Source organism: Planobispora rosea (genome assembly GCF_014648175.1).
Classification (GTDB): domain Bacteria; phylum Actinomycetota; class Actinomycetes; order Streptosporangiales; family Streptosporangiaceae; genus Planobispora; species Planobispora rosea.
Genome location: NZ_BMQP01000003.1, coordinates 1 through 114,210 on the forward strand (window position 1 = coordinate 1; position 114,210 = coordinate 114,210).

Here is a 114,210-nt window from a genome sequence, read left to right on the forward strand (position 1 = left end):
GTTCCGCGCCTACCGCCCCGTCAACATCCACTGAAGCGACACCCACCGAGCCGGCACCCAGTTCCGCGCCTACCGCCCCGTCAACATCCACTGAAGCGACACCCACCGAGCCGGCACCCACCGGCCCCGCCATGGGTGCGCAAGCCGTATGGCGTGCCCCGGTCACGCGAGCGCGTGACCGGGGCACGCCGGCCCCTACGACCGGTTGACGTAGTCGCGCAGGTGGACCGCCGTCAGAGAGGTGCCGGAGCCGACCAGCTCGGCGGGGGTGCCGGAGAAGACGACCTGGCCGCCGTCGTGGCCGGCGCCCGGACCGAGGTCGATGATCCAGTCGGCGTGGGCCATCACCGCCTGGTGGTGCTCGATGACGATGACCGTGTTGCCGTCGTCGACCAGCCGGTCCAGCAGGCCCAGCAGATGGTCGACGTCGGCCAGGTGCAGACCGGTCGTCGGCTCGTCCAGGACGTACGTGGTGCCGTTCCTGGCCATGTTGACCGCCAGCTTCAGGCGCTGCCGCTCACCCCCGGACAGGGTGGTGAGCGGCTGGCCCAGGCCCAGGTAGCCCAGGCCCACCGCCGACAGGCGGTCCAGGATGGTCTGCGCGGGACCGGTGGTGAAGAACTCCGCCGCCTCGGCGACCGGCATCTCCAGCACCTCGCTGATGTTCTTGCCGCGCAGCGTGTACGACAGCACCTCGGGGGTGAACCGCCGGCCCTCGCACTCCTCGCAGACCGTCGCCACCCCGGCCATCATCGCCAGGTCGGTGTAGATGAGGCCGATGCCCTTGCAGGCCGGGCAGGCGCCCTCGGAGTTCGCGCTGAACAGGGCCGGCTTGACCCCGTTGGCCTTGGCGAAGGCCGTGCGGATCGGGTCGAGCAGGCCGGTGTAGGTCGCCGGGTTGCTCCGGCGCGAGCCGCGGATCGGCGACTGGTCGGCCACCACCACGCCCTCCCGGCCGGAGACGTAGCCGTGGATGAGCGAGCTCTTGCCGGAGCCGGCGACCCCGGTGACCACGGTCAGCACGCCCAGCGGGATGTCGACGTCGACGTCGCGCAGGTTGTGCAGTGTGGCGCCCCTGATCGGCAGGTGCCCGGCAGGCCGGCGGAAGGTCTCGCGCAGCCCGACCCGGTGGTCGAGGTAGCGGCCGGTCAGCGTGCCGGACGCACGCAGTCCCTCCAGGTCGCCGGAGTAGCAGAGCCTGCCGCCCGAGGCGCCCGCGCCGGGACCGAGATCGACCACGTGGTCGGCGATCTCGATCATCTCCGGCTTGTGCTCCACGACGAGCACGGTGTTGCCCTTGTCGCGCAGCTGCAGCAGCAGGCCGTTCATCCGCTGGATGTCGTGCGGGTGCAGTCCGGCGGTCGGCTCGTCGAAGACGTAGGTGACGTCGGTCAGGCTGGAGGTGAGGTGCCGGACCATCTTCACCCGCTGGGCCTCGCCGCCCGAGAGCGTGCCGGACTCCCGGTCCAGGCTCAGGTAGCCCAGGCCGATCTCCACCAGCGAGTCGAGCGTCGACCTCAGGTTCTCCAGGACCGGGTTGATGGCGGGATCGCTGATCTTCCGGACGAACTCGGCCAGGTCGTTGATCTGCATCGCCGAGCACTCGGCGATGTTGAGGCCCTCGACCTTCGCCGAACGCGCCGCCTCGTTCAGGCGCGTGCCGTCGCAGGCGGTGCAGTGGACGAGCTTGACCGTCCGGTCGGCGAACGCCCGTGCCTGGCCCTTCATCGACTCGCGGTCCTTGCCGAGGTACTGCCGGCGGATCTTGGGGACCAGGCCCTCGTAGGTGAAGTTGTTGGCGCCGAGCTTCACCTTGACGGGCGGTTTGTGCAGGAAGTCCTCCCACTGCTCCGGCGTGTAATCGCGCAGCTTGACGTCCGGGTCGAACCCGTAGGCCACGATGATCTGCCAGGGCCAGGTGTCGACACCGTACCCGGGCGCCCTGATCGCGCCCTCGTTGAGCGACAGGTCGCGGTCGACCAGCTCGTCGACGTCGATGTCGGTGATCATGCCGAGTCCCTCGCAGGCCGGGCACATGCCCTGCGGGGTGTTGAAGCTGAAGGCGTAGGCCGGGCCGACGTGCGGGACGCCGATCCGGCTGAACACGATCCGCAACATCGTGTAGGTGTCGGTGGCGGTGCCCACGGTCGAGCGGGCGTTGGCGCCCATCCGCTCCTGGTCGACGATGATCGCCGCGCTCAGGTTGTGCAGCGCGTCCACGTCGGGCCGGTTGAGGCTCGGCATGAAGCCCTGGATGAACGCCGTGTAGGTCTCGTTGATCAGCCGCCGGGACTCTGCGGCGATGGTGTCGAAGACGAGAGAGGACTTGCCCGAGCCGGAGACTCCGGTGAAGACCGTGAGCCGCCGCTTGGGGATGTCGAGGGAGACGCCGGTGAGATTGTTCTCCCGGGCGCCACGGACCTGGATGAGGTCGTGGCTGTCCGCGGCGAGGTGAGAGGTCAGGTCTGACGCGTTACCGCTGTTGCCGACAGTCATGCCTTCAAGTATCTCATTCAAGTAGCTATGAATACTTTTGTTGAAATTCCGCTGATATGCCGAGGATCCAAGCAGAAAACCTTCAACACGCCGGTGAACCCTCCGGCGGAAGAGGGCCGCGCGGGGCATGCGGGGCCGCGGCTGCGCCCCGCCGACCCGGCGCGGGCGGCGGGGGAGCGGTGCCGATCGGGGGAGTCCCGGGCCCGGAGGCGGCGGAAGTACCTAAGCACGTCAGATTCCGCGCCGTTCCCGCCTCCCTAACGTGGTGGTCACAGGAGAGAACGACCACTGAGGAGACAGACATGAGCGGGACGAACGAGCTGGTCCAGCGTTACCTCGCCGCGTGGAACGAGACCGACGCCGACGCGCGGCGGGCCGTACTGGCGGAGGTCCTGTCCGAGGACGCGGTGTACACCGACCCGCTGGTCTCCGTTCGAGGCAGGGACGGGCTCGACGCCACCATCGCGGCGGTCCAGGGACAGTTCGGCGGGCTGGTCTTCAGCCTCGGCGGCGCGGTGGACGCCCACCACGACATCGCGCGGTTCACCTGGCACCTGGGGCCCGAGGGCGGCGAGCCGGTCGCCGTCGGCTTCGACGTCGCGGTGATCGGTGACGACGGGCGGATCAACCGGGTGCTCGGCTTCCTCGACAAGGTGCCGGCCGGAGTCTGAACATCCCCGGGGCGGACCCGGGGCCGGTCCGCCCGATCGTCCACGCAACACGAGGAGGAACCATGCCCGCTTACGCGATCGCGCATCTCCGCGACCCGGAGAAGCTCCACCCGGAGGTGCCGGAGTACATAGAGCGCATCCAGGCGACGATGGACCCGTTCTCCGGCCGCTTCATCGTCCACGGGGGAGCGATGGACGTCCGCGAGGGCCGGTGGCCCGGGAGCGTCGTCATACTCGAGTTCCCGTCGATGGAGGACGCGCGGGACTGGTACGACTCGGCCGCCTACCAGGAGATCCTGCGACTGCGGACGGACCATCTGGAGGGCGATCTGATCATCGTCGAAGGCGTCGGGCCCGGCTACGATCCGGCGGCCAAGGCGGCCGAGCTCAGGAAGCTGCTCTGACGTCCGTCAAGCGGTGACGTCGTGGTTGAAACCGAAGACGCGCGCGCCGGTCCGCGTACGGGGCCGGTGGCTCGTCTCCGGGCCGAAGGCGGCGTAGGTGCCCGGGCCGTGGACGCGGTCGCCCTCGATGACCTCGCCGCTCACGACGAAGTACGCCTCGCCGCAGGTCTCGTGGACGTCGAGGTCCGGCCATTCGGCACCCGGGTCGAGGTCGACCACCCACGTCCTGATCCCCGGCATGCCCGGGAGCGTCCGCACGCGGACGCCGGGACCCAGCTCGACCGGCGGGACCCCGTCGACGTCCACGGAGAGCGTCCGTCCGGGTGCCACCTGCTCCGGAATGATCATTGGGACAGGATCTCACACTCCCAGCCGGTCGGCGACATCCCTGAGCTCGCCCCGGGAGACCACCCCGAGCTTGGGGTAGGCCTTGTAGAGGTGGTAGCCGACCGTCCGGTGGCTGAGGAAGAGCTGCGCGGCGATGTCGCGGTTGGACAGGCCCTGCGCGGCGAGCCGGACGATCTGCAGTTCCTGCGGGGTGAGGCCGGCGGCCGTGCCTCCGGCGGGCCCGGGGCCCCGGTCCTGGACGCCGGTCGCGGTGAGCTCGCCGCGGGCGCGCTCGGCCCACGGCCGCATGCCGAGCCGGTCGAAGACCTCCAGGGCGTCGTTCAACGGCCCGCGCGCCTCGGCCTTCCGCCGGGCCCTGCGCAGCCACTCACCGTAGAGCAGCGCGGTCCTGGCGTACTCCAGCGGACGGTCCTCCCGGTCGTGCAGTTCGAGAGCCGCCGTGTAGCACGCCTCGGCCTCGTCGTCGGCGGCGAGCAGCCCACGGCAGCGCAGCACGAGCGCGTCTGCCCACGGCTGCCGGATCGACCCGGCCCACCGCTCGAAGCGCGCCAGGGGTTCGGCGGCGCGGTCCGGCGCCCCCACCCGCACGGCCGACTCCACCAGGTCGGGGGTGGAACGGGTGGCACAGATGTGATGACGCATCGGCTCGCGGGTCAGGCGCTCGAAGCGGGCGAGCGCCGCCTCGGCGCGGCCCAGGCCGAGGTCCAGCAGCCCGAGCGACCAGTGCGCCCACGGCGCGCCGGGGGAGACGGTCCCGGGGGCGGCCCCGGCCAGCCCCTCCTCGGCGTTGCGGCGGCAGGCCGCCTCGTCCCCTTCGGCCGCGTCGAGGTAGGCCAGCACGCTGCTGAACTGGCTGACCCACTGCTGCTGGCCGGTGTCGCGGGCGAGCTTCAGGGCCTCGGCCGCCGTGGCGAGCGCGTTCAGGTGCCGTCCGGTGAAGATCTCGCCCTCGGCCATGAAGAACAGCACCGTCGGCAGCCGTCCGGCGCCGCCCCGGGCGCGGTGCCCGGCGGCGAGCGCGGTGGCCAGCTCGTAGGCGTCGGCGTCCTGGCCCAGCGCGAGCGCCGAACCGCAGAGGATCGTCAGCACCTGGCCGGGAGCCCCGCCCCGCCGCCGCACCGCCGCGAGGACGTCGCCCAGCGGTGACGGCCGCTCCCGCTCGGGGCGGCCCCGATCGAGACGGGCGAGGTAGGGCCCCACCGGCGCGAGGGGGTCCGCGTCATCCAGCGGCAGCGCGGCCAGCTGGTCCAGGGTCGCCGCGAGCTGCCGTTCCCCCAGGTACCAGGAGGTGTGAACGGCCTGGATCAGCAGCGCGGCAGCCTGGCCCGGATCGGTGCCGCAGACGATCCCGGCGCCGTCGAGCAGCAGCCGGTGGGCGGTGGAGTAGGAGCCCTGCCAGAAGTTCGCGAGCGCTCGCACGTGGGCGATCCGCGCGTTCACCGCCGGGGCCCCGGCCAACTGCCGGGCCGCGCGGTCCCCGAGGGCCCGGGCGCGCCCCAGATCTCCCGCCTCCAGCGCCGCCTCCGCCGCCAGGGCCTCGCGGTGCGCCCTGGCGGCCGGGTCGGCGCTCAGCCGGGCGGCTCGTTCGTACGCCGCCGCGGCCGCCTCGTGGCCGCTGCGCCCGAGGGCGCGGGCGGCGGTGCGTTCCAGCGCGGCGGCGGCCTCCTCGTCGGTTCCGGTGGCGGCGGCCGCCAGATGCCAGGCCCGGCGGTCGGCGTACTCGGGCGCCCCCAGCGCGGTGGCGAGCGCGCGGTGGACGGCGAGGCGCTGTCCGAGCGGAGCCCGCTGGTAGACGGCGGCGCGGATCAGAGGGTGGCGGAAGCGGATCGTGGTGCCGTCGGCGTCGCCGCGGAGCACCAGGCCGGCCCGCTCGGCGGAGGACAGGTCCTCGACGGACGCCCCCAGTGCGGCGGCGGCGCGCAGGATCACGGCGAGCTCACCGGTCTCCTCGGCCGCCGCCACCAGGAGCAGGCTCTGGCAGGACTCCGGCATCCGGCTGATCCGGCCGTGGAAGGCCAGCTGCAGGTGGCTGGTGAGGGGGAGCACGCCCAGCGGGAACGCGCCGCCGCCCTCGGCGGCCAGGGCGACCGGCAGCTCCAGCAGGGCCAGCGGATTGCCGCCGGCCTCGGCGAGCAGACGGTGGCGTACGGCGGGCGCGAGCGGATGCCGGTCGAGCAGGGCCGCGGCCGCCTCCGGGAGCAGCCCGGACAGACCCAGCTCCGGAAGGCCGGGGGAGGGGAAGGACCCCTCGCCGTCACGGGCGGCGAAGATCATGGCCACGCCCTCGGCGTGCAGGCGCCGGGCGGCGAACACGAGCGCGTCCCGCGACGCCCGATCGAGCCACTGCGCGTCGTCGACGAGGCACAGCAACCCGGTCGTGCCCGCGTGCTCCGCCAGCAGGGAGAGCACCGCCAGTCCCACCAGCATCGGCTCGGAGCCGGTCGCGGGCCCGAGCCCGAACGCCGCCTCCAGGGCCTCGCGCTGCGGGCCGGGCAGCGCGGCGAGGGATCCGAGCGCCGGGCGCACCAGCGACTGCAGCCCCGAGAACGGCAGCTCCGCCTCGAACTCGATCCCCGTACCGCGGAGCAGCCGCAGGTCCCCGGCCGCCGCGGCGGCGTGGTCGAGCAGCGCCGTCTTGCCGATGCCCGGCTCGCCGCGGAGCACCAGCGACGAGCTGACGCCCGCCCGGGCTCCCGCCAGCAGTTCGGCGATCATGTCCTGTTCGGGCTCTCTTCCGCGCAATCCCTCCGCAGTCATGATCCGATCCTGGCACTCCTCCGCCGGGCCCGTGCCGGCGGCTCGGGCCGGGCGACGCCGGTCCCGGCCGCTCGCCGCGGACCGGCCCTCCCGGCTCGCGGGACAGCCCCTTAGGATGCGGTGGGCCCGTCCGAAGGGTCATCGAGGGGGAGGACGCCGTGATCCGGGCAGTGGTGTTCGACGTGGGGGAGACCCTGATCGACGAGACGCGCATCTGGTCGCGCTGGGCGGACCGGCTGGGCGTCACCCGGTTCACCATGCTCGGCGTGCTGGGCGGGATGGCCGCGCTCGACCGGTCCTTCGCCGAGGCCTTCCAGATCGTCAGGCCCGGTTTCGACGTCGAGGCCGAGCAGGAGGCGTGGAAGCGCGACGACCCCGAAGGGCTGCGGGTCGACTTCGACGCCGACGACCTCTACCCCGACGTACGGCCCGGCCTGGCCGCGCTCCGCGACCTCGGCTACGAGCTGATCATCGCGGGCAACCAGCCTCCGCAGGCCTATGACGCGCTGGCCGCGATGGACCTTCCGGTGGACGCCGTCTACACCTCCGACGGCTGGGGCGTCGCCAAGCCCGACCCCGCGTTCTTCGCCAAGGTCGTCGCGGTGTCCGGCCGAGAGCCAGGAGAGATCCTCTACGTGGGCGACCGCCTCGACAACGACGTGCTCCCCGCCCGGCGCGCGGGCCTGCGGACCGCCCTGATCCGCCGCGGTCCCTGGGGCTATCTCCACGCGGCCCGCCCGGAGGCGGCCCAGGCCGACCACATCGTCGGCGGCTTCCCCGACCTGGTCGCCGTACTGAGGCGTTAGCGGTCGTACTCGATGTGGATGGTGCGTTCCTCGGCCGACAGGTCGCCGCTGTCCGGTCCGACGTCGACGGCGTACGCCTCGCGTGTCCAGTCCGGGCCGATGCCCGCGCCGGGCGCGACCAGGCGGTCCGCGGAACGGCGGGCCCGCTCGCGGTCCCGCGCCTCGCGGCGGAGCCGTTCGTCGAGGGTGTCGCGGCGGTGCGGGCCGCCCTCCACGATCTCATGGTTGAGCCCGAGGTCACTGGTCGCCTGCTCGACCTCGACCCACTGCTCGTCGCTCAGCCCGTAGCGGTCCGGAGGCATCTGGCTCATATCGGAACGAATACCCCATATATGCATATAGAACCACGATTCACAGTCCCAGTGCGGCTCCGATGAGGGAACGGGGGTCGGCCGCCCCGGCCAGCACTCCCGAGGGGAGGACGTCGATCAGGTGGGCGTGGCCGAAGGCGGAGCCGTACGGCAGCGCTCCGACGGGGTGGCCCCGCCGCACGAGGCCCTCCGCCCAGGGGGCGCCCTCCTCCACCTCCACCACGGCCTCGTCGGGAGCCCGCCAGGTGTCGAAGCCGGTCCCGCCGGAGCCCAGCCGCCAGCGGGCCGCGCCGATCGCCTCGCCGGGCGCCTGACCGCAGGCGAGCAAGCGAGTGATGACCTGGAGCAGGATCTGCGGCTGGGCGTCGCCGCCCATGGTGCCCACGACGGAGCGCAGAGCGCCGTCCGGGTGGGTGATCAGGGCCGGGACCAGGGTGTGCGGGGGCCGCCGCCCGGGGCCGTACTCGGCGGGATGACCCGGGACGAGGGAGAACCCGATGCCCCGGTTGTGGAGGTTGATCCCGGTGCGGGGCTCGAAGACCAGACTGCCGAACCCGGCGGCGTTGGACTGGATCAGCGAGACCGCCATGCCGTCGCCGTCCACCGCGCACAGGTAGGTGGTGTCGCCGGCGGCGGCCAGGTCGCGCACCGGGACCCGCCGGTCCGGGGCGATCAGGGCGCGGCGCTCGGCGGCCGAGTCCAGGGCGGCGGTGACGGACGCGCCCTCGTACAGCAGCTCGGGCCGGTCGTGCCCGGCGACGCGGGCGGACTCGACCAGCAGGTGCGCCCAGAGCGGGTCGGCCGGGTCCGCGGGCAGGTCGAGGCCCTCCGCGACGGCGAGCCCGAGCAGCAGCAGGTAGCCCTGCGAGTTGGGCGGCATCGTCCACACGTCGTGTCCGAAGACCCGCACCCGCAGCGGGTCCGTCCACTCCGCGCTGCTCCTGGCGAGGTCGTCCTCGGTGTACTCGCCGTCGCCGACGGCGAGCAGCCCTTCCCCGAACTCGCCGAGGTAGAACCCGTCCCGCCCTCCGGCCAGCGCCGAAAGCGCCCGTGCCACGCCCGGCCGCCGGATCAGGTCGCCGGCCGACCGCGCGGAGGCGAAGTCCTCGCACAGCGGGCCGACCGTCGGCAGGGCGGGCGCCAGCAGCGGCGAGGCGGGGAAGCCGCCGGTGGCGTAACCGATCGCCGGGGCCAGCACCTCGGCCAGGGGCAGCCTGCCGTACCGGACGTGCAGGGCCAGCCACCCGTCCGCGCAACCGGGCACCGGCGCGGAGCGGACGTCGTGGTGGAACGGCATGCTCTCGTGCCCATCGGCCCGCAGCCGCTCCGGGTCGGCGCCCGACCCGGCCCGGCCGGAGGCGTTGAGCGCCGCGGGCGCCCCGGACCCGTCGTGCACGAGGGCGAACAGATCACCGCCCAGGCCGCACATGTGCGGCGCGGTCACCGCCAGCACGGCGTTGGCCGCGATCGCGGCGTCGGCCGCCGACCCGCCCCGCTCCAGCATCGCGACCCCGGCCCTGGACGCCAGATGGTCGACCGTGGACACCATTCCCGAACGCGCGTAGCGGGTGTTGTGCATGTTCCCGAGCGTACGGCTCCCGTCTCGCACGGGGAGCGCCGGGTCCGGAGTCACTCGACGTCTGCAGGCGGGGGTCAGCCGGTCGCGGTGGCGTCCGTCGGGCCGGTGGTTTCACGCAGGGCCGTACGGTGCCAGGAGGGGCGGCCGGCGGTGAAGGTGGCCAGGCAGCGGCCCGGACCGTCGTGGAGGAGGGCGGTGCAGGCGGTGGCCGGGGCGGCGTCGACCATGAAGACGGCGAAGTCGGCGCGGCTTCCCGGCTCCAGGCAGCCCAGGCGGCCGGGGCCCGTGGCCAGGCCGAGGGCCCTGGCGCCGCCGAGGGTCAGGGCCTCGACCAGGAGGCGGTCCAGACCGGGGTCGCGGGGCAGGGCGTGGCCGAGGAGGCGGGCGACGGCCAGGGGGTCGCCGCCCGTACGGGTGGCGAAGGCGATCGGGTTCTGGCCGTCCAGGAGGCCTTCGGCGGCGAACGGGGACGTGAGGGCGGCGGCGGTGCCCCGGACGCGCAGGAGCTTGCGGTCGGCCTCGCTGAGCGGGGCGGAGAGCACCACGTGGGTGCCGTCTCCGAGGGCGCCCACCTCATCCAGGGAACCGGCGGTGCGGCGGCCCAGCTCGACCAGGAGCCGCAGCCCGAAGGTCCGGGACAGGATGGCCAGGTCCTCCATGACCAGGGGATCGGGGGAGTGCGCGGCGATGCCGATGCTCCCGTGGTGGTTCACCTCGCGGATCGCTGTGATCAGCCGGTCGCGCTCGCCCGCCTCCCAGAGCCGCTCGCTCGCGCAGCACGTCTCCAGGTAGGTCACGCCGTGCGGGCCGGTCCCGTCGGTGAAGGCCGCGTCGCCCGCGTCGTCGAGGTCGGCGGCCACACCGGCGATCGCGGTGACGCCGTGGAGATGGGCGGGGACGGGGTCCGAGCCGAGCCGGACGTGCGCGTCGACGAACCCCGGCACGATCATGCCCGGCCAGCGCACGGGGTCGGTGCCGGGGCAGGCGGCCTCGATCTCCCCGCGAGGGCCGACGGCGATCACCCGGTCCCGCCGTACGGCGATCGCGCCGTCCTCGATCGGCGGTCCGGAGACGGGCAGGAGGATCGGTGCGCTGTGCACCGCGGTCGCCGAGGGCGCACGCGTGCCGAGGGGCGGGCCGGCGCGCGTGGGCATGGGCACTCCTGTCCGTCTGTCCTCTGCGGAGATTAGATGGGACGGGTTGTTTCTCTCAAATACCTCATGATGGACAAACTCTGACGAATAGTCCCTCACCCATTCTGGGCCCCCCGGAAGCGTTGATCTCTATGAGATCGATATATAGCGTCATTTAACATGGTCAAACCCCCCAGTCTGGTGAAGGCCCTGGTCGCCGCAGCGATCCTGCTGCCCCTCGGCCTCGCCGCCCAGCCCGCGTCCGCCGAACCTCCCCCCGAACCCGAGCACCCCTGGCGCCTGGAGCACTGGCCGCAGCAGCAGCCCTGGCAGCAGGACGGGCCCCCGGCCGCGCTGCGGGAGCGCCCGGGCACCCCCGCCCCCATCGATCCGCAGAACTGGAAGAACCCCGACCACATGACGTGGGCCGACTACGTCAAGCCTCCGGGCACGAACTGGGCCGACCCGGCGGTCCAGGGGTCGGTGCGCACCTTCCGCGGCGCGCTCGTCCTGCTCGACTACCCCAACCAGCCGTTCGCGGTGACCCAGCCCCGGGGGTCCACGGTCTTCGGCAACCCCAGCGCCGAGGCCCACGACATCCCGCGCGACCGGGTCGCCCAGTTCTACAAGGACTTCCTCAACACCCCGAACCAGCTCAACCGGGGGCACACCATCCACGAGTACTGGATGGAGGACTCCGGCGGGCGTTACGGCGTCGATCTGACCGCCTTCGGGCCGTACCGGATGCCCGGCAAATCCCACGAGTACGCCATGGAGTTCCAGGCGGGCACCGCCTGCCCGGCCGGGGACACCTGCAACAGGAACATCCGGACCGACGGGCGCGCGGCGTGGGTCGCCGACGCGGGGCCGGAGGTCCCCGCCGGGTTCGACTTCGTCTTCTACCTGAGCGCCGGGCAGGACGAGTCGGCGACCTGGCAGGAGTTCGGGCCGATGAAGTTCCCGACGAAAGAGGCGGTGACCGACGAGTTCGGCCCGCCGGACCCGGCGCTGCCCAACTGGGCCAGGACCCGCTACGTCGAGTGGACCTCCTGGGCCTCGGCCGCCTCCATCTGGCCCAACGCCGGGGGCGGCTCCTCCGTCCAGGCCGAGAGCTCGGGCCAGAGCGTCTACGCCCACGAGCTCAGCCACATCCTGGGCATCGGCGACAACTACAACAACCCGTACGGAGTCCCGCCGCGCAGGGCCTACTCCGGCATCTGGGAGATGCTCAGCCGGGGCACCTTCAACGGTCCCGGCGGTCCGCACAGCCGCTGGCTGATCCCGCCCACCGCGGGCGCCTCGATGGGTGCCCAGCACATGCTCCGCAACAAGATCAAGCTGCAGATGGTCGACGAGAAGAACGTGCTGCGCCTGTCGCGCGAGGCACTCGACGAGTCCGGCGTGGTGGTCGCCAAGGTGACCGCCCGCGTCGTGCAGCCGGGCGAGAAGGGCCTGTCGGGCGTCAACATCGCCTTCGACACCGGGGACAGGAGCCCGGCCTGCGACGTCGCCACCGACCCGTTCTGCGACGGCGGCGGCTACGAGAACTACACCGTCGAGGTCGTCGACCGGATGGGCGCCGACTCCTTCACCCCGGACTCCGGCGTGCTGCTGGCCAAGACCAAGAACGAGGACCGCGCGCCGTTCGAGTGGGTGATCGACGCCAACCCGCAGGACATCGGGATGACCGACTACGTCCTGCCGGACGGCACCGCCGTGCCGATCACGATCGGCGACTACCGTCAGCTCTCCGACGCGCTGTTCCACGCGGGCACCGGCTCGGGCAGCGAGTTCGAGCACGTCGACGAGGCCAACCGCCTGCACTTCTACGTGCTCGACGTGCACCGGGACCGCAGGGGCGTGCTCTCCTACACCGTCGCGATCCGCTCCCTGGACGGCGCCGGACCGGCCAGGCGCGGTGTGCGGCTGCTCCCGGCGGCCGGGATCCCCACCGGGAAGGGGTACTCGGCCTGCAGCTTCCCGCTGTTCAACACCGGCGGGAAGGCCCCGGCCCAGGGGCAGCACCCCGAGGACGTGAGCGCCTACCTGGGCAGCGACGTCTACCGGCTGTCGGCGACCGTCGAGGGGCGCGGCTGGACGGTCTCGCTCCCGAACGCGCTGGCGTCCGCGGAGGCCGGCCGGCACACGAAGGCGGCGGTCCACGCCCTGCGGGCGCCGGGCGGCAGCCGCCTGGCCACGGTCACGCTGACCGCCGTCTCCGAGAGCGACCCCTCGAAGACGGCCAGGGCGACCTGCCGGGTGCTCGGCCTGTAGCGCCGCCCCCGCCGCACCCGCCGCACCACGACCGGGCGCCCGGGTCCAGGACCGGGCGCCCGGATCGCGGCCGGCGGCCCAGGTCGCGGCTAGAGGCCCAGGTCGCGGCCGATGATCTCGCGCATGATCTCGTTGGACCCGGCCCAGATGCGGGTCACCCGGGCGTCCATCCAGGCGCGGGCGACGCGGTACTCCTTCATGTAGCCGTACCCGCCGTACAGCTGCACGCAGGCGTCCAGCACCTCGCCCTGCACCTCGGAGGTCCACATCTTGGCCTTGGCCGCGTCGACCGCGCTCAGCTCGCGCTCGGTGTGGGCCGTGATGCACTGGTCCAGGAACGCCTGGGAGACCTCGATCTTGGTGACCAGGTCGGCCAGGACGAACTTGTTGTGCTGGAAGGAACCGACGGCCTGACCGAAGGCCTTGCGCTCGCGGACGTAGACCAGGGTCTCGGCGAGTACGGCCGCCGCGTGCGCCAGGTTCGCCACGGCCGAGCCGAGCCGCTCCTGCGGGAGCCGCTCCATCATCGCGATGAAGCCCCGGTCGATCTCGCCGATCACGTTCTCTTCGGGAACGCGCACGTTCTCGAAGAACAGCTCGGCGGTGTCGGCCTCCGGCTGGCCCACCTTGTCCAGCTTGCGGCCCCGGGTGAAGCCCTCCATCCCGGTCTCCACCGCGAACAGCGTGATGCCCTTGGCCTTCTTCTCCGGGCTGGTCCGGGCGGCGACCACCACCAGGTCGGCGCAGTAGCCGTTGGTGATGAACGTCTTGGAGCCGTTGACGATCCAGTCGGAGCCGTCGCGGACCGCGGTGGTGCGCAGCGCGGCCAGGTCGGAGCCGCCGCTGGGCTCGGTCATGCCGATGGCCGTGATCATCTCACCGGAGCAGAAACGGGGCAGCCAGCGCTTCTTCTGCTCCTCGGTGGTCAGCTCCACCAGGTACGGCGCCACCACGTCGTAGTGGATGCCGAGGCTGGAGGAGAGCGCCGCGCTCTGCCCGGACAACTCCTCGCCCAGCACCGCGTTGAAGCGGTAGTCGCCGGCCGCGCTCCCGCCGTACTCCTCGGGCACCTCCAGTCCGAGGAAACCCTGCCGGCCGGCCTCCAGCCAGACCTCGCGGTCGATCATCCGGTTCTCGATGAACTCCTCGGCGCGCGGGGCGATGGAGCGGGCGACGAACTCCCGCACCGACTCCCGGAAGGCATCGTGGTCGGGACCGTAGATGGTTCGCTTCATGCCACCGCAGCATACCGTCCGGTCGGTATTGATCGCGGACACCCCATTCCGCTTTGCTTCTGGTTGAATGAATCTTGAGATGACACACCGGTCGCGCCGGGGGCGGCGGCCCTCCTCGGGGGTGTGAATGCCCAGGTCACACGTGCCTGACCATCGTGATTCCGCGTCGGACGGCACACCGCGGCGCCGGGGGCGCTCACTCTCGCTGGCGGGGCCCGCCGTCGCCGGTGTCGCCGCCGCCGTGGCGAGCATCCTGGCCACCTCCCTCGACGTCGTCGAGGACCTGCCCACCTCGGCCAAGGTCGCCATCACGGTGTTCGCCGCCCTCCTGGTCGGCGTCCTCACCTGGGCCACGGCCGACCGGCGGCACACGCCGTACCAGCTGCCCTCCGGTCCCGCCTGGCGGCCCCCCGACCAGTGGCCGCCCGTCGTCGAGCACTTCACCGGCCGCGCCGACTCGCTGGCCGAGCTGCGCGAGGTGTTCCGTGAGCGTCACCGCCCCCGGACCCAGGCGGGCGACGCCCCGCCGCTGGTCATCTCGGTGTACGGCAGGGGCGGGGTGGGCAAGTCCGCGCTGATGACCAGGTTCGGCGACGAGATCGCCGCCCGGTTCCCCGACGGGCGTCTCTACGCCGACCTGCGCGGCACGGTGGACGCCCCGGTCCGGCCCGAGGAGGTGCTGATCGGGTTCCTGCGGGCCCTGGGGGTGCCGCTCACCACCGACCCCGGCGGCCCGAGCGAGCTGCGCAAGCTCTGGCTGACCTGGACCAAGGGCCGGCGCATCCTGATCGGCCTGGACAACGCGCACGACGGCGACCAGATCCAGGACCTGATCCCGGCCGAGGCGGGGTGCGTGGTCATGGTCACCTCGCGGCACCCGCTGTTCCTGCTCAACGCCTACGACACCCAGCTGCCGGTGTTCAGCGAGGAGCAGGGCGTGACACTGCTGTCCCGGCTGGCCCGGGACGACCGGGTCGAGGCGGACCCGGAGGCCGCGCGGGAGATCGTGCGCATGTGCGACCGCCTGCCGCTGGCGATCAGCATCTGCGGGGGACGCCTGGCCACCCGGAGGAACTGGTCGCTGCGCGAGCTGGCCGACCGGCTCAGCGACGAGCGCCGCCGCCTGGACCAGCTGGAGGTGGCCCGCAGACTCGACCTGAGCGTACGGGCCTCCCTCCAGCTCAGCTACGACGACTGCACCGGCATCCAGCGCCGCCTGCTGCGCATGCTCAGCCTGCTCACCGCCCCGGACGTGCCGGGCTGGGTGGCCGGCGAGCTGCTGGCCACCTCCGAGCTGGACGGCGTCGACCAGCTGGAGTCGCTCATCGACGCCCAGCTCGCGGAGTCCTCCGGTGTCGACCTCTCCGGCGCCCGGCGCTACCGGCTGCACGACCTGGTCCGGATCTTCGCCCGGGAGCCGGCGGACGGCGAGGACGCCGACGGCCGCGGCCGGGCCGCCGTCGAACGGGTGCTGTCCGGCTACCGCCGCCGCGCCGAGGACAAGGCCATGGCCCGCTGGCCGCAGGACTGGGGGCGCAGCGGTCGCAGGGCCGGTGACGAGGCCGGTGACGAGGTCGGGGAGGACGCCGGTCCCGGCGTCCTGGAGGCGTTCGGGGAGGACGCCGACGACCCGGCCGCGGGCGGCGGCACGGCCGCCGTCATGCCGGTGGCGCGGGCGCAGACGGAGGCGGCCGACTGGCTCAACGCCGAGCGGCTGACCCTGATCGCGATGATCGACCAGGCCCGCAGCCTGAAGATGTGGGAGCTGGCGTGGGGCCTGGGCCGGGCCTTCTGCTCGTTGTGCCACTCGATGCGCGCCTACTGGTCCGACTGGCGGGCGGTCGCCGAGATCGTGTGCGAGGCCGCCGAGCGGATGGGGGACCCGCGGGCCCTGGGCATCGCGCTGCTGGACCGGGCCGCCGTGACCGGCGGGCAGGGCGGCCGCAGGACCGCCGGGGAGGACGCCGAGCGGGCACTGGTCGCCTTCACCGAGCTGGACGAGCCCTGGTGGGCCGCGCGGGCCATGCGGGCGGTCGGCATGACGCTGTTCAACGACGGGAACATCGACCGGGCGCAGGGCTACCTCATCGGGGCGATCAAGGCGTTCAAGGACGAGAAGGACACCTGGTGGGCGGCGAGGACCCAGCGCAACCTGGCCGAGCTCCGGCTCGCCCAGCGCCGGCCGGAGGAGGCCCGGGAGCTTCTGGAGGACGCCCTCCTGGTCTTCAAACGCGACCGCAACCGCTACTCCGAGGCGCAGACTCTGCGTGTCTACGGCGAAGTCCTCGGCGCCATCGCGCGGGACCTGCTCGCCCGCGGGGAGACCCGGGCCGCCCGCGATCACTTCGCCAAGGCCGAGTTCATCCTCAACCGCGCCGCCGACCGGTTCCGGCTCCGCGGCGAGCTATGGGAGCAGGCCAGGTGCCTGCGGGCCGCGGGAGGGCTCGGCAACCCGGCCAACGGCCTGGCCGAGCTGGAGCACGTGCGCCGGGCAGGGGAGATCCTGACCGCGCTGGGCGACTCGTGGGGCGTGGCGCGGGTGGAACTCGCCGAGGGGCGCGCCCATGCCAGGCTGGGCCGGGTCACCGAGGCCGAGGAGGCCCTCCTGCGGGCCGTGCGCGCCTTCGAGGACCTGGGCGACCAGTGGTGGACGGCCCGGAGCCTGCGCTATCTCGGGGAGACGCACCTGGAGGCGGGCGACAAGGGCCGGGCGGTCGACCCGCTGGTCCGGGCCCAGGACATCTACCGCACCCTGGGCAACCTCTCGGGCATGAGCCGTACCCTGGACCTGCTGAAGCGCGCCCGGGAGTGAACCCGGCCCCTCAGCGGCCGGGTCCTTGGGCGCCCATCAGATGTCCGGCGGCCCGGCGGGCCCCCTCCATGCTCTCCGTGAACAGGTCGCGGATCCGCTGCGCCTGGGCGGTCAGCTCCCGCAGGTGCGGTACGGCGAGGTCGTCGCCCGCCGTCTCGGCGACCAGTTCCTCGTACTGCGGGGCCCGCTCGCTCAGCTGCTCCAGCTGCCGGTAGGAGTGGTAGACCTCGTCGGCCCTGCGGACCTGGGCGGCGTAGTCCTCCAGGGCCCGGACCCGCCGGGTCAGGGACCGGGCGGCGGTCTCCAGCGCCGTGGAGTAGGGGGCGAACGCCTCGGCCACCTCGGGCGGGGGCACGCCCGGGACGATCCTGCGGTGCTCGGCCCGCATGGCCGAGAGCCGGGCCAGCTTCGTCGCGAGCTGCCAGATCTGGTCGGGCAGTGTCACCGCGTTGTCGATGGTGTCGAGCAGACCGGCGCGGTTGACGCGGGAGGTGAGGACCGTGTCGGCGGCGTCCTGCGCGCGCCGCAGCAGCGTGCCGCAGCCGGTGTCGAGGTCCTCGGGCAGGACGAACCGGTTGGCGTGGTCGATGGCCGTCCGCATCCGGCGCCGTTCCCGCCGGGCCTCGGGATCGGCGGTCAGCCGGCGCGTCCCGGTGAACAGGAGGATGACGACCAGGATCGTGAGCATGCCGGCGAAGCCGGTCAGCGCCAGGATGAGGACCAGGAACGCGGCGGTCGAGAACACCTTGGCCGGGTCGGGTCCCCGGGCGGAGGGGATGTCGCCCATCCGGACCGCCCGGAGCGTCTCGGGGGCGGAACGCAGCACGGAAGAGATCGGTCCGGGGAGGGCGGGATCGACGACCAGGCGAGGGGAGCGGTTGTGCGGGCTCACGCGGCCTCCTCACGGTATGAGACGCGCGACATCGCCGTATGCTTCCCACTTTTTATCACTCTGAGCGTTATCGGGGTTTTTAGGACACAAGACGGAGAAATCGCGATTTGCGGTAGTGCGTACCCGCCGTTAACTGTGAGGCCATATATCGGTGTATAGACTCAACCGTGATGAACGACTTCACGCGATGGATTGATCTTGAAGGCGCCGTCAACGTGCGCGACCTCGGAGGGCTCGCCACGGTGGACGGCGGGACCACGCGTTTCGGCCGGGTGTACCGGTCGGACAACCTGCAGGGCCTGACCGAGAGGGACGTCGAGCGGCTCGTCGACGAGCTCAAGCTCCGGCACGTCATCGACCTGCGCTCCGGCCCCGAGGTGTCCCTGGAGGGCCCCGGCCCGCTCACCCGCGTCCCCGAGGTGACCGTCCACCACCACACGTTCTTCGCCGAGGGCGGCCGGTACACCGACGTCGACGCCGACACCGGTGACATCGGCGGCACGGCCGGCGGGATCGACGCCGACAAGGTGCTGCCCTGGCAGAGGCGGGCCGAGGAGGACGCGGCCGAGCTCCGGGTCACCGGCTTCTACTACGGCTACCTGCGTGACCGCCCCGACTCCGTGGTGGCCGCCCTGCGCGCGATGGCCTCGGACGACGGCGCGTCCATCGTGCACTGCGCGGCGGGCAAGGATCGCACCGGCGTCGTCTGCGCCCTCGCCCTGGAGGTCGCCGGGGCCACCCGCGAGGCCATCGTCGCCGACTACGTCGCCACCGGTGAGCGCATCGAGGCCATCCTGGCCCGGCTGCGCGCCAGCTCCACCTACCGCGACGACCTCGACACCCGCACCGCCGACGAGCACAGCCCGCGGCGCGAGTACATCGAGCAGTTCCTCCGGGTGCTGGACGAGCGCTTCGGCGGTCCCCTGGAGTGGCTCGCGGCCCAGGGCTGGACCGCCGCCGACTCCGAGGCGCTGAGGTCCCGCCTGCGCGACTGACCGGCGGGAGCGACTGACCGGCGGGAGCGCAGCGAGAGCCGTGTCCCCGCTAGAGCGAGACGGTCGTGCCCTCGGCGGCGGAGCGGCGGGCGGCCTCCAGGACGGTGAGGGCCTCGACGACCTCCTCGGGGGCGACCGGCGGCGCTCCGCCCTCGCGGAGGGCGGCGACCACGGCCCGGTAGAACTCCAGGTAGGCGCCCGGCTCGGTGGGGACCCGGTGGCCGGCCTCGTCGGTGCCCAGCACGCCCCAGCGGTCCCGCGGGTCATCGCCGAAACCGGGCGAGTCCGGGGTGAGGCCCGCGCGCAGGCGGTCCTCCTGGACGTCCAGGCCGTACTTCACGTAGGCGGCCTGCGTGCCCAGAACCCGGAAGCGCGGCCCGAGCTGCGGGGTCACCGCGCTCATCCAGAGGTGGGAGCGGGCGCCGCCCGCGTGGGTGAGGGCGATGAACGTGTCGTCGTCGGAGACGACCCCGGCGCGGCGGACGTCCGACTCGGCGTAGACCGCGGTGACCGGGCCCAGCAGGCGCAGCGCCTGGTCCACCAGGTGGCTGCCGAGGTCGTACAGCAGGCCGCCGACCTCGGCCGCGCCGCCCATCTCGCGCCAGCCGCCCTTGGGGACGGGCCGCCACCGCTCGAACCGGGACTCCAGCCGGTTCACGGTGCCGAGCTCGCCGGAGGCGACCAGCCGTTCGATCGTCAGGAAGTCGCCGTCCCAGCGGCGGTTCTGGAAGACGGTGAGCATCAGCCCGCGATCACGCGCCAGCTCGGCCAGGCCGCGGGCCTCCTGCGCGGTCGCCGCCAGCGGCTTGTCCACCACCACCGGCAGGCCCGCCTCCAGGGCGGCCGTGGCCAGCGGGACATGGGTGCGGTTGGGGGAGGCGACCACCACCAGGTCCACGCTCTCCCACAACTCGGCGGCGTCGGCGACCGGCCGCGCGCCGTACCGGGACGACACCTCGGCGGCGCGTCCCGGGTCGCCGGTCACCACGGCGGACAACTTCAGGCCGGGTGTGGCGGCGATCAGCGGGGCGTGGAAGAACGCCCCGGCCACGCCGTACCCGATCAGGCCGACACGGAGCTCGGGCTGATCGGAATGATCGTTCAAATCGGTCATTTCGGTATTTTAGTCATTGCGGCGCTCATCCCGTTCGGCGAGGAACGCCTCGAACTGGGCGGCGAGCTCGTCACCGGTGGGCATCTCGGCGGGCTCGGCGATCAGGTTCTCCCGCTCGGAACCGGCGGCGAAGGCGTCGTACTGCTGCTCCAGGCCGTGGATCGCGGTGGACAGCTCCTCCGACGCCTCGATCTGCGCGGCGATCTCCGCGGTGGTACGGCCGGCGGCCTCGCGCAGGCTCTCCAGCGGGAACACCAGGCCGGTGCCGCCGGTGATCGACTCCAGTGCGGTCAGCGCCGCCGTCGGGTACTCGGCCTGGGCGAGGTAGTGCGGGACGTGCACGGCGTAGCCGAGGACGTCGTGGCCCTTGGCGCCGAGCCGGAACTCGATCAGGGCGGCCGCGCTGCCGGGGACCTGGACCCTGCCGAAGGCGCTGGTCTTCCCGGCGATCAGTTCGGGGCGGTTGGCGTGACCGGTGACGCCCAGCGGGCGGGTGTGGGGGACGGCCATCGGGATGCCGTGGGCGGTCACCATCTTGGAGACGCCCAGCCGGGTGGCGAGCGTCTCGACGGCGGCGGCGAACAGCTCCCACTCGCGGTCCGGTTCGGGGCCGGTGAGCAGCAGGAAGGGGGTGCCCGTCGTGTCGTGGGCGAGGTGCAGGGCGAGTTCGGGGGTCTCGACGTCCACCCACCGGTCGGTGTCGAACGTCATGATCGGGCGCCGGGACCGGTAGTCGAGCAGGCGGTCCACATCGAAGGTCGCGATGACCCGGTGCTCCAGCTCGGCGAGGAGATGGCCCATGGCGAGCCGGCCGGCTCCGCCCGCGTCCACGAACCCGTCGAAGTGGTAGAGCAGCACCGGATCGGTCAGCTCGGGAACGTCCTCGCCGAGCCGGTAGAGATCCGTCGGGTCGAACACGGTGTTCCAGCCTTTCGTCGATCGTCTCTTCAGGTGAACCCCTGCGGCGCCGGGGGAATTCCGCCTACCCCGGAGACCTGGAGGGCACCCTATCGGGGCGGGATCGGTGCCATGGAGCCAGCCCGGAGCGCGGGAGCACGGGTCCGCGACCCGCCTCTCCGGTCGCGACGGCCGCCGGGAACGTCCTGATGTCCTGACCGGGCCCGGGGGCGTCCTGATGTCTTAACCAGACAACGTCGACATAGTTCACTGAATAGTGTGAATGTAACCGAACGGTGCGATCGCCTGTCCTGAGCCCCAGCTGTTCCTATATTCCACCTCTATAGGAAATTCTGCGCCCTTCGGCCATTCTAGGTTTTGTGGCAGTCAGCAATACGCACGCCCACGGCCCGCCCCTCCGGCTCCCCGTCCTGTCGTGTCCCTTCCCCAGCGAGGTCAACCCCCATGTGGAGCTGGTGGATCGGGAGACCGTCGAGTGGGCTGTCACGTCGGAACTGCTGGACGGCTCCGAGATGGTGGAGCGGTACCGGAAGGCCCGGTACGGCTGGCTGGGAGCCCGGACCTATCCCTACGCCGGTTACCACCGGTTGCGCCTGGTGACCGACTGGTGCGTGTGGCTGTTCGCCTTCGACGACGTCTTCTGCGAGACCGACCGGCACGCCGCGGAGATCGCCCGGTCGCTGCCCCGGTTCGTCACCGTGCTGGACGACATCGAGCCCGGCCGGGACAGCCGCCAGGTGGACGACGCGTTCGCCCGCGCCCTGCTGGACATCAAGAGCCGGATCATCCGGTACGGCGACGCCGACCAGCTCGACCGGTGGTGCGTCGTCACCAAGGACTACCTCGCCGCCCAGGTGTGGGAGGCGGCCAACCGCCAGGACAGGGTGGTGCCGACCCTCGGCGACTACATCCTCATGAGGCGGCGGACCGGTGCCATGCTCACCGTCTTCGCGCTGATCGACGTGGCCAGCGGGCTGCGGCTCACCCCTCAGGAGTGGCGCCACCCGGACCTGCGGGCGATCACCCAGAGCGCCAACGACGTCGTGGTCTGGGACAACGACCTCATCTCCTACGCCAAGGAGAAGGGTGCCGGAAACTCCGTCAACAACCTGGTGAACGTGCTGGCCCGGCACCGGGGCTACTCCTGCCAGCAGGCCATGGACGAGATCGGCAGGATGCGGGACGCGGCCGTCGCCCAGATGGTCGAGCTGAGGGGAGTGCTGGCCCGGCTGGGCTCGGAGGCGGTGGACGCCTACGTGCGCGGGCTGGAGTACTGGGTCAGCGGGAGCGTGGACTACTCGCTGACGAGCCCCCGCTACACCGTCGCCTGGCAGCGGGAGGACCTGCTCGCCGGGTGACGGCCGGGACCCCGCTGGGCGGCCGGATCAAGCCGTGCCGGGGCCGCCGGGGCCGGAGCCGCGCCGGGGTCAGAGCTGCAGGAGCGGGTCGTCCGGCTCCTGGTCGCCGAGCGCGAGCTCGATCAGCTCCTCCAGGCCCATCTTCCTGCCCTGGTTGAACGCCTCCTCGTGCGCCTGCTCGCCGAGGAGCCGCTTGCACTCCTTGACGCACCGGTCGTGCTCGCTGTTGAAGAACGGAGAGCTCATCTGGGGCATCCCGAAGGTCCGCCAGTTCTGCTGGCCGCCGCCCATCAGCTGCGAGGCGAGCAGCGGCTGGCCGTCCTCCAGCGCCAGCTTGGCGATCAGCTCGACCGTCAGGCCGATGCCGAGCACGTCGTGGAAGTAGCGCTTGAGCCGGAGCGACTCACGGGCGTGGACCATCGCCTCGGCCGACCGGCCCATCCCGTGGAAGGCGGTGGCCAGGGCGTAGATGGCGTAGGAACGCAGCCACACCTCGCCGCGCTGGGTGCACACCGCGATGCAGTCGCGCAGCAGCACCTCGGCCTCGGCCGGCTCGTTCTGCATGAGCAGCACCATCGACAGCTCGACGATCGAGGGCAGCAGTCCCGGGTTCAGCTCCCGGCCGCTGCGGTGGAACTCGATCGCGACGCCGAGCAGGGCGCTGGCCTTCTGCAGGTCGCCCTGGAGGAACGCCGCGGTGCCCAGCATCTTGGTGGCCAGGATGACCGCGGCCGAGTCGCCCACCCGGACGGCGTCCGAGCTGCACTGCTCGGCGGCCTCGATGGCCCCGGCGATGTTGCCCTGGCCGCTGTGGATGTAGGAGAGCACCCACAGCGCCTTGCACCGCTCGGAACTCGGCTGGGGGGCCTGCTCCAGCGTCCGCTCCAGGTAGAGCCGGCCCTCGCGGGCCAGCCCGCAGGCGACCCACATGAACCACAGCGAGGACAGCAGCTCCAGCCCGTACTGCACCTGGCCGGGGGTCTTCAGGCAGTATTCGAGCGCGACGCGGATGTTGTCGTGCTCGTGGCGCATCCGGACGTACCAGTAGACCTGGCGGGGGCCGGACCAGGCGTCCTCGCCCCGCTTGGCCAGCTGCAGGTAGTAGTCGCGGTGCCGTTCCTGCATCCGCTCGGTCTCGCCGAGCTTGTCCAGCCACTCCTCGCCGTAGGTGCGCAGGGTGTCGATCAACCGGTAGCGGTGCCCCGAGGGGGTGCCGACGCTCAGCAGGATGGACTTCTCCACGAGGCTGGAGACGAGCTCCATGATGTGCTCGCCGGGCAGGCTGTCCCCGGCGCACACGTAGCGGGCGGCGTCCATCTCGAAGTCGCCGGCGAAGACCGACAGCCGGGCCCAGAGCAGCCGCTCGGCGGGCTCGCACAGCTCGTGGCTCCACCCGATCGCGGCGCGCAGCGTCTGGTGCCGGGGCAGGGCCGTACGGCTGGCGCCCGCCAGCAGGCTGAAGCGGTCGGCCAGCAGCGCGAGGATCTGCTCGACCGACAGCGCGCGCATGCGGACCGCGGCCAGCTCGATGGCGAGGGGGATGCCGTCCAGGCGGCGGCAGAGCTCGGAGACCGGGCCGATGTTGTTCTCGTCGAGCATGAAGCTGGGCAGGACCGCACCGGCCCGGGCGGCGAAGAGCTGCACCGCCTCGTTGGTGAAGGGGTTCTCCCCGGGGGTGTCACCGGGCACGGCCAGCGGCGGGATGGCGACGGTGTACTCGCCCTGGGCATTCAGCGACTGGCGGCTGGTGGCCAGGATGGTCAGGCCCGGCGCCCGGGTCAGCAGGTCCTCGAAGAGCGCCGCGCAGGCGTCCACGAGGTGCTCGCAGGTGTCGATGATCAGCAGGATCTCGCGGTCGCCGAGCCACTCGACCAGCGTCTCGTCGGTCGCCCGCGAGGACTGGTCGGCGATCCCGAGGGCGGAGGTAATCGTGTGCCGGACCATCCCCTGGTCCTGCAGGCGGGCCAGATCGGCGAACCACACTCCGTCATCGAACTCGTCCCGTATCATGTGCGCGATGCGCAACGCGGTCCGGGACTTTCCCACGCCGCCGATGCCGGTCACGGTGACGAGGCGGTGTTCGCGCAGCCGCTGGCGCAGCGTCGTCAGCAACCTGGTGCGGCCAACGAAGCTGGTGAGCTCGTTGGGGAGATTGCCCTCTCGCCGCCATCCTGATGGCGTTGCCATGGCCGCCTCACGGGGGGTAGCTGACACCTGTTCTGGCATCGTACAGCGTGGGTCGTCGGCTGTCCCTCGGCACCGGACGCGCGGCGGGCGGCCTCGCCGCCGCGGCGGTCACCCACCGTGAGGATCGCTACCATGGGACGCGTGACAGAGCACGAGCCAGACGACCTGCGCCCGGTCGACCTCTTCGACGACGGTCCCGAGATCCTGCCCGACCAGACCAGCGACGACACCGACCTCGGCTGGGGCGAGTGGCGCGGGTCCGGCGGCGACGACGACCGGCTGCTGGAGGAGCGCCCGCCCCACTGGGGTTAGGGCACGTGGGGTTAGGGCACGGCCGCCCCCGCGACCGCCCGGGGCACCGTGATCGCCCCGGGCGCCGCGACCGGCCGCGGCACGGTGCCCGGGGCGCCGGCTAGGACACGACGTCCTTGGTCCGGAACCGGCGGAAGGCGAAGGCGATCAGGATCGCCGCGTAGGTGACCGACACGGCCACCCCCTTGACCATGCCGCCGAAGTCCGGCTGCGGGGCGAGCGCGTCCAGCCACGCCGTGTTCCAGAAGGTGGGCAGGAACTCCCGCAGCGCGCCCAGCGCCTCCACCGCCTGCAGGATGGTGCTCACGATCACCAGCCCGACCGCGCCGCCGACCGCGCCGAGCGGGGAGTCGGTGCCGACCGAGAGCAGGAAGGCCGTCGCGGCCACCACGAGCTGGCTGACCAGGGCGTAGCCGATCACGATCCCGAAGCGGGGCAGCACGTCCAGCGCCGGGATGACCTCGCCCGTCCCGGGCACGCGCACGTCGTTCCAGCCGAAGGCCAGGGTCCCGGCGAGCAGCGCCATCAGCGGCAGGCAGATCACCGCCGCCGCCGAGTAGCCCAGCGCGACGATCAGCTTCTGGCGGAGCAGCCGGTCGCGGGGGATCGGCGCGGCCAGGAGATAGCGCAGCGACGACCAGTCGGCCTCGCTGGCGACCGTGTCGCCGCAGAAGAGGGCGACCGCCACCACCAGCAGGAAGCTCGCCGACACCGAGAGCGCGAACGCGGAGAAGTTCAGCCCGCCCTCGGCGGCCAGGTCGGAGATGCGCAGGGAGCCGCCCGGCCGTCCCCACCCGCCGCCGACCTTGAAGGCGATCACCAGCACCCACGGCAGCGCCAGCAGCAGGCCGAACATCACCAGGGTCCGGCGCCGCCTGAACTGGCGCACGATCTCCACCGAGATCGGCAGCGTCCGCCTCGGAGAGTACCCGTGCGCCGCTCCGTGCTCCCGGTTCAGCGCGGCCAGGGCCGTGCTGCCGCCGGCCGTACCGCCGCCGGACGCGCCGCCGCCGGAGGTGTCCGAGCCGGTCGCGGCGCCGCCGGCCGCGGTGCCGTTGGCGTCGTTCATGCCTTCTCCCCGATCAGGTCCAGGAACACGTCCTCCAGGCGCGTGCTCACCCCGTTGCCCGCCGTACGGCTGCGCAGCAGCTCGCTCACCGGACCGGCCGTGACGAGCCGGCCGCGGTGCATGACCACCACGTGACTGCACGTCTGCTCCACCTCGGCGAGCAGGTGGCTGGAGACGATGACGGTACGGCCCCGCGCCGCGTAGCGGATCAGGACCTCGCGCATCTCGCGGATCTGGGGCGGGTCGAGCCCGTTGGTGGGTTCGTCGAGGACGAGCAGGTCGGGCAGGCCGAGCATGGCCTGGGCGATGGCCAGGCGCTGGCGCATGCCCTGGGAGTAGGTCCGCACGGCGCGCTCCAGCGCGGCGCCGAGCCCGGCGATCTCCAGGGCCTCCTCGAAGTGGGCGTCCCCGGCGGGGCGGCCCGTGGCCTTCCAGTAGAGCTCCAGGTTGGCCCGGCCCGACAGGTGCGGCAGGAACCCGGCACCCTCGACGAAGGAGCCCAGGCGGGACAGGACCGGCGCGCCGGGGACGACCCGGTGGCCGAAGATCCTGATCTCACCCCGGTCGGGATGGATCAGACCCATCATCATCCGCATCGTGGTGGTCTTGCCCGCGCCGTTGGGACCGAGCAGGCCGAGCACCTGGCCGGGCTCGACGGTGAAGGACAGATCGTCCACCGCGAGCTCGCCGTTGCGGTAGGCCTTGGTCAGACCCTCGATCCTCAGGGGGACGGCGTCCAGGGCCGGCTGGTAGTCGTCGCGGAGCTTCCGCCGCCCGATGAGGACCAGGACCGCCGCGATCACCACGGAGGCCAGCGGCATCACCCAGGTCCACCAGGCGGGACCGGTGGAGGGAGCGCGCAGCCCGGTGACGGTGGGGGCCTCCAGGGCCGGGGCGGCCAGGCTGACCTGGTAGACGGCCGGGGCGGCGGGAGTGTGGTAGCCGAGGTCGGTCGTGGTGAAGGCGACCCGGAGCCGGTGCCCGGCCTCGAAGCGGTGGTCGACGGCGGGCAGGGTGACCGTGGCCTCCCCGGCGCCACCCTCGGGGACGGTGATCCTGACGGGTGCGACGAGCCCTTCCGGCAGGACCGGCGCCTGCGTCCCGCCGGCCGCGTCGTAGAGCTTCGCGAACAGCGTCACGTCCCGCGGGCCCGCGGCGTTCTCCTCCTCGCCCTCACCGGCGTCCTCCCCGGCGTCCGGGGTTGCGCCGGGGTCGGCGGAGACGATCCGGACGCGGACCTTGACGGCGGAGCTGCCGGTGACCTGGAGGGGGGCCGACAGGGGAGCGGACTCGAAGGTCGCGCTCTGGCCCGGCATGTCCACCGACAGGCTCAGGTTGGCCGATCCGGTGCTCAGGCCGCCGAAGCCGGGGATGGAGGAGATCGAGGCGGGGGAGCCGCCGGGCGGGCCGGCCACCGGCTGCTCGGGGCCGGACAGGGGGACGGAGGTCCGCTCCGTGCCCGACAGACCGGGGTAGGCGCCGGTGACGGCGTGCAGCTGGACCGGGCGGCGGGTGCCCGGGTCGCGGCCTCCGTCACGGGTGACGGTGAAGGGACTGACCTCCGCGGGCGCGGCGGCGGTGCCGGGCGCGGGGGAGGCCGGGGCGGGAGCGGAGGTGGAGCCCGCGGTGTTCCCGGCGGCGGCGTCCCTCAGGTAGTGGTCGAACCAGGCGCGGGTCTGGTCGTGGAGCCAGTCGACCTCGCCGTTGCCGCCGTCGTGGCCGCCGTCGAACCAGGCGACGCGGACCGGGGCGCCGGTCGCGGCGATCGCCTTGGCGTTGGCGTCCGCGTGGCCCAGCGGGAACAACGAGTCGCGCTGGCCCTGCAGCAGCAGGGTCGGGATCCTGATCCTGCCCCGCACCGAGATCGGGCTGGAGCGGCGGAGGGTCTCCACCGCCGTGGCGGTCGCCCGCCCGGTCTCGGCCACCTGCTGGTACATGTCGCAGATCTCCGGGAGGAACCGGCCGCACCGGACCTCCTCGGGGGTCGGCGGCCGGACCGTGCCGGGACTCCGGCCGTCCTGTCCGCCGGGTACGGCCCGCGGGTCCCCGTCGGCCTGGCCCTCCTGGCCCTCCTGGCCGTTCTGCCCGCCGATCCCGCCCTGGCCGGTCAGCGCGGCCAGGCCGCCCGGGGCCTGCGGGCCGCCCCGGCTGAAGAACAGCCCGGCCCACATCCGCTTGAACACGCCGCTCTCCGGGCCCTGCCCGGTGGCGTTGGGGAACAGCGCGTCGGCCAGGTCGTACCAGGTGATCTGGGGGACGATCGCGTCGATCCGGCTGTCGTGGGCGGCGGCCATCAGCGCGATGGCGCCGCCGTACGACCCGCCGGCGATGCCCACGCGCGGGTCGCCGCTCGCGTCGAGCCGGACCTCGGGGCGCCTGGCCAGCCAGTCCACCAGCTGGCGCACGTCCTTGACCTCGTAGTCGGGGGAGTTGAGCGCGATCTGCCCGGTGGAACGGCCGAAGCCCCGGGCCGACCAGGTCAGCACGGCGTAGCCCTCCTGCGCCAGCCGTACCGCGGAGTCCCGGACGCTCTGCTTGCTGCCGCCGAAGCCGTGCGCGAGCAGCACCGCGGGCGCCTTCCCGCCGCCGGCCGGGGGGAAGAAGCTCGTGTCGAGCGTGACCCGCTGGTCGTCGGCGGGCCCGTCGACCACTGTGATCGCCTGTTCCTGCGCGCGTACCGCCGGGTCCGACGGCCACACCAACCAGGCCGCCACACCGATGACCAGCACGGCGACCACCGCGACCCAGGTGGCGCGCCTCCCCGAAAGCCTCATATGAGGAGGCTATTGGTAGTAGCTGAGAGTTCCCTGAGACGACCCCCGGTGAGCGGCCGCATCGCCGTGCCGGCCGGATCCCCGGCCCGCACGGCGGGCTGTTGGCGGGAGCCGCCGGGCGGCTCATCATCGAGTGATGAGCGACGATGGGCGAGACAGCGGGCGAGACAGCGGGCGAGACAGCGGACGGGACGGCGGACGGTACGTCGGCGTGCGGGTCCCGCGTAGGGAGGACGCCCGGCTGGTGCGCGGGCGGGCCCGGTTCGCCGGGGACGTCCGGCTGCCCGGGATGGTCCACGCGGTCGTGGTCCGCAGCCCGATCGCGCACGGGCGACTGGTCCGGTGCGACACCAAGGCCGCGCTGACCGCCGGCGGCGTGCTGGACGTGCTGACCCCCGCGGACGTGACCCCCGCGGACGTGATCCCCGCGGACGCGGCCCCGGCGAAGGCGGCCACCGCGGAGGCCGCCGGGCCGCGGCTGCCGTGCGGTGAGATCGCCCCCGGCCAGCAGGCGGTGGACTACCCCGTGCTCGCGGAGACGGTCCGCTACGCCGGGCAGCCCGTCGCGCTGGTGACGGCGCGCGGCGAGGCGGCAGCCCGGGACGCCGCCGACCTGATCGACCTGGACTTCGAGGAACTGCCCCCGGTGATCGGCGTGGAGGCCGCGCTGGCCGAGGGGGCGCCCCTGCTCTACCCCGCGTGGGGCGGCAACCTGGTCACCGACTTCCCGCTGGGGGACCCGGCGGAGGACTGCGCGGCGGCCGTCGCCGAGGCGGAGCACGTGGTCGAGCTGACGACCCGGCTGGGCCGCGTCACGCCGTACCCGATGGAGCCGCGCGGGATCGTGGCCTCGTTCGAGGACGGGACGCTGACCGTGTGGACGTCCACGCAGGCGCCGCACCACGTCCGCGACCACCTCGCCGGGGCGCTCGGGCTCAGCCACGGCCGGGTGCGCGTCCTGGCGTGCGACGTGGGCGGGGGTTTCGGCGGCAAGGAGCACCTCTACCCCGACGAGGTGCTGGTGTGCCTGGCGGCGGTCCGGCTGGGCCGCCCGGTGCGGTGGGTGGAGTCGCGCGCCGAGCACCTGACCGCCACCCTCCCGGCGCGGGACGCCGTGCACCGGGCCCGGCTGGCCTTCGACGGCGACGGCCGGTTCCGGGCGCTGTACTGCGACGTCCTCGGTGACCTCGGCGCGCACCCGTCGAACGTGGGCATCTCCCCGATCGCGGTGACGGCGCTGACGCTGCCGGGGCCGTACCGGTTCGACCGGGCGGGCGCGCGGATCCGCGCGGCGGTGACGACGACCACGCCGACCGGCTCCTACCGGGGCTTCGGCCAGCCCGAGGCGACCTGGACCCGGGAGCGGCTGATCGACGAGGCCGCGCGGGTGCTGGGCATGGACCCGGTGGAGATACGCCTGCGCAACCTGGTGGGCCCCGGCGAGCTGCCGTACACCTCCCGGACCTGGCTGCCCTACGACTCCGGGGACTACCCCGCCGCGCTGCGGGCGCTGCGGGAGAGGGTCCGGCCGCCGGGTCCCCCCGGGCGGAGCGACGACGGGCGGCGGCGCGGGATCGGCTTCTCCTGCCACGTCGAGGCCACCGGCATGGGCCCGTCGGAGGAGATGCGGCGGGCGGGCACGCAGTCCGGGGGCTACGAGACGGCGGTGCTGCGGATGGAGCAGGACGCCTCGGTGGTCGTCTCCTCCGGGGTGGCGGCCATCGGCCAGGGCATCGAGACGACGCTGGCGCAGCTGGCCGCCGACCACGTGGGGGTGCCGCTGGAGCGGGTCAGGGTGCTGCTGGGGGACACCGCCGCCACGCCGTACTCCCCGCTGGGCTCCATCGCCAGCCGGGCGCTCGCGGTGGGCGGCGGGGCGCTGGTCCGGGCGGCGGCACGGCTCCGCGAGAAGATCACGCTGATCGCGGCCCACCAGCTGGAGGCGTCCCCGGCCGACCTGGAGATCGCCGGCGACGTCGTCCGGGTGAAGGGCGACCCGTTGGCCGCCCGCACGCTGGCGGAGATCGCGGTCTCGGCGTGGCGGGCGTGGGACCTTCCCGAGGGGACCGGCCCCGGGCTGGAGGAGCGGGTGACCTACGATCCCCCGGCCTACACCTGCGCCTTCGGCGCGCACGCGGCGGCGGTGGCGGTCGATCCCGCGACGGGCGCGGTCGAGGTGGAGGGCTACTGGGCGGTCAACGACTGCGGCGTGGTGGTGAACCCGGCGATCGTGGAGGGGCAGCTCCGCGGCGGGATCGTCCAGGGCATCGGGATGGCGCTGACCGAGGAGCTGGCCTGCACGCCCGGCGGCCAGCCCGTCATGGACTACCTCCCGCCGGGGGCTCCGGACGTGCCCGACATCGAGGTGGAGCTGGTGCAGACCCCGTCCCCGGTGACGCCCGGCGGCATGAAGGGGGTGGGCGAGGCCGGGGTGATCGGGCCGCCCGCCGCGATCGGCAACGCCGTGGCCGCCGCCGTGCCCGCGATCGCCGGCCGGATCACCGGCACGCCCCTGACCCCTCAGGCGGTCTGGTCGGCGCTGTCCGCGGAGACCGGGGCGAGGGACATCCGGTAGTGCACCTCGGGGGCCGGGAACGGCATGCCCTCCACGTCCTGGGCCCGGCCCGACGGGGTGAAGCCGAAGCGCTCGTAGAAGCGGCGGGCGCGGGTGTTGCCCTCCAGCACCCACAGCCCGGCCTCCCGGTGCCCCAGCTCGCGCAGGCGCTCGACGGAGCGCGTCATCAGGGCCAGGCCCAGGCCCGTGGACCAGTGCCCGGCGAGCACGTAGATCGCGTAGACCTCCCCGCCGCCGATCCCCTCGTCCCGGGCCGGGCCGTACAGGCTGAAGCCGGCGGTCTCCCCGTCCGGCTCCCCGTCCGTCTCCCCGGGCGGATTCCCGGCCGGGCCGCCCACGAGCAGGTGCTGCGCGCCGGAGCCGATCCGGCCGCGCCAGGCCTCCACCGCCCGGCGGGTGACGCTCAGCCCGTCGAGGAAGTCCTGAGGGAGCAGCCCCCGGTAGGCGGTTCTCCACGTCGCGTTCTTGATCCGCAGGACGGCCTCGACGTCGTCGCGGACTCCTTCTCGCACAAAGGCTCCCATATCTGGTGATTATCCATTGGAGTCTCGGAGATATCCCTGATTGCGGTCTTCATCAAGGCCAGGCATCATTTCGACGCGTGACAGCAGTGAACCTGAGAAAAAGAGCCACGTCGGCCGCCGCGTGGGCTCTGCCGTACTGGACCCGCGGGCAGGCGGGGAGGGAGACTCCGCCGGAGCTGTTCCGGGTGCTGTACTTCGGGTGGCTCGCCGCTTTCACCCTGAAGGTGCTCGGAGCCTCCTGGGACGTCTCCTGGCACTTCAAGTGGCTCCGCGACGACCTGGCGCCGCCGCACCTGCTCAACAGCGTCGGCACGGTCGTCGTGGTGGCCCTCACGATCATCCACGTCTACACCGGTTACGGCGTGGACAGGACCGCGCAGCGCCTCATCCAGTGGGGCACCGGAACGTTCCTGATCGCCGTTCCGCTGGACCTGATCAACCACCGGGTCAACGGGCTCGACATCACGTCGTGGAGCCCGTCGCACATGCTGCTGTACATCGGCACGTTCTTCATGATCTGCGGTGTGATCCGCGGCTGGTTCACGGGCGCCCCGCCCGGACGCACGCGCACGCTCGTCCTCGGCGGCCTGTTCGTGTTCATGTTCGAGAACGTCTGGTTCCCCGCCCAGCACCAGGAGTACGGCGTCTTCGGCATCCGGGCGTGGGACGCCGGCAAGCCCGAGGCCGAGCCGATCCTGCTGCAGTTCGCCGCCGACCAGATGGGCCGCCCCATCGACCGCGAGATGGTGGTCAACTTCTCGCTGCCGGTGCCCGATCAGGTCTACCCGCTCTACGGCGTGATGGCGGCGATGATCGTGCTGGTCTTCGCCCGCGCGATGATCGGCAAGAGGTTCGCGGCCACCGCGGTGGCCGGTGTCTACGTCGCCTACCGGACGCTGATCTGGCCGCTGCTGGCGGTGGCCGACTTCCCGCGCTCGGCGGTCCCGATCTTCCTGATCGCCGGGGCGCTCGCGATCGACCTGGCGTTCCTGGTCCGGCACCCGGTCGTCCGGGCGCTGGCCGGTTCCGTCGTCGCGACCCTCGTGGTGGACCAGGTCCTGCGGCTGCAGAACGCGTGGGTGGCCTCCCCGCCGCTGATCAGCCCGGTCACCATGGCGATCGGAGGAGCCGGGCTCGCCGCGCTCTGGCTGGCCGGCGAGTGGTTCCTGACCCGCTACCGGCTCCGGGCCCCGGAGGAGGAGGCCGCTGCCGTCGCGGGGATCCCCGGCCGGCGCAGCTGATCAGGCAACCGCGCGGGGTGGGCGCCGCCCCGCGCGGACGACGCCGCCTGTCACGCCGGAGGGATCTGGGCGGTCGTCAGGGCCACCGCGATCCCGTAGGCCATTCCCATCACGGTGACCTCGGCCGCCGCCCACCCGGCGACCGCCGTCCCCTCCCGCCGCTCGATCCGCGGCAGGAGGCGGAAGCGGATCTGGGCGGCGAGCGGGACCAGCAGCGCGGTGAGCGCGACCTTGACCAGCACGAGCAGGCCGTACTCGCTGGACAGCAGGTCACCGGGGAGCGCCACCCCGGGAGTGAGCGCCATGGTGGCCAGGCCGTTCACCAGCCCTGAGACGCCGACTACGATCAGCGCGAGGGTGGCCAGCCGGGAGAACCCCGGCAGGACCCGGGCCAGCAGCTCGCGGTCCCGGGCGACCAACAGCGCGATCACGGCCAGTCCGCCGGTCCACGCCGCCGCGCCGAGCACGTGCAGCTCCATGGAGATCATGATGGGGTCGTGCCAGACCGACTCCACCGCGTGGCCGGTGACCGGGATCGGCAGCAGGCCGAACAGGGCGATCACGATCCGCAGCTCGGCTGGGACCTTCTCGCCGAACCGCACCGCCAGCAGGCCGATCCCGGCGTAGGCCAGCGCGCAGGCGGCGCTGAACAGCAGGCCCTGACCGGCGCCGACCTCGTTGACGTACTCGGCGACCATCCCCGGGGTGGGGACCGCGCCGGCGTTCAGCTCGGCGGTCAGGAAGACGATCGTCAGCAGCGCCAGCACCGCCCAGGCCCAGGCGAACGAGACCGCCAGCGGACGGGCGCGGCGCATCACCGGCTCGGTGCGGTCCGGGTCGTCGAAGCCGAGCAGCCTGGGCAGGAAGCTCAGGCCGACCACCGCCACCGCCGCCAGGTCCAGCAGCACGCGCAGCACCGGCAGGCCGTACTCCACCAGCGGACCGGGGAGCGCGATGCCCGGCACCGCCTCCGCGGCGCCGAACGCCGTCGCGACGAGGACGGCGGACACCGCCCCGGCGACGAGGCCCCAGGCCGGCAGCGCCCCTGCTCCCTCCGGCCCGCCGGTCCGCCCGATGCCGGGACCGGTGGCCGTGGCCACCCCGGCTCCCCCCGGGGCGGTTCCCTCCGCGGCCGTGCCGCCCTCGCCCGGGGCCGTGCCGCTGCCTTCCGGGGCCGTGCCGCTGCCTCCCGCGGTCACTTCGCCTCCTCCCGGTCCCGGGTACGGCGCAGCGCCACGACCGTGGCGCCGCCCAGCACGACCAGGGCCCCGACGATCCAGACCACGGCCATCCCCGCGCCGCCGTTCTGCGCGGCCTCGGCCGCCTGGGCGCTGAGGTCGGGTGTGCTCGGGGGCGCCGCGGTGGGCGGGGGGTCCGTGGCAGGCTGGGAGGCGGTGCCCGGGCCCGGGGCGGTCAGGGTGAACTTCAGCGTGTCCGCCACCGGGTGACCGTCGGAGGACAGGATCCGGTAGCCCACGACGTACTCGCCGGCGGGGCCGAGGGGGCGGACCGCGACGCTGGCCTTCTCGCCGTTGACGGCGGTCTTGCCCTCCTCCCAGCGGGTGCCGTCCGGGCCGGTCACGGTGATCTGCGCGAAGCCCTGCCGTACCGCCTGGTCGAAGGTGAGTGTGATCTTCTCCGGCGCGGTGGCGAGCCGGGCGCCGTCCTCCGGGTCGCTGCCGATCAGCACGTTGTGGGCCCGCGCGGGCGCGACCGTGCCGAGCAGCGCGACGCCGGCCAGCAGTACGACGGTCAGTAGCCGCAGCACCGGCCGCGGCCTTGCGTTTGTTGTCCTCATAGCCCGACCATGTTCCCACCCCGGATGCTCACCCGGGCAACCGCGGGACCCTCCGGCGAGTCCACCGGCGGGGCCCGGGCGCCGTCCGGACCGGGGCCGGGCGTGACGTCCCGGCCGGTCACTCCGGAGGGGAGACGCCTCCCGCGTGACCGGCGCCGACCAGCTCAAGGAACGCCCTGGTCGCCGAGGACGGCCGGTTGTCCCAGACCAGGTGCTCCACCCGCGCGGGAGCACCGCGGAGGCGGATGACGCGCAGGTCGGGGAAGCGCGGCGCGTACGCGGCCGGCAGCATGCCCACGCCGAGGCCCTGCCGTACCAGGTCGACCATGAAGTCGGCGGACGACACCTCGAAGGGCACCTCGCGTCGCACCCCCGCGACCGCGAAGGCCTCGTCCGACTGCGCCCGCCCGGCCGTGCCGGCGCGGAAGTCGATGAACGGCTCGTCCGCCAGGCTCCGCAGCTCCACCTCCCGCTCCGCCAGGTGGTAGTCCGGCGCGACCACGGCGACCAGCTCGCCTCCGCCGAGCCGGAGACTCCGCACGCCCTTCGGCTCCGTCCGGGGCGGCAGGCCGAGGAACGCGACGTCGACGCCGCCCCGCCGGACCCGCTCGATCAGATCCTGGCTGCCCGCAGAGGTGAGCGTGATGCGCACCCGGGGGTGGCGTCGGCGGTAGTCCCGCAGGAGGACCGGGAGGTCGACGGCGGCGACCGTGGGGATGGCGCCGACGGCGAGCCGCCCGCGGATCTCCCCGCCGGCGGCCGCGACCTCGGCCCGCGCGCGGTCCGCGGCCTCCAGGCACTGCCGGGCCGCGGGCAGGAACGCCTCTCCGGCGGGCGTCAGCCGTACGCGCCGGCTGGTGCGCTCGAACAGCCGGGCGCCGAGCTCCCGTTCCAGCGCCGCGATCTGATGACTGAGCGCCGACTGCACCACCCGGCAGCGCTCGGCCGCCCGGGTGAAGTTGAGGGTCTCCGCGACCGCGACGACGTACCTCAGCTGCTGCAGCTCCATTCAACCATCATAAATTGCGATCGATCGCGATGAAAAGTATGTGTTGGACTCATTGATCAATGATCGCGCACCCTTGGGAGCGGACGGAAACCTCTCCGGGCGGAGAGGAGCCGATCAATGCCGTAGCCCGTTCTCTCCGTCCACGACCCCTGCCAATCCGGAACAGTCGGAAAGAAAAAAGTGGCCACACTCGATACACGCTCGCAATCAACCCTCAGACCATGGCTGGGTGTTTCCGCGATCACCGCCAGCCTCTTCGTCTTCCTCACCACCGAGCTGATGCCCGTGGGCCTGCTCACCCCGGTAAGCGCGAGCCTGGGCATATCGGTGGGCACCGCCGGGCTGATGGTCACTCTGTACGGCATCTCGGCCGGGCTGGGCGTGCCGTTCATCGTGGCCTGGACCAGACGCGTCAACCGGCGCGTCCTGCTGTCCGCGCTCCTGGCGGTGCTGACCCTGGGAAACGTCGTCACCGCCGTCTCGCCGAACTACCCGCTGGTCCTGACGACGCGGCTCGTCATGGGGTTCGCCAGCGGCGTGTTCTGGGCCATAGGCGTGAGCATGGCGATGCGCCTGGTCCCGGAACGCCACGCGAGCAGGGCGGCCGCGGTCGTGATGTCCGGCATCTCGGTCGCCGCGGTCGTCGGCATACCGCTGGGCACGGTCCTGGAGAGCCTCACCGACTGGCGGACCACGTTCCTCATCTGGGCTGGCCTGAGCGCGCTGGTGCTCCTCGCGGTCGTCGCCGTGATCCCGTCGCTGCCGTCGGCGAACGCGGTCCCGGTCCGGGAGGTCTTCCTGCTCCCGCTCAGGAACGCGCGGCTGCGCACGGTGCTGCTGACCGTCGTGCTCTTCGTGCTCGGCCATTTCGGGGCGTACACGTTCGTGCGCCCCTATCTTGAGGAGAGCGCATCCGCCACGCCCTTCTTCGTCACCGCGGTGCTGATGGTCTACGGCGTCGGAGGCGCGGCCGGGAACCTCATCGCCGGATACACGGTGAACAGGAATCTGAGGGGCAGCTCCGTCGCCGGTTGTGCGGGGCTCGTGGCGTCCCTGCTGTCACTGCTCACGATCGGTCACGGGCAGGCCGGCGCGATCGTCTCCCTGGCCCTGTGGGGAGTCTCCTTCGGTGTCGTGCAGCTGTGCCAGGTCAACATGACCCAGGCCGCCGCGCCCGACACCTTCGAGGCCGCGATGTCGCTCAACACCATGGCGTACAACACCTCCATCGCGATCGGAGCGCTTGCCGGCGGGCTGTTCGCCGATCACCTGGGCGTCACCGGCGTCGTCTGGTTCGGCGTGGCCCTGACGGCGGCCTCGCTGCTCCTGACGCTCGGCACCCGCCGCCGGGCCCCGCGCACCGCGGCGTGAGCGAGCGGGAACGCGCGCCGGTTACCCCGGGAAGCGAACCGCCCGGCCCCGGGGTCTCCGGGCCGGGCGGTCCTGTCTCCGCTGTCCGAGGGCCGTCACGCCGAGTCAGCGGGAGTCGTGGGGCTACGGGAGCCCGGGTTCAGCAGGGGCCGAGGTCCTTCCAGACGCCCCACTCGCCGGTGGTTCCGGGCTCGTTGTTCTGGGTCCACCACTTGGCCTCCCAGGTGCGGCCCTTGTGCGAGACCCTGTTGCCGCCGGTGTAGACCTTGCCGGCCTCCCAGGCGGGGTCGGCGCAGGTGCCGCCCGGGTCCTGGGTGACGGTCGGCGTCGGGGTGGGGTCGGGGCCGGTGGCGCCGCGGGCGTTCTCGAAGGCCAGGCCGTACGTCTTGCCGCCGAAGGTCAGCGTGTAGTTGGCCGGGCCGGGGACCGGCAGGTAGTAGACGTAGTCCATGGTCACCGAGGCGCCGGGGGCCAGGGACTGCCAGGCGGGCAGCTTCACCGAGACGCGGTGGAAGTCGCCCTTCAAGCCGCCGACGTTGCCGGCGGTGGAGTGCTCGCTGCTGATCACCTTCAGGCCGAAGCCGGACTGGTCCTTGGCGTTGTTCGGTGCGGCGGTGGCGTAGTCCCACTGGAACTCCGCGCCGCCCGGGATCGTCACCGCGGACTTGTTGGTGATGGTCAGCTTGGGGCTGATCGGGTAGTTGCTGTCACCGGCCGGGAAGGCGCCCGCCTCGATCCGCACGTCGAGCTTCTCGTTCGGGATCGCGACCTTGGCGCGGGTGGCGCCGTACGGCGTGGCGGTCTTCAGCTTGTCGTACATCAAGGTCGTGAGCGTGTCGCCCATGAAGTACTCGCCCTTGGCGGCGTCCCAGTCGTAGTCGCCGGCCAGCTCCCAGATCATGATGCCGCCGATGCCCTTGTCCTTGACGTAGTCGATCTTGGCGCCGATCGACTTCTCGTTCTCGGTGGACAGGAACACCTTCTTGGTCGGGTTCCACAGCCACGGCGCGACCAGGGTCGGGTCGTAGTGCTCGGTGTAGGTGCCGGTCAGCCTGTCCTCGGGGTCGGCCGGGTCGAGGCCGTAGACGGGGGCGTAGGAGCCGATGCGGCCCTCGGCGAGGTTCTTGGCGTGCCAGAGCGGGTTGCCGCCGCCGCTGACCTCCTTGTCGTTCTCCAGGTCGTGCCAGAGGTTGTCGACGCCGCGCGCGCCGTCGCCGCAGGTGGTCAGGCCGGTCGGGCAGTTGGAGCCGACCGCCTTGCCCCACAGGCCGTTGGTCCCGCCGGTGACGTTGCGCCAGCCGCGCGTGTAGTACGGCACGCCGATGTTGATCCGGCCGGACTGCACGGCGCCGCGGAAGTAGTGGTAGGCCCAGTCGGTGTTCAGGTAGCCGATGCCGCCGTACTGGGAGGTCGTGTAGACGCCCCACTTGGCCAGCTCGGCGTCCTTGCCGTCGTCGTAGAGCGCGGCGTTGGGGCCGACGAACTCGTTCCAGGCGCCGTGCAGGTCGTAGGACATGATGTTGACGTAGTCCAGGTACTGGGTGACCTGGAAGGTCTCCATGCCGCGCAGCAGGTAGCCCGAGGAGGGCGAGGCGATCGTCAGCAGGTAGTACCTGCCGTCGGCCGCGGAGGCGGCGTTGAGCCTGTCGCGCAGGGTCTTCATCAGCGCGACGTAGCCCTTCATCAGTGACCCACGGCGGGCGTTGGCGAGCTGCCAGTCCAGCGGGTGGCCGGCGTCCTTCATCGAGGTCGGGTACTCGTAGTCGATGTCGACGCCGTTGAAGCCGTACTTCCTGATGAAGTCCACCGTGGACGCGGCGAAGGCGTCGATGCCCGCCTGGTTGACCGAGCCGTCGGCGTTGGTGGTCATCGAGTAGAAGCCGCCGGAGGCCACGCGGGTGCCGGAGGAGTCGAAGTAGCCGCCGGTCTCGGCCCAGCCGCCGACGCTGATCAGCGTCTTGACGTCGGGGTGGGCCTTCTTGTGCTTGTTGAGCAGGTTGAAGTGCCCCTTGTACGGCAGCGCGGGGTCGGCCGCGTCGATGCCGGGCCATTCCATGCCGGTGGCCGCGTTGCCCGGCCCGTCGGCGCCGACGGAGATCCTGTTGTCCTTGCCGACGTGCGCGAACGCGTAGTTGATGTGAGTGATCTTGTCCCACGGGATGTCCTTGGCCAGGTAGGACGGCTGGCCGTTCTTGCCCGTGCGCCACCCGGTGAAGTAGCCGATGATCCGGCGGGGGTGGTCGGCCCCCATCTTCTCCCGGCCGTTCTCGTCGTAGGCCAGGCAGAAGGGGACGTCGAGGCCCGGTGTCGTGTAGAGGCCGTCCGGGCGGCAGGTCTCGTGGTCGACGGCCGCGGCGGCCGTCCCGGAGAGGACTCCGGTGAGCGCTCCGGCGAGGAGCGCGAGGGACGCGCCGGCCGCTGCGAGGCCGGTACGCAGGCGTGAGGACACGGGGGGTGTGCCACCTTTCACGAGCAGGCGTGGATGTGCCCGGGGCATGTCCGGCGGAATCCGCCGGACGTACCCCACCCGCCCCCGTTCGGGTTGTTGATCGTGAAACTATGCGCTCCGACCTGGACCGTCAATCCTTTCTTTTAGGAAACTTTCTTGATAATTAGAGGGCCGGCCACCTCTGCGCCCCCCGGGTTCGCGCCCTCAGCCCTGGCGGTTGGTCCCCATGTGCTGGCCCCGGCGCAGCGGCATCGACTGCTTGGCCAGGCGCTGCGTCTGGCGCTGGCTCCGGGCGCCGCCGGAGCCCTGGTCGCCTCCCCGGCCGCTGCGGCCCTTCTCCTCCCGCAGCTGGGCGGAGGTCACCGGGCCGGGTCCCTTGCGGACCGGGTCCGCCTTCTGCTGCTGGTGCTGCGCCTTCGTCTGACGTGACTTCGAACTCATGAGAACCCCCGAGAGATTTTTCATTTAAAGGGGCTTATGTCCGTTTTGTGGAAAGGGAAACGCGCGTCCCGGAGTCAGCGCCGGGGCGGGGCGGTGCTCTCCCGGACGATGAGCTCGGTGGCCAGCTCCACCCGCCGGGTCTCCGGCGCCTCCCCCCGGCCTATGCCGAGCACGGTCCGGGTGGCCAGCGCGGCCATCTCCTGGAGTGGCTGGCGGACGGTGGTCAGCGGCGGCCAGGCCGAGCGGGAGAGCGGCAGGTCGTCGAAGCCGACCACGGACAGGTCCTGCGGGACGCGCATCCCGCGCTGGCGGGCCGCCTCGAAGACGCCGAAGGCCTGCAGGTCGCTCCCCGCGAAGATCGCGGTGGGCGGGTCGTCGAGGGAGAGTAGGCCGTGGCCGTGGTCGTGCCCGGAGTCCACCAGGAAGGTGCCGCGGCGGATCAGTTCGGGCGCGGCCTCGATCCCGGCGGTCTCCAGCGCGGCGCGGTAGCCGTCGATCCTGGCCTGGCTGCAGAGCATGTCGGCGGGCCCGCTGATCATGCCGATGCGCCGGTGGCCGAGCTCCAGCAGGTGCCGGGTGGCGGCCAGGCCGCCGTGCCAGTTGGTCGCGCCGACCGAGGCGACGCCGGGCGCGGGCTCGCCCTCGGGGTCGACCACCACGAACGGCAGGGATCGGGCGGTGAGCTGGGCCTGCACCATGGTGGACAGCTTGGAGGCGACGATCACCACTCCGTCGGTGCGGCGGGCGGCGAGCCGTTCCAGCCAGTCGCGGCCCGGCCCCGCGTGGGTGTGCAGCACGGAGATGACGACGCTGGCGCCGGCCTCGTGGGCCGCGTCCTCGGCGCCGCGGACGATCTCCATGGCCCACGGGCTCTCGATCTCGGCGAAGACCAGGTCGACCAGGCCGGCGGGCCCGTCGTCCTGGCTGACGCGGCGCTGGTAACCGTGCTTGTGGAGGAGCCGTTCGACCCGGTGGCGGGTCTCGGGGGCCACCTCGGGCCTGCCGTTGATGACCTTGGACACCGTGGGGACCGAGACCCCGGCCTCTTCCGCGATCTGGGCGATCGTGACCCGTCGTTTGGTGGACATGCGGCGAAGTCTAGCCGAAAACTTTCGGGACCCGGGATGCACGTGTTATTCGGCCTTGTCCCCTCTGTCCAGCGGACTCTATTGACGTGTCACCTGATTTTTACCTAGGCTTTCGGCCATGAAACATTCGGGGGCTATCCGAAACTTTCATGCGACGCGGAAAGGATTGACGGCGATGTCACTGCGTCGGCAAGGTGTGGCAATACTGGCGGCCTCCGTTCTCCTCCTCGGAGGTTGCGGCAGCGGGTCTGACAACAGTCCGGACGCGGGCGCCTCCGCCGGTGGAGGCAAGGTCACCATCGACTGGTGGCACATCGGGACCACTGAGCCCAACAAGACGATTTACGAGGGATGGGTCAAGGCATACCAGGCCAAGAACCCCAACGTCACCATCAAGGTGACCGCCCTGGAGAACGACGCGTTCAAGTCCAAGATGGCGACCGTCACCACGGCGGCCAGTGCCCCCGACATCTTCACGACCTGGGGCGGGGGCGTGCTCAAGCAGCAGCTCGACGCCGGGATCGTCAAGGACCTCGGGGACGCGAAGGCGATCGCGGACTTCACCCCGGCGGCGCTGGCCGCCTACCAGATCGACGGCAAGACGTACGGCGTCCCGATCGACGTCGGCATGGTGGGCTTCTGGTACAACAAGAAGCTCTTCGAGAAGGCCGGGATCACGGAGCCGCCCGCGACGTGGTCGGCCTTCCTGGAGACGGTCAGGAAGCTCAAGGCGGCGGGGGTCACCCCCATCGCGCTGGCGGGCAAGGAGAAGTGGCCCGGCCACTACTACTGGACCTACCTCGCCATGCGCGTCGGCGGGCTCGACCTGCTCAAGCAGGCGGCGACCACCCATGACTTCAGCGGGCCCGACTTCGTCGCGGCGGGGCAGCGACTCAAGGAGCTCGTCGACCTCCAGCCGTTCCAGAAGGGCTTCCTCAACGCGGGCTACAGCACGCCCGACGGGCAGGCGGCCTCGGTGGGCGGCGGCAAGGCCGCGATGGAGCTGATGGGCCAGTGGGCCCCGGCCGTGCAGAAGGACGCCGGCGGCGGCATCGGCGAGGACCTCGGCTTCTTCCCCTTCCCCGCGGTCGACGGCGGCAAGGGCGCGGCCACCGAGGCGCTCGGCGGCGGCAACGGCTTCGCGGTCAGCGCGGACGCCCCGGCCGAGGCCGTCGACTTCCTGAAGTTCATCACCCAGGTGGACAACCAGAAGCAGTTCGTGGAGTCCGGCGCCGGGCTCCCCGCGGTGAACGGCGCCGAGGAAGCGATCAAGGACGCCAACCTCAAGAACGTGTCCGGCACGCTGGCCGGGGCGACCGGCTTCCAGCTCTACCTGGACCAGGCCTACCCGCCCGCGGTCGGCCAGGAGATCAACGACAGCGTGGCCGGGCTCATCGCCGGCTCCAAGACCCCCGAGCAGGTCACGGCCGCCATCACCGAGACGGCCAAGGCCGAAGGGTAACGGCGTCCGGCAGAGGCGGGCGGGCCGACCCGGCCCGCCCGCCCGTCCACCCCCCGACACGGAGCAACGCATATGACACATCCGGCGTTGACGGAGCGCCCGGAGAAGCGGACGCGGGCCGGAGCCGGTCCGCGGCCCGGTCTCCCGCGGGCCGCGGACCGGCGCCGCCGCCGGCTCAGGGGCCTGGCGACCATCGCCCTGTTCCTCCTGCCCGCCCTCGTGCTGTACGGCCTGCTGGTGCTGGCCCCCATCGCGATCGCGGCCTACACCAGCCTGTTCCGGTGGAACGGCTTGGGCGGATGGCCTGAGGACTTCATCGGCTTCGACAACTTCACCCGGCTCTTCGCCAGCGACGTCTTCCACGGCGACCTGCGGAACGGCCTGATCATCGTCGCCCTGTCGCTGGGGATCCAGCTCCCGCTCGCGCTGGGCCTGGCGCTCCTGCTCAACCAGCGGATGCGCGGCCGGGCGGTCTACCGGCTGCTGTTCTTCGCGCCCTACGTCCTCTCCGAGGTGATCACCGGAGTCCTGTTCTCGCTGATCCTCTCGCCGGAGGCCGGACTGGCCAACCAGATCCTGCGCGCGGTGGGCCTGGAGGAACTGGAGCGCGCCTGGCTGGCCGACCCGTCCACCGTCCTGCCCGCCCTGTTCCTGGTGATGACCTGGAAGTACTTCGGCTTCTACATGATCCTGTTCCTGGCCGGGCGGCAGGGCATCCCCCGGGAACTCGGTGAGGCCGCCGCCATCGACGGGGCCACCGCCTGGAAGCAGTTCCGGTATGTGACGCTCCCGCTGCTCGGGCCGACCGTCCGCATCGCCGCCTTCCTCTCGGTCATCGGCACGATCCAGCTCTTCGACCTGGTCTGGGTGCTCACCGGCGGGGGGCCCGACCACGCCTCCGAGACGATGGCCGTGACCATGTTCCAGTTCGGCTTCAAGCGCACCCAGATCGGCTACGCCAGCGCGATCAGCGTGGTGATGTTCATCCTCAGCATGATCTTCGCTCTCGCCTACCTGCGCTTCGTCATGCGGCGGGACACCCGGGGCGCCGTGACGACGATGGGAGACCACCGATGAGCAGCCCCGTCTCGAACCCCGCGCCGGGTCCCGCGTCGCACCCCGCGCCGAGCCGCCGGGCGGACGGCCGCGGTCCGGACCGCCGTCGCGCGGACGGCCGCCCGGACCGCCGCCGTCCCGCCGGGCCGTCGCGCGCCAAGGGGATCTCCCTGCACCTGCTGGCCGTGACCCTGGCCGTGTTCATCCTCGCCCCCCTGCTGTTCGGCCTGATCGGCGGGTTCAAGGACAACGCCCAGCTGGCCGCCAACCCCTTCGGACTGCCCGCGCCGTGGCATCCGGAGAACTACACCGAGGTGCTCGGCTCCGCCTCCTTCTGGCGGCAGGTCGGCAACAGCGTCCTGATCGCGCTGGCCACCACGGTGCTCGTCGTGGGCCTGTCGGCGATGGCCGCGTTCGCGTTCGCGCGCTTCGCGTTCCGGGGCCGGGAGGTACTGTTCACGATCTTCACGGCCGGGCTGATGTTCCCCTTCGCGGTGGCGATCCTGCCGCTGTTCGTCCTGATGCGCGCCTTCGGGCTGCTCGACAACCCGCTGGGGGTGATCCTGGTCCAGGCCGCGTTCGGCCTGCCGATGACGATCATCATCCTGCGCGGGTTCTTCGCCGCGGTCCCGCGCGAGGTGGAGGAGGCCGCCGTCATCGACGGCTGCACGCCGTTCGGCGTCTTCTGGCGCGTCCTGCTGCCGATGGCCCGCCCCGCCCTCGCCACCGTCTCGGTCCTGGCGATCGTCGCCAGCTGGAACAACTTCTTCCTGCCGCTGGCGGTGTTCAACGACCCCGACTGGTGGACCATCCCGCTGGGCGTCCAGCAGTTCCAGGGACAGTACTCCACCGACGTCGCCCGAACCCTCGCCTACGTCGTCCTGGCGATGGTGCCCGCGCTGGCCTTCTACGCGGTCGCCGAACGCCACCTGATCAGCGGACTGACCGCTGGAGCTACGAAGGGATGAACGCGTGACCCTGCATGTGTCCGGAAACCACCTCGTCGCCGCCGACGGCACCCCGGTACGGCTGCGCGGAGTGGGCCTCGGGGGCTGGATGAACATGGAGAACTTCATCACCGGCTACCCCGCGAACGAATCGGCGATGCGCGAGGCCGTGGCGGAGGCGATCGGGGAGGAACGCGCCGAGCTGTTCTTCGACCGGCTGCTGACGTCGTTCTTCGGCGAGTCCGACGCGGCCCTCCTGAGCGAGATCGGCATGAACTGCGTGCGGATCCCGGTCAACTACCGTCACTTCGAGTCCGACGACCGGCCCTTCGAGACCATCGAGCGCGGCTTCCGCCATCTGGACCGGGTGATCGACCTGCTCGGCCGGCACGGCGTCTACAGCGTGATCGACCTGCACGCGGTGCCGGGCTCGCAGAACCAGCACTGGCACTCCGACAATCCCACGCACGTAGCCTCCTTCTGGCGGCACCGCCACTTCCAGGACCGGGTGGTCCGGCTCTGGGAGGTGATCGCCGACCGCTACAAGGACAACCCCTGGGTGGCCGGGTACAACCCGGTCAACGAACCCGGCGACCCCACCGGGCGCGTGGTCGGCCCGTTCTACGACCGGCTGGTCAAGGCGGTGCGCGCCGCCGACCCGCACCACGTGCTCTTCCTCGACGGCAACACCTACTCCACCGACTTCTCGGTCTTCCGCGAGCTCTACGAGAACACCGTCTTCGTCTGCCACGACTACGCACTGGCGGGCTTCGCGCACGGCGGGCCGTATCCCGGCCACACCCGGGGCGAGTGGGTGGACCGGGCCCAGCTGGAGCGGACCTTCGAGCGGCGCACCGTCTTCCAGCGCCAGACCGGCACGCCGCTGTGGGTGGGGGAGTTCGGCCCCGTCTACACCGGTGACCCGGCGGTCGACGAGCAGCGCTACCAGATCCTCCGCGACCAGCTGGAGATCTACGACGCGCACGGGGCCGGCTGGTCGTTGTGGACCTACAAGGACGTCGGGCTCCAGGGCCTGGTGACCGCGGACCCGGCCGGGCCGTACATGGAGCGCTTCGGGGCGTTCATCGCCAAGAAGGCGCGCCTGGGCGCCGACCGGTGGGGCTCCACCATGGAGGAGTCGTCCGACGTCCTGGCGCCGTTGCACCGGCTGGTGGAGACCGAGTTCCCCGGATGGGACCCCTACCCCTGGGGTGCCCGCTACCAGACCGACGACCTGATCCGGCACATCCTCATCGCGCAGGCGCTGCTGCCCGAGTACGCAGCCCTGTTCAAAGGGCTGTCCGACGAGGAACTGCTGGCGCTGGCCGACTCGTTCGCACTGTCGGCCTGCGTCCGCCGCGAACCCCTGATCGAGCTGCTCTCCGGAAACTTGGGAGCCTCCGGAGGGCGCTGAGAGCGGGGGACGGACGGCCGCCCGGGAGGCAACCCGACATGGATCCCGGGCGGCCGTCCGCTGCTCGCCGGGGCACCCGCCGCCCACCGGCGGAAGGGCCCGGCGGGACTCAGCCGCGCAGCCGCCGCACGGCGAGGGCGGCCACGCGGACCGCCGCGGCGGGCGAGAGCCGTACCCCGCGCCAGGCCAGCCGTCCCGAGGCCGGGGCGACGATGAGCGCCCGGTTGCGCGCGACGCCCCGCATGATGTCCCCGGCCAGGGAGTCGACGGAGTAGAGCCGCCCCATCGTCCTGGTCGCCGACTCGCGGGCACCGGCGCCCGTGGCGGTCTGCGGCAGGCCGGGGTTGGCGTGGTCCAGCAGCGGGGTGTCGGTGAAACCGGGGCAGACCACGCTCACCCGCACGCCGTGCGCTCGCGCCTCGGCCCGCAGCGCGAGCGAGAGCCCGACCACCGCGTGCTTGGTCGCGGTGTACGGCAGCATCAGGGGAGCGGGGGTCAGCCCGGCCAGTGAGGCGGTGTTGACGATGTGGCCGCGGCCCTGCTCCACCATGATCGGGTAGGCGGCGTGCACGCCGTGGACGACGCCGCGCAGGTTCACGTCGATCGTCCGGTTCCAGTGGTCGAGGGTGAGCTCGTCGGCGGTGCCGCCGACCGCGATCCCGGCGTTGTTGAACACGAAGTCCAGCCGCCCCCGCTCGTCCCTGACCCGGTGGACGAGATCCCGTACGGCCCGCGCGTCGGTGACGTCGAGTCCGGCGCTCGCGCAGCCGAACTCCTTGGCCGTGCGCTCGGCCCCGGCGGCGTCGATGTCGGCGGCCACGACGTGCACGCCGCGCCGGCTCAGCTCGCGGCAGACGGCCCGGCCGATGCCGGATGCGCCCCCCGTCACGATCGCCGTCCTGGCGCCGGGGCGGGCCGTGCCGCCGCCGGACGGTCCGTCAGATGATTCGCTCACCGCGCCGCTCTCTTCGCAGGGGGGTCGTCGTAGATGCCCATGATCTTCCAGATCCTGCGCTGGAGAGCGTTCATCATGCCCAGTTCGGCGCAGAGCTCGCGGGTCTTGCTCACCGAGTCGCGGATCTGCGCGGAGGCCTCGGGATTGTCGGTGTAGACGTCCTTGACCACCTGCTCCGGGATGCGGAACGCCCTGATCATGGATCCGGGGGGCGAGAGCATGATCCGGGCCATGATGCCCAGGACGATCGGCGAGACGATCCCCAGCAGGAAGCGGCGGTGGCGCGGCATGCGCGGGACCCGGCGGCGCAGGTAGTGCCGCGCGAAGGAGATGTGCCTGGCCTCCTCCGCGATGTGGATGCGCATGATGGTCTCCTCAAGCGGGTGCTTGATCTGACCTTCCCTGAGGGTCTTGCGCTGCACGTGGTCGATCGGGTCTTCGCCGCCGAGCACGAAGATGAAGAACAGCTCGGTGGAGATCAGCGGGATCCACGGGGTGATCTGGGCGAGCACGCTGAGCGGCCCGGGCATGCCCTTGATCGGGAGCTTCGTACGGTTCACGAACTCCTGGAACATCATCCCGTGATGTCCCTCTTCGATGGTCTCGTGGTAGACGTAGCGGAACTCGGGGGAGCCGTTCGGCAGCCGGTAGGCGTAGTTGAGCAGGCCGCGCTTGAGCAGGTTCTCGAACTGCAGGCCGATCTTCATGGCGGTCGCCACCCGCCACAGCCCGATCTTGGCCCGGACCTCGGGGGGCTGGGCCCGGTACCACGGATGGCCGCCCAGCTTGTCGACCCCGGGCAGCTCCCAGCGCGGGTCGTCCTGGCGGACCTGGAAGTCCGGGTCGTCCCAGGGGATGTCGACGTAGGGCTCCCAGTGCTTGTCGACGGAGGCCTTGGAGAGACGCTCGATGACCGCCTCGTAGGCGCGCTTCTCCACGACCTGCTGGTCGTTCTCTCTGTCTGCGGTTGTGCTCGGAGCGGGTGTCATCGCTGCACTCCCATCGGATGTCCTGCTCCGTAATTGTACGGAGAATCCAATAGTGCGGGAAGCCCTTCCGGGGGTGTGAGGTGCCTCACGCTTGCCGGAGTGCGCGGCGTCCCCTGCGGTCCTCGACGGTGTCCCGTACGGTCCTCGACGGCGTCCCGGCGACCCCGCTGGGATGAAGGTCTCTCATGTCGGAGGGACGTCCTTAACTCAGGGTTGTATACAGTCCACTCCCCGACGTCCGGGTCAGCAGTTGCTTACCCGAGGTGATGCGACCCTTCCCTTGTGACAGTGGTGGCCGCTCCCCGACCCCTGGTGGGAGCCGTGCTTCTGTTGTTCGTCAGCGCCGCCTGGGGGTCGGCCTTCCCGCTGATGAAAGATCTGATCGACCGCATCCCCGTGGCCGATCTGCTCGCGGAGCGGTACGGGGTGGCGACGCTGGCGTTGTTCTTACTCCGCCCACGCTGTCTGCGGGGGCTGCCGGAGCAGACCTGGATCACCGGGATCCTGCTCGGCCTGCTGTTCGGCGTGGGACAGACCGCCCAGGCGGTGGCGCTGCACGACCTGCCGTCGCCGGTCTCGGGCTTCACCGTCGGGTCCTATGTGGTGATCACCCCGGTCCTCGGGCTGATCCTGCTGGGGGCCAGGCTCTCGGGCCGGACCTGGACGGCGGTCGCGCTGGCGACGGCCGCGATGACCGCGTTCACCCTCCTGCGCGGGGGCGGGGAGACGGACATCTCCCTCCCCGCGCTGGTCCTGACCCTGTTGTCCGCGATCCTGTACTCCGCGCACACCCTGGTGCTGGGCTCCTTCGAACGGGCCCGCCAGGACGCCTACGCGGTCGCGGTGATCCAGCTCGGCGTCATCGCCGTCATGACGGGCATCCTCGCCGTCCCGGACGGGATCACCCTCCCCGCGACCCCCGCCGACTGGACGATCCTCGGCCACCTGTCGATCGTCGCCTGCGCCCTGGGTTTCCTGGCCCGCTCCTTCGGCCAGGTCCACGTCCCCCCGGCGCCCGCGGCGGTGATCCTGTCGGCCCAGCCGCTCTGGGTGACCGCCCTGGCCGCCGTCGTGTACGGCGAGGCGCTCACCTGGGCGGTCCTGCTCGGGGGCGCGCTGATCGCCACGGCGATGCTGCTGACCGTGCTACCCGGCGGCCGCTCGGCCCGGGGGCCGTCCTGACGGCCGGCCGGGGTCGCTCGCCCGGCGGGCCAGCGGGATGCGCAGCACGAAGCGCGCGCCCCGGGAGCTGTCCTCCACGACCAGGCTCCCGCCGTGGGCCTGGGCGATCTCCCTGGCGATGGGCAGGCCCAGCCCGGTGCCCCCGGCGTCCCGGGCGCGGGCGGCGTCCAGCCGGGTGAACCGGGCGAAGACCACCTCCCGCTGGGCGGGGGCGATCCCGGCCCCGTCGTCCAGCACCTCCAGCACGGCTTTGCCCTCGTGGGCCGAGACGCTCACCATGATGGTGGAGGCCGCGTGCCGTTCGGCGTTGTCCATCAGGTTGGTCAGCAGCCGGGCCAGCTGGAGCGGGTCGCCGGCCACCGTCACGCGGGGCTCCAGCCTCCGGACCACCGTGACCCGGCGCTCGCGGCGGTCCAGCTCGTCGGCGACCATCCGGCCCAGGTCGATCCGCTCCCGGGCGGAGGGCGCGGCGGCGTCGAGCTTGGCGAGCGTCAGCAGGTCGGCCACGATCGCCTGGAGCCGGTCCAGGCTGGCGAGCATGGCCTGCGCCTTGGGTCCCCAGTCGACGTCCTCGGGATAGTGCAGCGCCTCCTCGACCTGGGCGCGCATGGCGGTCAGCGGGCTGCGCAGGTCGTGGGAGGCGTCGGAGGCGAACCTGCGCTGGCGCTCCACCGCCTGCTCCAGGCGGTCCAGGGCCTGATTGATCGTCTGGGCCAGCTCCCTGATCTCGTCCCGGGCCTCCGGGACCGGCACCCGGCGGCCGAGATCGGTCGAGGTGATCTCCGTGAGCTCGCTCGTGATCGCGTTCACCGGGAGCAGCGCGAAGGCCACCGTACGGTAGGCGCTGACCCCGGCGAACACCACGCCCAGCAGGGACATGCCCACTAGGAAGGCGAACAGCCCGGGGTGGACGTACCAGGGGACCGGCTCACCGGGGTAGTAGGCGTCCGCGAGGTCGTGCAGGAAGTACAGCGCCACCGCCGTGACGGCGGTGTCGGACAGGGCGGCCGTGGTGACGGCGATCAGCGTGAGCCGGGTCCGGACAGACCACGAGCGCCGTGCGGGCACGCCGATCTTCACCCCCCGGATAGGAGCCTGCCCGCGGACTCCGCCGGGCCCCGCCGCGCGACGGGAATCCTTCGGCGGAGCTCCGGGGGCAGGCTCTCAGACGATCGCATCAGGCAGATTGATTGCCTTTTCCTGGCGATACATGGCCAAGTAAGGGCAAAGATCGCATCCGCTTCTCGTGTAGAGCGATGCTCTGTACGGCTGATCGCCCGCTGGTTAGAGTAAGTGAGCACTGATTGGAGCGGGCATGGATCTCGACGAGTACCGCCGTGCGGCCAGGTCCTGGCTGGCGGAGAACGCCCCGGACACCAGGGCCGAGGGCGCACCCGACGCGGGCGGCGTGGCCGCCGCGAAGGAATTCATGGTGAAGCTGTACGACGCGGGCTACTCCGGCATCACCTGGCCCCGCGAGTGGGGAGGTCAGGGCCTGACCCAGGCCGAGGACCGCGCCTTCGCCGCCGAGGCCCAGGACTTCGTCCTGCCGACCTACGTGTTCTCCATCGGCCTGGGCATGTGCGGGCCCACCCTGGTCGACCTGGGCACCGACGAGCAGCGGCGGCGGTACATCCGGCCGCTGCTGCGCGGGGAGGAGATCTGGTGCCAGCTCTTCTCCGAGCCCGGCGCCGGCAGCGACGTCGCGGCGCTGCAGACCCGGGCGGTCCCCACCGACGGCGGCTGGGTGGTCGACGGCCAGAAGGTCTGGACCTCCGTCGCCCACCACGCCGACCTGGGCCTGCTGCTGGCCCGCACCGACGTGGACGTGCCCAAGCACAAGGGCCTGACCATGTTCATCGTGGACATGCACGCCCCCGGCGTCACGGTCCGGCCGCTGCGGGACATGAGCGGCCGCGCCCACTTCAACGAGATCTTCTTCGACGGCGTGCACATCCCGGCGGAGAACGTGGTCGGCAAGGTCGGCGACGGCTGGAGCTGCGCGGTCACGACCCTGCTGCACGAGCGCCTGTCGATCTCCAGCGGCGTCGGCATGGGCGGGCAGAAGGACAACCCGGCCGCCTTCGAGGCGCTGCGCGCCGCCTACGCCGGCCCGGGCGGCGCCACCGACCCCCTGGTCAGGGACCAGCTCGTCGAGCTCTACGTGCGCTCCCGCGCGCTGGCCCTGTTCAACCAGCGGCTCGCCCAGGAGACCAAGGCGGGGATCTTCCCCGGGGCCCGGGGCAGCGCGGCCAAGCTGCTGCTGGCCGAGCTGACCCTCTTCCAGGCCGACCTGGCCACCTCGCTGGCCGGGCCGGAGGCCGTGGCCTACCCGGGCGGGGGCGGCGGCACCGGGGAGGTCGGCGGGAGCGCGGGCGCCCGGCTGGCGAACGCGATCGCGATGGCCCCCGGGATGGCCCTGGGCGGCGGGACCAACGAGATCATGCGCAACATCGTCGGCGAGCGGGTGCTGAACCTCCCGCCCGAGCCGCGCACCGACAAGAACGTGCCGTTCAAGGACCTGAGGACGAGCGGGGAGACCTCCGCCGGGGACGGGAGGCTCGCATGAAGCTCGTGCTCACCGCGGAGCAGCGGGAACTGCGCGAGGCCGTCCGCGGCTTCCTCGCCGCGGCCTCGCCGCTGTCCGCCGTACGGACCGCGATGGACTCCGAGGCCGGCCACGACCCGGCCGTCTACCGGAGGCTGGCCGGAGAGCTCGGGCTCACCGGCCTGATCGTCCCCGAGGAGTACGGCGGGGCCGGGGCCGGATACGCCGAGCTCGCCGTGGTCCTGGAGGAGACCGGGGCGGCGCTCCTGCCGGGGCCGTTCCTGGCCACCACGGCCGCCGCCATCGCGCTCACCCAGGCCCGCACGCCCGACAAGGAACTGCTCTCCGGCATCGCCGAGGGACGCCTGAACGCCGTCTACGTCCCGGCCTCCGGCGTCGGCGTCGACGCCGCGGGCGGGGACGGCCGGGCCGTGCTGCGCGGGACCGCACCGCAGGTGATCAACGGCATGGACGCCGACGTGCTGCTGGTCGAGACCGCGGACGGGGCGCTGGTGGCGGTGGAGCCCGGCGCCGAAGGCGTCACCCGGCGGGCGCTCACCACCCTCGACCCCACCCGCGGCCAGGCCGGGGTGACCTTCGACGGCGCGCCGGGCCGGGTGATCTCCGAGGGCGACGAGAACGGCCTGGCCCGCACCCGGGACCTGCTCGCCGTGGCGGTGGCGGCCGAGCAGCTCGGCGTGCTGCGGGCCGCGCTGGACGCGATCGTCGCCTACAGCAAGGTCCGGGTGGCCTTCAACCGGCTCATCGGCTCCTACCAGGGGGTCAAGCACAAGCTCGCCGACATGCACTGCAAGCTGGAGCAGGCCGAGTCGATCGTCCGGTACGCGGCCTGGACCGCCGACGAGGCTCCCGGGGAGCTGCCCGCGGCCGCCGCGCTCGCCCAGGTCTACCTGGGCCGGGCCTGCTTCGAGGTGGCCCGCGACAGCCTGCTGCTGCACGGCGGCATCGGCTTCACCTGGGAACACGACGCCCACCTGTTCTACAAGCGGGCCAAGGCGGACGAGGTCCTCCTCGGGCCGCCGCGGACGCACCGGGCCCGCCTCGCCGACCTGCTGGAGCTGTAGAGGAGACGACCCATGGCCGACATCAGCGGGCTGCCCGGCTTCTACCGGATCGCCCAGGCCGATCCGGACCGCCGGGCGGTGATCGACACCGACGGCACGGTGACGACGTACGGCGAGCTGCTCGCCCGGGTGAACCGGGTCTCGCACGGGCTGCGGGCGCGGGGCCTGACGAAGGGGGACGCGGTCGCGGGCGTGCTGCCCAACGGGATCGACGCGGTGACCATGCTGATGGCCACCGGGCAGATCGGGCTGTACTACGTGCCGATCAACTGGCACCTGACCGAGCGGGAGATCGGCTACATCGTCGACGACAGCGGGGCCCGGATCACCGTCACCCCCGAGTCGGGCGGGGCCGCGGCCCTGGCCGAGGGGCAGCCGGACACCGAGCCCGGGGACCGGACGTCCGGCGCCGTCATGTGGTACACCTCGGGCACCACCGGCTTCCCCAAGGGGGTGCGCCGGCCGCTGTCGGACACCGCGCCGGAGGAGACCGTCCCCCTCTACACCTGGTTCTTCGGCGAGGTCTGCGACCTGAAGCCCGGCGACGAGGTCCACCTGGTCACCTCGCCGATGTACCACTCCTCCCCGAGCGCGCACACCATCTTCGCCCTGCACCTGGGACACACGCTGGTGATAGCGCCGAAGTTCGAGCCGGAGACGATCCTGGAGCTGATCGAGCGCCACCGGGTCACCAACGCCATGATGGTGCCGACCATGTTCCACCGGATGCTGCGGCTCCCGCCCGAGGTCCGCGAGCGCTACGACGTGTCGTCGCTCCGGCAGGTGATCCACACCGCCGCCGCCTGCCCGGTGGCGGTCAAGCAGGGGATCATGGACTGGTGGGGCCCGGTCCTGTACGAGTACTACGGCTCCACCGAGTCCGCCATCGCCTTCGCCGTCAAGCCGCAGGAGTGGCTGGAGCGCCCCGGCACCGTCGGCCGCCCGGTCCCGACCTTCGAGGCCAGGATCCTCGACGAGAACGGTGAGGACCTGCCGCCCGGCGAGCCCGGCATGATCTACGTCAAGTCGGGCATCGGCGGCTTCGAGTACCACAGGGACCCCGCCAAGACGGCCGCCAGCATGCGCGGGGAGTGGTACACCCCGGGCGACATCGGCTACCTCGACAAGGACGGCTACCTGTTCCTGTGCGACCGCCGCACCGACCTGATCATCTCCGGCGGGGTGAACATCTACCCCGCCGAGATCGAGGCGGCGCTGCTGGAGCACCCGGCGGTGACGGACGCGGCGGTGATCGGCGTGCCCGACACCGAGTGGGGGCACAAGGTCGTCGCCCTCGTCCAGACGGCCCCCGGCACCCGGCCGTCGGCCGGGGAGCTGCTGGAGCACCTCGAACCGCGCATCGCCCGGTTCAAGCACCCACGCGTGATCGAGTTCCGTGACGAGCTGCCCCGCACCCCCACCGGGAAGCTCTCCCGCTCCAGGGTCCGGGAGGAGTACCTGTCCGCCGGGGAGGGTGCCACGGCCGCCGGGGAGGGCCTCACGACCGACTGACGGCCTCGGCGTCCTCGGCACGCGCCTTCCTGCGGTGCTCCTGCGGGCTGATCCCGCGCACCCGCTTGAAGGCGGTGCTGAGGGCGAAGGCGCTGCCGTACCCGACCCGCGCGGCCACGGCGCCGACCGTGGCGTCGGAGCCGCGCAGCAGGTCGGCGGCGAGCGTCAGCCGCCAGTCCGTCAGGTACGCCATGGGCGGCTCGCCGACCAGCTCGGTGAAGGAGCGCGCCAGCGCCGCCCGGGAGACGCCCACCTCGGCGGCCAGCCCGGCCACCGTCCAGGGCCGTCCGGGGTGGGCGTGGAGCAGCCGGAGCGCCCGTCCCACCACCGGGTCGCCGAGCGCGTGGTACCAGGCCGGGGCCTCGGCCTCGGGACGGGAGAACCAGGTCCGCAGGACGGAGATGAGCAGCAGGTCCAGCAACCGGTCCAGGACGACCTCCTGGCCGGGCTCCTCCCTGAGGATCTCCTCGCCGAGCAGCGGGACGAGCGGGCTGCCCAGGGACTCGCCGGGCAGGACCAGCAGCGCGGGCAGCGCCCGCAGCAGCCGCCGGCTGATCTCGGAGTGCGGCTGGTAGGTGCCGACGAGCATCACCATCGGGCCGTCCGGGTCGTTGCCCCAGGTCCGCACGCCCAGGTCCATCGCCTCCGACAGCTCCTGCCCCCCGGGGGTGGTGCAGCGCTGCCCGGGATGGACCACGACCTGCGGCGGGGTGGCCGGGTCGTCGGCGAACGTGCAGGGGGCGGGGCCGCGGGTGATCGCGATGTCGCCGGGGCGGAGCCGTACCGCCTCGCCCCGGTCGGGGATCACCCACGCCTCACCGCGAACCACGGCCGTCAGGGAGAGCGGGGCCCGGTCCTCGATCCGCACCGACCACGGGGGCGCCATCATCGCCCGCAGCAGGAACGCCTCCCGGGCTCGCGGCCCGTCCAGGAGCCCCGTCAACGCGTCCATCTCACTCACCCCGGCTTCCCCTGGACGACCAGCGGACGACTCTTCCCGGTCTCCGGGATCCGGCGGATCCGCCGAATCTCCGAGACGATCGAATACCTTAGACGATTGAACATGGGATTGAGTCTCTCGGCCATGGAGCGTCTCATGGGGTTCGGGATTCACTGGTCCCATGACGGAGAAGACGACTTTGATCATAGGCAGTACGGGCAAGACCGGCAGGCGGGTGGCCGCCCGCCTCCAGGACCGCGGCCTGCCGGTACGGGCGGGCTCCCGGTCCGGGACCCCGCCCTTCGACTGGGCCGACCCGGCCACCTGGGAGCCCGCGCTGCGGGGCGTGGACGCGGCGTACATCACCTACTACCCGGACCTGGCGGCCCCTGGAGCCTCCGAGGCGGTCCGCGCCCTGGCCGCGCTGGCGGTGCGCAGCGGAGTCCGCAGGCTGGTCCTGCTGTCCGGCCGGGGAGAGCCGGAGGCGGCGACCGCCGAGCGGGCGGTCCAGGACTCCGGCGCCGAGTGGACGATCGTGCGCGCGAGCTGGTTCTTCCAGAACTTCGACGAGGGCCACCTGCTGGAGCCGGTGCTCGGCGGCACGATCGCGCTGCCGGCCGGGGACGTCGCCGAGCCGTTCGTCGACGCCGATGACATCGCGGACGTCGCCGCCGCGGCGCTCACCGAGGACGGGCACGCCGGGCAGGTCTACGAGGTGACCGGCCCCCGGCTGCTGACCTTCGCCGAGGCGGCCGGGGAGATCTCCAGGGCGGCCGGGCGGGAGGTCCGCTACGTGCCGGTCTCCGCCGACGGCTACGCGGGCATGCTCATGGAGTACGGCGTGCCGGCCGTGGAGGCGGAGGTGCTGGCCGGCATGTTCGCCGAGATCCTGGACGGGCGCAACGCCCACCTGGGCGACGGCGTCCGGCGCGCCCTGGGCCGGGAACCCCGCGACTTCACCGGCTACGTGGACGCCGTCGCGGCCACCGGCGTGTGGAAGGGCTGAACCGCCCTCCCGCGGGATGCCGCCGGGCCCCGACCCGCGGACGGGGCCGCACGGCCGCCCGATCAGACGGGCCGGCCCAGTTCGGCGCGGAACAGGCGCAGCACGTTGTCGCCGAGGATCTTGACGATCTCCTCCTCCGCGAAGCCGTGCTTGTCCAGCGCCTCGGTGACCAGCGGCAGGCCGGCCGGCCCGTCCAGGCCCGGGACGGCCGCCATCACGTCCATGCCGCTGGGGCCGTACTCGCAGCAGGGCGGGGTGACGTCGCGCAGGACCTCGCGGATGAAGTCCGGCCCGAGGCCCACGTGGTCGATCCCCGCCACCCCCGCGACGTGCGCGATGTGGTCCACCAGCCGGTCCACCGTGAAGGCGGCCGGGTCGTCGGAGAGGAACGCGGCCAGGAAGTTCACGCAGACCACGCCGCCGGTCGCGGCGACGCCGCGGATCTGGTCGTCGGTCAGGTTGCGGTGGTGGTCCCGCAGGGCGCGGGCCGACGAGTGGGTCGCCATCACCGGGCGGTTGGCCAGCTCCAGCACGTGCTCCACGCCCGACGCGCCCAGATGGGAGACGTCGAAGATCATGCCGAGGCGTTCCATCTCCTGGACCGCGGCCACCCCCGCGGCCGTCAGCCTGCTTGCGGTGGCGTCCTCGCCGCTGCCGTCGGCGAGGGGGGTGCGGCCCCAGTGCGCGATCGAGGCGATCCGCACCCCCAGCCGGTGCATCGCAGGCAGCAGCTCGATGTCCGCGTCCAGGCCGGGCATGCTCTCCAGCGCCAGGACCAGGGCGATCCTGTCCTCCGCCAGCGCCTCGTCGATCTGGGCGCCGTCCATGCAGAGCCGTACCTCGTCGGCGTTGCCGTCGGCCAGCGCGTGCGCGCACTCGATCATGCGCAGCGTCTGCCGGAGCGCCCCCTCCGGCCGGTACCGGTCGTCGATGAAGACCGGCAGCACCTGCAGGTCCACCCCGCCCTCGCGGAGCTGCGGCAGCCAGCGCTCGCGGAAGAACGACGCCCACCGCTGCGGCGGCCGGGCCGCCACGGCCATCAGCAGGTCGTTGTGCGCGTCGGCGACCACGGCGTCATCGTGCAGCTCGGCGGGGGTGGCAGGGGCGGCGGACACGGGCGGGTCCTTCCTCGCGGGTGAGTCTGCCCCGGACCCTATCGGGACCGGAGACGCCGCGGCATCCGTGACGTCACCGGCCCGACGGCGGGCGGAGGATGCCGCCGCTCAGAGGGCGGAGGATGCTGCCGCTCAGCGGGCGAAGCGGAACGCCGACGGGCGCGGTTCCCGGGTGAGCCGCCGGTACAGGGGCGTCGAGCCCGGCCAGTTGTTGGTCACCCGGCCGGCCGCGTTCTTGTACCAGCTCGCGCAGCCCGCCTGCCACACCATGTGGTCCATGGCCCGGTCCAGGGCCCGCCGCCAGGTGTCCATCGCCTCGGGCCGCACCTCCATCGGGCCCCGCTCCGTCAGGTGGGGCAGGCAGCCCATGATGTAGCGGACCTGGCATTCGATCATGAAGACGATCGAGTTGTGGCCGAGGTTGGTGTTGGGCCCGTACAGCAGGAACAGGTTGGGGAAGTTCGGCACCGCGATGCCGAGATAGGCCTCGGCGCCGTCCTTCCACTCGTCGTGGAGCCGGCGTCCCTGCCTGCCGGCGATCTCCATCGGGACCAGGAACTCGGTGGTCAGGAAGCCCGTCGCGTAGACGATCGCATCGGCCTCGCGGATCCCGGTCTCGGTCTCCACCCCCTCCGGGACGATCCGGACGATCCGGTCGGTGACCACGTCCACGTTCTGACGGGTCAGCGCGGGATAGAAGGCGCTGTCGATGACGACCCGCTTGCAGCCGATCGGGTAGTCCGGGGTGAGCTTGGCCCGCAGCTCCGGATCGGGGACCTGGGCGTGGAGGTGGTCCAGGGCGCGCTTGCGGAGCAGCCCGGTGCTCCAGCCGCCCGCGAGGGCGCGGTAGAGGGTGCCCTCGGCGTAACGGTAGATCCACTCCCGGTAGACCCGCTGGGTGAACGGGAGGTGGTGGAAGACGGCCCGGGCCGCCCGGTTGAAGGCGGCGTCCGGCTTGGGGATCACCCAGTTGGGGGTCCGCTGGAAGACGTCGAGGTGCCCGGCCGCCTCGGCCACCGGCGGGATGAGCTGGGCCGCCGACGAGCCGGTCCCGATCACGGCCACCCGCCTGCCGGTCAGGTCCTGGGAGTGGTCCCAGCGGGCCGAGTGGAAGGACGGCCCGGCGAAGGACGACATGCCCGGGATCTCGGGCAGGTGCGGCCGGTTGAGCTGGCCAACGGCCGAGACCACCACGTCGAAGAGCTCCTCGCTCTCCCGCCCCTCCGCGACGTCCGCGGCGCGCACCCGCCACCTGCCCAGCGTCTCGTCGTAGGCGGCTGAGACGACCTCGGTGTTCAGCCGGATGCGGGAGCGCAGGCCGTACTTGTCGGCGCACTCCTCCAGGTAGCCGAGGATCTCCGGCTGCCCGGGATAGCGGCGGGTCCAGCTGGAGTAGCGCTCGAAGGAGAAGGAGTAGAGGTGGGAGGGGATGTCGCAGCCGGCTCCGGGATAGGTGTTGTCGCGCCAGGTGCCTCCGACGTCGTCGCCCTTCTCGAAGACGGTGAAGGAGCCGATGCCCGCCCTGTGGAGCTGGATGGCCATGCACAGCCCGCCGAACCCGGCACCGATGATCGCGACAGTGGGACCCATGGAAGTCCTCCGGGGGGAGTCAGGATCCACTTACATTAGGCGATCTGGTCGCATTGGGGAACAGGTGCGAGCTTCGTCGGATACACCCGTTCTGTTAAGCCGTACGGCACCTTCTGAGCGCGGACACCGCGGCCAGCAGGACGATCCCTCGCAGCACGCCCGCGACGAGGTACGGCGCACGCAGCCCGAGCGCGTGCGCCACCAGCCCGCCGGCCAGGGCTCCGAGCGGGATCAGCCCCCAGCCGAGCATCTTGTAGACGCCGTTCACCCGGCCGAGCATCCCGGACGGCACAGCCTGCTGCCGGAGACTGACGGTCACGATGTTCCAGAGGGTGACGACGAAGCCGTTGACGGCCAGCAGGGTGCCCAGCACGATCGCGTTCGGACTCAGCCCGATCCCGATGAAGACGACGACGTTCACGGCGAGCCCCGTGAGGAGGGCGGGAAGCTCCCCGGCTCTGCTGACGACGCGTGCGCCGGCCAGGCCGCCGAGCAGGCTGCCGGCCGCGGCGCCGGCCAGCAGCAGGCCGTAACCGCGCGCGTCGAGACCCAGCGTCCGGGTGGCCAGCAGGACGAGGGTGGCGTTACCGAGATGGCCGCAGAAGGTGTTGACCCCGAGCAGGACGGCGAGGGTGCGCAACAGGCGGTGGCGGACCAGCCAGCGCAGGCCGTCCGCGATCGCCGTGCGCATCGGGGGGTGCTCGCCCCGGCGGCGCCCGCATCCGGGCAGGACCGCCAGCAACGCGGCCGACAGAGCGAATGAGGCGGCGTCCATCCCGAACGGCAGTGCCACGGCGACCGCGAAGAGCAGGCTGCCGATCGGCGGTCCCAGGAACTGGGAGCCGAGCGTGGTGATCGTCTGCTGGTGGCCGTTCGCCGTGTGCAGCAGGGGAGCGGCGACGATGTCCGGCATGATCGCCTGTGCCGCGGTGGCGGAGACGACCGTACACACCCCCAGCGCGAAGGTCATGATCGCGAGCATCGGGATGTCGAGGCGGCCGGACGCGGCAAGGACCGCGATGGCACCGGCGATCACCGCCTGGAGCGCCTGGGCGCGCCACATGAGGCCGACGCGGTCGTACCGGTCGACGAGCGCCCCGGCGGGCAGCGACAGCAGCAGCCACGGCAGGTACATCGCCGCGGAGACGACCGACACCAGCCGCGGGTCACGTGTGATCGTGACGGCCAGCAACGGAACCGCCGCGGCGAACACGCCGTCCCCGGCGGCGTTGACGCCCGTCGCCCACCACAACCGCCAGTAGGCCGGAGACAAGCGTGGCGAGGCGCCGGCCCGCGTCCCCTCGCATCCCATGCCTTTCATGCCGGGATCCTCCGATGCCGGGTGCCGCCATGACATCGTTTAGCTTCCTCCTACATAGTCGAGCCATGGCTCTGAGAGTCGATCTCGGCGTGGCCGAGCTGGCGGCGACACGATTCGCGATCTCACCGCTGTCCGAGACGGTGGCCGGCCTGCAGCAAATGGGCGGCCGCGATCGGAACCCGCTCAACCTGCGGTGGCTGCGGTGGGCGAGCGACGAATTCGCCCGGCGTCCCCTCGACCTGCCGCGCACCTGGCCGCTGCTGGTGAACGACCGTCCCAGCTGGCCGGAGTTCCTCGTCCCCGCCCCGCTCGGCGCGGGCGCGTCGATCGAGGACGACCTGGCCGCACTGGAGAGGACGACCGCCCATCAGGTGCGGGCCAGCCTCCGGCGCGTGTTCGGTGAAGACCTCCCGGACACCGCCGCCGCGCTCGCCGCGCGGCCGGCGGCGGGGAGCACGGTCCGGCTGCTCGGCCGGGCGCGTGCCGAACTGCTGGAGGCGCTGCGCTCTCCCGCCACGACGACGGAGCTGGCCCGCGCGCTGGGTGTCACGCCCAGTGCGGTGTCGCAACACCTGGGAGTACTGCGCGAGAACGGGCTGGTCGCGCGCGAGCGAGCCGGGCGCAACGTCCTGTACACGGCAACCGCCCTCGGCGTTTCCCTGATCTCTCCCGATCTCCCCTGACCTTCCCTGATCGGTACGGCCGCCCGAGCCTCCCCTCGGCGGTACGGCCGACCGGGTGGCCCCGCCGCCGGAATCACGTGATCCCGGCGGCGGGCCGATAGTCTGCGCACGTGCCTACCCTCGCCGACGTCGTCGAAGTGCTCGAATCCGCCTACGACCCCCGGTGGGCGGAGTCGTGGGACGCGGTCGGGCTCGTCTGCGGCGACCCGTCCCAGCCCGTCACGAAGATCCTGTTCGCGGTGGACCCCGTGGCCGCCGTCGCCGACGAGGCGGTCTCCTGGGGCGCCGACCTGATCGTCACCCACCACCCGCTCTACCTGCGCGGCACCACGAGCGTCGCCGCCACCACCTTCAAGGGCCGCCTGGTCCACACGCTGATCAAGAACGACATCGGCCTCTACACCGCCCACACCAACGCCGACGTCGCCGATCCCGGCGTCTCCGACGCCCTCGCCCGCGCCGTCGGGCTGACCGGCCCGCTGGTCCCGCTGAGCCCTGCCGCCGACGACCCCCGCCGGGGACTCGGCCGCGTCGGTTCCCTGCCCGCTCCGATGTCCCTGCGCGACTTCGCCCGGCAGGCCGCCCGCGGCCTGCCGGGGACGGCGGGCGGCCTGCGCGTCGCCGGGGACCCCGGCCGCGAGGTCCGGCGGGTCGCGGTGAGCGGGGGAGCGGGGGACTCCCTCCTCGGGACGGCCCGCGCCGCCGGGGTGGACGTGTTCCTCACCGCGGACCTGCGCCACCACCCGGCCAGCGAGTTCATCGAGGCCGCCGCGGACGGGGACGGGCCCGCCCTGATCGACGCGGCCCATTGGGCCACCGAGTGGCCCTGGCTGGCCGACGCGGCCCGGATCGTGACGTCCGGGTTGGCGGCCAAGGGGATTAATGTTGAGACGCGCGTGTCCGAGACGGTGACGGACGCGTGGACGACAACAGCAGAGTGCGAGGAAACGACGTGAAAGCAGCCCCGGCAGACCAGAAGCGCCTGCTCGACCTGGCCGAGATCGACTCCGTCATCGACCGGCTGGCCCACCGCCGCCGCACCCTGCCGGAGCTGGCGGAGATAGACGAGCTCGCCGCCCGCGTGGCCAGGCTGGCGACCCAGGTGATCGCCGCCGAGACCGAGGCGGGTGACCTCGCCCGCGAGCAGGCCAAGGCCGAGGGCGACGTCGACTCGGTCCGCACCCGCGCCGAGCGCGACCAGAAGCGCCTCGACTCCGGGCAGGTGTCCTCCCCGAAGGACCTCGCCAGCCTCCAGTCGGAGATCGCCTCCCTGAACCGCCGCCAGAGCGACCTCGAGGAGGTCGTCCTGGAGATCATGGAGCGCAGGGAGGCGGCCGACGCGCAGGTGGCGAAGCTGGCCGCCGAGCGCGACGAGCTCGCCGCCTCCCGCGGCGCCGCCGAGGACCGCAGGGACGCCGCGTTCGCCGAGATCGACAAGGAGAGGGCCGAGGCCCAGGAGCGGCGCGCCGCCGTCGCCGGCGGCATCCCCGCCGACCTGCTCTCCCTCTACGAGAAGCTCCGCGAGCAGTTCGGCGTGGGTGCCGCGATGCTCCAGGGCGGGCGCTGCCTCGGCTGCCGTACGAGCCTGTCGATCGCCGATCTCAACCGCATCAAGTCCGCCGCCCACGACGAGGTGGTCCGTTGCGAGGAGTGCCGCCGCATCCTGGTCCGCACCCCGGAATCCGGCCTGTGACCTCGTACATCGTCGAGGCCGACGGCGGGTCCCGGGGCAATCCCGGGCCCGCCGGTTACGGGGCGGTGGTCAGGGACGCCGCCGACGGGCAGATCCTCGCCGAGGACGCCGCGGCGATCGGCACGGCCACCAACAACGTCGCGGAGTACCGCGGGCTGATCGCGGGCCTGCGGTCCCTGCTCGACCTGGCGGGGGACGGTGCGGCCGTCGAGGTACGGATGGACTCCAAGCTGGTGATCGAGCAGATGGCCGGCCGCTGGAAGATCAAGAACGAGGGCCTGCGCCCGCTCGCGCTGGAGGCGGGGGCGCTGGCCCGCCGCCTCCGCGTCGCCTGGCGGTGGATTCCCCGCGAGCGGAACCGGGAGGCCGACCGGCTGGCCAACGAGGCCATGGACGCCGCGGCCAAGGGCCTCGCCTGGCACTCCACGACGACTTCGGGCGAGCCCGGGTCCCTCGCCTCCGGCCGGGGCGCCCCGGGTCTGGACGCCTCCGGTCGTGTCCCGTCACGCTCGGCCGGCCCCGGCCCGGCCGCTTCTGACCCCGCCTCCGAGCTCGCCGTCCCGGCCCCGGCTCCGGCTGTGGCGGGAGCGGAGGGCGCCCAGGAGTCCCTCTTCGACTCGACGGATATTTCCGAAATATCAGCAGAGACCCCTGGTCCGGCAGGGAAGGGGACCGGATGGCGGCCGGCCACGACCACCGCCACCACCCTCGTCCTGCTCCGTCACGGTGAGACCGCGCTCTCCGTCGAGCGCAGGTTCTCCGGACTCGGCGACCCCGAGCTGACCCCCAACGGCACCGCCCAGGCCGAGGCCGCGGCGGCCAGGCTCGCGCGGGCGCCGTACGGCATTCAGGTGATCGTCAGCTCCCCGCTCAAGCGCGCCCGTGCCACCGCCGAGGCCGTCGCCGCGCGGACCGGCCTGGAGGTGGTCATCGAGGAGGGGCTGCGGGAGGCCGACTTCGGTGACTGGGAGGGGCACACCTTCACCGAGATCCAGCGCCGCTGGCCGGACGAGCTCGCGGCCTGGCTGGCGGACCCGTCCGTCGCGCCGCCGGGCGGGGAGAGCTTCGAGGCGGTGGCCCGGCGGGTCCAGGCGGTCCGGGACGAGCTGGTCGAGCGCTACGAGGGCAGGACGGTCCTCGCCGTCTCCCATGTCACGCCCATCAAGACGATGCTCCGGCTCGCGCTGCTGGCGCCCCCCGCCGCGCTGTACCGCATGCACCTCGACCTGGCGTGCGTCTCACTGATCGAGTACTACGCCGACGGGCCCGCGGTGGTGAAGGCGTTCAACGACACCTCGCATCTCCACTGATCCGGCTCCGTCGTCAGGGTGATGCTGAGTTCGTCCCACAATCCACTAGATTGCCGGATATGACGAACCTTGGCGGCATGGTGCAGGAGACCACCGATCGGCTCGCGAAGCACCAGGTGGGCGTGGTGGTCGCCGCGATCGCCGGGGAATCGGTGGAGATCCGGGGCGCCGGGCGGACGGGCGGGAAGCCTGACGGCGTTCCCGGCGCCGACACGGTGTTCGAGATCGGCTCGGTGACCAAGGTGTTCACGGCGCTGGCCCTGGCGCGGCTGGTCGTGGCGGGCAGGGCCGACCTCGACGAGCCGCTCGCCGCGCTGCTGCCGGACGGGACGCGGGTGCCGTCGCGCGACGGCGAGGAGATCACGCTCCGGCACCTGGCGACCCACACCTCGGGCCTGCCACGGCTGCCCAAGGGCATGCTCCTCCGGGCGCTGCTGCGCCCGTCGACGCCGGATCCGTACGCCGGATGCACCGCCGAGTTCCTGCTGCGAACCCTGGCCGCGACCCGGCTGAGCGCCGCCCCCGGCCGCCGGTTCCGCTACTCCAACCTCGGCGCGGGCCTGCTGGGGCTGGCACTCGCCCAGCGGGCGGGCACCGACTACGAGACGCTGATCGCCCGGGAGATCTGCGAACCCCTGGGAATGACCGGCACCGGCCTCGCCGACCGGCCGGGCCGTCTCATCCAGGGTCACAACCGGCGCCACCGGCCCGTCCCGCCCTGGCACCTGGCCGACCTGACCGGAGCGGGCGGGCTGCGGTCGACGGCCGCGGACCTGGTCACCTTCGTGCGCGCCCAGCTGAACCCCGACGACTCCGGCGAACTCGCCGAGGCCATCCTGCTCACCCGCCGGACCGAGCACCGGAACACCCCCTTCTCCTGGGTGCACCTGGGCTGGATGGGCCAGCGGCTGCACGCGGGCCAGGGTGGCGGCCTGCAGATCTGGCACAACGGGATGACCGGCGGATTCTCCTCGTTCGTGGGATTCGACCCGGAACGGCAGGCGGCCGTCATCGCGATCGGCAACACCCAGCGGTCGATGGACAAGCCCGCCTTCGACCTGCTCCGCCGCCTGCAGGAGCAGCAGGGCCCCGGGAGTTCCTGACCCTCCGTGCGCTCTGGGGGTACGGCGGGCCTGCGGGTGCGGCAGACCCCGGGGGCACGACGGACAAGATCCGCAGAATGCGCTCCGGAACAGGGAGCCGGCCGGGACCCGTTAAGCTTGAGGCACGGCGGACGAGCCGGCCGGGCGGCCGCGTCGGGCCCTTCGGGGCTCGCCGAGGAAGGTCCGGGCTCCACAGGGCAGGGTGGTCGGTAACGCCGACCCGGGGTGACCCGCGGGACAGTGCCACAGAAAGCAGACCGCCTCTCTCCCCGAGAGGGGTAAGGGTGAAACGGTGGTGTAAGAGACCACCAGCGCCCACGGTGACGTGGGCGGCTCGGTAAACCCCACCCGGAGCAAGGTCAAGAAGGGACGCCCTCCGGGGCGTCCCGCGCGCGGCGCCTGAGGGCTGCCCGCCCGAGCCGCGCGGGTAGACCGCTTGAGGCCGTCGGCAACGACGGCCCTAGATGGATGGTCGCCCCTTCACACCCGTGAAGGACAGAACCCGGCCTACAGGCCGACTCGTCCGCCTTACCCCTCTGGCCAGGGGCTCAGGGGTCATGTTTCGTTCTCATTCAGGCTCTGTTCCGCCGGGTCTTTTGATCTCAACGTCGATGGCGCCCCGGCCGAGGCCTCGTCGTCAGGGAACAGGTGCCCGTGGGTGGCGGGTACGGCCGCGGCGGCGGCACCACTGCGAGACCGTTTCCGCCGCCGGCTCGTTCACCGGTCCACTCGCACCCGGCTGCGGTTGCTGCGGCGGATGCGCAGGTACCGGGCCAGATGGACGGCATCGCGGCCGACGCCGCGCAGGGTGTTGGAGGAAGGGCTGCGCTGCCATTCCAGGCCGAGGAAGCCGAGCCCGGGGTGGGTGAGCGACACCCCGCCGCGCTGGTGGGGCCGGCCGTGCTCGTCCAGGACGCCGAGGGCGTGCAGGTAGGGCAGGTGGGGTCGGTAGCCGGTGGCGAAGATGACCGCATCGACGTGCTCGCGGGTGCCGTCGGCCCAGATCACGTCGTCTCCGGCGAAACCGGTGAACATCGGGCGCCGGTCCATGCGTCCTTCGGCCAGGGCGCGGCGGTAGCGGCCGTCGTCGAGTACCGGCACCCGGGGCGGGGAGTCGAGCAGCCGGGCGGGCAGGCGGTCAAAACCGGTCACGGTCAACCAGAAGTGCAGGTCACGGCCGAAGGGCTGCTGGTTGACGAAACGGATCGCCGCGCGGGTGGCCAGGGTGACTGTGGCGCTGTCGGCCAGGTCGCGGGCGATCTGGATGGCGGAGTTGCCCGCGCCGACCACCACGACGCGCTGACCGGCATGGGGAGCCGGGTTGCGGTAGGCGGCGGCGTGCAGGATCTGTCCGGTGAAGGTCTCCTGGCCGGGCAGAGCGGGGAGGTACGGATTGCCGAAGGAGCCGCTGGCGGCGATCACCGCCGGGGCGTCCAGGACGGTGCCGCCGGCGAGTTCGACGGTGAAGCCGCCGCCCTCGGCTCGCACCTGCTTCACGCGGGCGCCGGTGCGGATCTCGGCGTCCAGGCCGGCGGCGTAGCGCTCCAGGTAGGCGGCCACCTCGTCGCGGTGCGGGTAACGGTCGGGGTCCCCGCCGAAGGCCAGGCCGGGCAGGGTGCTGTAGCGGGCCGGGGAGAACAGGGTGAGGCTGTCGTAGTAGCGCGGCCAGGAGCCGGCCGCGCGCTCGGCGGCCTCCAGCACCAGCGGGCGCAGGCCGGTCCGCGACAGGGCGCGGGCGGCGGCCAGTCCGGCCTGGCCGGCGCCGATGACGACGACATCGAAAGGGGAGGCGGTCATGCCTCCGCATCGTATCGTCAAATCAAGAAATGACAATATGATGGGTGAGGGGGGATGCTATGACCATGGATGACGGGATCGTGCTGACGGAGGCGGCTCGCGCCCTGCTCAAGGCCCTGGCCAGTGACACCCGCCAGCAGATCCTCATGCTGTTCGCGGGCGGGACCGAGCTGACCGTCGGCCAGGTCGCCGAGCGTCTGGAGCTGGCGCAGTCGGCGGCCTCCACCCACCTGGCCACGTTGCGTGAGGGCGGAGTGCTGACCTCCCGGCGGGAGTGGAAGACCGTCTATTACCGGGCCGATCGGCAGCGGATCGGCCGGGCCCTGGGTGACCTCCAGGCATGTCTGCACGCCTGCTGCCCGCCGGCCGACTGCTCATCCGACACCTGTGCCTGAGGCCGGCGTCCCGCCTCGGCCGGAGTGGGGCGGGTCATCCGCACGGGCACGGTCCCGCGGGCCGCAGCACCTCACGCACGTCTCCTCGCGCATCGACGGCGATCTGACAGCAGGCCAGCAGGAGTGTGCGCAGCCGGGCCCGGGCCCGCTGGATGCGTGACTTCATCCCCGGCACCGAGAGCCCGAGCCGTCGCGCGGCCTCGGCCTGGGTCAGCCCGTCATAGTCGACCATGGCGATGGCCTGGCGGTCGCGCTCCGGCAGTCGCGCCAGCATCGGCGCCAGACAGCCGGTCAGTGCGCTCAGTGCGCCGGGATCGGCCGCCTCGGTGCTCAGGCTGCGGTCGAAGACCGCGCGGGCCTGGGTGCGCCCGGCGCGAGCGGCGGCCCGGTGGTGGTCGATGATCGCATTGCGGGTGATCTGGTAGACCCAGGCCTCCAGCCGCCCGGCGTCGCGCAGCTCGGAGGCGCTGCGGCTGATGCGCATCAGCACCTCCTGGACGATGTCCTCGGCCTCGTCGGGGCGGTCGACGCGAGCGGCGACGAAGGCGACCAGTCGGGTGCGCATCTGCGTGATGGCTGCGATGTCGGAGGCCGGGTGGGTGGGTGTCGTCACGGTCTTGTTCTTCCGGAAGCGGGCCCGAGGCCGGTCGGCCCGGCCTCGGGTATGGACGGGGTTATCGGCAGCCGCAGCTGCTGGGTGCCGGGGGGGTCGCCTCGGCCGAGGCGTCGGCCGGGGTGCCGCAGCAGGCGCCCTTGTCCCCGGGGGCGCAGCAGGTCTGCAGCGCGGTGGTCGAGCAGCAGGCCGCAGCCGATGCGGCAGTCGATTCGGACTGGGCGGGGTCGGTGATGGTCATGGCAGGTCATCCTCTCCTTCGGAAAAGCGCTCACCCCGGTAGACGGCCCGTCCCGGAAATGGATGCACTACGGCCACCTGTCTGCTTCGATCGATAGCTAATTTGACAACTCTCTAATCAGAGTGGCAGGCTGAGTACTACTTAGACAAACTTCGAATTATGAGGTGTTCGATGCGTTCCCTGTTCCGCCGCCGCTCCGCCCCCGTGACCGTCTCCTCCGACGAGGTCACCGGCACCGTCTGCGACCGCATCTGCCGAGCCGAGGCCGTCATGGAGCGCGCCCGCACCGCCGCCTGGCCGGCCCGCTGAACCTCCCCGATCGTCCGACCATCTGGCCCGCAAGGAGTGACCATGAGCAGCAGCTGCTGCGGCACCACCCCGTCCCGTGAGCACGAGCAGACCACGGCCTCCGGCGCCACCGGCGCACTGCCCGTCGTCGTGATCGGCGCCGGTCCGGTCGGCCTGGCCGCCGCCGCCCACCTGGCCGAGCGCGACCAGGACTTCCTCATCCTGGAAGCCGGCGAGCAGGTCGCCGCCTCGGTGGCCCAGTGGGGTCACGTACGCGTCTTCAGCCCGTGGAAGTACAACGTCGACGCCGCCGCCCGCCGCCTGCTGCGGGCCGACGGCTGGACCGCGCCCGACGAGGAGTGGCTGCCCACCGGGGATGAGCTCATCGCCGACTACCTGGCCCCGCTGGCCAAACTGTTCGGCCGGCGGGTACGGCTCGGCGCCGAGGTGAGCGCGATCAGCCGCCTCGGCTACGACCGGGTGCGCACCACCGGCCGCGAGGACGCGCCCTTCCTGATCCGCCTCGCCGACGGTGAGGAGCTGCAGGCCCGCGCGATCATCGACGCCTCCGGCAGCTACGCCACGCCCAACGTGCTGGGCGCCTCGGGCCTGCCCGCCCACGGCGAGAGCGAGGCCGCCGCGCTCATCGATCACGCCCTGCCCGACGTGCTGGGCGCCGATCGGGAGCGCTATGCCGGCAGGCACACCCTGGTGGTGGGCGCCGGTCACTCGGCCGCCACCACGCTGCTGGCCCTGGCCGCCCTGGCCGAGGAGGCCCCGGGCACCCGGATCACCTGGGCGATCCGCGCCGGGAACGCCACCCGTACCTACGGCGGCGGCGCGGCTGACGCGCTGCCGGCCCGCGGCGCGCTCGGCACCCGGCTGCACGAGCATGTCACCTCCGGCCGCATCACGCTGCTGACCGGTTTCTTCACCCACCGCGTACAGCGGACCGCCGACGGCATCGAGGTGATCAGCCGTGACCCGTCCGGCGCCGAGCAGTCCGTTACCGCCGACCAGGTCGTGGCCGCCACCGGATATCGGCCCGACCACTCCATCACCGCTGAACTGCGCCTGGACCTGGACGCGATCCTCGGCTCCACCCGTGCCCTGGCCCCGCTGATCGACCCCAACCACCACTCCTGCGGGACCGTGCCCGCCCACGGAGCCGACGAGCTGGCCCACCCCGAGCCCGGCTACTACGCCGTCGGCGTCAAGAGCTACGGCCGCGCCCCGACCTTCCTGATGGCCACCGGATACGAGCAGGTGCGCTCGGTGGTCGCGGCCCTGACCGGGGACTGGGAGGCCGCCCGGCAGGTGCGGCTGGAACTGCCCGAGACCGGCGTGTGCTCCTCCGGCCTCGCCGAGGCCCAGGAGGCCCGTGTCGGCCTGGCCACCGGTATCAGCGGTGGCCTGCTGGCCACCCCGCTGCCGTTGGCGACCGTCTCCGCATCCGGCGGCGGCTGCTGCGGCTGATGCCGCTGCGGTGCTACCACCAGGGGAAGATCGCGTGCGCAAGGTGAGTTCACCGACCGGCTCTACCGCTGCCGTTCCGGCCCCCGTCAACGACCGGAACGGCAGCGGCCGGGGCCGGTACGGCACGCGGCTGATCGCGGCGCTGGCGATCACCCAGACCGCCGGGTACGGCGTGCTGTACTACGCCTTCGCCGTCCTGCTGGTTCCCATGAGCCGCGACCTGCGCGCCGGCACCGGCCAGATCGCCGGGGCGCTGACGGCCTCGGTGCTGACCACGGCGCTGGCCGCCCCATGGGTGGGCCGACTGCTGGACGCCCGCGGCGGCCGGGCTCCGATGACGGCCGGATCCGTGCTCGGCACGGCCGCGGTGCTGGCCTGGTCCCAGGTCACCACGCTGATCCAGCTGTATGCAGCGCTGGTGCTGGTCGGCCTGGCCTCGGCCCTGGTGTTGTATGAGGCGGCCTTCACCGTCGTCATCGCCGTCTGCTCACCCGCCCGCCGGGCGAAGGCGCTGCTGGCGATCACCATCGTGGCCGGGTTCGCCTCCAGCGTGTTCTTCCCGCTGACCGGATTCCTGGTCGCCGCCTTCGACTGGCGCACCACCCTGCTCATCCTCGCCGCCGCCTACGCCGCCCTGGCCATCCCGCTGCATGCGCTGATCCTGCCCGGCCGCGACCATGCCCGCGAGCGGGCCGGCCCATCGGCCGCACCACGCCGCTCCGAACTGGTGCGCACCGCCATGCGCGGGCGGGCGTTCTGGCTGCTGGCAGGAGCGTTCCTGGCCCAGACCGGCGCGGTCGCCGTGATGGCCGTGCTGCTGGTCGCCTACCTCATCGCCCTCGGCCACGCGCCGGTCTTCGCCGCCGGTGCGGCCGGGCTGCTGGGTGTGCTGTCGGTCACCGGCCGCCTGGCCGGCACCGCGCTGTCGGCCCGCCGGCCCATCGCGCTGGTCACCGCCTCGATCTTCGCCCTGCAGGGCGCCGCCGCCCTCACGCTGCCGATCGTCGGCCGCAGCCCGGCGGGCGCGATCGGCGCGGTGACCCTGTTCGGGCTTGGGTTCGGGGTGGCCACCATCGCCCGCCCCGCCCTGCTGGCCAAGCGCTACGGCACCGGCGCCTACGGCAGCATCAGCGGTGCGCTGGCCCTGCCGGTGATGGCGGCCAAGGCCGGTGCCCCGTTGCTCGCCGCCGTTCTGCTCCCGGTCGCCGGCTACGGCTGGGTGATGGGCGGGGTGGCACTGGCCTGCGTGATCGCGGCTTTGGCCTTGGTCGCCTACCACCGCATATAATTTCGATGAGTTTCAAAGTAAGGAGCCCTGCATGACCGCCGTCACGACCCGGTGCTGTGCGCCGATCGCCCGTGAGCCGCTGTCGGAGAGTGACGCGGCCGAACTGGCGGTCATGCTCAAGGCGGTCGCCGACCCGGTCCGGCTGCGACTGCTGTCGATGATCGGCTCCCATGCGGGCGGTGAGGCGTGCGTGTGCGACCTGACCGGCGCCTTCGACCTGACCGCCCCCACCATCTCCCATCACCTCAAGACCCTGCGCACCGCGGGTCTGATCGACGGTGAGCGGCGCGGCACCTGGGTCTACTACCGCATCGTCCCCGAGGCGGTGAACAAGCTCGGGGCCCTGTTCACGCCGCTGGCCGGGCCGGTCGACCTGGAGCTCGCTTCCGCATGAGCGATGCCCCGCGCCTGGCCGGCGTGCTGGTCATCGGCGGTGGGCAAGCGGGTCTGGCCGCCGTATGCGCCGTACCACCTCGGCCCGATTCGCGTGATGCCCGGGGGGCCCGGGAGAAGCCTGAAGCTCCAGCGCGGCGGTGACCGGCCGCAAGTTCAAGGATTCCGACCGGGCGATCAGGCGCATCACCGGGTGATGGCTGTCGTCCGCTGGCCGGGGCCATGCCTGCAGCGTCAGCCATCCTGCTGACGATCGGGCCACGCGCCTGCCGGTCAGGCACACCGTGTGTGACCGGCGGCCTCGTCACCAGCCGGATCAGGGGGCGAGTCCGGCGATGAGCTTCTCCACCCGGGTGCGGATCTCATCGCGGATCGGCCGCACGGCCTCGATGCCCTGACCGGCCGGATCATCCAGCTTCCAGTCCTCATAGCGCTTTCCGGGGAAGAACGGACAGGCGTCCCCGCAGCCCATGGTGATGACCACGTCGGAGTCCTGCACGGCCTCGGTGGTCAGCACCTCGGGGGTCGCGCCGGTGATGTCGATGCCGACCTCGCGCATCGCCTCGACCGCGACCGGGTTGATGCTCTCAGCCGGAGCGGACCCGGCCGAACGGACCTCGATGCGATCGCCCGCCAGGTGGGCCAGCCAGCCGGCGGCCATCTGGGAGCGTCCGGCGTTGTGCACGCACACGAACAGCACGCTGGGCTTGTCACTCATCTCTCGCAGTCCTCTCCGCAGGTCGCCGGGCGCGACGGATGAAGGCGGGTCCGGCCGGTCACGGTCGCGACACCGGATGCGGCATGACCGCCTCATGCTCCTCGCCCACCGAGGCGCGGCCGAACAATCCGGCCACCAGCAGCAGGCCGATCACCCCGCCGGCCAGCTGGGCGACGACGAAGCCGGGCACCGAGGCCGGGGCGATGCCGGCGAAGGAGTCGGAGAACGCCCGCCCGATCGTGACGGCGGGATTGGCGAAGCTGGTGGAGGAGGTGAACCAGTAGGCCGCACCGATGTAACCCGCCACCCCCACCGGCGCGACCGTGGTGCGGCCGGCCCGCACCAGAGCGAAGATCACCAGGATCAACCCGGCGGTGGCCACCACCTCGCCCAGCCACAGGTGGCTCGCGGACCGCTCGGTGGTCGCCCAGCTGACCGCGGGCTTGTCGAACATGGCGTTGGCCAGCACCGCCCCGCCGATCGCCCCGCCGGTCTGCGCGACTAGATAGGCGCCCAGCTCGCGGGCGGTCAGCCCGGTGCCGGTACGGCGTGCCCGCCACCACTCGGCGGCCGAGACCACCGGGTTGAAATGCGCGCCGGAGACCGGCCCGAGCACGACGATCAGCACGCCCAGGCCGAGCACCGTGGCCAGGGCGTTCTCCAGCAGTTGTAGCCCCACGTCGTTCGGCGACAGGGTCTGGGCCATGATCCCGGAGCCGACCACCACCGTCACCAGCAGCGCCGTACCAGTGAACTCGGCCAGCAGCCGGCGCGGCAGCGGGATCACGTGACCGCGCCGGTCGGCAGGCTCAGCAGCGCTGACAGTTCGGCCAGCCGCTCGGGAACCACCCGGTAGTACACCCACGAGGCACGCCGCTCGCTGGTGAGCAGTCCGGCCTCCTTGAGAACCTTCAGGTGGTGGGAGATCGTCGGCTGGGACAGCTCGAAAGCCGCGGTCAGGTCGCATACGCAGGCTTCACCGCCGGTGTGGCCGGCCACGATGGAGAGGATACGCAGCCGGACCGGATCCCCCAGCGCTTTGAACACCCGTGCCAGGTCGCCTGCCTGTCCGGCGGCCAACGGCTCGCGAGCCAGCGACGATTCGCACCCGTCGGGCTCCAGCGGCTCTCTCATCGTCCCCCTTCGGCCGGGCCTGACACCAATGGATTTCACCGACATCTATATTGACATATGTCTATGAGGACGGGTGCGTCCGGGACGAGCGGGTGGGGAACCGCGAGGCGGACGACAGCTCGGGGAGGCGGCGTTCCCCGGCGCTCCCCGGCGTTCCCGGCGCTCCCCGGCGCTCACCGGCCCGGGAGCGGGCTGCGCCGTTCCAGCAGCATCACATCCCGCCAGGTCCCGCGGTGGCAGCCGATGCGCTCGCGGATACCGACGACGCGGAAGCCGAGTGCCTGGTGCAGGCGCAGACTGGCGGTGTTCTCCGGGAAGACGCCCGACTGGATCGTCCAGATCCCCGCATCCTCGCTCGCGGTGATGAACGCTGTCAGCAGGGCCCGGCCGACGCCGTGGGCCTGGCAGCCCGGATGCACGTAGATGCTGTGCTCGACCACCCCGGCGTACACGCAGCGGGCCGAAACCGGCGAGGCCGCGACCCAGCCGACCACATCACCGGTGGCGGTGTCGGCCGCAACGTACCGCAGGTGCGTCAGCTTGCCGGAGGAGAAGTCCTCCCAGGACGGGGCCATGGTCTCGAAGCTGGCCTGGCCGGTGTCCAGCCCGGCCTGGTAGATCGCCAGCACCTGGGCGGCGTCGGCCTCGCGCATCGGGCGGATCTCCAGGCCGGGCCCGATCGCCGGCTTGGCGGCGCGCACGACGGCCGAGTGCACGCCGTCGCCGTGATCGGCGGTCAGGGTGATGTCCACGCCGGTGAACCCGGCCGCCGCCAGCAGACAGCGATACTCGCCCACGGCCAGGGCTCCGGCGACGCAGCCGATCCGGGCCTCGGCCGCCGCCCGCCGGACCGGGTCGACGTCGTCGTCGGTGACCACGTCGCTGACGCCCAGGCGCCCGCCGGGTCGCAGCACCCGGAACGCCTCGGCCAGCACCGCTGCCTTGTCCTCCGACAGGTTGACCACGCAGTTGGAGATCGCCGCGTCGACGGAGCGGTCCGGCAGCGGGATGTCCTCGATCGTTCCCTGCAGGAACTCGACGTTGGTCGCGTCGGCGTGGGCGGCGTTGCGCCGGGCCAGTTCGAGCATCTCGGCGCTGGCGTCCAGGCCGTAGACGCGGCCGGTGGGGCCGACGCGGCGGGCCGACAGCAGCACGTCGAGGCCGCCGCCCGACCCCAGGTCCAAAACCGTCTCCCCGGCACGCAGCTCGGCGGCCGCGACCGGGTCGCCGCAGCCCAGGCCGGCCCGCAGCGCCCCCTCGGGCAGACCGGCGGCATCGTCGTAGCCGGCAGCGCCGAAACACCCTCGGGCGAACGCGTCGGCTCCGCAGTCCACGACAGCCTCCCCGGCCAGGGCCGCGCGGGCCAGACCGGAGTAGCGCTCGACGATCTCCTCATGCGCCATGACGGACTCCTTCACTCACACGTCGGGGCGGCCGGGACGGGGTTGCCCATCACCACGTCGGCGGCGGTGGGGAAGCAGTGCACGCATGCCTCGTTGATCCGGTACAGGCTCGCGGTGCCGCGCCGCTCCACCAGGACGAAGCGGACATCGGCCAGGATCTTCAGGTGGTGGGAGACCGTGGACTGGCCGACCCCGGAGGCCGCCACGATCTGCCCGACGGTCATCGGCTCCCGGCATCGGGCCAGCAGAGAGACGAGCTGGATGCGGGTGGCGTCTGCCAGCGCCTTGAACCAGCTCGCGTACTCCTCGGCGGAGGCGCGGTCCAGCGGAGCGGAATTCTCATTCATCGATAATCGACGATAATAGATGAGAGAAGGTACGGCAAGGCGTGGCGGGGTGGAGGGGCCACTCTCACTGCGGCAGAAGTTGCAGGCGGACGTTGGAACCGTAGGAGATCACGAAGGTGGACACCGTGGCCGACCTGTCCCCGGGCCGCCAGGTGAGAGGGACAAGGAACAGCCGGTCCCGGGACTCCAGCAGGAGGCGGAAGCCCCGGTAGCGGTGCCGGTGGGTCACCTCTTCGCCCAGGTCGGTGTAGTCGGTGATCGGCGGGACGTCGGGGAGCGGCTCCTTGGCGTACAGGACGACCTCGGGGCGGCGTGACAGCTCCAGCGCGTCTTCGTAGCCGCGCGCGAGTCCTGCCTCGGCGGCGAAGGTGTTGGCGCTCCAGAACAGGCCCACGACTCCCACTCCCGCGGCGGCGAGCCGGATGCCGAGCTCAACGGTGGGGGGCGGTGACACCGCGGGCGTCTCCGCCGACGCCGACACCGACGCCGACGCCGCGCCGCCCCCTCGCGCTGCGAACTCTCGTCGTAGCCACAGGACGTAGGCGAGGAGTGGTGCGCCCAGCGCGAGTGAGAGAGGGGTGGTTCCGGGGACTTCTGCTCGCGGAACCTCGGGGACGAACAGCCCGACCAGCCCCCGGACCATGACGGCCGCACCGGTGAGGGTCAGCACCCAGACGAGTGCGGAGGTGGTCCGGCGGAGCGGGGAGGCGAGCAGCGTTCGGACGCCCAGATGGAGCAGGAGCACCGCGAAGACCGCGAGAAGCAGGATCGCGGCGATGGGGTAGACGGTCTCCACCCCATAGAAGATCAGGTCCTGGTTGGGCAGGTCCGCTAATTCAAGGTATACGCCGAAATAGCGGAATCGCTGCCAGGTGGCTACGTATCCGCACCAGATCAGGACGACTGTGATGATGGTCGTGGGCGGCCCCAGCGTGCCGAGCGTCTGGAGGCGGGAGTTCCACTTCGACTCCGTGGACGCCTCGGGGCTCGGCTCCCTGGATGCCTCCGGCTCCGGCTCCGGCTCCGAGCCCGGAGCCGGAGCCGGAGCGGTCGCCGGCGCATCCCGGACGGTCTGCGGCGGCGTGGGTGATCGGCGTTTCCGCCTGCGGGAGAGAAACGGCAGCCTCATGCCGGGCGGCTCGTCAGCATGTGAGGACCTGGTAGGAGTCGCCTGTTTCGGCCCGCACTTCCACGCAGTACGGCATCGTGGCGTCCCACTCCGCGATGACCGGCTCTGTTTCGGTGGGCACGGGGTCCACGCCTTCGCATGGTGCGAACGACGTCCCGGTGCAGAGAGTCGACAGGCGCCACGTCAGGGAGAGCGTGTAGACGCCCGGCCTGATCGGCTCCGCGTAGTCCGGGCGCAGGCCGCAGCCGTCGCCACCGCTGATCTCGGCGCCGGCGTCGCACCCGGTTCCGGCGGTTACGCCGTTGTCGCCGCGGCAGGGTTCTCCCCGTACGGACGTGGTCCCTATGGGGAAGTCCCCGGTTCCCTCGGCCGGCTGGTCGGAAGGGGTGAAGGTGCTGTCGCCGACTTCCAGCCCCTCCACCGTGATGGGGTGACTCGTTGACGACATCCAGTAGATGACGCATCCGTTGCTGGGGTACCGGTTGTCCAGTCGGATCCCGGCCGGGCTCGATACGCGGGGCGTTCTCCAGGGCCGGGGGCTGAGCGTGACCGGTTCTGCGGTATCGGTGTCGTCATCGTCCGACGGCCGCCGGGTATCCCCGCCGGTGTTTCCGCCGGAATTCGTCTCCGAGTTGCCGGATCTGCGGGATATATCCGACTTTTCGCCGTCTGATTTCGATCGGAATGAATTGCCGGAGGAGTCGTCGCCGTCCTCCTTGTTGGAGATGCGATCAGATGAATCGTTGTTCTTCGAGTTCTTTGGGTTCTTCGTCTTCGGTGTCGGCTGTCCACTGTCGCCGGGGGAGAGGGAGGCCGGCGGCACGGGGGACGGGGCTGCGCCGGCGAGGTCGGGCGCGGAACCGCAGCCCGCCGTGACCGACAGGACCGCCAGCATCACCGCGAAAAGTCCAGTTGTACGCATCGCGCCTCCGACACCATGCCGTCGCCTGGCTCCATTCTGGACTCGGAGCGTGAAGGCCGGGGCCCGGCGTAGATTTTTGTTTCATAACTCCCGTGGTCCGCATCGGGGTTCACCGGCCCGCCGTGAGTTGATTGAACGACGCCGGCATCGTGAATCGGCGTGACGTGCTATTTGATTTGCCCTGGTTCATTGCTTTTCGAGTTGAGGCGTCGTGATGCTGTCGTGAGGGACGAGGAGGCTTTTCCGACCTGGCGGCGCAGGTCGGATGGGGTGCACGCGAGCACACGCCGGGAACGGGTCGCCGAGGAGCCGGCCGCTCCAGGCCGGGACGATGCCGGATCGGACCCCGCCCTCCAGGCCGGGACGATGCCGGATCGGGCCCCGCCCTCCAGTCCGGCTCGTCCGAGGTGGTTTCAGTCCCTGCGGCGTTCGACGCAGAATTCGTTGCCTTCGGGGTCGGCGAGTACCACCCACCCGGTGCCGTCCTCCCTGCGGTGGTCCTCAAGCATGGTCGCCCCCAGCTTCAGCAGGCGCTCCACTTCCTCCTCCCGGCTGCGGTCCGTGGGGACGAGGTCAAGGTGGATCCGGTTCTTCGCGGATTTCTTCCCGGACACCCGTTGGAAGAGCATCGAGTAACCGACCTCGGGGGGGACGACGACTTCGCATTCGTCGTCATCGGGCCGGTCGTCCTCGTGCTGCGGGTGTCCCAGAGCCGCCGACCAGAAACCGGCGAGTTCGTACGGGTTTTCGCAGTCGAAGTCGATCCACCGGACGCGAGACGCCACGTCGGCCCCTTTCCCCTGGCCGGTACCGGACCATCACCACTCTGCCGCAACGGACGGCCGGGAGAAAAAGTCGGGGGGATCGAATACGGTGCCGGACATGGTCAGCGTACGGATCGGCACCGCGTTCGTCCCGGTCACGGACATCGAGGAGTCCGCGCGTTGGTACGGCGACATGTTCGGCTTCCGGATCATGTCCGTGGACGGGTGGAGCGCCGTGCTCTCGCCGCAGGCGGATCACGGGGCCCGCCTGACGCTGCTCGGGCCCGCCAGCGGCATCCCGGTGAGTGCCGGGCTCCCGTGGGCGACGTGCAATCTCGTCGTGGACGACCTTGCGAAGGCCCGTCTCCTGCTGGAAAGCCACGGTTGCGAGGTGGGGGAGATCACGGGCGCGCCGGACGTCTGTCTCTTCTTCACCACGCGCGACCCTGACGGGAACACGGTGCTGGTGTGCGACCGGTGACGCCCGGACCTCCGGCGCGGTCCGCGCCCCGGGCCGATGCCGGAGCCGCCGGGACGGTCCTCGGTGTTCTCCCGGCACGTGCGTGGAACCCCGGCGCCTGCGTGGAACCCCGGCGCGTGCGTGGAACCCGGGCGTCGCGGGGCCGGAGGCTAGCCTGGGGGAGTGGGACGGTGGGATGGCGACAGCGGTGAGACGGGCGGCCTCGACGGGCTCCGGCGCCACCTGGCCGGAGGGGCGGGCGGGCAGCGGCTGCGGTTCGGCTCCGGGGCGGCCGGGATCGAACGCCTTGAGGCGTCGCTGGTCGGGGAGGGGTTCGCGCCGCACCGGCATGACACCTACGCGATCGGGATGACCCTGGCGGGCGTGCAGACGTTCCGCTATCGGGGCGAGTGGCGGCACTGTCTTCCCGGTGACTGGCACGTCCTGCATCCCGACGAGGTGCACGACGGCAAGCCGGGCACCGACGAGGGCTTCGGCTACCGGATCCTCTACGTCGATCCGTTTCTCGTGCAGCAGGCGCTGGGCGGGCGGCCGCTGCCGTTCGTCGCCGATCCGGTCGTACGGCGGAGCGATACGCGCTCGCCGCTGGCGGCGTGCCTGCGGGACATCGACGAGCCGCTCGACGACTTCGAGCAGATCGACGTGGCGCTGCTGGTGGCGGACATGCTGGAACGGCACTCCGCCACCCGCCCGGGGAGGCGGTCCACGCTGGCGCTGGAAGCGCTGTCACGCGTGCGCGAGCTGATCGTGGACGACCCGGTGACCAGGCATCCCGTCGAGGAGCTCGAGAAGGTCGCGGGGCTGGACCGCTGGGCGCTCGCCCGCCAGTTCCGCGCCGCGTTCGGCACCAGCCCGACCCGGTTCCGCACGATGCGGCAGCTGGACCGGGTGCGCCGGCTGCTGAGGGGCGGCACGCCGCCGCTCCAGGCCGCGCTGGAGGCGGGCTTCGCCGACCAGAGCCACATGACCAGGATGTTCAAACGGACGTACGGGCTCACCCCGGCGGCGTGGACCGCGGCGCTCGCCGGACCGTGACGGGCACGTGCCGTACGGGCAGTCAACCGTACGAAGCGGTACGGTCAGGGGCCCTGCCGCGGAGGCGGGGACGTCCTGGCCTCGATGGCGTGGATGACGGCCGCCATGTCCGACTCGGCGTGCCCCAGCGCCAGCGTCTCACCGAACAGGGCCAGGCAGACGTCCAGCAGCGGTGAGGCCGTCCCCGAGCGGCGGGCGGCCTGCGCGATCAGCCGGTTGTTCTTCAGCACGTCGGCGATCGCCGCCTGGGGACTGAAATCGCGTCCGAGCAGCTTGGCGGTTTTCGTGCGGGAGACGGCGCTGGCCATCGGCCCAGAGTCGAGGACGTGCAGGAACACCTCCGGATCGAGGTCGTGCCGGTTCGCGAAGTGCACGGCTTCGGCGAGACCGCTCACCATCGTGATCAGGAACAGGTTGACCGCGAGCTTCGTCAGCGACGCCGAGGGGACGGCGCCGCACACGACCGTCTCGTGGCACATCGGGCGGAGCAGCGGGCGGACCTCCGCCACGGCCTCCGGCTCCCCGGCGAGCATCGCCACCAGCTGCCCGGCCTCGGCGGGCCCGCGCGATCCCGAGACCGGTGCCTCGACATAGGCGCCCCCGGCGTCGCGGACGGCCGTCTCCAACTCCGCGGAGTACTCGGGTGCGGTCGTGCCCATGTGGACGACGACGTGCCCGGCGACCTTCTCCGCGAACCGGGGAGTCCCGCGTTCCAGTACGGCGTCGGTCGCGGCCTCGTCCGCCAGCATCAGCATCACCACGCGGGCCCGCTCGAACACCTCGGCGGGGCTCGCCGCCACTTTCGCACCGGCCGCGCGCGGGGCGTCACACCGGTCCGGGGAGCGGTTCCAGACGACGAGGGGCGTGCCCGCGCGGGCCAGGTTGAGCGCCATGGGCCGGCCCATGAGGCCGAGGCCGAGGAAACCCACGTCCATCCGTCCACCTCCGCCGCGCCCCTCGGTGGGACGGCGGCACAACCGTTGTAGCGGCGGGCGGCGCTACCGGTCTTGAACGATTGTGCGGGCGCTCCCGCGACCGGGACCGGGGCCGGGGCCGGGGCCGGGGCCGGGGAGAGTCCTCCGGCCCGGAGCCGGAGGGGTCAGAAGCGCCAGCGGGTGGCGGTCAGGCCGTCGGGACCGTAGCCGTAGGCGCGAATCCGTCGGCCCAGACCGGCATCAGCGGCGCGGCGCGGGGGCGTCCGTCGGGCCGCACCGTCGACAGCCACGCTTTCGGCGCCTCCCGCAGGCACGCCCGTGCCTGGGCCCAGGGCCGTACGGTGGCCGGGTCGGTGCTGATCGGTGTCGCGTCGGCCTCGCCGAACAGGAGTTCGGCGACGGGTGCCGAAGGATATGGCGAGTGTTCCCTTCGGATGGAGCTGTTCCCGTTCGGATGGATCGCGGACCGGGTTCAGGAGTCGTATTCGTCGTGCAGCCGCCACCAGCGGTAGGGCCGGCTCTGCGGCCAGCCTCCGGGTGAGTCCTCCCACGTCTCCTGCCGCCCGTACGGGGCCAGGTCGAGGAAGGTCCAGCTGCTGCCGAGCCGTTCGACGCCCCGTCCGCCGGTGACGTAGGTGCGGTAGACGTCCTCGCCGTCGCGGAGGAAGACGTTCAGCGCGAAGCCGTCGCCCGCCCCCATGTCCCGGCTGAAATCGCCGTCCGGCGCGGAGTACCAGGGGATGGTCCAGCCCATGCGCCGCCGGTACGGCATGATCTCGGCCAGCGGTCCGGTGGAGACCAGCGCCATGGAGACGTCGCGGGCGTGCAGGTGCGCCAGGTGGCCGATGTTGTCGGTGAACATCGAGCAGCCGGGGCAGAAGTCGCGGGCTCCGTGCCACATGAAGGAGTACACGATGAGCTGGCCGCGCCCGTCGAAGAGGTCCGGCAGGCTTCTCGCGCCGTCCGGGCCGTCGAACCGGTAGCTCCGGTCCACGCGGACCATCGGCAGCCGGCGGCGTTCGGCGGCCAGTGCGTCCTGCGCGCGGGTGAGCTGCTTCTCCTTGACCAGCAGCGCGTCCCGGGCGCTGCGCCACTCCTGCTCCGAGACGATCGGGGGCCGGGTCATCAGGCGCTCCTTCCGATGCTTTCTTAAGGGAAGTTACTTGTCGAACCCTACCCGACTGGATTTCTTAAGGGAAGCTTGTCGGCTAGGCTTGACCGCATGCAGCGCACCCGGTTCGGCGACATGGTCTGCTCCATCGCCCGCACCCTGGACGTCATCGGCGAGCCGTGGTCCCCGCTGATCCTGCGGGACGTCTACGTCGGCATCGGGCGCTTCGACGATCTCCAGCGTGACCTGGGAATCTCCAGCAAGGTGCTCAGTGAGCGACTGAAGTGGCTGGTCGACAACGGCGTGCTGGAGCGCCGGGAGTACTCCCGGCGTCCCCTGCGCCATGAGTACGTCCTCACCGAGAAGGGGCAGGAGTTGTGCGACCTGCTGCTGGTGATGGTGCGCTGGGGCGATCGGTGGACCGCCGGGGAGCCGGGGCCGCCCGTGCTGTACCGGCACCATGCCTGCGGCCGGATCGCTCATGTGGAGCTGAGCTGCTCGGTCTGCGGGCAGCCGATGCGCGCGACGGACGTCGACGTGCTGCCCGGGCCCGGAGCCGAAGGCGGCGCCGGATAGCTGCAGGCCGGCGAGACGCCCCGCGTCCGCCCGCGACCACCGTGAGGATCCGGCGTCTCCGGCCCGCGTGAAGGCCCGGTTTCGGCGCGGGCCTAGTTCTCGGCGCCGTCGTTCTCGGCGCCGTCGTTCTCGGCGCCGTCGTCGGACGGCCCCGCGCCCCGACCGGTGGCGCCGTCGACGGACGGTCCCGCGCCCCGACCGGCGGGGCCGTCCCGTCGGGTTTCCGTGGCCGGGATGTTCCGGCGGCCGTGGGCGTGGCGGGGGCGTCTGGTGTCCACGTTGTCGGTCAGGGCGTTGAGGATGCCGGGCAGAGCGGCCGCCGTCTCGGCGGGCAGGCCGGCCACGGTCTCCTCCGCCAGGGCGCACCACAGCTGCCTGACCCGGCCGGCCAGGGCTCTGCCGCTGTCGGTGAGTTCGACGACGCTGGCGCGCTTGTCGGAGGGGGCGGGTCTGCGGCTGATGTGGCCGGTGGCTTCGAGTTTGCGGGTCATGAGGGTGACGCTGGGCGGCTCGCAGCCGAGCGCCTCGCTGAGCTGGGCCTGGATCATCGGGCCGCTCCGGGCGAGTTCGAGGAGGAGCACCTCCTGTCCGGGGTGCAGGCCGAGTGGGGCCAGCAGCGAGGCGGCCCTGGCCCGGTGGCGCAGGCTCAGCAGGCGGATGGCCTGGTTGAGGGCATCGGCGTGTTCGAAGTCCACGGGCTCTCCTTGACAGATTAGTTACGCGAATAACATTATGCGCATAACGTTATTCGCATAACTAATTCTATCCCGAGGGAGGCGGCATGACCGCGAAGGCTGGAGTCCTCTCCTGCGACGGGCGGGTGAGGAAGTCATGACGAGCACCGGCACCGCGGCTCGGCAGGTCACGCCGCGCACCGGCCCCGCATGGATGATCATGGTGCTGACGTGCGCCTGCCAGTTCATGGTGATCCTGGACGCGTCCATCATCAACGTCGCCCTTCCCGCGATCCACCGGGACCTGGGCTTCACGTCCACCGGCCTGCCCTGGGTGGTCAACGGCTACCTGCTCACTTTCGCCGGCTTCATGTTGCTGGGCGGACGCGCCGCCGACCTGTTCGGCCGGCGCCGGATGCTGGTCGCCGGGTTGTCGGCGTTCTCCGCCTCAAGCCTGGCCGCCGGCCTGGCGAGCGTTCCGGAGGTCCTGGTGGCGGCCCGCCTCGCGCAGGGCATGGGAGCCGCCATGCTGGCCCCGGCGACGCTGGCCGTGATCAACACGTGGTTCACCGAGAAGCACGCGCGCGCCCGGGCGTTCGGCGCGTGGTCCGCCGCGGGCGGCGTGGGCGGAATGGCGGGTGCGGTCGTGGGCGGTGCCATCACGACCGGTCTGTCGTGGCGGTGGGTCTTCCTCATCAACGTCCCGATCGGAGCGGTGCTGATCGCTGTGGCCATGACGTCGCTGGCCGCCACGCGAACCGGCCGGCGAGAACGGCTCGACCTCGCCGGGGCGGTCACGGGGACGGCGGGGCTGGCCGCGCTGATCTACGGGGTCATGCAGAGCGCCGATCACGGCTGGACGTCCGTGCCGGTCGCCGGGCCGGTCGCGGCGGGGCTGCTCCTGCTCGTCGCCTTCACCGTGGTGGAGGCGCGTTTCGCCACCCATCCGATGATGCCGCCGCGGCTCTTCGGAATCCGGGGGGTGGCCGTCGGCAACGGCATGCTGCTGCTGTTCGGAGGGGCCGCCATGGCGATGTGGTACTTCACGTCGCTGTTCCTGCAGAACGTGCTCGGCTATGACGCCTTCCAGACCGGGCTCGGGCAGACACCCGCGGCGGTGGCGTTCGTGGTGGTCGCACGGCTGGCGGCAGCCCTGCTGCCCCGGGCCGGTGCGCGCTCCCTCGTGCTGGCCGGTTCCGGCTGCTTCGTGGCCGGCTTCGGCTGGCTCTCCCAGGCCCACGCCGGCAGCGGCTACGTCACCGGCATGCTCGGGCCCACCCTGCTCGTCGCGGCCGGCATCGGGCTGACCTTCCCCACCCTCATGGCCGCGGCGACCGCCGACGTCCCCGAGGGCGACGCGGGGACCGTCGGCGGCCTGGCCAGTACCGCCAACCAGGTGGGCGGGTCGGTGGGCCTGGCGGTGCTCGCGTCGGCCGCCGGCGCCAGAGCCGCGATGGAGGCCGACGAGAGTTCCCCGGCCGCCCTCGCCGCCGGCTACGACCTGGTGTTCCTCCTGGCGGCGGGGCTCGGCCTGGCCATCGCGGCGGTCAGCCCGCTGCTGCCGCGGCGACGGGGTGGCTGACCGTCGGCGACGCGGGCGGAGAAACGTGATCCTTCGGGGACACTGGACGGAGCAACCCATCCGAAAGGAGAGCATGAACTCACGCTCCGAGGCGGGCAGCCGCCTCACCGCCCTGGGCACGCAGCTGCTCGAAGTGCACATCTGGCTCCGCGAGATGCTGGACGACCTCCGGGACAACGTCGACGACTACTTCGCCGGCAAAGGGCTTCCGCCCCGGGATCTGCGCGCCCACTGTCTTTCCTTCTGCACGGCGTTGACGCGCCACCACACCGGCGAGGACAGGGGCGCGTTCCCCGCGATCGCCGAGGAGTTCCCCGAGCTGCGCAAGGTGCTCTCCGACCTGCGTACGGACCACAACCAGCTGGACTGGTTGCTGGGGAACCTGCAGAAACTGCTCGACTCCCTCCCGGAGGAACCGGATCCGGCCGCGGCCTCCAGGGTGCGTGAGGAACTGGACGCGTTGTCGGCGATCATGCAGACGCACTTCATCTACGAGGAGAAGAAGCTGATCTCCGTGCTCAACTCGATGGACGTGCCCGAGTGGCGGGAGAACCGGCCCGGTTTCCTGCTGATCGACGACGAGGACGGGAGCTAGGCAGCCGAGGATCTGCTCCGGTCACTTCCGAGGGGCGCCGGAGGCCGAGGGCCACCGGGACCGAGACCCGGGCCGGGACCGGGGCCGGACCGGGGCCGGACCGGGGCCGGAGGGTCACAGGTCCAGGGCCGAGCGGCCGAAGCGGTCCCGCAGGAAGCGTCCCTGGTCGGTCAGGGCCTGCTCGTCCCCCCGGTGGACGGCCTGGGCGACCTCCCGCATCCCGGCGTCCAGCAGGTCGAGCTGGGCCAGGAGCTCCTCGTGGGCGCTGCGCTCGCGGTCCCCGCGCCGGGTGAGCGCGTAGGCGCGGGGGAGGTTGGCGTAGGCCTCCAGGCTGACCGGCAGGTAGTCGCGGATCGTCTGGGAGACGACGTGCAGGTGGTCGGGGGAGGCGGCCAGCACCTCCGCCCGCTCCAGGACTCCCTCGACGACCTCGGCCAGGGCGCCCACCCGCGCCACCACGTCGTCGGGGAAGCGCCGGGAGTCCCGCACCCGGCGCAGCAGCGCGCCGAGGTCCGCCCGGAGCGGGCCGGTCTCGACCCCGGCGTGCGCCACGGCCAGCCGGACCCGGTCCGGCGGGGCCAGCAGCGCGCCCACGCCGTACAGCCCCGCCACGACCACCGGCCAGAGCGTGCCCGCCAGCCCGAGGAAGTGGGCCAGGAGACCGGCCAGGGCCAGCGCGCAGCCGGCGATGTTCCTGGTCGAGCCGAGATAGCGGAGCACCGGCCCCGCCTCCCCGGACTGGACCGGGGGCCGACGGCGGCGGCGGCCCGGCCCGTCACTGGTAGCCACGGATCTCCTTGAACGCCGCGGCCAGCGAGCTGTCCCGGGCGTCGAAGACGGCGCCCCCGGTCAGTTCGGCGACCTTGTTCATCTCCTCCACGTCGCTCTCCCCGAACAGCACGACGAAGGTCCGGGGGCGGATGCCCGCGGGCAGCATCTCGTAGAGGCGCCGGAAGTCCTCGAACGAGGCGCCGTCGGTGTTCTCGCCGTCGGTCATGAGAACGACCGAGGTGTAGTGCTTCGGATCGGCCCGGAGGCTCTCGCTGTAGGCGGCCCGCAGCCCGTCGTAGATCGCGGTCCCGCCGTCGGCGCCGAGGCCCTCGGCGTACCCCTTGATCTCCTCCAGCACCGGTCCGGGATCGCCCTCGGGCAGCTTGAAGGTGCGGGACGTCCCGACGCCGCCGCTGAACGGGATCATGGTCACGGTCTCGCGGCTGCGGAACCGGGAGAACGTCCCGGAGGCCGAGCGGTCGGCGCCGGTCAGCATGACCAGGGCCTCGCGCAGCGCCTCGATACGCTCGCCCTGCATCGAACCGGAGGTGTCCAGGACGAACAGGGCGTGCGCGGGCACGCGCGCCTCGTCGAGGTAGGCGGTGATCAGCCGGTCGGCGGCGGCCCTGCGGTTGGGGAAGGGCAGCTCCAGCAGCGGCGCCGGGCCGAACTCCGGTCCCGGCCGGACCTCGGGCACGGCGGGCCGCCGGTGGGTGGTGGTCATGATCTCCCGCTGCGTGTCCGGCGTGCGCAGCCAGGCGGTCAGCTTTCCGTACAGCTCCCGCTTCTCCGGCGGGGCGGAGGCCAGCAGGGTCAGCGGGTAGTCGGCGGTGACCACGCCGTCGCCCGGGTAGACGAGCGTCAGGCCCTTCATGCCCAGCAGCACCGACTCGTAGTTCACGATGCCGTCCACCCCGCCCTGCCGGGTGTAGGCGTCGGCCAGCCAGCCCGACGACCCCGCGGTCAGCCGCTGGGCGGAGAAGAACTCCTTCAGCTCCGGCGTGACCGCCGACACCTGCGCGGCGTCCAGGGCCTCCCCGGCGTCCGACAGCGCGGCGGCCACACCGACCAGCGCGGAGAAGCCCGAGTTGGAGGAGGCCGGGTTCGCCATGCCGAAGGTGAACCTCCCCTCCCGGGCGGCGGTGGCGATCTGCTCCCAGGTCGCCTTCCCGTCCTGCCAGCCGAGCTCCCGGGCCTTGGCGGCGTTCAGGCCGAGCAGCACGGGAGAGGCCATGATCTTGGTCTGGGTGGACAGCCGGGCGGACGCCCCGTCGATCAGCGACAGGTAGCGGTTGGAGGAGAACCAGACGGCGTCGTACTTTCCGTCGGCGCCGCCGCCGGCCACCTGCTCGGCCCCGTCCAGGGTGCCGGTGTAGGAGATCTTCACCTTGACCCCGGAGCGGGCCAGCATCGGTTCGAGGTCCTTGACCTCGCTCCCGGCCAGGATCCGCAGGGTGTCCGGATCATCCCCGATGTCGTCGGGCCCGCACCCGGCCAGGCCGAGCACCAGCGCCAGGGCCAGCACCGGTCCCAGGAGCGGGCGCCGTACCGGTCGCGGCCGACCGGCGGTCACCGGTCGCCGGGCCGCCCCGAGGGTGATTCTCCGCGGCGGGGCGGTCACCGGTCCGCCTCCGCCGCCCGGTCGAGGTAGGTCCTGGCGTGCTCCAGTTCGCCGCTGAGGCTCTGGACGGTGACGGCCATGTTCTCCACGGCCCGGGCGCGGAAGGAGTCGATCATGTCCATGGTGGCGTAGACGTTGTCGAAGGCCCTGCGCAGGGCGTCCATGTCCACCGAGGTCGAGGCCGCCTGGTTCTGGACGGCGCCCGCCTGGGTGCGCAACATCTCGCTGGTGGCCAGGATCAGGTCGCTCGTCGTGGCGTTGAGCGCGCTGATCTGGTCGAGCACCAGCTTCTGGCCGGCCAGCGCCTGCGCCACCGTGACCGCGGTGCGCAGTGCGGCGACCGTCGTGGTGGTCGCCCGGTCCACGCCCTTGCTGAGCTCCATGTTGTTCTTGCGCACCAGGTCCAGCGCCAGGTAACTCTGGGCGGAGACGGCCAGCTGGGTGAGGATGTCCTGGTGCTTCTGCCGTACGGTGAACAGCGCGTCGGAGCGCAGTGCGGTCGCCCTGTCCGGGTCGGTCGTCTCCAGGTGGAGCAGGTGGTCCTCGATCGCGGCGTCGAGCGCGGCGGCCATCACTGCGTACTCCTGCAGTCGGGTCATCGCCTCCCACAGGTTCGCCTTCTCGCCCTCGATCGCCGCGTTGTCCTTCAGCAGCTCGTCCTGGCCGGACTTCAGCGCCCTGATGATGGCGTCGATGTGCTTCTGCGCGCTCTGGTACCTGGCGAAGTAGTCGCGGAGCCGGTCGCCGAACGGGATCAGCCCGAGCAGCTTGCGCGTCCCGCCGCCGGCCTGCTTCGGGTCGAGGTCCACCACCGTACGGCGCAGCGCCACCAGCTGCCCGGCCACCCGGCCCTGGGCGTCGGCCGCCTCGCCCCTGGCCGAGGCCAGGGCGGCGACGGGGCGCTTGAGCATGCGGTTGGCCACCTGGGAGGCGGCACGGATCTCCGGGTCGCCCATCGAGGAGATGTCGTTGACCCTCCGGGTGAACTCCGGCACCCGGGGGTCCAACCCGGCCAGCTCCGCGGCGAAGTCCCGCGCCCTGGAGGCCAGCTCGTCCGCGCGGCCGTCGGGCAGCGGCAGCATGGTCGCGGCGCGCTCGGCGGGTACGGCGGTCACCGGGGCCGGCGGGGTGAGCGTCAGAGCGGGCGGGGCCGGCGTCAGGTCCGGGGTCGTGTTTCCGGCCGTGTCGTGGGCCACGGTCAGGATCCTCCTTCGGCCTGCGGTACGGCACCGTCGGCGTAGAGTCGTTCGATGGCGGTGATCAGCTGCTCCATGCGGTCGTAGGCGGGCGGTTCGACCACGTCCACCAGGTCGCGGGCGATCGGCGCCCGGTGCCGGGCGGCCAGGTCCGTGAACGCCTCGGGGTCGGCGGTGCGGAAGCCGTACTGGGCGGCGAGGCCGCGCAGCTCGGGATCCTCGGTCAGCAGCCGCCCGACCTCGTTCGCCTGCTCGGTGAAGGGCACCAGCGTGTGCTTGCTGAGCACCGTGGGCGAGGGGTAGAGCAGGCGCATCTCGGGAGTGATCGAGCCGTCGCCGGCGAACAGGCGCGACAGGTACTGGGCCTCGTAGACGACCACCATCGGCGTCTTGCCGGAGCCCATCACCAGGTAGTCCTCGAAGGGGGCCTCGGTCGAGGACTGCGAATAGCCCTGGTCGAGGAAGACCGGTGCGATCCTGCCGGCCACCTCCGGCACCTGTGCGGCGGTGGTGACCACGTCCTCGCCGTTGGCCACGTAACTGGTCATCGCCAGGTACATGGCGGCGGAGTTGGAGGTCCTGACGTCGGTGGTGGTCAGCAGCACCCGCTTGCGCGCCGGGTAGGAGGTGTTGCCGGGCAGTTCGTCCCAGCGGGTGCCCTTGGCCGCCAGGTCCAGGTACCCGGCGATGTCCAGCACCTGGTAGCCGCGGCCGGAGTCGCGCACCAGCCCGGCCCGGGCCAGTACGTCGGCGATCGGCTCGAAGGTGGCCACGGCCATGGGGGAGTGGAACGGGGAGAAGAGCCGGGTGACCCCGCGGTCCTTCCTGATCTTCTCCGCCGCGGGGAGGCTGGAGGGGAAGGCGAAGGCGTAGTCGTCGAGGTTCACCTCGGTGGCGATCTGCCGGGAGCCGGCGGTGTCCGCCTCGACGCGCAGGCCGTGCTTTTCGAAGGCGGCGCGCACCCGGGGATCGTCGAAGAACGGCTTCTTCTCCGAACCGATCACGCCCCGCACGATTGCGGGGTCACCGGCCCCGTTGCCGAGCACGACCGCCACCACGACCGCGGCACCGAGCAGCAGTGCCAGGGCGATGCCGATCGATCGTCTCATCACACTCCTTTTCCTGAAATAACCCCTTTATCGGGAATTATGTGAGGCCGAGAAAAGGATGGTGTGCGCTGTATCTGGATATATCGGAGAATTCAGTGGCTGTTCATTTTTCTGTCATGGCGAGCATCGCGGGGACGCGTTGCGGATCGTCCGGTCGGTCATGGGCTCCGGTACGTTGGTCCGATGAAGGATCAGCACGCGAAGGCCGTAACCGCGTCGCTCGTCGGCCTGGCCATGGCGATCTCCGGCTGCACCGTCGCGCAGGGCGCCGCCTCACCGGCCGCTCCCGGCCGGGCCGTGACACAGGCGGCGACACAGGCGGCGACACAGGCGGCGCCGCAGCCGTCGGCCACGCCGGCGGCGGGCAGGCCCGCGGTCCAGGCGCCCGCCCCGCCCACCCCCGGCGCGGCGATCCCCAAGGACCCGGCGCGGCTGGCCCGCGCCCTGACCGGCACCACCGCGCACCTGCGGCGCGCCATCGACGACTGGAGGCGCACCGGGGACCCCGCCACCGGACAGGCTCCCGAGCCGGTGGTCCTGCTGGCCCTGTACCAGCAGCGCGTCTACCGCTACCTGGCCCGCAACCCCAAGGTCGCCTCCCGCACCTACGCCGCGCTGCCGAAGGCCCTGGCCGGGGCGGCGAGGGCCAACGTGACGGCCATCCGGGACCTGCTCTCCCTCGTCCACCCCGTCAGCAAGCCCGCGAAGTTCCGCGTCGAGCAGCCCGAGCCCGCCGACGCCCTGATCGGCCACTTCCGGCGGGCCGAGCGCCGGTTCGGCGTCGAGTGGGAGGTGCTGGCGGCGGTGATGTTCGTCGAGACCAAGTTCGGCCGCGTGCGCTCACCCAGCCACACGGGCGCCAAGGGGCCGATGCAGTTCATGCCGCGGACCTGGGACGCGTACGGCATGGGCGGCGACGTCCACGACACCCGCGACGCCATCCTCGCCGCCGCCAACTACCTGCACGCCTCGGGGGCGCCGCGCAACTACCGGCGGGCGCTGTACGCCTACAACCACTCCTGGGCGTACGTCAACGCGGTGCTGCTGCACGCGCGCCAGATCAAGCAGGACATCAGGAACTACTACGCCTACTACAACTGGCAGGTGTTCGTGGTCACCACCCGGGGAGAGCGCCGCCTGACCGGTCCCTGACCGCGTGCTCCGGTGTGATTCCCGACCCCGGCGCCGCCCGGAGACCCGGTGCCCCTCCCGGATCCGGCGCCGATTCTCCGATTCTCCGCCCGCGCCGTCCGGGGCGTAGAGTTCCGGAACCGCCGTCAGGTGCCCGTGGGAGTCGCTTTGATCATCGTGTCCGGGAAGCTGTACGTGGATCCGGAGGTCCGGCAGGGATATCTGGACGGATGCCTGACCGTCATCCGGCGGGCACGGGCCGCCTCCGGCTGCCTCGACTTCACGCTCTCGGCCGACCCGATCGAACCGGGCCGGATCAACGTGTACGAACGGTGGGAGTCCGACATCCACCTCCAGCGGTTCCGGGGCGCGGGGACGGAGCCCGACCGGCTGACCGAGATCCACGCGGCACGGGTGGAGAAATACCGCATCTCCTCCGTCGAAGCACCGTGAGGCCCCGCCGGTCGCAGCCGGCGGGGCCTCACGGAGTGCCGCGACCGGGTACGGTCCCAGCCTCCTACGCGGCCGCTTCCTGCCAGGGGGCGATCCGGAGGAAATCGTCGATCCGGGCGGCGGGGGTGGGCGGGGAGAACAGGTAGCCCTGCGCCAGCGGGCAGCCCATCTGCTGGAGCATGCTGGCCTGGTCGTCCGACTCCACGCCCTCGACGACGGTGCGCAGGTCCAGGCTGGCCGAGAGCTCCACGATCGCCTTGGTGAAGGCCCGGGTCCGCTGGCGGTGGTCGACGTCGGTGAGCGCGGTGGTGAACGAACGGTCGATCTTGAGGATGTCGACCGGCAGGGTCCGCAGGTAGGCCAGGGACGAGTAGCCGGTGCCGAAGTCGTCCAGGGCGATGCGCACCCCGTGCTCGCGCAGCTTCGCCAGAACGGAGATGAGACGCTGGGTCTCGGCCGAGGTGGTGGCCAGCAGCATGCTCTCCGTGATCTCCAGGACCAGTGCCTGCTCGGGCAGCTCGTGACGGCGCAGGACGGCCAGCACGGCCTCGCTGAAGCTCTCGTCGCGCAGCTGACGGCCGGAGACGTTGACGGTGACGTAGACGCCGTACTGCTCGTACCAGCGGCGCGCGTCGGCGCACGCCTGCTCCAGCACCCACAGCCCGATCGGGATGATGAGCCCGGTCTCCTCGGCGATGGGGATGAACACGTCCGGCCGGACCGGCTTGTCCCCGGTGGGGTTCCAGCGCAGCAGGGCCTCCACGGCGGTGATGCCGCCGGTGTTCAGATCGACGACGGGCTGGTAGTTGAGGGTGAGCTCCTGCCGGGAGATGGCGTGGCGGAGCCCGGTGGTCAGCCGGCTGTGCTCCAGGCGGGCGGCGCGCATGTCCGGGTCGAAGACGGTGACCTGGTTCTTGCCCGCGTTCTTGGCGGCGTACAGGGCCATGTCCGCGTCACGGAGCGCCTCGGAGGCGTTGCTGACCGGGGTGCCGGCCAGGACGCCGATGCTGGTGGTGAGGTGGAGCTCGCGCCCGCCGACCTGGTAGGGAACCTGCAGGGAGTTCCGGATCCGCTGCGCGACGGCGGTCGCGGTCGCGGTGGCGGCTCCGGGCATCACGATGGCGAACTCGTCGCCGCCCAGCCGGGCCAGGGTGTTCCCCGCGGTGATGATGCCCCGCAGGCGGCGGCCGACCTGGGCGAGGAGCTCGTCGCCGACGGAGTGGCCGAAGGTGTCGTTGACGTCCTTGAACCCGTCGAGGTCGAGCAGGAGCAGGGCGGGCGGGGTCTCGGGGCGGGTCAGCGCCTCCTGCAGGGCCTCGTTGAACACCGTGCGGTTGGCCAGCCCGGTCAGCGGGTCGCGGGAGGCGCGATGCGTCAGCTGGCGCTGGAGCTGCTCCTGCTTGTGCAGGGCGACGGTCAGCTTGGCGGTCTGGGCGATGAGCTGCTCGGCCTGGGTGTCCATGGCGACGGCGCGGGCCTCGGCCACGCGGGCGACGATCGTGAGCCGGAGCACGAGCAGGACCGCCAGCAGCACGGTCATCAGGATGATCGCCACGTAGTCCCGGAGCGACACGACCTCGTCGGTGCCGAAGATCAGCGGGACCAGGCAGGAGACCAGCGGGCTGAGCAGCGTGACGGCGAGGAACGTGGTGACCCGCGCCCGGCTGGTGATGGCGGGAGGGCGGATCTGCGCGGTGTTCGCCAGGCTGGGGTGGAGCGCGGCGCACCCGGTCAGCAGGGCCCAGCCCAGCCAGGCGGTCATGGCCGGCACGCCGGCGTCCCGCCCGGCCGCCTGGTCGAGCAGGTGGGCGCCGTCCCCCACGAGCAGGACGGCGAAGGACGCGGTGATGAGCGTCAGCCAGGGTGCCCGCCCGCCGTCGAAGACCATCCGTACGAGCACGCCGAGCATGAGGAGGTCGACGCAGAGGACGGCCGTCGCCAGGAAGACCCCCGAGGTCAGGGTCTCGGCCCGATCCATCGCCGGGTCGATGAGGAAGGTCCACAGGGGCATTCCGACGCCGATGGTGATGATGCCGCCGTCCAGCAGCCCCGCCCAGCGTGCGCCGCCGGTCCGCAGGCCCAGCAGGACCAGCCCGGCCAGCGCCAGGCCGTACGCGATCGGGGTGCCGATCTGGGACAGCACGAGGAAGGCGGGGATCTGCAGCCAGAACCAGCCCAGGCCCTCCAACAGCACGCCCTCCACGTAGGAGACCACGGCCGCCGCGGCGATCAGCCGCCAGTGCCACTGGCCGGACAGTCCGTGGCGGCGGACGCCGACGATGATGGCCGTCACCGACGCCAGCTGCAGGAGCGCCAGGATCGCGACGCCGGGGCCGGGGAAGACCGGGGCGAGCAGCGGGGCCGCGAGGGTGAGCAGACCGCCGACGACGAGGTAGGCCAGCCAGCCGTACGGCCCCCGCACGAGGCGGGATCCGGCGGCGCGCACTGCTCCGGGAGAGGTCTGGCTCATCTTCTTTTTCTCGATCCACCGTCTGCTCGGCTCGGATGCTTCTGTACTCCTCAGCATCGGCTCCGAGCCGTCCGTCTTTAGGTGTCCGACTCCGACGGTTTCCGGACGGTTGTCACCGTGGAAAGAGTCCCGGCCAGCGAAGGACGAGCCGGGTGTGGCGCTTGTCGAGGACCGGCGCGCCGGGGGGGACGGGGCCGGGCCCGGCGGGATGGGCCTCGACGCGCAGGCCCTCGGAGGCGGGACGGCCCGCCGCCTCCCAGTCGTGCAGGTGGGCGGCCAGGCCGGCGGCGAGCCCCGGGCCTTCGGAGCCGTAGGCGTGCACGGCCAGCGCGTCGCCGGACCGGCCGTGCTCCAGCACGCAGAGTCCGCCCCGGTCGACGATCCCCACGGTCACGGTGAAGCCCGGCAGGTCCATGGGGGTGGACGGCAACCGTCCCGGGCAGGTCTCGTACAGCGCGCACCAGCGGGGCTCGCGCACCGCGAGCCAGAGGCCGAACCCGTCGAGGAGCTCCGCCCGGTCGGCCCTGGTCCCGGTGGGGAGCATCGAGGAGGGGCCGTCGAGCGCGGCCAGGACGTCACCGATCTCCCGCTCCTCGGGAAGGGAGATCGTCAGGTCGGAGCCGCGGTCCAGGACACGGGTCATCTCGGGCCCGGCGAAGGGACCCCGCATCCGCATGAATCCGCAGGGCACCACCGAGCGGCTGACCCAGTGGCCGCCGGCCCGCTCCATCGCCACCGAGCGCTGAACCCCCCTCAGATCCAGCGGGACGACGAGGCGTCCGGCCGGCCCGAGCTGCTCCAGCCAGGCCGGGGCGAGGTCCCACACCCCGACGGTGGCGATCACCCGGTCGTACGGCGCGCGCCCGGGAAAGCCCTCCGCCCCGTCGGCGCACACCACGCGAACCCCGGGGAATCCGGCCGCGTCCAGCCGCCGCCGGGCGTGGCCGACGACGTCGGGGTCGATGTCGACGCTGACGACCTCGCCGCCGGGCCCGGTGAGGCAGGCCAGCAGCGCCGCGTTGTAACCGGTCCCGGCCCCGATCTCCAGAACCCGCTGGCCGGGCTCGAGGCCGAGCTGGTCCAGCATCAGCGCCATGATCGTCGGCTGGGACGAGGAGCTGATCGGCAGGCCGTCCGCGTCGCGCTTGGTCACGATCGCCTCGTCGCGGTAGGCGTCCTCGGGCGCGGTCTCCGGCAGGAAGAGATGCCGGGGCACCGCCCGCAGGGCCTCGGCCACGGCGTCGCTGATCCCGCGCGCGCGTACGTGCTCGACCATGCTCTCGCGCAGCGCGCCCAGGTCGGTCATCCTCGGCCTTCCGTCCGGAAGCGTCGGGCAGCGCCCTCCAGTCTCCTCCGGAATCCGGGATCACGGAACACCGGGACGGTGGGGGGCGGATCGAGCCGCCCCCCACCCGCGACCCTGGGAGCATGGACCGCCGTCCGGCATTCGGGGGACGAGGCCGGACACCCGTAACCTAAGCGCGGCGGGCGCGGGCGTCTGTGCAGAAATCCACGCTCACGCCGATGCCCGGGGACCCTTCTCCGCCCACTCGGACAGGATCCCGGCCTCCTTGCCGGGGTCGATCCCGTGACTCATCCGGGCGGTCCCGAAGGACCGTTCCTCCACCGGGATGCCGCGGAGCCAGGCCCAGGTGTCGCGGACGGTCTCCGCCACCGGGCGGCACGTCAGGCCGGCGGCCCGGGCCCTGGCGGAGGACGGCAGCCACACCCCGGCGAACCCGGGGTCCCGGGGGGCCCAGAGCGGCAGCTCGGTCCAGGGCTGGACGTCACGGTCGAGCAGGAACCGGTCCTCCACCCAGACGAACTCGGCGTCCGACCCCGTCGCGGTCCGGCACTCCTCCAGGAAGCTCCGGTAGGTGGCGTTGCCCTCGACCCCGCTGACGAAGAACCGGTCGGCCGTCCCCGCCTCCGCCTGGGACAGGGTGAAGGCGGCGATATCGCGGGCGTCGATCAGCTGCATCGCGATCTCGGGATCGCCGGGCGCGAGCACCTTCCCGCCCCGGGCGATCCGGGTCAGCCACCAGGGCAGGCGGCCGACGTTCTCGTGCGGGCCCAGGATGAGGCCCGGTTCGATGATCAGGGCGTTGCCGTCGAAGCCCTGCTCCACCGCGCGCTCACAGCCCGCCTTGAGCACGCCGTAGTCACCGTCCTCGGGCCCGGCGTCGGGGGCGCAGTCGAAGCGGGGGGTGCTCTCGTCCGTCGGACCCGAGCCCGGCCAGCCCGAGCAGGCCGAGATGCTGGAGATGAACGTGTAGGTGGCGGCCCTGCCGTTGAGCGCGCGGACCGATTCGCCGACCACCCGCGGGACGAACCCGCAGACGTCGACGACGGCGTCCCACTCGCGTCCCCCGGCGAGCCGCGCCAGGTCCTCGGGGGACTCGCGGTCCCCCCTGACGGCCTCGACTCCGGGCAGGTCCTGTCCGCTCAAACCCCGGTTGAACGTCGTGACCTCGTGCCCGCGCCGCAGCGCCTCCTCGACGATCGCCCGGCCGAGGAAGACCGAGCCGCCGATAACAAGGGTTCTCATGGCGCCCCATTCTTGGTGGCCCGCGAGGGCGGGGGCCATACGGTTTCACCTCCGGCGCAAGCCGTACGCCCAGAGCGGAGTGCCCGGGGCGCACGGCACCGGCGGTCAGAGCGGAGCGACCTGGGCCGGCGGCTGGTCGAGGACGTGGACGCGGGCGGCCCCGATGTCGAAGTAGAGGCCCACCAGGTCCAGGCGCCCGGCGCGCACCAGGTGATCCACCCCGGGGTGGGTCCGGAGGTTCTCCAGCTGCTGGATCACGTTGATCCGGCAGAGCCGGTCGAGCGGGCCGCCGTCGGCGCCGTCGCTCTCGGTGGCGATGAAACGCGCCAGGCTGTGGTGGCCGTGGCGGAGCCAGCGGTCGAGCGCGGGCAGCTCACCCGTCGTCTCCCCGCCGCTGAGCAGGGCGACCATGGCGCCGCAGCCGGAGTGCCCGCAGACCGTGATGGTCCGCACGCCGAGCTCGGCCGTGGCGTACTCGATCGCGGCGGCGACCGAGTCGTCCGGGGCGGACGCCCCCCGGCGCGGGACGAGGTTGCCGATGTTGCGGACGGTGAACAGGTCACCGGGGCCGCTGGAGGTGATGAGATTCGGCACGATCCGGGAGTCCGCGCAGGTGATGAAGAGGTGCGAGGGCTTCTGCGCCCGGGCCATGCCGTGCAGCACCGGCCGGATCAGCGGCGCCGTGCGCAGGTGGAACTCCCCGGCCCCCGCCAGGAGCTCGGGTACGGCGAGAGCCTCGGGTGTGGCGATGCCCTCGGGGGTGTTGCGGGCCGGGGCCGGGACACCTGCGGCGGCCCGGAGCCGGCGCCGCCGGTGGGACCACGGCAGCCACCAGCGGTCCGGAGCCCGGGGCGGCGTCTTGGCCGGGAACACCCGGCCGCCGCTGGCGGCCATGGCGTACCACTCGTCGTGGATCTCGTCGACGGTGACGGTGCCGCCGCCGCGCTCGTGGTCCTGCCGCCAGGCGTGGACGGCCTCGAAGGCCGCGTTGTCCATGAAGTCGATGTTCAGGTCCAGCTCCACCTCGGCCCCGGCGGGGATGGTACGGAGCTCCGCGGTGATCTTCGGCACCCCGAGGAAGGTCAGCGAGCCGCCGATCATCACATGCCAGTGGCCCTGGGAGTCCTCCCGGCTGTCCACGGTCACCGAGGTGAGGCGGCGCAGCGCGAGCAGCGCGGCCAGGCCGAGGCCGAACAGCACGCCCTCGGCGAGGCCGAGCAGCACCACGCCCGCCATCGTCACGGCGTAGACCGGCACCTCGCCGTGACCGCGCAGGTTCCGGATGTGCCCGATGTCGACCATCTGGACGCCGATGAAGACCAGCAGGGCGGCCAGCGCCTCCATCGGGATGAAAGTGATCGTCCACCCCAGGCCGAGGCAGAACAGCAGGATCCAGAGGCCGTGCAGGATCGTCGACCAGCGGCTGCGCGCACCCGCCCGGGCGTTGGTGGTGCTGCGCATGATGACCCCGGCCACCGGCAGGCCGCCCAGCGCGCCGGTCACCATGTTGGCCGCGCCCTGAGCGGTGAGCTCCCGGTCGAGGTCGGCCCGCCTGCCGCCGTGCAGCCGGTCCACGGCCACCGCGCAGAGCAGCGACTCCACCCCGGCGAGCAGGGCGACCAGCACCACCGCCGCGACGATCCCGTGCCAGTCGCCCCGCGGCCAGACCGGGGAGGACCAGCCGTCCAGGCTCGCCGACAGGTCGACCCGCGTGACGTCCCAGCCGAGGGCGAGCGAGGTCACCGCGGTGACGGCCAGGGCCGCCAGCGGGGCGGGGACGGCCCGCGGCCGCCGGGGCAGCCGGGCCCAGACGACCAGGACCAGGATGGTCAGCAGCCCGGCGAGGACCGCGTCGTTGTGATTCTCGGTGATCTGCCGCGGCAGCTCGGTCAGGTTCGCGATCGCCGAGCTCTGCGGGCTGCCGCCGAGGACCACGTGCAGCTGGGAGAGGGCGATCACCACGCCGACGCCGGCGAGCATGCCGTGCACCACGGCGGGGGAGACCGCGAGCGCGGCCCGGGCGATCCGGAACACCCCCAGCACCAGCTGGAGGGCGCCCGCGAGCAAAGTGATCATGCAGGTGGCCCGCCAGCCGTACCTCATGACGAGATCGGCGACCACCAGCGCGAGTCCCGCCGCCGGGCCGCTGACCTGGACGACCGAGCCTCCCAGGAAGCCCGCGACGACGCCGCCCACCACCGCGGCGACGAGCCCGGCCACGAGGGGCGCTCCCGAGGCGGCGGCGATCCCCAGCGAGAGGGGCACCGCCACCAGGAACACCACGAGGGAGGCGGGCAGGTCATGGCGGAGCACGGAGGTTATGTCACTCCGCGTGATTGAAATACTACTCTTCGTGTCCGTCCCCATGAAGAGAAACCTTATGCCGGTGACCCCGTTTTCTTAAGGGGTCACCGGCGGCCTTTACAGAGGACCGGGGAAATCAGCGGTAATAGTCGGGATAGTCCGGCTCAGGGTTGCGGTGGCGGCTGCCCCGGGGACTCTGGCGGTCATGCCCCTCGGGGGCGGCTCCGGGACCCGTTCCGTACAGGTCGCCGTAGCTCGGCCAGCTCGTGTTCCCGGCGGTGGTGGGAGCGGGCTCGGGCCAGGCGGCGGGGGCGGACGGAGTCGCGGGCGAGACGTACGAACCGCCCTCGTAGCCGTAGCCGCCGGCGGACCCGGCGCCGTCGGCCGGGCGGTCGTACGGGGAGACGGCGCGGGAGGGGCTGGTCGAGGTCGAGACCGCCGGGCTCGGCCCGGTGAGCACGTCGTCCTCGATGGTCGCCCAGCCGGAGCTCACCTCGTAGGACCCGGCGGGCGGGGCGCTGTAGACGGGCGTCTGGTACGAGTTGTAGGACGGTGCGGGGTCGTCCAGGATGTCGGCCGTGTTCACGGCCGCCCAGCCGCCGGAGTCCGGGGCGGTGGCCCGTGCCCAGGGGTTGTCCGAGACGGGCGTGGACGGCTCGGGGGAGGCGTACGGCGTCGAGAGCGGGTCCGGGCCCGACGCGGGGGCCGCGGCGGGAAAACCGCCGCTGGTCGTGGGACCCATCGGCGGCAGCGCGGGGCCGTCGGCGGCCGAGCTCCGTGAGCTCCGCGGGGTCACGGGAGCGGTCGGGGCGCTGAGCGGGTCGAGCGCGGGCGTCGAGCCGCTGGAGGTGGTGGTGTCCCGCGCGTAGGAGCCGTTCAGCGGGTCGTTCAGCGGGTCCTTCAGGGGGCCGTTCAGCGGGTCGGGCCGTGACGGGCCGCCCGTGCCCGCGGGACTCGCGGAGCCCGGGGTGTTCGTGCCGGAGGCGCGGCTGCCGCGGCGGGACCGCGGGGTACGGCTCTCGCCGAAGGCGCCGGGAGTGGGCGCGGCGAAGGTGACCGTCTTCTGCTCGGCCAGCGCGGCCGCCGAGGGGGCGGGGTTCGGCTGAACAGGTCCGACCAGGTCGGCAAGGCCCGAGGGGAGCGAGTCCATGGAGCCCGCGGAGTTCGCGGCGGGCGCGGGCACGGACGGCTGCGCGGGTGCGGGAACCGAGGGCCGCGATCGGGGCGGCTGGGGCCGGGACGGCAGCGGGGCCTGGACGGTCACCGCGTCGGCGTCGACCGCGGAGGGGCCGTCCTGGCCGGCGGGACGACCGGAACCCGCATTCGCCGAGCTCCGCGACAAGGGCCCTCCGAAACCGCCCTCGTCGGCCTGGAGACGCGTCCAGTAGTCGTCGTCGTAGTCGTCCGGCTCGCCGAACTCGTTGCGCTTGCGCGGCGGGCGGGGTTTGGGCTCGTCGAACGGCGAGAGGTCGGGAGTGTAGTGGTCCAGCTTGGGTTCCCTGGCGGCGAACTCGTCAGTGGACCGCGTCGGGGTCGACGCCTCCTTCTCGGCCATCTCCCGCAACCGCTCCGGGGGAAGCGCACTCTCCCTGCGGCTCATCGAACGCATCCCCATCGCCACGACGACGATCACGAGGAGCACGACGGCCACCAGGCTCACTATGACCGGGATCATTGCACCACCTTCAAGGCCATGGCCTCCCAGCGGCGCCGGTGAGGTCGCGCGGCCATCGACGCGACCTGCCCCCTGTGATCACCTGCGCTCGGACATTGGATCTGATTGTGTCGGACCACTATGGGCGTTGTCACACTGAACGTGAAGAATTGGCAACCATTACTACCTCCGGTGTCTGCCCGGTTACTCGATGTCCGTCGTGGTGAGCCGTCCCCAGGCGATCGTCTTGTCCGCGATGCTCTTGAGAGTCTCGGAGAGGGGGGCACCCTTACCGAGGTCGACCTTCTCCTTGAGCGCGTAGACAGTGAAACGATAGTTCTCCTGGCGGCGGCACGGAGGCGTATAGCCCACTTTGCCGTTGGTCGTTCGGCCTTCCACGGCGTCCACGGGCACCGTGTTCTCGGCCACCTCGCCGGTGCGCGGGTCGATGTCGAACACGACCCAGTGCACCTCGGCGCCGGTAGTGGAGTTGTTGTTGTCGACCACGATCGCGACGGACTCGGTGTTGTCCGGCACGCGGGACCAGCGCAGCGGCGGGTTGCCCATCGAGCCGTTACAGGAGTAGTCGGACGGCAGGGGACCACCGTCCTGCAGCGTGGGGCTGGTGACGCTGAGCGGTTCCAGCTGGAGCCGCTCGGCCGAGGCGGCGCTGCCCACCATCCCGCAACCGGAGGAGACGACGACGAACGCCGCGGCGGTCACCGCGCTGGCGGTGCGCCGCAGGCGCGCAGACGTGTTCGACAGCCCCATGCCCGATGATGCTACGCGGATCTGAGAGGTGCGCTGACCGGATCTCGGGGTTTCATGGCATGACAATGGCGACGAATCCGACAGAATCGAGGAATGCGCGGGGTGAACTCGGACACGGACATGAGTTTCGCGGTCCTCGGTCCCCTGGAAGTCCACCTGCGCGGTGAGAAGGTGGAGATCGCGGGGCAGCGGCTGCGCGCGCTTCTCGGTCTGCTCCTGCTCGACGCGGGCCGGCCCGTCCCGGTCGGCCGGCTGGTCGCGGGGGTGTGGGGGGACCGCCCGCCGAGTTCGGCGGGGAACGCCCTGCAGGCCCTGGTCTCCCGCCTCCGCGCCGGGCTGGGCGGACGGAGGGATCTGGTCGCGTCCGCGGCGGACGGATACCGGCTGGCGGTCGCGCCCGACCGGGTGGACGCCCACCGCTTCGCCCGCCTGACGGCCGAGGGCCGGGCCGCCCTCGCCGCGGGGCATCCGGCCGACGCCGCGGCCGTGCTCCGCGCCGCGCTGGCGCTCTGGCGCGGTCCCGCCCTGGCCGACCTGGCCGGGAACGAGATCATCGCCGCCGCGCTCACCCGGTTGGACACGCTCCGCCTGACCGCGCTGGAGGAGCGGATCGAGGCCGACCTGCTGCTCGGCCGAGCCGCCGAGGTCGCCGCCGAGCTGCCCGCTCTGATCGCCGGTCACCCGCTGCGGGAGCGGCTGCGGGGCCAGCTCATGCGCGCCCTGTACGGCGCGGGCCGCCAGGTCGAGGCGCTGGCCGCCTTCGGGGACGCCCGCGAGACGTTCGCCCGGGAGCTGGGGGCGGACCCCTCACCCGCCCTGTCCGAGCTTCACCTGGCCATGCTGCGCGGGGAGCCGTCCGGCGACGAGGCCCGGTCCGCCTCCCCGGGTCCCGCTCCGGCCTCCGCCTTCACCCTGGCTCCCGCTCCGCACCTGGCCCCCGCTCCGAACCCGGCTCCGGCCTCCGCCCCGGTTCCCGCTGCGGACCCGGTCCCGGCCTCTGCCCCGGTCTCCATCCCGGCCCCGGAGAGGCGGCCCGGCAACCTTCGGGCGAGGCTCACCAGCTTCGTCGGCCGGGAGCACGATGTGGCCCGCGTGACGGACCTGCTCGCCGGGCACCGGCTGGTCACGCTCCTCGGTCCCGGCGGCGCGGGCAAGACCCGCCTGGCGGTCGAGTCGGCGGAGGCCGTCACCGGGCTGATGCCCGACGGGGTGTGGCTGGTCGAGCTCGCCCCGGTCGCCGAGCCGTCCGAGGTGGCCCAGGCCGTGTCCGCCGCCCTCGGCCTGCGCGACGGCTCCCCGAAGGCGCCGCCCGGCGTCATCCCCGTCCCGGCCGTCCGCGACCCCCTCTCCCGCCTGGTCTCGGCCCTGGCCGGGAAGCGGTTGCTGATCATCATGGACAACTGCGAGCACGTGGTCGGAGCGGCCGCGGCGCTCACGGACCGGGTCCTGACGGGGTGCCCCGGGGTGCGCGTCCTGACCACGAGCCGCGAACCCCTGGGCATCACGGGCGAGCTGACCTGGCCGGTGCCGCCGCTGGAGCTCCCCCCGCCGGACGGCGACCCCGGCGAGGCGCTCGGGTACCCGGCCACCCGCCTGTTCGCCGAACGGGCCGCGGCCGTACGCCCCGGTTACCGGCCCGAGGCCGAGGCCGAGGCGGTGGTACGGATCTGCCGTGAGCTCGACGGCATTCCGCTCGCCATCGAGCTGGCCGCCGCCCGGCTCCGGTCCCTGACGGCCGGGCAGATCGCCGCGCGGCTGGACGATCGCTTCCGCCTGCTGACCGGCGGCAGCCGTACGGCACTGCCCCGCCACCAGACGCTGCGCGCCGTGGTGGAGTGGAGCTGGGACCTGCTGGACGGGCAGGAGCGGAGGCTGGCGGGGCGGCTGTCGGTCTTCGCCGGCGGCGTCACCCTCGACGCCGCCGAGCGGGTCTGCTCCGGCGAGGGGCTGGACCGGGCCGATGTGCTCGACGTGCTGGCCCGGCTGGTGGACAAGTCGCTGCTGGCGGTCTCCGACCACGAGTCCGTGCCCCGCTACCGGATGCTGGAGAGCATCCGTGCCTACGCCGCCGAACGGCTGGCCGAGTCGGGCGAGCGGGAGCGGGTACGGCTGGCGCACGCGCTGTTCTTCGCGGAGCTGGCCGAGACGGCCGACCCCGGCCTGCGCGACCGCAGGCAGGCGGCGTCCATCGCCGAGATGTCCCGCGAGCACGACAACCTGTCGGCGGCGCTGCGCTGGAGCGTCGAGACCGGCCGCCTCGATCTGGCGTTGCGGCTGGTCGGCGCCCTGGGCTGGTACTGGTGGCTGCGCGGCCACCGGCTTGAGGGCGCCCAGCGCGCCGGGGAGGTCCTCGACCTGGCGGGCGAGGCCGATCCCGCGCCGCTGGCCCTGGCCCGGGCGGCGTACGGGATCAACGCGCTCGGCACCGGGATCGAGCTGGACCGGGCGCGGAGTGAGCTGACCGAGGCGCTCAGACTGGCCCGCGAGGAGATCGAGCCTCCCTGGCACCCCCTGGTCGCGCTGACGGGCCCGGTCGTCGCGCTGTTCCAGGGGCTGCCCCCGGACGACGGCCGCCACCTGCGCGAGATGTCCTCCCACCCGGATCCCTGGGTTCTTGCCCTGGTGCGCCTGTTCAGCGGGTACGAGCAGCTCGCGGCGGGCCGGGTGGGCGAGAGCGAGCGAGAGCTCCAGGCCAGCCTGAGCGGTTTCCGGGAGCTCGGGGAGCGCTGGGGCATCGGCAACGCGCTGGCCGCGCTGTCGGAGGTGGACTTCCTGCGGGGCGAGGCCGGCGGAGGACTGGCACGGGTCCGCGAGGCCATCGCCGTCCTGGAGGAGGCCGGGGCCGCCGAGGAGGTCGCCTACCTGCGCAGCAGGCTCGCCTTCGGCCTCAACCTGCAGGGGGAGCGGGCCGCCGCGCGCGAGCTGCTGGAGGAGCTGATCCAGCACACCAGCAGGACCGGGGACCGGGTGTCCCTGGTCGCCCTCCACCTCTACCGGGGGGACTTCGCCCGCGAGGCCGGGGATGTCGCCGAGGCCAAACGCCACTACGCCGAGGCCCTGCGGGTGGTGGACGCGGAGGAGAGCATGCCGGGCCAGATCAGGGCGGTGCTCAACGCCTCCCTGAGCCTCCTGGCCGGTCAGGAGGGAGACCTCCCCCGGGCCCGGAGACTGCTCGACGCCGCGCTGGAGCAGGTGGCGGGCCCGTCGGACGCGTCCCTTCTCGGCCTGTTGCTGATCGGCGAGGCGGATCTGAGACTCTCGGCGGGCGACCCGGCCGGAGCGGCGGAGCTGCTCGGCGCCGCCGCGGTGGTCCGCGGTGTCGACATGGTGGTCGACTTCGACCACATCCGGATCACCGAGCGGACGCGGGCCGCGCTCGGTGAGGAGAAGTTCGCCCGGTGCTACGGCCGCGGCCGCGCCCTCTCCCGCGACGAACTCCTCTCCCGCGCCGGCCGGGGCCTCCTCCCGGACCTCCGTCCGTCATGACGGGGTGCCGGCGGAGTGACCACGTCCCGGACGGCGCGGGCGCGCAGGAACTCCCGGCAGGGCCCGGGGCGGGGAAGGCGGAAGGTCCAGTGGGGCCCCGCTACGCGCGGACCGGCCCCGGAGACACCCGGGGCCGGTCCGCGCTCGGCTGATCTATCTGCTCTGACCTGTCTGTTGCGGTTTATGCGCGCTGCTCCGGTCTACACGCGGCTGCGGAAGGCGCGGATCGCCAGCGGCGCGAAGACCACGGCGAACCCGGCCGCCCAGAGCAGGGAGATCATCGTCGCCTCGGCGACGTCGCCGCCGATCAGCAGGCCGCGGATGGCGTCGGCCAGGTGGGTGACCGGGTTGATGTCGGACCAGGCCTCCAGCCATCCGGGGAAGGTCTGCGAGGGGACCAGCGCGCTGCTGGTGAAGGTCAGCGGCATCATCGTCGAGAAAGCGATCATCTGGACCTTCTCCGGGCTGGAGGCCTTCAGCCCGATCAGGACCGACATCCACGACATGGCCAGGGCCACCACCACCAGCAGCGCCAGGGCGCCCAGCAGGCCGAGCGGGCTGGTCTCCACCCGGAAGCCCAGGACCATGCCGAAGCCGACGAGCAGGGCGAAGGCCCACACCTGCTTGGCGGTGTCGGCGAGGATCCGCCCGGACAGCGGGGCGGTCCGGGCGATGGGCAGGCTCCGCAGGCGGTCGAAGACGCCCTTGGTGATGTCGGTGTTCAGCCCGATCGCGGTGGACAGGGTGTAGAACAGGGCGTTCTGCACCAGGAGTCCGGGCAGTGCGAACTGGAGATAGTCGCCCGTCGACCCGGAGATCGCGCCGCCGAACACGTAGGTGAACAGCAGCAGGAACATGATGGGCTGGATGCTCAGGTCGAGCAGCTCCCACGGGTTGTGCTTGATCTGCACCAGGCTCCGCCAGGCGAGCGTCATGGTCTGGCGCAGCGTGGCCAGCGGGCTGACGCGCCCGGCCGGGGTCGGCGTCGGAGTCGGCGCCGCGGTGGTCGTGGTGGTCACGGCGGTCATGCGAAGACCTCCTTCTTCTCCCCGGCCTCGGCGACGGACTCTTCCTCGGCGCGGTGGCCGGTGATGGCGAGGAACACCTCGTCCAGGCTGGACTTGCGCAGCGCCAGCTCGGTCGCGACGACGCCGAGGTCGTCGAGCCTGCGGACGATGGCGGGCACGACCGCCGGATCGTGCACGGCCGCCGTGGCCCTGCCTCCGGCCAGGTCCGGCGTCTCGCCGATGACGTCGGCGACGACCTGCGCGACCAGGTCGAGGTCGGAGTCCTTGAGCGGCCGGACCTCCAGGACCTGCGCCCCGGTGGTGGCCTTCAGCTCGTCGGAGGTGCCGGAGGCGATCACCCTGCCGTGGTCGAAGACGAGGATGTCGTCGGCGAGCTGGTCGGCCTCCTCGAGGTACTGGGTGGTGAGCAGGACCGTCACCCCGTCGGCCATCAGGCCGCGCACGACGCTCCACAGCTCCGTGCGGCTGCGGGGGTCGAGGCCGGTGGTGGGCTCGTCGAGGAACAGCACCTGGGGCCGTCCGACCAGGCTCGCGGCCAGATCCAGGCGGCGGCGCATGCCGCCCGAGTAGGTCTTGGTGGCCCGCGCCCCCGCGTCGGACAGGGAGAACCGCTCCAGCAGCTCGGCCGCCCGCCGCCGGGACTCGGCGCGGGACATGCCGAGCAGGCGGCCGATCATCACGAGGTTCTCGACTCCCGTGAGCATCTCGTCCACCGCGGCGTACTGACCGGTGAGACCGATGAGCGAACGCACCTGGTGCGGGTCCTTCACCACGTCGAACCCGCCGACCGTGGCCCTGCCCCCGTCGGGCCGGAGCAGCGTCGCCAGGATCCGCACGGCGGTGGTCTTGCCCGCCCCGTTCGGCCCGAGAACGCCGAGCAACCGTCCCTGCGGCACGGCGAGGTCGACACCGTCGAGCGCCCGTGTCTCTCCGTAGCGCTTGACCAGACCCTCTGCCTGGATGGCGTATTGCATGAGAAAAATCCCTTCGTCAGCTCGCTCTCCCAGAATGGAGGGACCCACTGACACTTTCCCGACCCGGCGCTGACGGGGAGCCGGAGGCGCTGACATATAGCTGACACGGCCTGCCCGTCGGCCTGACCATGACCGTTTAGGCTGATGGTGTGAGCGACCAAAACCATGTGAACGGGGGCAGAGCGGACGGTCGGGGGATGGCCGGTCAGGCGAACGGCCCGGCCGCGCGTCCCGGTGACGTCCCGTTGCGCGACCCCGCGCATCCGGTGTCCCGCAAGGCCATCGCGCTGTGGCTGCTGGAGGGGATGTTCTGGACGGTCGTGCTGACCCTCGGCTCGTACGCCGTCTCCGGATGGATCGCCGGAGCCCGCTGGTCATGGCTGCCGGGCTGGGTGCCGGACAACATCGCGCTCCTGCCCTGGCTGGTCGGGATCGTCCTCGTCGGGCTGTCGGTCGCGGAGTCCTTCTGGCGCTACGCGACGCACCGCTGGGAGCTCACCCAGGACGTGGTCTACGCCCGCTCCGGATGGATCAGCAGGGACTGGGTGTTCGTCCCGGTCAGCCGGATCCAGACCGTGGACAAGGCGCAGGGATGGTTCGAGCGGATGCTGGGCCTGGCCACAGTGGAGATCCGTACGGCCTCCCACGCGGGGTCGTCCACGATCAAAGGCCTCGACTACGGGGTGGCCGCCGAACTCGCCGACCGCCTCGCCCGGCGGGCCGAGGAACTGAGGGACGACGCGACGTGAGCGACGAGCGCGGCCCGGCCCCGTCCGGCCATGAGGCGCCCGATCCCCGGGGGCCTGTTCCACCGGTGTCCGGTCCCCGGGGGCCTGTTCCACCGGTGTCCGGTCCGCCCGTACCCGCCCCTCAGGTGTACGGCCCGCCGCCCGCCCCGCCGGCGACCCCGGCGGTGCCGGCGGTGCCGGTGGCCCCGGTCACCCCGCCGTTGCGGCTCAGCCCCAAGGTGCTGCTGACCGACCCGATCCGGATGCTGCCCTCGCTCATCCTGCCGCTGGCCGGAGTGCTGTTCATCGGCGGGTTCTCACCCGGATCGTTCCTATGGGCGGCGTTCGGCATCGCCGGCTCGGTCATCTACTCCGCCATCCGCTGGGCGACCTTCACCTACCAGGTCGTCGGCGACCGGCTGGAGCTCACCAGGGCCTTGATCAGCCGGTCGGTGCGGACGATCCCGCTGGAACGGATCCGCGGGGTCGACGTCAGCACTCCGCCGTTGCACCGGTTGCTCGACATCGCCGTACTCCGGATCGACACAGGTGCGGGCGGTAACGACAAGCAGGAGGGGGAGCTCGACGGGGTGACCGCCGCCGAGGCGGAACGGCTCAAAGCCGTGCTGCTCTGGCATGCCCGAGCCCGCGCGGGTGTGCCGGCGGGCAGCGGCCCGGGTGCCGCTGGAGCGGCGGGCACGGTGCGGGGCGCCGCGGAGGCCGGGACAGCGCCGGGCGCGGGGGAGCCCGCGGTCACCCATTACGGGACTCGGGGAGCGGGGACGCCTGCTCCCGACCGGGTGTTCATCTCGGTGCCGCGCAGGTGGCTCGTCTACGGACCCCTGTCAGGGGCGTACCTGCTGACGCCCTTCGCACTGGTGGCCGGTGCCGTCGGCGCGGCGTTCCAGTGGGGTGGCGAGCTCGGCCTCGGCGAGCGGATCCTGTGGAGCGCGGGGGAGTGGTTGTGGGATCACCCCCTGCTGCTGGCCGCGGCCTTCGCGCTGCTCCTGCTCGCCATGCCGGTCATCGGCGTGGTCATGTACGCCGTGTTCAACTGGGACTTCACCCTCCGGTCCCGGGAGGGGTACCTCGTCGCGGAGCGGGGGCTCCTCACCCGCAGGAGCGTGTCGCTGGAGCGGCGCAGGGTGCGCGGGTTCGAACTGGTCGAGGGGCTGGTCGAGCGCAGAGCGGGAATGGCCAGGACCTGGGCGATAGTGACCGGTCTGGGGGACTCGCAGACCCGCGGCCAGTTGCTGCCCGTCGTGCCGCTCCCGGCGGCACTGGAGGTGGCGGGGGAGGCCGTCGGCCGGATCGCGGCCGATCTGCGGCGCCACCCGGCGGCGGCGCGCAGGCGCAGGCTCTTCCGGGCGATCTCCCCGTGGCTGGTGGCCGCCGCGGGCGGGCTGGTGGCCGCAGTGACCGAAGGGTCCGGGTTCTGGTGGGCGCTCGTGGCGGCGGCCCTGCTCCTGGCGGCGCTGGGCGTCCCGCTCGGTCTCGACCGCTACCGCTCGCTCGGGCATGCCTACGACGGTTCCCGCCTGTCGGTCAGGTCGGGGTCGCTGCGCCGTTCCCAGGCCGTGGTGGAGCGGCGTGCCGTTGTGGGCTGGACACTCAGCCAGACCTGGTTCCAGCGCAGGGCCGGGTTGCTGACCGTGACCGCCGGGGTGGGCGCGGGGACCGGAGGTTACGCCGCCGTGGACGTCGGCGCGGCGGCCGGAGTCGACTTCGTCGCAGAGGTCACCCCCGACTGGCTCGCCCCGTTCGTCGACGGGGGAACCCCCGCCTAGGAAGCCGGGAAGTGACGTGGGGTCGTCCCCATGGGGGTATCCGGCGACGCGACCCGGACGCCCGCCGGTAACCGCTCCATGAGATCGACCAGGCCGGTCGGCGAGCCTCGGATCCGAACCGGTCCGCCCGAGCCCCGAAACGGAGAGGGTCAGTCCGGGCGGCGGGCGCCGAACATGATCTCGTCCCAGGTCGGGACGGACGCGCGCCGGCCCCGGGACTTCCGTGCCGGGCGCGTGGGAGCGGGCTTGGGCACCGGCGCGGCCGGAGGCGGGGGCGGCTCGGGAGCCTGTTCCGCCGCGGGTACGGGGGCCTTGGCCGGGGGAGCCTGTTCCGCCGCGGGCATGGAGGGCTCAGCCGGGGGAGCCTGTTCCGCCGCGGGTACGGGGGCCTTGGCCGGGGGAGCCTGTTCCGCCGCGGGTACGGAGGGCTCAGCCGGGGGAGTCTCCTCCGCCGCGGGCGCGGGAGCCTGCGGACGCCGTTCCACCGGCGGGTCGCCCGCCTCGGTCTCCCTGACGGCCGTCGCGGTGTCCTTCACCGTCTCCGGATCCGTGGAGATCCCTGCGCCGTCCCGCGGGCCCGCGACGGAGACCGGCGCGTCCTCCCGCGTCTGGTCGCCGGCGGTCTCGGCCCCGTCCACCCGTGGTTCCGCGCTGGCCGCTCCCTCCTCCTCCTGCCGGGCGGGTCCGGCCTGCGGGTCCTCGGCCCGCAGGTCCGGGCCGGAATGAGCGGCGGTCACGACGACGGCGGCCTCGGCGGCCTCGGCGGGCTTCCCGGCGGCCCGTATCGCCTCCGCGGCCGCACCGGCGGAGGCCGGTTCCGCGGAGACACCGGCGGCCGGGGCGTTCTCCCGGACCGCCGGAGCAGCCGGGGCCTCCGGGCTCTCCGGGACCCCGGGAGCGTCCTCGGACCGGGAGCCCCCGGGTCCGGAAGGCGTGATCACGGTGGGACTGAACTCCACGGGCTCCACGGGCTCCACGGGATCCGTGAGTTCCGCGGGTCCGCTGAGGTCTGCCGGCGCCGCGGGCTTTGCGACGTCCGGGGACTCGGTGAAGTCCGCGGGCGCCTCGAACTCCCTGGATTCCGCGGAGCTCGCGGTGCTCGGAGCCCGGAGCGCTCCGGCGCCCCGGGTGGCCTCCGGAAGCCCCGGGCCCGGAGCGCGCAGCGGCGGCACCGCCGGGATGGCGGGCGGCTCGAAACCCTCCGGGAGCGGGGGCATCGGCGGACGCTCATAGGCAACCGGACGCTCGGCGGCCGCAGCGGGAGCCTCGGGCTGGAAGTACGGGGCGGACGACGGCTCCGGCTGCGCGTAGGCGGGCCGGGACGGGGTGGCCGGCTCCTGCCGTACGGCCGCGGGCTCCTGCCGTACGGCCGGGGGCTCCTGCCGCACCACCGCGGGGAAGGACACCGGCGGCTGGTTCAGCGGTTCCGATCCCAGCGGCGGCACCGGGGCGAGCTTGGCCGCGCGCGGAACGAACGGCGTGACCTTGGTGTCCTCGGCGGGATCGACGTATTCGCTCGCGGACAGGCGCATGGCCTCGTCGTCGTGCGGGGTGATGTGGCGGCGGCGCGGATCGAAGAGCCATTCGGCGCTGCGCGTGTGACCGTTCCATACGAAACCGAGCTTGATCCGCCACAGGTTGTCGTCCCGCTTGGCGGAGTCCCAGTCGATCTCGTCGGCGGGCACGCCGCGCCGGGTCAGCCGCTCGGCGACGAGGTCACCGAGAGTGGGCCCGGCCGCGGAGTCGCCGGGCAGCCGCACGGTGCAACGTTGTGCCTGCTGCGCCACGTACTCCCGCTCCTGGAGCACGGGACCCTCGAACCACCGTACGCGCTCGACCGGGATGCCCGCCGTCGCGGCGATCTCCTCGGCTGTCTCGCCGGCACGGATCCGAGCCTGGATCTCCTTGGGGCGCAACGGACTCTCCACTTCGATCTCGTACTGGCCGAGACGGGAGAAGTTGCCGCGGACGGCAGCGCGGAGCCGGTCGTCGACGGGCAGCGTGAACCGGGTCCCCCTGCCGGCTGTCGCCAGCACGAGATAGGTCCCGTCCTCACTCACCGCGACGAGTCGGAGCTCCTGCATGCGAGTCCCTTCGTCGTCGTGCTCATTCTTCCCCCGGACCCTTGAGTCTCTCGCGTGTGCCGGTTGCCTGCCAGCACCGTACCCGGCATGTCCGAACATCGCCTTCCTGGAAGGGGCCAGCGGCGATGTGACGCCGGTCACATTTGCTACGTTCGTCCTTTATTGGGCATCGGGGCGGAGTGGTAGGTCCGAGGTCCTCGACGGATTCTCCCGAATAACCTATCCCGACGCTGTGAACTTGGGTGAAGAGCCGGGAAGCGGTGCGGCCGGCCGGTGGGGAAGGTCAACTCCGGAGACTCCTCGGGGTGCGGGGGTTCTGTGAGTGTGCCCGTCCCGGAGGCCGCCGGAACCCCGGAACGCGCTGGAAACCCGGAATACTCCGGCGCGCCGCCCGGTCGTCGGCTCACGTGCCCAGGACGGTGTCCAGGTAGTCGTTGGCGAAGCGGCGGTCCGGATCCAGCCGGTCGCGCAGGGCCCGGAAGTCGGCGAACCGGGGGTAGACCCCGGCCAGGTAGGCGGCGTCGCGGGTGTGCAGCTTCCCCCAGTGCGGGCGTCCCCCGAGCCGCGTCATGATCTCCTCGACGCCCTCGAAGTAGGCCGGGTTGGGGGTGGGCCGGTAGATGTGGCAGGCGATGTAGGCCGTGTCGCGGCCGTAGGCCGTCGACAGCCAGGCGTCGCTGGGCGGGGTGACCCGCACCTCGACCGGGAAGGTGATCTTCCAGTCGCTCCGCTCGACGAGGTCGCGGGTCTCGCGCAGGGCCCGGCCGAGGTGCTCGCGCGGGACGGCGTACTCCATCTCCAGGAACCGCACCTCCCGCACGCTCGTGAAGATCTTGTAGGACGTGTCGGTGCAGGTGGACGCCGACAGGGCCGCCGCGGAGACCGCGTTCAGCCGGGGGATCGCACCCGGGAACCGGGCGCCGATCCCGCACAGCGCGCCGAACAGGGTGTTCTCCAGGAAGACGTTGTCCAGCCAGTGCTTGAACGCGCCCGGCGGGTTCGCCGGCCCGGGGCTGCGGTTGTTCCGCTTGGTCAGGCAGGTGTCGGTGTGCGGCAGCCAGAAGAAGTCCAGGTGCTCGTTCTCCGCGGTGATCGCGTCGAGCGAGCCGAGGATCTCGCTCAGCCTCATCGGCCGCCGGGTGCTGCGCAGCAGGAACGACGGTTCCACCCGGAAGGTCACCGCGGTCAGTACGCCGAGCGCGCCCAGGCCCACCCGTGCCGCGTCGAACAGGTCGCGGTCCGCGCCCTCGCCGTCCGCGCGGACCGTGACGATCTCACCGTCGGCCAGCACCATCTCCAGCGCGAGCACCTGGTCGGCCAGGCCGCCGACGTCCCGGCCGGTGCCGTGGGTGCCGGTCTGGATGGCCCCGGCCAGCGTCTGGGCGGTGATGTCGCCCATGTTCGCCAGGGCCAGGCCCATCCGGTGGAGCTCCTCGTTGAGCGCGCGCAGCGGCGTGCCCGCCGCCGCCTTCACCCAGCCCTCGCCGGTCTCCAGGATCCCGGTCAGCCCTTCCGGCCGCAGCAGCAGGCCGTCGGTGAGCGCCACCCCGGTGAACGAGTGACCGGTGCCCGCCATGCGCACCCGGCGTCCGGACGCCGCGGCGTCCCGTACGGCGCGCACCACCTCCGCCGCCGAGGACGGGGTGCGGATCTCGGCGGGCACGGCGGACTGGTTGCCCGCCCAGTTACGGAACTCGCGCATAAACATGAAAGATACTCATGATTCCTGCCGGGCAACAGGGGTGCGCAGCCAGACCGACCCGGCGAGCCCGATGACCACGGCCAGCAGGGCGGAGCCGAGGGAGAAGGCGTAGGCGTTGGAAGCGCCGAACGCGTCGGTGAGCCAGCCGCCCGCCCAGACACCGAGCGAGACGCCGAACCCGATCGCGGTGGAGAGCCAGGTCATGCCCTCGGTGAGCAGGTGGGCGGGGACCAGGCGCTCGATCAGCGCGTAACCGGCGATGATCGTGGGTGAGATGGCCAGCCCGGCGAGGAACAGCGCCACGGCCATCACCCAGACGTCGCCGATCAGGGCGATCGGCGTCATCCCCACCGCGAACAGGCCCAGCGCGCGGACGAACCGGCTGCGCAGGGAGGCCTTCCACCGCCGCGCGCCGTACCAGAGCCCGGAGATCAGGCTGCCGCTCGCGATCGCGGCCAGCAGCAGCCCGGCGGCGGGCTTGACCCCGTGCTCCTCGGCGAAGGCGACCGTGATCAGGTCCACCGAGCCGAAGGTCGCGCCCATGGCCAGGAACACGCAGGACAGCAGGGCGATGCCGGGAATGGTGATCGGTGTCCCGGAGTGCTTCTCACCCGTGCGGATCGGCGGTTCGGTGGCGCGCTGCATCGCGAAGGCGAGCGTGCCCCCGACCGCGCAGGCCAGCGTCACGATCAGCCCGGCGTAGGGGCTGACCATGGTGGCCAGGGCGGTGGCGAGCGCCGGTCCGGCGACGAAGACGAGCTCGTCGGCGACGGATTCGAACGAGAACGCGGTGTGCAGCTGCTGCGACCCGTCCAGCAGGTGGGACCAGCGGGTCCGCACCAGCGAGCCCAGCGGCACGGCGGTTCCCCCGATCACCACGCCCGCGGCGAACAGGGTCCAGTCCGGCGCGCCGAACTCGACGCAGAGCATCAGGGAGGCCAGCGCGGCACCGTGCGTGAGGATGAGCGGGACGATTACCCTGGCCTGACCGAATCTGTCCACGAGGCGTCCGATCAGGGGCGCCGCGACGGCGTAGGAGACGTTGACGGTGGCCGCGACCGCGCCCGCCATGCCGTACGAGCCGGTGAGGGTCTCGATGAGCAGTACGATGCTGAGACCGAGCATCGACATGGGCATCCGCCCGATCAGCCCCGAGATCACGAAACCCCTGACGCCGGGTCTGCTGAACAGCTCCCGGTACGGCCCCACCACCGATAGTCCCCTTTCGGCCATGCCTCGAATGAATTCGGCTGACTTTTCCCTACGAAACAGCTGCTACGCAAACAGTTTTGTGCACGCTGGAACATGCCGCGTCCCGCAGGAGCCAACATGAGCCCGGCCGCCCCCCTCCCCCGGCCGAAGGCCCTGGCCGTGCTCCTGGCCGGGGTGCTCGCCCTGGCCGCCGTCGGCGGCGCGGTGTTCCTCGTCGCGAGGCCGCCCGCGGCCCCCGCCCCGGTCTCCGGCGCGGCCGCCGTCCGGGCCGGGGTCCCCGACCTGGCGGCGCTCTCCCCGCGGGCCGCCGGACCCGCCGCGGCCCCGTCCGCCGGCACCGGGTCCGCCGAGAGGGCCACCGGGTCCACGGAGAAGGCCGCGGTCACCGGCGGTCCCGGGATCACCCCCACCCCGCCCCGGGTGATGGTGATC

General features: G+C 72.3%; 96 protein-coding genes and 1 other RNA gene (1 of these 97 only partly in view). 42 read left to right on the plus strand and 55 right to left on the minus strand.

Features of this window, described 5'->3' with window-relative positions; translation table 11 throughout:
* Positions 1-195 precede the first annotated feature (195 nt).
* Positions 196-2,496, minus strand: coding sequence for an ATP-binding cassette domain-containing protein (locus tag IEZ08_RS03385; RefSeq protein ID WP_189241648.1), 2,301 nt, complete (start codon positions 2,494-2,496; stop codon positions 196-198).
* A gap of 302 nt (positions 2,497-2,798) precedes the next feature.
* Between IEZ08_RS03385 and IEZ08_RS03390 the strand changes: the two genes are divergently transcribed.
* Both IEZ08_RS03390 and IEZ08_RS03395 read left to right on the plus strand, forming a co-directional pair.
* Positions 2,799-3,167 (plus strand): nuclear transport factor 2 family protein, encoded by a 369-nt coding sequence (locus IEZ08_RS03390; protein WP_068925257.1) that lies wholly within the window; start codon positions 2,799-2,801, stop codon positions 3,165-3,167.
* A 62-nt stretch (positions 3,168-3,229) separates the two neighbouring features.
* Positions 3,230-3,571 (plus strand): DUF1330 domain-containing protein, encoded by a 342-nt coding sequence (locus IEZ08_RS03395; protein WP_068925255.1) that lies wholly within the window; start codon positions 3,230-3,232, stop codon positions 3,569-3,571.
* Positions 3,572-3,577: 6 nt separating this feature from the next.
* On the opposite strand, the gene IEZ08_RS03400 is transcribed toward IEZ08_RS03395, so the two are convergent.
* Both IEZ08_RS03400 and IEZ08_RS03405 read right to left on the minus strand, forming a co-directional pair.
* Positions 3,578-3,919, minus strand: coding sequence for a cupin domain-containing protein (locus IEZ08_RS03400; RefSeq protein WP_189241649.1), 342 nt, complete (start codon positions 3,917-3,919; stop codon positions 3,578-3,580).
* A 12-nt stretch (positions 3,920-3,931) separates the two neighbouring features.
* Positions 3,932-6,676: a helix-turn-helix transcriptional regulator gene (locus IEZ08_RS03405; protein ID WP_189241650.1), complete on the minus strand. Its 2,745-nt coding sequence runs from the start codon at positions 6,674-6,676 to the stop codon at positions 3,932-3,934.
* Positions 6,677-6,834: 158 nt separating this feature from the next.
* Between IEZ08_RS03405 and IEZ08_RS03410 the strand changes: the two genes are divergently transcribed.
* Positions 6,835-7,482, plus strand: a complete 648-nt coding sequence (locus IEZ08_RS03410; protein ID WP_068925249.1) for an HAD family hydrolase — start codon at positions 6,835-6,837, stop codon at positions 7,480-7,482.
* On the opposite strand, the gene IEZ08_RS03415 is transcribed toward IEZ08_RS03410, so the two are convergent.
* The 3 genes from IEZ08_RS03415 to IEZ08_RS03425 form a co-directional block, all read right to left on the minus strand.
* Entirely contained in the window at positions 7,479-7,793 is a 315-nt protein-coding gene (locus IEZ08_RS03415) for a DUF5709 domain-containing protein (RefSeq protein ID WP_189241651.1), read from the minus strand. The genes IEZ08_RS03410 and IEZ08_RS03415 overlap by 4 nt on opposite strands.
* 40 nt (positions 7,794-7,833) lie before the next feature.
* The gene (locus IEZ08_RS03420) at positions 7,834-9,372 is read right to left on the minus strand and encodes a gamma-glutamyltransferase family protein (protein WP_189241652.1); all 1,539 of its coding nucleotides are present in this window, start codon (positions 9,370-9,372) and stop codon (positions 7,834-7,836) included.
* A gap of 74 nt (positions 9,373-9,446) precedes the next feature.
* Positions 9,447-10,526, minus strand: a complete 1,080-nt coding sequence (locus IEZ08_RS03425) for an amidohydrolase family protein (RefSeq protein ID WP_068925244.1) — start codon at positions 10,524-10,526, stop codon at positions 9,447-9,449.
* A 159-nt stretch (positions 10,527-10,685) separates the two neighbouring features.
* On the opposite strand from IEZ08_RS03425, the gene IEZ08_RS03430 reads away from it, so the two are divergent.
* Positions 10,686-12,779, plus strand: coding sequence for a M6 family metalloprotease domain-containing protein (locus tag IEZ08_RS03430; RefSeq protein ID WP_189241653.1), 2,094 nt, complete (start codon positions 10,686-10,688; stop codon positions 12,777-12,779).
* Positions 12,780-12,868: 89 nt separating this feature from the next.
* Here the strand turns inward: IEZ08_RS03430 and IEZ08_RS03435 are convergent, their stop codons facing one another.
* On the minus strand, positions 12,869-14,014 hold the full coding sequence (locus IEZ08_RS03435) for an acyl-CoA dehydrogenase family protein (protein ID WP_068925239.1): 1,146 nt from the start codon (positions 14,012-14,014) through the stop codon (positions 12,869-12,871).
* Positions 14,015-14,156: 142 nt separating this feature from the next.
* On the opposite strand from IEZ08_RS03435, the gene IEZ08_RS03440 reads away from it, so the two are divergent.
* Positions 14,157-16,826 carry a tetratricopeptide repeat protein gene (locus tag IEZ08_RS03440; RefSeq protein ID WP_189241654.1) on the plus strand — a complete coding sequence of 890 codons (2,670 nt, stop codon included), beginning with the start codon at positions 14,157-14,159 and terminating at the stop codon, positions 16,824-16,826.
* Positions 16,827-16,836: 10 nt separating this feature from the next.
* Here the strand turns inward: IEZ08_RS03440 and IEZ08_RS03445 are convergent, their stop codons facing one another.
* Entirely contained in the window at positions 16,837-17,718 is an 882-nt protein-coding gene (locus tag IEZ08_RS03445) for a hypothetical protein (protein ID WP_189241655.1), read from the minus strand.
* 170 nt (positions 17,719-17,888) lie between these two features.
* Between IEZ08_RS03445 and IEZ08_RS03450 the strand changes: the two genes are divergently transcribed.
* Positions 17,889-18,713, plus strand: coding sequence for a tyrosine-protein phosphatase (locus tag IEZ08_RS03450; RefSeq protein ID WP_068925233.1), 825 nt, complete (start codon positions 17,889-17,891; stop codon positions 18,711-18,713).
* Positions 18,714-18,762: 49 nt separating this feature from the next.
* Here the strand turns inward: IEZ08_RS03450 and IEZ08_RS03455 are convergent, their stop codons facing one another.
* Together IEZ08_RS03455 and IEZ08_RS03460 are read right to left on the minus strand one after the other, a co-directional pair.
* Positions 18,763-19,827, minus strand: a complete 1,065-nt coding sequence (locus tag IEZ08_RS03455; protein WP_189241656.1) for a Gfo/Idh/MocA family oxidoreductase — start codon at positions 19,825-19,827, stop codon at positions 18,763-18,765.
* Between the two features lie 9 nt (positions 19,828-19,836).
* Complete coding sequence (locus tag IEZ08_RS03460; protein WP_068925230.1) at positions 19,837-20,745, minus strand: proteasome assembly chaperone family protein; 909 nt, start codon at positions 20,743-20,745, stop codon at positions 19,837-19,839.
* A gap of 359 nt (positions 20,746-21,104) precedes the next feature.
* On the opposite strand from IEZ08_RS03460, the gene IEZ08_RS03465 reads away from it, so the two are divergent.
* The gene (locus IEZ08_RS03465; RefSeq protein ID WP_189241657.1) at positions 21,105-22,103 is read left to right on the plus strand and encodes a 4-epi-cubebol synthase; all 999 of its coding nucleotides are present in this window, start codon (positions 21,105-21,107) and stop codon (positions 22,101-22,103) included.
* A 69-nt stretch (positions 22,104-22,172) separates the two neighbouring features.
* Here the strand turns inward: IEZ08_RS03465 and IEZ08_RS03470 are convergent, their stop codons facing one another.
* A complete protein-coding gene (locus IEZ08_RS03470) occupies positions 22,173-24,290 on the minus strand; it encodes an ATP-binding protein (RefSeq protein WP_189241658.1) in 2,118 nt (705 codons plus the stop codon).
* Between the two features lie 132 nt (positions 24,291-24,422).
* Between IEZ08_RS03470 and IEZ08_RS03475 the strand changes: the two genes are divergently transcribed.
* Positions 24,423-24,602, plus strand: coding sequence for a hypothetical protein (locus tag IEZ08_RS03475; RefSeq protein ID WP_068925224.1), 180 nt, complete (start codon positions 24,423-24,425; stop codon positions 24,600-24,602).
* A 100-nt stretch (positions 24,603-24,702) separates the two neighbouring features.
* Here IEZ08_RS03475 and IEZ08_RS03480 read toward each other — a convergent pair whose 3' ends face one another.
* Positions 24,703-25,671 (minus strand): ABC transporter permease, encoded by a 969-nt coding sequence (locus IEZ08_RS03480; protein ID WP_189241659.1) that lies wholly within the window; start codon positions 25,669-25,671, stop codon positions 24,703-24,705.
* On the minus strand, positions 25,668-28,445 hold the full coding sequence (locus tag IEZ08_RS03485; protein WP_189241660.1) for an alpha/beta fold hydrolase: 2,778 nt from the start codon (positions 28,443-28,445) through the stop codon (positions 25,668-25,670). Before IEZ08_RS03485 ends, IEZ08_RS03480 begins: the two co-directional genes overlap by 4 nt.
* Positions 28,446-28,656: 211 nt before the next feature.
* Between IEZ08_RS03485 and IEZ08_RS03490 the strand changes: the two genes are divergently transcribed.
* A complete protein-coding gene (locus tag IEZ08_RS03490) occupies positions 28,657-31,020 on the plus strand; it encodes a xanthine dehydrogenase family protein molybdopterin-binding subunit (RefSeq protein ID WP_229802889.1) in 2,364 nt (787 codons plus the stop codon).
* Here IEZ08_RS03490 and IEZ08_RS03495 read toward each other — a convergent pair.
* Positions 30,966-31,532: a GNAT family N-acetyltransferase gene (locus IEZ08_RS03495; RefSeq protein ID WP_189241662.1), complete on the minus strand. Its 567-nt coding sequence runs from the start codon at positions 31,530-31,532 to the stop codon at positions 30,966-30,968. The two genes, IEZ08_RS03490 and IEZ08_RS03495, sit on opposite strands and share 55 nt — an antisense overlap.
* Before the next feature lie 89 nt (positions 31,533-31,621).
* Between IEZ08_RS03495 and IEZ08_RS03500 the strand changes: the two genes are divergently transcribed.
* Positions 31,622-32,785 carry a hypothetical protein gene (locus IEZ08_RS03500; protein WP_229802890.1) on the plus strand — a complete coding sequence of 388 codons (1,164 nt, stop codon included), beginning with the start codon at positions 31,622-31,624 and terminating at the stop codon, positions 32,783-32,785.
* Between the two features lie 50 nt (positions 32,786-32,835).
* Here the strand turns inward: IEZ08_RS03500 and IEZ08_RS03505 are convergent, their stop codons facing one another.
* From IEZ08_RS03505 to IEZ08_RS03515, 3 genes are all read right to left on the minus strand, one after another.
* On the minus strand, positions 32,836-33,984 hold the full coding sequence (locus IEZ08_RS03505) for a CopD family protein (RefSeq protein ID WP_229802891.1): 1,149 nt from the start codon (positions 33,982-33,984) through the stop codon (positions 32,836-32,838).
* Positions 33,981-34,553, minus strand: coding sequence for a copper resistance CopC family protein (locus tag IEZ08_RS03510; RefSeq protein WP_189241663.1), 573 nt, complete (start codon positions 34,551-34,553; stop codon positions 33,981-33,983). The genes IEZ08_RS03505 and IEZ08_RS03510 overlap by 4 nt, the downstream gene beginning before the upstream one ends.
* 148 nt (positions 34,554-34,701) lie before the next feature.
* Positions 34,702-35,592, minus strand: a complete 891-nt coding sequence (locus IEZ08_RS03515) for a LysR family transcriptional regulator (protein ID WP_189241664.1) — start codon at positions 35,590-35,592, stop codon at positions 34,702-34,704.
* A gap of 180 nt (positions 35,593-35,772) precedes the next feature.
* Here IEZ08_RS03515 and IEZ08_RS03520 point away from each other — a divergent pair, with 180 nt between their 5' ends.
* Positions 35,773-36,963: an MFS transporter gene (locus IEZ08_RS03520; RefSeq protein ID WP_189241665.1), complete on the plus strand. Its 1,191-nt coding sequence runs from the start codon at positions 35,773-35,775 to the stop codon at positions 36,961-36,963.
* Between the two features lie 139 nt (positions 36,964-37,102).
* Here IEZ08_RS03520 and IEZ08_RS03525 read toward each other — a convergent pair whose 3' ends face one another.
* The 3 genes from IEZ08_RS03525 to IEZ08_RS03535 form a co-directional block, all read right to left on the minus strand.
* Complete coding sequence (locus IEZ08_RS03525; RefSeq protein ID WP_275424730.1) at positions 37,103-39,412, minus strand: chitinase C-terminal domain-containing protein; 2,310 nt, start codon at positions 39,410-39,412, stop codon at positions 37,103-37,105.
* Between the two features lie 204 nt (positions 39,413-39,616).
* Positions 39,617-39,853: a hypothetical protein gene (locus IEZ08_RS03530; RefSeq protein WP_068925208.1), complete on the minus strand. Its 237-nt coding sequence runs from the start codon at positions 39,851-39,853 to the stop codon at positions 39,617-39,619.
* Between the two features lie 74 nt (positions 39,854-39,927).
* Positions 39,928-40,983, minus strand: a complete 1,056-nt coding sequence (locus IEZ08_RS03535) for a LacI family DNA-binding transcriptional regulator (protein WP_268249313.1) — start codon at positions 40,981-40,983, stop codon at positions 39,928-39,930.
* 154 nt (positions 40,984-41,137) lie between these two features.
* Between IEZ08_RS03535 and IEZ08_RS03540 the strand changes: the two genes are divergently transcribed.
* The 4 genes from IEZ08_RS03540 to IEZ08_RS03555 all read left to right on the plus strand — a co-directional run bounded on the left by IEZ08_RS03540 (position 41,138) and on the right by IEZ08_RS03555 (position 45,820).
* Positions 41,138-42,403, plus strand: coding sequence for an extracellular solute-binding protein (locus IEZ08_RS03540; RefSeq protein ID WP_229802892.1), 1,266 nt, complete (start codon positions 41,138-41,140; stop codon positions 42,401-42,403).
* 72 nt (positions 42,404-42,475) lie between these two features.
* Positions 42,476-43,480 (plus strand): carbohydrate ABC transporter permease, encoded by a 1,005-nt coding sequence (locus IEZ08_RS03545; RefSeq protein ID WP_189241668.1) that lies wholly within the window; start codon positions 42,476-42,478, stop codon positions 43,478-43,480.
* Positions 43,477-44,427 (plus strand): carbohydrate ABC transporter permease, encoded by a 951-nt coding sequence (locus tag IEZ08_RS03550; protein ID WP_189241669.1) that lies wholly within the window; start codon positions 43,477-43,479, stop codon positions 44,425-44,427. The genes IEZ08_RS03545 and IEZ08_RS03550 overlap by 4 nt, the downstream gene beginning before the upstream one ends.
* Before the next feature lie 4 nt (positions 44,428-44,431).
* Positions 44,432-45,820: a glycoside hydrolase family 5 protein gene (locus IEZ08_RS03555; protein WP_068925200.1), complete on the plus strand. Its 1,389-nt coding sequence runs from the start codon at positions 44,432-44,434 to the stop codon at positions 45,818-45,820.
* Positions 45,821-45,929: 109 nt separating this feature from the next.
* Here IEZ08_RS03555 and IEZ08_RS03560 read toward each other — a convergent pair whose 3' ends face one another.
* Both IEZ08_RS03560 and IEZ08_RS03565 read right to left on the minus strand, forming a co-directional pair.
* Positions 45,930-46,775, minus strand: a complete 846-nt coding sequence (locus tag IEZ08_RS03560; protein ID WP_189241670.1) for an SDR family NAD(P)-dependent oxidoreductase — start codon at positions 46,773-46,775, stop codon at positions 45,930-45,932.
* On the minus strand, positions 46,772-47,764 hold the full coding sequence (locus IEZ08_RS03565; RefSeq protein WP_189241671.1) for an AurF N-oxygenase family protein: 993 nt from the start codon (positions 47,762-47,764) through the stop codon (positions 46,772-46,774). Before IEZ08_RS03565 ends, IEZ08_RS03560 begins: the two co-directional genes overlap by 4 nt.
* 321 nt (positions 47,765-48,085) lie before the next feature.
* Here IEZ08_RS03565 and IEZ08_RS03570 point away from each other — a divergent pair, with 321 nt between their 5' ends.
* Positions 48,086-48,946 (plus strand): DMT family transporter, encoded by an 861-nt coding sequence (locus IEZ08_RS03570; protein ID WP_176728567.1) that lies wholly within the window; start codon positions 48,086-48,088, stop codon positions 48,944-48,946.
* Here the strand turns inward: IEZ08_RS03570 and IEZ08_RS03575 are convergent.
* Positions 48,911-50,026 carry a sensor histidine kinase gene (locus tag IEZ08_RS03575; RefSeq protein WP_068925193.1) on the minus strand — a complete coding sequence of 372 codons (1,116 nt, stop codon included), beginning with the start codon at positions 50,024-50,026 and terminating at the stop codon, positions 48,911-48,913. The genes IEZ08_RS03570 and IEZ08_RS03575 overlap by 36 nt on opposite strands.
* Positions 50,027-50,261: 235 nt before the next feature.
* On the opposite strand from IEZ08_RS03575, the gene IEZ08_RS03580 reads away from it, so the two are divergent.
* From IEZ08_RS03580 to IEZ08_RS03590, 3 genes are read left to right on the plus strand one after another with little or no spacing between them, the layout of a single operon-like run.
* On the plus strand, positions 50,262-51,515 hold the full coding sequence (locus IEZ08_RS03580; RefSeq protein ID WP_068925191.1) for an acyl-CoA dehydrogenase family protein: 1,254 nt from the start codon (positions 50,262-50,264) through the stop codon (positions 51,513-51,515).
* Positions 51,512-52,579 (plus strand): acyl-CoA dehydrogenase family protein, encoded by a 1,068-nt coding sequence (locus tag IEZ08_RS03585; RefSeq protein WP_068925189.1) that lies wholly within the window; start codon positions 51,512-51,514, stop codon positions 52,577-52,579. The genes IEZ08_RS03580 and IEZ08_RS03585 overlap by 4 nt, the downstream gene beginning before the upstream one ends.
* 12 nt (positions 52,580-52,591) lie before the next feature.
* A complete protein-coding gene (locus IEZ08_RS03590) occupies positions 52,592-54,091 on the plus strand; it encodes an AMP-binding protein (RefSeq protein ID WP_068925187.1) in 1,500 nt (499 codons plus the stop codon).
* On the opposite strand, the gene IEZ08_RS03595 is transcribed toward IEZ08_RS03590, so the two are convergent.
* Positions 54,078-55,043 carry an AraC family transcriptional regulator gene (locus IEZ08_RS03595; RefSeq protein ID WP_189241672.1) on the minus strand — a complete coding sequence of 322 codons (966 nt, stop codon included), beginning with the start codon at positions 55,041-55,043 and terminating at the stop codon, positions 54,078-54,080. The genes IEZ08_RS03590 and IEZ08_RS03595 overlap by 14 nt on opposite strands.
* A gap of 169 nt (positions 55,044-55,212) precedes the next feature.
* Between IEZ08_RS03595 and IEZ08_RS03600 the strand changes: the two genes are divergently transcribed.
* Positions 55,213-56,037, plus strand: coding sequence for an NAD(P)H-binding protein (locus IEZ08_RS03600; protein WP_068925183.1), 825 nt, complete (start codon positions 55,213-55,215; stop codon positions 56,035-56,037).
* Positions 56,038-56,099: 62 nt separating this feature from the next.
* On the opposite strand, the gene IEZ08_RS03605 is transcribed toward IEZ08_RS03600, so the two are convergent.
* The 3 genes from IEZ08_RS03605 to IEZ08_RS03615 form a co-directional block, all read right to left on the minus strand.
* Complete coding sequence (locus IEZ08_RS03605; protein WP_229802893.1) at positions 56,100-57,152, minus strand: dipeptidase; 1,053 nt, start codon at positions 57,150-57,152, stop codon at positions 56,100-56,102.
* Between the two features lie 132 nt (positions 57,153-57,284).
* Positions 57,285-58,742, minus strand: a complete 1,458-nt coding sequence (locus tag IEZ08_RS03610) for a flavin-containing monooxygenase (RefSeq protein WP_189241673.1) — start codon at positions 58,740-58,742, stop codon at positions 57,285-57,287.
* A 94-nt stretch (positions 58,743-58,836) separates the two neighbouring features.
* Positions 58,837-60,063, minus strand: a complete 1,227-nt coding sequence (locus tag IEZ08_RS03615) for an MFS transporter (RefSeq protein WP_229802894.1) — start codon at positions 60,061-60,063, stop codon at positions 58,837-58,839.
* Between the two features lie 65 nt (positions 60,064-60,128).
* Between IEZ08_RS03615 and IEZ08_RS03620 the strand changes: the two genes are divergently transcribed.
* From IEZ08_RS03620 to rnpB, 6 genes are all read left to right on the plus strand, one after another.
* The gene (locus IEZ08_RS03620) at positions 60,129-60,746 is read left to right on the plus strand and encodes an ArsR/SmtB family transcription factor (protein ID WP_176728566.1); all 618 of its coding nucleotides are present in this window, start codon (positions 60,129-60,131) and stop codon (positions 60,744-60,746) included.
* Between the two features lie 110 nt (positions 60,747-60,856).
* Positions 60,857-61,702, plus strand: coding sequence for a Nif3-like dinuclear metal center hexameric protein (locus IEZ08_RS03625; protein WP_189241674.1), 846 nt, complete (start codon positions 60,857-60,859; stop codon positions 61,700-61,702).
* Entirely contained in the window at positions 61,699-62,439 is a 741-nt protein-coding gene (locus IEZ08_RS03630; protein WP_068925177.1) for a zinc ribbon domain-containing protein, read from the plus strand. The genes IEZ08_RS03625 and IEZ08_RS03630 overlap by 4 nt, the downstream gene beginning before the upstream one ends.
* The gene (locus tag IEZ08_RS03635; RefSeq protein WP_068925176.1) at positions 62,436-63,749 is read left to right on the plus strand and encodes a bifunctional RNase H/acid phosphatase; all 1,314 of its coding nucleotides are present in this window, start codon (positions 62,436-62,438) and stop codon (positions 63,747-63,749) included. The genes IEZ08_RS03630 and IEZ08_RS03635 overlap by 4 nt, the downstream gene beginning before the upstream one ends.
* A gap of 59 nt (positions 63,750-63,808) precedes the next feature.
* Positions 63,809-64,852, plus strand: a complete 1,044-nt coding sequence (locus IEZ08_RS03640) for a serine hydrolase domain-containing protein (protein ID WP_084780455.1) — start codon at positions 63,809-63,811, stop codon at positions 64,850-64,852.
* A 132-nt stretch (positions 64,853-64,984) separates the two neighbouring features.
* An RNA gene (gene rnpB, locus IEZ08_RS03645) (RNase P RNA component class A) lies at positions 64,985-65,378 on the plus strand.
* Positions 65,379-65,569: 191 nt separating this feature from the next.
* Here the strand turns inward: rnpB and IEZ08_RS03650 are convergent.
* Positions 65,570-66,649 (minus strand): flavin-containing monooxygenase, encoded by a 1,080-nt coding sequence (locus IEZ08_RS03650; protein ID WP_068925172.1) that lies wholly within the window; start codon positions 66,647-66,649, stop codon positions 65,570-65,572.
* A 65-nt stretch (positions 66,650-66,714) separates the two neighbouring features.
* Here IEZ08_RS03650 and IEZ08_RS03655 point away from each other — a divergent pair, with 65 nt between their 5' ends.
* Positions 66,715-67,044 (plus strand): ArsR/SmtB family transcription factor, encoded by a 330-nt coding sequence (locus tag IEZ08_RS03655; RefSeq protein WP_229802895.1) that lies wholly within the window; start codon positions 66,715-66,717, stop codon positions 67,042-67,044.
* Positions 67,045-67,078: 34 nt separating this feature from the next.
* On the opposite strand, the gene IEZ08_RS03660 is transcribed toward IEZ08_RS03655, so the two are convergent.
* The gene (locus IEZ08_RS03660) at positions 67,079-67,657 is read right to left on the minus strand and encodes a sigma-70 family RNA polymerase sigma factor (RefSeq protein ID WP_068925168.1); all 579 of its coding nucleotides are present in this window, start codon (positions 67,655-67,657) and stop codon (positions 67,079-67,081) included.
* A 412-nt stretch (positions 67,658-68,069) separates the two neighbouring features.
* Between IEZ08_RS03660 and IEZ08_RS03665 the strand changes: the two genes are divergently transcribed.
* From IEZ08_RS03665 to IEZ08_RS03680, 4 genes are read left to right on the plus strand one after another with little or no spacing between them, the layout of a single operon-like run.
* Positions 68,070-68,207 carry a hypothetical protein gene (locus tag IEZ08_RS03665; protein WP_176728565.1) on the plus strand — a complete coding sequence of 46 codons (138 nt, stop codon included), beginning with the start codon at positions 68,070-68,072 and terminating at the stop codon, positions 68,205-68,207.
* A 42-nt stretch (positions 68,208-68,249) separates the two neighbouring features.
* A complete protein-coding gene (locus IEZ08_RS03670; protein ID WP_084780453.1) occupies positions 68,250-69,662 on the plus strand; it encodes an FAD-dependent oxidoreductase in 1,413 nt (470 codons plus the stop codon).
* 43 nt (positions 69,663-69,705) lie between these two features.
* Entirely contained in the window at positions 69,706-70,950 is a 1,245-nt protein-coding gene (locus IEZ08_RS03675; RefSeq protein WP_068928995.1) for an MFS transporter, read from the plus strand.
* 31 nt (positions 70,951-70,981) lie between these two features.
* Entirely contained in the window at positions 70,982-71,344 is a 363-nt protein-coding gene (locus IEZ08_RS03680) for an ArsR/SmtB family transcription factor (protein WP_068925166.1), read from the plus strand.
* A 315-nt stretch (positions 71,345-71,659) separates the two neighbouring features.
* On the opposite strand, the gene IEZ08_RS03685 is transcribed toward IEZ08_RS03680, so the two are convergent.
* The 8 genes from IEZ08_RS03685 to IEZ08_RS03725 form a co-directional block, all read right to left on the minus strand.
* Entirely contained in the window at positions 71,660-72,061 is a 402-nt protein-coding gene (locus tag IEZ08_RS03685) for an arsenate reductase ArsC (RefSeq protein WP_068925164.1), read from the minus strand.
* Positions 72,062-72,119: 58 nt separating this feature from the next.
* The gene (locus IEZ08_RS03690) at positions 72,120-72,848 is read right to left on the minus strand and encodes an aquaporin (RefSeq protein WP_203863243.1); all 729 of its coding nucleotides are present in this window, start codon (positions 72,846-72,848) and stop codon (positions 72,120-72,122) included.
* Positions 72,845-73,195: an ArsR/SmtB family transcription factor gene (locus tag IEZ08_RS03695; protein ID WP_068925162.1), complete on the minus strand. Its 351-nt coding sequence runs from the start codon at positions 73,193-73,195 to the stop codon at positions 72,845-72,847. Before IEZ08_RS03695 ends, IEZ08_RS03690 begins: the two co-directional genes overlap by 4 nt.
* A 173-nt stretch (positions 73,196-73,368) precedes the next feature.
* Entirely contained in the window at positions 73,369-74,598 is a 1,230-nt protein-coding gene (locus tag IEZ08_RS39290) for a GNAT family N-acetyltransferase (protein ID WP_068925159.1), read from the minus strand.
* 11 nt (positions 74,599-74,609) lie between these two features.
* Entirely contained in the window at positions 74,610-74,945 is a 336-nt protein-coding gene (locus IEZ08_RS03710) for an ArsR/SmtB family transcription factor (protein ID WP_068925158.1), read from the minus strand.
* 64 nt (positions 74,946-75,009) lie between these two features.
* Positions 75,010-76,074: a hypothetical protein gene (locus IEZ08_RS03715; RefSeq protein WP_189241675.1), complete on the minus strand. Its 1,065-nt coding sequence runs from the start codon at positions 76,072-76,074 to the stop codon at positions 75,010-75,012.
* A gap of 13 nt (positions 76,075-76,087) precedes the next feature.
* On the minus strand, positions 76,088-76,969 hold the full coding sequence (locus IEZ08_RS03720; RefSeq protein WP_189241676.1) for a hypothetical protein: 882 nt from the start codon (positions 76,967-76,969) through the stop codon (positions 76,088-76,090).
* A 440-nt stretch (positions 76,970-77,409) separates the two neighbouring features.
* Positions 77,410-77,781 carry a VOC family protein gene (locus IEZ08_RS03725; protein ID WP_068925152.1) on the minus strand — a complete coding sequence of 124 codons (372 nt, stop codon included), beginning with the start codon at positions 77,779-77,781 and terminating at the stop codon, positions 77,410-77,412.
* Positions 77,782-77,878: 97 nt separating this feature from the next.
* Here IEZ08_RS03725 and IEZ08_RS03730 point away from each other — a divergent pair, with 97 nt between their 5' ends.
* Together IEZ08_RS03730 and IEZ08_RS03735 are read left to right on the plus strand one after the other, a co-directional pair.
* Positions 77,879-78,241, plus strand: coding sequence for a VOC family protein (locus IEZ08_RS03730; protein WP_189241677.1), 363 nt, complete (start codon positions 77,879-77,881; stop codon positions 78,239-78,241).
* 162 nt (positions 78,242-78,403) lie between these two features.
* Positions 78,404-79,276, plus strand: a complete 873-nt coding sequence (locus IEZ08_RS03735; RefSeq protein ID WP_229802896.1) for an AraC family transcriptional regulator — start codon at positions 78,404-78,406, stop codon at positions 79,274-79,276.
* A 44-nt stretch (positions 79,277-79,320) separates the two neighbouring features.
* Here the strand turns inward: IEZ08_RS03735 and IEZ08_RS03740 are convergent, their stop codons facing one another.
* A complete protein-coding gene (locus tag IEZ08_RS03740; protein ID WP_189241678.1) occupies positions 79,321-80,211 on the minus strand; it encodes an NAD(P)-dependent oxidoreductase in 891 nt (296 codons plus the stop codon).
* Between the two features lie 472 nt (positions 80,212-80,683).
* A complete protein-coding gene (locus IEZ08_RS03745; protein WP_068925148.1) occupies positions 80,684-81,337 on the minus strand; it encodes a DUF899 domain-containing protein in 654 nt (217 codons plus the stop codon).
* 96 nt (positions 81,338-81,433) lie between these two features.
* Between IEZ08_RS03745 and IEZ08_RS03750 the strand changes: the two genes are divergently transcribed.
* Entirely contained in the window at positions 81,434-81,898 is a 465-nt protein-coding gene (locus tag IEZ08_RS03750; RefSeq protein ID WP_068925147.1) for a winged helix-turn-helix transcriptional regulator, read from the plus strand.
* A 92-nt stretch (positions 81,899-81,990) separates the two neighbouring features.
* Here the strand turns inward: IEZ08_RS03750 and IEZ08_RS03755 are convergent, their stop codons facing one another.
* Entirely contained in the window at positions 81,991-82,593 is a 603-nt protein-coding gene (locus tag IEZ08_RS03755) for a MarR family winged helix-turn-helix transcriptional regulator (RefSeq protein ID WP_084780448.1), read from the minus strand.
* Between the two features lie 136 nt (positions 82,594-82,729).
* Here IEZ08_RS03755 and IEZ08_RS03760 point away from each other — a divergent pair, with 136 nt between their 5' ends.
* Both IEZ08_RS03760 and IEZ08_RS03765 read left to right on the plus strand, forming a co-directional pair.
* Positions 82,730-84,154 (plus strand): MFS transporter, encoded by a 1,425-nt coding sequence (locus IEZ08_RS03760; protein WP_068925145.1) that lies wholly within the window; start codon positions 82,730-82,732, stop codon positions 84,152-84,154.
* A gap of 73 nt (positions 84,155-84,227) precedes the next feature.
* On the plus strand, positions 84,228-84,749 hold the full coding sequence (locus IEZ08_RS03765) for a hemerythrin domain-containing protein (protein WP_068925143.1): 522 nt from the start codon (positions 84,228-84,230) through the stop codon (positions 84,747-84,749).
* 114 nt (positions 84,750-84,863) lie between these two features.
* Here the strand turns inward: IEZ08_RS03765 and IEZ08_RS03770 are convergent, their stop codons facing one another.
* From IEZ08_RS03770 to IEZ08_RS03785, 4 genes are read right to left on the minus strand one after another with little or no spacing between them, the layout of a single operon-like run.
* Entirely contained in the window at positions 84,864-85,538 is a 675-nt protein-coding gene (locus IEZ08_RS03770; RefSeq protein WP_189241679.1) for a hypothetical protein, read from the minus strand.
* The gene (locus IEZ08_RS03775; RefSeq protein WP_229802897.1) at positions 85,525-87,141 is read right to left on the minus strand and encodes a substrate-binding domain-containing protein; all 1,617 of its coding nucleotides are present in this window, start codon (positions 87,139-87,141) and stop codon (positions 85,525-85,527) included. The genes IEZ08_RS03770 and IEZ08_RS03775 overlap by 14 nt, the downstream gene beginning before the upstream one ends.
* Positions 87,138-88,337, minus strand: coding sequence for a toxic anion resistance protein (locus tag IEZ08_RS03780; protein ID WP_229802898.1), 1,200 nt, complete (start codon positions 88,335-88,337; stop codon positions 87,138-87,140). The genes IEZ08_RS03775 and IEZ08_RS03780 overlap by 4 nt, the downstream gene beginning before the upstream one ends.
* A gap of 2 nt (positions 88,338-88,339) precedes the next feature.
* Positions 88,340-89,446, minus strand: coding sequence for a hypothetical protein (locus IEZ08_RS03785; RefSeq protein WP_068925137.1), 1,107 nt, complete (start codon positions 89,444-89,446; stop codon positions 88,340-88,342).
* Between the two features lie 183 nt (positions 89,447-89,629).
* Between IEZ08_RS03785 and IEZ08_RS03790 the strand changes: the two genes are divergently transcribed.
* On the plus strand, positions 89,630-90,598 hold the full coding sequence (locus tag IEZ08_RS03790) for a lytic transglycosylase domain-containing protein (protein ID WP_189241680.1): 969 nt from the start codon (positions 89,630-89,632) through the stop codon (positions 90,596-90,598).
* Positions 90,599-90,754: 156 nt separating this feature from the next.
* Positions 90,755-91,030 (plus strand): putative quinol monooxygenase, encoded by a 276-nt coding sequence (locus IEZ08_RS03795; protein ID WP_229802913.1) that lies wholly within the window; start codon positions 90,755-90,757, stop codon positions 91,028-91,030.
* A gap of 64 nt (positions 91,031-91,094) precedes the next feature.
* On the opposite strand, the gene IEZ08_RS03800 is transcribed toward IEZ08_RS03795, so the two are convergent.
* From IEZ08_RS03800 to IEZ08_RS03825, 6 genes are all read right to left on the minus strand, one after another.
* The gene (locus IEZ08_RS03800; protein WP_141704164.1) at positions 91,095-93,500 is read right to left on the minus strand and encodes a putative bifunctional diguanylate cyclase/phosphodiesterase; all 2,406 of its coding nucleotides are present in this window, start codon (positions 93,498-93,500) and stop codon (positions 91,095-91,097) included.
* Between the two features lie 112 nt (positions 93,501-93,612).
* Positions 93,613-94,806 (minus strand): methyltransferase, FxLD system, encoded by a 1,194-nt coding sequence (fxlM, locus tag IEZ08_RS03805; RefSeq protein ID WP_189241681.1) that lies wholly within the window; start codon positions 94,804-94,806, stop codon positions 93,613-93,615.
* 210 nt (positions 94,807-95,016) lie between these two features.
* A complete protein-coding gene (locus IEZ08_RS03810) occupies positions 95,017-96,048 on the minus strand; it encodes an NAD-dependent epimerase/dehydratase family protein (RefSeq protein ID WP_189241682.1) in 1,032 nt (343 codons plus the stop codon).
* A 105-nt stretch (positions 96,049-96,153) separates the two neighbouring features.
* A complete protein-coding gene (locus tag IEZ08_RS03815) occupies positions 96,154-98,415 on the minus strand; it encodes a SulP family inorganic anion transporter (RefSeq protein ID WP_189241683.1) in 2,262 nt (753 codons plus the stop codon).
* 73 nt (positions 98,416-98,488) lie between these two features.
* Complete coding sequence (locus IEZ08_RS03820) at positions 98,489-100,027, minus strand: hypothetical protein (protein ID WP_189241684.1); 1,539 nt, start codon at positions 100,025-100,027, stop codon at positions 98,489-98,491.
* Between the two features lie 183 nt (positions 100,028-100,210).
* Positions 100,211-100,777 (minus strand): YbhB/YbcL family Raf kinase inhibitor-like protein, encoded by a 567-nt coding sequence (locus IEZ08_RS03825; RefSeq protein ID WP_068925121.1) that lies wholly within the window; start codon positions 100,775-100,777, stop codon positions 100,211-100,213.
* A gap of 102 nt (positions 100,778-100,879) precedes the next feature.
* Between IEZ08_RS03825 and IEZ08_RS40165 the strand changes: the two genes are divergently transcribed.
* Complete coding sequence (locus IEZ08_RS40165) at positions 100,880-104,263, plus strand: AfsR/SARP family transcriptional regulator (protein WP_189241685.1); 3,384 nt, start codon at positions 100,880-100,882, stop codon at positions 104,261-104,263.
* 200 nt (positions 104,264-104,463) lie between these two features.
* On the opposite strand, the gene IEZ08_RS03835 is transcribed toward IEZ08_RS40165, so the two are convergent.
* Both IEZ08_RS03835 and IEZ08_RS03840 read right to left on the minus strand, forming a co-directional pair.
* Positions 104,464-105,291 (minus strand): ABC transporter permease, encoded by an 828-nt coding sequence (locus IEZ08_RS03835; protein WP_068925119.1) that lies wholly within the window; start codon positions 105,289-105,291, stop codon positions 104,464-104,466.
* Positions 105,288-106,265, minus strand: a complete 978-nt coding sequence (locus IEZ08_RS03840; protein WP_189241686.1) for an ATP-binding cassette domain-containing protein — start codon at positions 106,263-106,265, stop codon at positions 105,288-105,290. Before IEZ08_RS03840 ends, IEZ08_RS03835 begins: the two co-directional genes overlap by 4 nt.
* 197 nt (positions 106,266-106,462) lie before the next feature.
* On the opposite strand from IEZ08_RS03840, the gene IEZ08_RS03845 reads away from it, so the two are divergent.
* Together IEZ08_RS03845 and IEZ08_RS03850 are read left to right on the plus strand one after the other, a co-directional pair.
* Positions 106,463-107,014, plus strand: coding sequence for a PH domain-containing protein (locus IEZ08_RS03845; protein WP_068925115.1), 552 nt, complete (start codon positions 106,463-106,465; stop codon positions 107,012-107,014).
* 95 nt (positions 107,015-107,109) lie between these two features.
* Positions 107,110-108,780, plus strand: coding sequence for a PH domain-containing protein (locus IEZ08_RS03850; RefSeq protein WP_229802899.1), 1,671 nt, complete (start codon positions 107,110-107,112; stop codon positions 108,778-108,780).
* Positions 108,781-108,929: 149 nt separating this feature from the next.
* On the opposite strand, the gene sepH is transcribed toward IEZ08_RS03850, so the two are convergent.
* From sepH to IEZ08_RS03865, 3 genes are all read right to left on the minus strand, one after another.
* Positions 108,930-110,864: a septation protein SepH gene (sepH, locus tag IEZ08_RS39305; RefSeq protein WP_203863244.1), complete on the minus strand. Its 1,935-nt coding sequence runs from the start codon at positions 110,862-110,864 to the stop codon at positions 108,930-108,932.
* A 403-nt stretch (positions 110,865-111,267) separates the two neighbouring features.
* The gene (locus IEZ08_RS03860) at positions 111,268-112,566 is read right to left on the minus strand and encodes a D-arabinono-1,4-lactone oxidase (RefSeq protein WP_068925111.1); all 1,299 of its coding nucleotides are present in this window, start codon (positions 112,564-112,566) and stop codon (positions 111,268-111,270) included.
* A gap of 15 nt (positions 112,567-112,581) precedes the next feature.
* Positions 112,582-113,799, minus strand: a complete 1,218-nt coding sequence (locus tag IEZ08_RS03865; RefSeq protein WP_229802900.1) for an MFS transporter — start codon at positions 113,797-113,799, stop codon at positions 112,582-112,584.
* 96 nt (positions 113,800-113,895) lie between these two features.
* On the opposite strand from IEZ08_RS03865, the gene IEZ08_RS03870 reads away from it, so the two are divergent.
* Positions 113,896-114,210: the 5' portion of a lytic transglycosylase domain-containing protein gene (locus tag IEZ08_RS03870; protein ID WP_068925108.1), read on the plus strand. Its footprint extends 960 nt past the window's final position; the window shows 315 of its 1,275 coding nt (coding positions 1-315); the start codon lies at positions 113,896-113,898; its stop codon lies beyond the right edge, outside the window.

Excerpts from the sequence above, each read along its gene's own strand:
- IEZ08_RS03385 (WP_189241648.1), bottom strand. The coding sequence starts at position 2,496 with ATGACTGTCGGCAACAGCGGTAACGCGTCAGACCTGACCTCTCACCTC.
- IEZ08_RS03390 (WP_068925257.1), top strand. The coding sequence starts at position 2,799 with ATGAGCGGGACGAACGAGCTGGTCCAGCGTTACCTCGCCGCGTGGAAC.
- IEZ08_RS03395 (WP_068925255.1), top strand. The coding sequence starts at position 3,230 with ATGCCCGCTTACGCGATCGCGCATCTCCGCGACCCGGAGAAGCTCCAC.
- IEZ08_RS03400 (WP_189241649.1), bottom strand. The coding sequence starts at position 3,919 with ATGATCATTCCGGAGCAGGTGGCACCCGGACGGACGCTCTCCGTGGAC.
- IEZ08_RS03405 (WP_189241650.1), bottom strand. The coding sequence starts at position 6,676 with ATGACTGCGGAGGGATTGCGCGGAAGAGAGCCCGAACAGGACATGATC.
- IEZ08_RS03415 (WP_189241651.1), bottom strand. The coding sequence starts at position 7,793 with ATGAGCCAGATGCCTCCGGACCGCTACGGGCTGAGCGACGAGCAGTGG.
- IEZ08_RS03420 (WP_189241652.1), bottom strand. The coding sequence starts at position 9,372 with ATGCACAACACCCGCTACGCGCGTTCGGGAATGGTGTCCACGGTCGAC.
- IEZ08_RS03425 (WP_068925244.1), bottom strand. The coding sequence starts at position 10,526 with ATGCCCACGCGCGCCGGCCCGCCCCTCGGCACGCGTGCGCCCTCGGCG.
- IEZ08_RS03430 (WP_189241653.1), top strand. The coding sequence starts at position 10,686 with ATGGTCAAACCCCCCAGTCTGGTGAAGGCCCTGGTCGCCGCAGCGATC.
- IEZ08_RS03435 (WP_068925239.1), bottom strand. The coding sequence starts at position 14,014 with ATGAAGCGAACCATCTACGGTCCCGACCACGATGCCTTCCGGGAGTCG.
- IEZ08_RS03450 (WP_068925233.1), top strand. The coding sequence starts at position 17,889 with ATGAACGACTTCACGCGATGGATTGATCTTGAAGGCGCCGTCAACGTG.
- IEZ08_RS03455 (WP_189241656.1), bottom strand. The coding sequence starts at position 19,827 with ATGACCGATTTGAACGATCATTCCGATCAGCCCGAGCTCCGTGTCGGC.
- IEZ08_RS03470 (WP_189241658.1), bottom strand. The coding sequence starts at position 24,290 with ATGGCAACGCCATCAGGATGGCGGCGAGAGGGCAATCTCCCCAACGAG.
- IEZ08_RS03475 (WP_068925224.1), top strand. The coding sequence starts at position 24,423 with ATGGGACGCGTGACAGAGCACGAGCCAGACGACCTGCGCCCGGTCGAC.
- IEZ08_RS03480 (WP_189241659.1), bottom strand. The coding sequence starts at position 25,671 with ATGAACGACGCCAACGGCACCGCGGCCGGCGGCGCCGCGACCGGCTCG.
- IEZ08_RS03485 (WP_189241660.1), bottom strand. The coding sequence starts at position 28,445 with ATGAGGCTTTCGGGGAGGCGCGCCACCTGGGTCGCGGTGGTCGCCGTG.
- IEZ08_RS03515 (WP_189241664.1), bottom strand. The coding sequence starts at position 35,592 with ATGGAGCTGCAGCAGCTGAGGTACGTCGTCGCGGTCGCGGAGACCCTC.
- IEZ08_RS03530 (WP_068925208.1), bottom strand. The coding sequence starts at position 39,853 with ATGAGTTCGAAGTCACGTCAGACGAAGGCGCAGCACCAGCAGCAGAAG.
- IEZ08_RS03545 (WP_189241668.1), top strand. The coding sequence starts at position 42,476 with ATGACACATCCGGCGTTGACGGAGCGCCCGGAGAAGCGGACGCGGGCC.
- IEZ08_RS03550 (WP_189241669.1), top strand. The coding sequence starts at position 43,477 with ATGAGCAGCCCCGTCTCGAACCCCGCGCCGGGTCCCGCGTCGCACCCC.
- IEZ08_RS03565 (WP_189241671.1), bottom strand. The coding sequence starts at position 47,764 with ATGACACCCGCTCCGAGCACAACCGCAGACAGAGAGAACGACCAGCAG.
- IEZ08_RS03580 (WP_068925191.1), top strand. The coding sequence starts at position 50,262 with ATGGATCTCGACGAGTACCGCCGTGCGGCCAGGTCCTGGCTGGCGGAG.
- IEZ08_RS03585 (WP_068925189.1), top strand. The coding sequence starts at position 51,512 with ATGAAGCTCGTGCTCACCGCGGAGCAGCGGGAACTGCGCGAGGCCGTC.
- IEZ08_RS03590 (WP_068925187.1), top strand. The coding sequence starts at position 52,592 with ATGGCCGACATCAGCGGGCTGCCCGGCTTCTACCGGATCGCCCAGGCC.
- IEZ08_RS03595 (WP_189241672.1), bottom strand. The coding sequence starts at position 55,043 with ATGGACGCGTTGACGGGGCTCCTGGACGGGCCGCGAGCCCGGGAGGCG.
- IEZ08_RS03600 (WP_068925183.1), top strand. The coding sequence starts at position 55,213 with ATGACGGAGAAGACGACTTTGATCATAGGCAGTACGGGCAAGACCGGC.
- IEZ08_RS03610 (WP_189241673.1), bottom strand. The coding sequence starts at position 58,742 with ATGGGTCCCACTGTCGCGATCATCGGTGCCGGGTTCGGCGGGCTGTGC.
- IEZ08_RS03615 (WP_229802894.1), bottom strand. The coding sequence starts at position 60,063 with ATGAAAGGCATGGGATGCGAGGGGACGCGGGCCGGCGCCTCGCCACGC.
- IEZ08_RS03620 (WP_176728566.1), top strand. The coding sequence starts at position 60,129 with ATGGCTCTGAGAGTCGATCTCGGCGTGGCCGAGCTGGCGGCGACACGA.
- IEZ08_RS03640 (WP_084780455.1), top strand. The coding sequence starts at position 63,809 with ATGACGAACCTTGGCGGCATGGTGCAGGAGACCACCGATCGGCTCGCG.
- IEZ08_RS03650 (WP_068925172.1), bottom strand. The coding sequence starts at position 66,649 with ATGACCGCCTCCCCTTTCGATGTCGTCGTCATCGGCGCCGGCCAGGCC.
- IEZ08_RS03655 (WP_229802895.1), top strand. The coding sequence starts at position 66,715 with ATGGATGACGGGATCGTGCTGACGGAGGCGGCTCGCGCCCTGCTCAAG.
- IEZ08_RS03665 (WP_176728565.1), top strand. The coding sequence starts at position 68,070 with ATGCGTTCCCTGTTCCGCCGCCGCTCCGCCCCCGTGACCGTCTCCTCC.
- IEZ08_RS03670 (WP_084780453.1), top strand. The coding sequence starts at position 68,250 with ATGAGCAGCAGCTGCTGCGGCACCACCCCGTCCCGTGAGCACGAGCAG.
- IEZ08_RS03680 (WP_068925166.1), top strand. The coding sequence starts at position 70,982 with ATGACCGCCGTCACGACCCGGTGCTGTGCGCCGATCGCCCGTGAGCCG.
- IEZ08_RS03685 (WP_068925164.1), bottom strand. The coding sequence starts at position 72,061 with ATGAGTGACAAGCCCAGCGTGCTGTTCGTGTGCGTGCACAACGCCGGA.
- IEZ08_RS03695 (WP_068925162.1), bottom strand. The coding sequence starts at position 73,195 with ATGAGAGAGCCGCTGGAGCCCGACGGGTGCGAATCGTCGCTGGCTCGC.
- IEZ08_RS39290 (WP_068925159.1), bottom strand. The coding sequence starts at position 74,598 with ATGGCGCATGAGGAGATCGTCGAGCGCTACTCCGGTCTGGCCCGCGCG.
- IEZ08_RS03710 (WP_068925158.1), bottom strand. The coding sequence starts at position 74,945 with ATGAATGAGAATTCCGCTCCGCTGGACCGCGCCTCCGCCGAGGAGTAC.
- IEZ08_RS03715 (WP_189241675.1), bottom strand. The coding sequence starts at position 76,074 with ATGAGGCTGCCGTTTCTCTCCCGCAGGCGGAAACGCCGATCACCCACG.
- IEZ08_RS03720 (WP_189241676.1), bottom strand. The coding sequence starts at position 76,969 with ATGCTGGCGGTCCTGTCGGTCACGGCGGGCTGCGGTTCCGCGCCCGAC.
- IEZ08_RS03730 (WP_189241677.1), top strand. The coding sequence starts at position 77,879 with ATGGTCAGCGTACGGATCGGCACCGCGTTCGTCCCGGTCACGGACATC.
- IEZ08_RS03740 (WP_189241678.1), bottom strand. The coding sequence starts at position 80,211 with ATGGACGTGGGTTTCCTCGGCCTCGGCCTCATGGGCCGGCCCATGGCG.
- IEZ08_RS03745 (WP_068925148.1), bottom strand. The coding sequence starts at position 81,337 with ATGACCCGGCCCCCGATCGTCTCGGAGCAGGAGTGGCGCAGCGCCCGG.
- IEZ08_RS03750 (WP_068925147.1), top strand. The coding sequence starts at position 81,434 with ATGCAGCGCACCCGGTTCGGCGACATGGTCTGCTCCATCGCCCGCACC.
- IEZ08_RS03760 (WP_068925145.1), top strand. The coding sequence starts at position 82,730 with ATGACGAGCACCGGCACCGCGGCTCGGCAGGTCACGCCGCGCACCGGC.
- IEZ08_RS03765 (WP_068925143.1), top strand. The coding sequence starts at position 84,228 with ATGAACTCACGCTCCGAGGCGGGCAGCCGCCTCACCGCCCTGGGCACG.
- IEZ08_RS03785 (WP_068925137.1), bottom strand. The coding sequence starts at position 89,446 with ATGAGACGATCGATCGGCATCGCCCTGGCACTGCTGCTCGGTGCCGCG.
- IEZ08_RS03790 (WP_189241680.1), top strand. The coding sequence starts at position 89,630 with ATGAAGGATCAGCACGCGAAGGCCGTAACCGCGTCGCTCGTCGGCCTG.
- IEZ08_RS03800 (WP_141704164.1), bottom strand. The coding sequence starts at position 93,500 with ATGAGCCAGACCTCTCCCGGAGCAGTGCGCGCCGCCGGATCCCGCCTC.
- fxlM (WP_189241681.1), bottom strand. The coding sequence starts at position 94,806 with ATGACCGACCTGGGCGCGCTGCGCGAGAGCATGGTCGAGCACGTACGC.
- IEZ08_RS03810 (WP_189241682.1), bottom strand. The coding sequence starts at position 96,048 with ATGAGAACCCTTGTTATCGGCGGCTCGGTCTTCCTCGGCCGGGCGATC.
- IEZ08_RS03815 (WP_189241683.1), bottom strand. The coding sequence starts at position 98,415 with ATGGGGACGGACACGAAGAGTAGTATTTCAATCACGCGGAGTGACATA.
- IEZ08_RS03820 (WP_189241684.1), bottom strand. The coding sequence starts at position 100,027 with ATGATCCCGGTCATAGTGAGCCTGGTGGCCGTCGTGCTCCTCGTGATC.
- IEZ08_RS03825 (WP_068925121.1), bottom strand. The coding sequence starts at position 100,777 with ATGGGGCTGTCGAACACGTCTGCGCGCCTGCGGCGCACCGCCAGCGCG.
- IEZ08_RS03835 (WP_068925119.1), bottom strand. The coding sequence starts at position 105,291 with ATGACCGCCGTGACCACCACGACCACCGCGGCGCCGACTCCGACGCCG.
- IEZ08_RS03840 (WP_189241686.1), bottom strand. The coding sequence starts at position 106,265 with ATGCAATACGCCATCCAGGCAGAGGGTCTGGTCAAGCGCTACGGAGAG.
- IEZ08_RS03845 (WP_068925115.1), top strand. The coding sequence starts at position 106,463 with ATGGCCGGTCAGGCGAACGGCCCGGCCGCGCGTCCCGGTGACGTCCCG.
- sepH (WP_203863244.1), bottom strand. The coding sequence starts at position 110,864 with ATGCAGGAGCTCCGACTCGTCGCGGTGAGTGAGGACGGGACCTATCTC.
- IEZ08_RS03860 (WP_068925111.1), bottom strand. The coding sequence starts at position 112,566 with ATGCGCGAGTTCCGTAACTGGGCGGGCAACCAGTCCGCCGTGCCCGCC.
- IEZ08_RS03865 (WP_229802900.1), bottom strand. The coding sequence starts at position 113,799 with ATGGCCGAAAGGGGACTATCGGTGGTGGGGCCGTACCGGGAGCTGTTC.